Origin of the sequence: Fodinibius roseus (assembly GCF_900129315.1) — a bacterium.
GTDB classification, from domain to species: domain Bacteria; phylum Bacteroidota; class Rhodothermia; order Balneolales; family Balneolaceae; genus Fodinibius; species Fodinibius roseus.
Genome location: NZ_FQUS01000007.1, coordinates 115,343 through 230,685, shown reverse-complemented (window position 1 = coordinate 230,685; position 115,343 = coordinate 115,343). Strand labels below are relative to the sequence as shown.

Here is a 115,343-nt window from a genome sequence, read left to right as displayed (position 1 = left end):
CCGGATGATACTCCCTGCACCGCCACCGTGAACGCCCCCGCCCGTCTCGATATCGGATCCTCCATGTAGCTTCAGCACCTCATTTTCATTTATGGAAATATTGAATTCCGTGCTCCAGGAGAAATTGGCATTTTCAATATTGCTTGTCGTTAAGGCCAACTCTATCCCCCGATTCTCCATGCTACCTATATTTTCAAAAACGGTCGCATAACCGCTGGTTCTCGGCAACGGACGCTGAAGCAACATGTCCTCTGATTTTCTCCGGTAGACATCGGCTTCAAGCGATATCCGGTTATCAAAGAGTCCCAGTTCAAGCCCGATATCAAATTGTTTATTTATCTCCCACTTTAAATTCGGGTTGGCCAGCCGTTGTACGCCCACACCAATATTTCTGCTTCCGTTGAAGATTGCTGTATACGTACCCAATCCCGCTTCATACTGGTAATTAGCAATTTCCGAATTGCCGGTCAGTCCATAGCTGGTACGCACCTTCAAATTCGATATAATCGAATTCCCTTGCATAAAATTTTCTTCCGATATTCTCCATCCTAAAGCAGCTGACGGAAAGAATGCATACCTGTTATTGGTTCCGAATCTGGAAGAGCCGTCTACCCGCCCGGTAACCGTAAACAGATACCTGTCATCATAGGTATAATTCACCCTGCTAAAATACGATGACATCGTATATTTGTTGGTTGTCGAGCTGGGAGGACGCGGATTATCGGCAATACCCAGATTATGATATTTGAAATAGTCATCCAGGAAGCCCCATACTGTTGCACTTGAACTGGAACTGCTGGAAGTTTGTATTGACTGTCCCAACAAGGCACTGATTGAATGGATATTATTGAAGTCGATGGTATAGTTCAGCAAATTCTCCAATTGCCAGTTGTCGCTGCGGGAGGGGGAGATACTTGCAATCCCTTCCTGGTCGCGTGATAAAAACGGAAGAGTTCGCCCCGAATAGTTATCCTGTTCCTGGTTAATAATATTTGTCCCAAGCATCGTCCTTAACTCCAAATTGTCAGTAAAAGTAATATTGGTATGAAGGTTCGCCAGGATGTTTTGGGTATCGAGTATATGTATACTTTCCTCGGATACTCTCTGTTGGTTGGGACCGCCTTCCATTCCCGGGTAATCTTCATTTCCGGCCCAGGTCCCATCCGGATATTTAACGGGTACGATCGGGATGGACTCATAGAGCATCCTCATGGACCAGGCGTGAAGCTCCTTTTGCGATTGATTGCTATAGCTGATGCTACCTCCGGCAGTTAACCAGTCAGTGACCTCAGTTTCCACGTTAAAGCGCCCCGAATAGCGTTCTAACCAAGACTCTTTCATGACTCCTTCTTCATCATTATAGGACACGTATATTCCGTAGGTAGTCATTTCATCACCGCCTGCGATGGACAAGTTATGCTTATGGGTTATAGCCGATCGAAAGGCCTCATCCTGCCAGTCGGTGTCGTACAAAGGATTGCCATTCTGATCAAAAAGGCGCGGATCATTTCGTTTGTCCGCGGGGTTGGTATACTTGCCCCCGGCAAAACCCGCGGGATCATACTTTTCTGCATTTGAATAGGCGATTTCTTCCACTCTTAGAAACTCTTCAGCATTTAATACGTCAATCTTTTTCGCAACACTGCTTGTGCTGACCGAACCATTATAATTTATCCGGGGTCCCTCACGGCTTCCTTTCTTCGTTGTAATCAAAACAACACCGTTTGCTCCTCTTGCCCCATATATGGCCGTCGCCGAAGCATCCTTAAGCACTTCAATAGATTCAATACTGCCGGGTGGAATTGAATTAATAGCGTGACTGCCCCCCTGCATTCGTTCCACGTTAAGTATAACTCCATCCACCACATACAGCGGGTCATTTGTATTGCTCACAGAACTACTCCCGCGAATCCTGATTTGCGGGGATCCTCCCGGCTCACCCGAACTTAATGACACATCCACCCCGGAAATCCTGCCGGCCAGGGCCTGTGACACATTCGTTGATGGCCGTCCCTGAAGTGCTTCTTCGTCGACTGTACCAACAGAGCCGGTCAAATCGGATTTTTGCTGGGTGCCATAACCGACTACCACCACATCCTCTCCCATTATGGCCTCGCTTGTCAAACTTATATCAATCGCGGAACGTCCATTAATGGGTATTTCCCGTATTTCATACCCCACGAAAGAAAATACCAGCGTATCGTCCAGGGTCGGCACCGTTAGTGAGTAAGTTCCCTCGCCATCCGTGGAAGTCCCCGTTGTAGTTCCTTTGACCATCACATTCACGCCGGGTAGCGGGGCCCCGTCCCCAGCGTCTGTAACCGTTCCTGTTATGGTTTCCTGTTGAAAGAGAGTACCGGAAATGGGAGAACGAGTTTTCTCGGCAAGGACATATGTCTCTTCATCAAGCTGCCAGTAATGTATATTCAAGGCAGTTAATATTTGTGCCAACCCCCGGGCTTTTGACGTCTGCAGCAATGACAACTGCCCCGAGCTTATATATTTATCCGCCACAACATTCTCTTCGTAGAGAAATGTTACGGTGAACTCTCCTTCGATCTCCTCAAGTAATTGTTCAAGAGATATCACCACTCCTTTTTTACCCAGCTCCGAACTTGCATACAAGATAGATTCTGTACTTTGTCCGTTTGCTTCACAAGTGAATACTATCTGCATAAAAATTAGCACAATCATAATCTGCCATGCATATCGTAGTCGTTTCATAAGTCTGTTTCCCTTTATTTTTCCTGTATTATGATTCTTTTGTTATTCCCTAAGACCGATTACAATTAGACTGTCGGATTGTTGTACCACGGGTTCGTCTAATATTTTTGATAATGCTTCGCGTAAAATGTTAAGGTTGGTACTTTTAACAGATCCCGACAGAAGCTTTTGTTTTAAAGCCGCTGTGCGAACGATCACGTCCATACCATAGGTCTCCTTGATTCGTTGCGCTATCTCCGTCAACGGAGTGTTATCAAAATGCCATATATCTTCTATCCAGGAGGTATACACCAGTGTATTGACTGTCTGTAGATCTATCTTTCTGCTTCCGGAAACAAACTGAGCGCGTTCATCCGGCTTCATAACAAGGGTTGCCTTGGATCCGGTAGTATCTTCTCCAACACTGACCTTAATTTTTCCCTCCCTCAGCACTGCCTGCGTTCCTTCAGCGAAGGTTTTGACGACAAATTCGGTGCCCAGAACCTCCACCGTTCCATCAGAGGTATGCACGTTAAACGTCCGCTGGTCCTTGCCCTCCAGGTGGGTGATATCGAAATAAGCTTCGCCTTTCAGCCAAACATCGATATTCTGCCCTGATTGTGCAGATGCGGTATATCTCAAATGGGAGTTGGCATTCAAGATGATGAGCGACCCATCACTGAGCTTGAATGACTTCTTTTCCCCATAGACGGTGGTATGCTGATGTTGTATCATCTGTTGTACATCCGAACCGCTTCTGCTGCCAGCATTAAATGTCAGGTAAAAACCCAAGGCGACTACCAGTAGGACAACGACTGCCGCAACGGCCCCGAAGAAACTTTCCGTCCGCGGCGCTTTGCCCACTCGGGGTCTGGCTGATTTCTTTGTTTGCCGATTATAATCACGAACGGAAGCTTCAAACATTTTAAGCTCCGTTTGCGGGTTGGGAACCGACAGCTTATCAAATCCGGTCAGCCGAACAAGCTGTTCTGCCTGGGTGGCCAACTTTTTCCGCCCTTCATCTTCGGAGATCCACTCCTCCCAATGCTGATTCTCTGTTTTGGATCCCCGGCCCGTGATCCATCTGACAAAAGAATCGTCCGTCAATAAGTCCTCTATCTGTTTATCCGGCATTATTAAAAAAGTTTTTGACTTGTTCGCCCTATTAGACAAAGGCAGATTTCATTTGTACTGGATTTTTTAGAAAAAATATGCGTGCTCCGAACCGTCGTTCTCATAAATCATCTTTTGATGAAAAATGCGGGCTAAACCCGTTGTGATATAAGAAAGCCGAAATGATACTGTGAATGGAACAGGGGGATGAAAAAGACTTCTGTTTCTATAATTTATTCCGGAATAGATAAGAAACCGCCCTTACCTGGAGTATTGGTCCAGGAGTTGTTGTTGCAGGGTTCTTCGGATAGGTGATATGTAGGGTATAATCAAACCTACAGATACGGACACTACGATCTGATCTCAGGAAAAAAACTCCTTTAATCTCTTTGTCGCCTCATACACAAGACAGCGTACTCTTTGATGAGAAAGATCCATGACATAGGCTATTTCTTTATTACGCAATCCATTTTGCAAACGCAAAAAAAGCGCCTCTCTTTGTCTGTCGGTTAACATGTGAAAGGCCTCTTCCAGGAGTTCTTTCTGTTCGACTTTTTGTTCTGTAATGACCATTTTATCCTCAACAGTGAGACTGCGAGAAGAAAACTCTTCCATATACTCCTGATCTCTTTGACGGCGGGACCTCTGTTGCTTTTGCTGTTGAAACAAGATTCTCCTAAATGATTTGAGGAGATAAAAAGTAACAGAGTCTGCTTTGCTGATCCGATTTCTCATCTTCCATAGCTTTAAAAAAAGTCCCTGAATACCATCCTTAACAGCCTCTTCGTCCGATAACAACTTCATCCCATACCGGTAAAGCTTCGTATGATATCTTAGAAAAAGCTCTGATAACGCCTTGTCATCCCCCCTGCGAAAAGCATCCCATAATTCTTCATTGCTGCTTTTCTTTCGGCTATCGGAATGATTTGATTGTATATACATGGTTTCTACTCGTCATTTTCACTATCTACAGAACAACTGGAGTAGCCGATACATAGTTAATCGGTAGTAACTGATGATTCCATTTCGTGATTTAACCAGTTTAGTTACTGATTAATGGTAGCCACTGGATTTATTTTCTTATAGTGTTTTGAAATAGCGCTCCATGGCCGCAGGACTGTCTTCAAGACATTATACAATGAGTTGTGCGTATCGTATTACAATATGTAAGAGACACCTATTGCTTATATCTACTCTTTTTTTCTTTGGCTAAAGCCACGCAAGACCAAAATGATGATATTTTGCTCGCATTGTTACAAGTCGAAAATGCTTCCATTTTACTCACTTTATTATATTTTGCGTTATGCGTGCGGGATATCTACGCAAAAGGTCCAAAAATAAAATTATTAACAATTCACTTTTTGACCATTCTGCAATATCTAAAGAAAATATGCTACTATTTCCTTGGCAATTAACCGAAACTCTCCCCGCACTATATTTGCCGAATAAACGCAATCAGATCGGCCATATCTTGTTTGCTAATCTCTTGTTCCAACCCCGAAGGCATGGCCGAACTGTTTGTAGATGAAATCGATTCAATGTCAGAACGTGAAATGATAGTTTCCGCTCCACCTGCATTACGCAACGTTATCAAGGTGCTGTTTTGAGAGTGTATTACACCTGCCGCACTTCCTCCCGATTTAAGCTCTACAATCGTCATTTCATATCCATCAGCAACCGAGCGATTGGGATCCAGGATTTTGTTCATAAGTGCCTTCGGTTCCCAGTGACGGACCGTTGCAAGGTCAGGACCGAAAGCAGTGCCTGTTTCCTCTCGCACTTGGTGGCAGGCCGCGCACAACCGTTGATAGATTTGTTTTCCTTTATCCGCATCTCCCGGTATGGTGAGTACTTTATGATATTCTTCTAACATTTCTTCCGTTTCTTTTGAATTCACCCGGAGAAGATCACGCGCGCGTTTTCGTACGGCATTGTCCGAATAAAGCATCAATGAGACGCGACGACCCCACCCTATGGAAGAAACGGAAACTTCATTATTCGCAACTGCGTCAAGCAGCAGTTCCACCCGCTTTTTCTCCTGCATAAGAACATTCACTGCCGCATCCCGTAAGGCCGGAGTTATCGCTTCCCACCGATTTAAAAGAAATCTTCCTATGTGAGTTCCCGGTATACTGCCGAGGCCTTCTATCGCAGCAAGCTGAACAGGCAGGGGCTCAGTGGAATGGCTGTACTCCTTCAGTTCCTCCTCGTGTGATAAGGGATCGATCATAGCAATGAGTTCTATAGCACCCGCCCGGAAGGAAACCTCCTTCATCCGGTCTTCTGCGACATCTAACGCTCTTCTTAGCACTTTATCTTTCTCACCCTCGGAAATGCCCAATACTGCTGTCAACTGCATGACGACTTCACGCGCCCGCTCTGATCCGGTTTCAAAAAAAACATCTGTCGCCATGTCACTTTCAATCTCAAACTCTTTTGAATCTATTTCTGCATGTTGCAGTGATTCAGTTAACCCAGAAAGAATGGCTGCTTTCCACCATTCATTCTCTTTTGTTATTCCGGATAAACTTTCTTTTATATGTCGGCTTATCTCTCTTTTGTTACCTTGACTGCCAATAATAGTGGCCACCCGCTGCAAGAACTGGTGTCTTCCCGGCGTTTCCATATCTCCAAACTGCTGAAGAAAGCGGTCCAGAAGGGGCGAAGCTTTTATATGTTTGGCCGAAAGAAATGCAATTTGCATCCATGAATCTTCTAAATCTCCGAACACTATTTTTTTCCTCACTTCATCAATCCGACCGGATGACAGCTCTCCAAGGCTCAGCAGCAGCTGATATCTCACTTGAGAATCAGGATCATCTTTCATTGCCAGAAGGGATTCTAACACAGAAGGAGCCTCCTGCAATCTCTTTTCGGCGAGTTTAACAGCATTTTTCCTCACACCGGCTTCGACATCCTGTAGAGCTGTGATGACAAGATTGTCATCCAGTCTCCCCAATCCCTCAAGCGTCCACAGTGCATGGAGTCTTGCCGTGGCAACCGTACTGTTGGACACCAGCTTTTTAAGTGGTTCAACCGCAGCCGGATCATTTCGATCAACCAGCAGACGCTGTGCATTTCGCCTCCACCAGATATTGGCATTTTCCAGGCAAGCTACAAGCTTTCCAGTTGGCATATCATTCAAATCCAGATTACTTGTCCATTTCGGATCATCCATCTCATTCGCAGTTATCCGGTAAATACGCCCCCGGTTACTGGCTTCGAGCAACATCTCTTCATTTTGTGCTGTTTCATTATCGAGCCATTCAGGGTGATCAATGATACGCCGGTAGTAATCGATCACATACAGCGCCCCATCCGGTCCGATATAGAATTGAACCGGCCGAAACCAGGCATCTGTTGAGGTTAAAAATTCCTTCCGTTCCAGCAGCCGCCTGGCCTTGAAGACGGTGCCCTCCTGCTCCACGACATCCGCATGCACCAAATTATGAACTGACTCTGCGACAAACGTCACCCTGTCAAATTCTTTCGGGAACGCCCCCCCAAGATACCAGGTCAGTCCCGACGCGGAGGTAATGACTCCCCGATCGGTTAACAGCTGGTGTTCCGGATTCTGAGTGGTCGGATACACCTCGGCGGCATTTCCATGATCCGGCGTATCATGATTAACGTCTCCAAGAGGTAGATGTGGATTTCGTCCGGTATATTTTCTCTCCATAACCTCAAGGTATTGGTGGCGGGCATTGCTAACAAGAAAATGATCCCCCCAGGCGTTAAACGTGTGACCATATTGAGAGGAAGACGCCTTCATTTCAATTTGGTAAGAGTCTGGTTTGAAACGAACGTTTTTCCCTCCCGCATTTTGTGGCAATTTCGGAATATCTTCCGCCCCGTAAAATCCCACCCTCGACCCTTTATCCCCCAAAATACCCTGATAGTCTTCAGTGCTTACCGTCCCCCGGTTGGCCAAGTGGATCCAGTTGTCCAACCCATAGATGGGGGTATTAACATTGTGCTGGGGATTGGAGAGGGCAAATCCAGTCAGCATAATCTCCTTTCTATCTGCTTTCCCGTTGCCCGTTGTATCTTCCATGTAATAAATATGAGGGGCATCGGTTACCAGTATACCATCCTTCCAGCGCATTATCCCGTCAGGAAACTTCAGGCTATCTGCGAATATTGTATAGCTGTCGGGAAAACCGTTCCCGCTGGTATCTTCCAAAAGCTTAATCCGGCCCAATCCGCTGGCATCCAGCGGATAGCTGCGCATCTCCACTACATAAATCCGACCTCTTTCATCCACTTCCATAGCCACCGGATCCTCAATCAGCGGCTCACTGGCATAAAGTTCCACGTTAAAGCCCTCCATCACCTCCAGTGAGGCCAGTGCTCTGTCCTCATCCAGTGGAGGACGCAGAGATTCCTGAATTGAATCCGTTTTTGAACAGCTAACTCCCATCAGTAACAGTATTACAAATATGAACTTGGTTTTCATAGCGGTGGCTGACAAAATTGATAAATAAATCCAATAATAGAACTGAACGATTCGTAATTAATCTGCTGGAATAAATATTAACGCTCTCAAATCTAATAATGCCCCCTCTTCAAATCTTGCATTTGGCTTAAAAATCACTTTTTGACGACCCGCTGAAAGTTGTATTCGTCCTATTTTTGTCGTTTTGAAGGTCTCCCATGAGCCCGTCCGACCAACCTTGCCCGTTACCTGTTGATCTCCAGCCCGGAGCACAAATGATTTGCCTGCTTCTTCGTCCGAAACCGACCACTCCAGATGTACCTCATAATTTCTCTGCTTTTCTGCTGCCACCTCCCATTCTACCCGGTCTGCCTGCGTAAACCAACCAAAAGCTTTCCATTCAGGCATATATTCAATCTCAGGACCAATTCCATGCCCCATCTCTGCATTCAGATGAATAATTCCATTGCCGTCAGGCCGAACCACATCCGGGTTCTTTTCCGCGTACCATCCCTGCGGCTTCCAGGGATCAGGTAACATGTAATAGACCGTACCCACAATCAGGTCCTCAATATCATCTACGTATGGAGAAGGGCGATCATAAGAATACTGGGAATACTCGGCCTCATAGCCTCCTTCCCGTATCACGCGGCGAGATGGAATATAACTGGGCACATCATTGGCATAGGCGGTCACCCATACGCGATCAGGTTCCAGTTCCTCTTTAAGCCGTAGTGAATAGTCCACCACGACTTCGCCAGCCAAAAAAATCATTGCCAGGTCGTCCCCAAAGGTCCAGGTCTGTATCGGATAGGAAAGGCTGGTGGGAACAGGCTCCCCGCGAGCTATCCGATCAAGGGCCAGATGAGCATAGTATCCTTCAGATCCATTAGCTGACGTCTGCTCCACCAACTCTTGGGTAGTAGGGATATTCGAAAAGGGTAAGTCAACTTTCCGGAGTTTCCCGGCAGGAAGGGTTCTAATTTGCCGTAACGTGCTGTTTAGGAGGCGGTCCACTTCATCTGCAATCTTTTGTCCATGTTGCGTAGTATACTCCAACTCAGTGCGCGGTTCCGGATTGGCGTCTCCCCCCGCCCCGATGGACACTAAAGCAGTCGCTCCGGGATGACGCTTTTCAATAATCCGCTGGGCCTCCCCTATCCAGTCTCCATGTATCTTGTTTATATCTCCTCCCAGGGTGGTCCCATGACAGGCGTAGTTAACCAACACAGCCCGAAGAGTCTCGCTATTCGGATCAGTAACCCGCAACAAGGGCATTGAATGATCAACCGGTCCCTCGGGAACCACGCCAAATCCGATCCATTTTCCTTTTTCCAGCTTGCGCCGGTTCACAGCAAATCCAACCTCTCCCTGTCCCCAGGCTACCAAAGCCGGGCTGCGGTCCTGCAGTGCTTGCAGTGCCAACTGTTCCAGTTTATCTGTGAGTTCGTCTTGATACCGGACAATGCTTCCGAGTTCCTCCGGAGGCATTGGCTTCCCGAAATGGTTTAACAAATTGCCTACTTCCGGCCCCGTATGGGTATGCGAGGAAGTTATGACCAGTTGAGAAGGTGTGATTCCCGTTTTCTCCGACAGGCGCCGGGCAACCTTTTCGGTAATATGACCCGGAATGCCAATAAGATCCACGGTGATTAAAAGCGACGGCCCCCGCTCATCGCTGCCAAAAGCCAATGCTTTTGCCCATAACGGTTGAAGCACCCCCTCCGACTCCGACGCCCGTCCCCCATAACCCGCCAGGCGAATCGGTCCCTCCGGGGTGATGTCTACTCGGGCAACGCCAACCTCTATGCTCCCGTTATTGGGAGGCTCTGTCTTTTGCATAGCCTGGAGAGGGTCCAACGCTCCAAACGACGGGGTTGAAGACCCTATTAAAACAATGAACAAAAAAAGGAAGAAGTTTCTTTCTAAATGAACCAACAAACAAGATGTTGTCATAAATTTATATTTTATATATAAGTTATTAGCCCGGCTCCTCTTTTCCACATGACCTCACTAAGAAATTTGCATTTCAGCAAGGCAAAAGAAAAACAGCAGCGCAGACCTGCCCCCTGCGTACGGCATGCAATGGTTATCTTCATCTCCGCTGACGGGCAGCGTTCGCCGTATGTTACACGCCGTTATCATTTTGGACCTCAAAATCGATATACATTTATCTGTATCATAAGGGTACAAAAAAAGCCATGAATCTTTGTGAGAAATACGGGTTAGGATTTTTTTATCCGCAATAGGCATGGACCGGATATTTTCAATTTTACCGAACTCTCTTCCTCCATTGTGACCATTTGTCCCGCATCTGCCGGAGCAGCCGCGCATGGTCCGGGTCCCCGGCCAGGTTGTCCGACTCATGCGGATCTTCCCTGAGATCGTAGAGCTCCTCATACAAAGGCTCGCTGTCCGGATACCGCAGGTACTTGTAGCGTTCGGTGCGGACACCCTCCGAGCGTGGAATCCGGTCGGGAAAGCTGTGATGCTCATAAAAAAACTCGCTCCGCCAGTCGTCCGTATCCCCTCCGGCCACAATGGGCGCAAAGGAATGTCCCTGCACGCCATCCTGTGGCGACAGGCCTGCCCAGTCCAAAAACGTGGGCAGCAGGTCAATCATCAGCACCATCTGCTCGCGCTCGGTCCCGGTTTCGGCCTCCCGGAGGCGCGGGTCACGGACAATAAACGGGATGCGGATCGCCGTGTCGTGGCCCAGCCACTTGCCGGCAAATCCCCGGTCCCCCAGGTACATCCCGTGATCAGAGGTAAGGACAATAATGGTGTTCTCCAGGCGATTCGTCTCCCGCAGGGCTTCCATCATCTTCCCAAGCTGCCGGTCAATGCCCGTAACCATCCGGTAGTAGCGGCGCATCGAGCGCTGGAAGTTCAGCGATTCCGGGGGACCCAGGCGATAATTCCACCGCACCCGGTTGAGAGATTTCTTCAGGAAATCAGGCTGGCTGTCAAAGAAGGCCGAATCCGACAGCGGCGGGGCCGGTATCTCATCGCGCTCATACAGCACCGCCGTTGCAGGTGAAGCCGGGTAGGGCTCGACCGGGTGGAATCCGTCCTGCACGTGAGGCGCCTTAAACCCGACCGTCACCGCAAAGGGCTTGTCCCCCGGCGCATCGTGTATCATGCTCACGGCCTGGTTGCCCAGGCGGTCGGTCAGGTGGGAGCCGCGCCCGGGCGGATGCTCCTCCGACCAGAACTGCCCCTGACCGTCATACGCCCGGTCATCATCAAACAGCCCCTCCCGGAACGTCCCCAGGTGCCACTTGCCGACGTATCCGGTATGATAACCCGACTGGCGCAGCTGGGCCGGGAAGCTCATGTCCGCCTGCTCTTCGGTGAGCCCGTCGAACTGGTCAAAGTATATGCCCGTGCGGGCGGCGTACCGCCCGGTCATCAGCGTACCGCGGCTGGTAACACAGGTAGCCGTCGTCGCAAACGCATTTTGGAATACCACCCCCTCGGCGGCCAGCTGATCAATATGGGGGGTCTGAATGATCTCATTTCCCATAAATCCAAGCGGCTGGTGGTCCAGATCATCCACAAACACCAGTAATATATTCGGACGGGTATCTGTTTGCTGGGCAGTTTTTTGCTGGGCCTTCCCTTCCGTGTGGACCCCAAAAATAAGAATTATACAAAAGACCAGATATCGTAATAGGTTCATTTCATGTACCTTTATTCTGTAGGTTTAAAAGTTTGATCTGCCTTTATTATAGCGATTGCATTTTACTGTGAAAAAGTCTCAGATTCAAAAGTCTGTTCTCCACCAGCTATTCAGTCGCTGTCTCAGTTCCCGTACTATCTCCGGATGCTCTGAAGCCAAATTGTGTTTTTCATGCGGGTCATTTACAATATGATAAAGCTCTGCCTCCTCGATCATGTCAATAAAGCGTCCCCCGCCGGAAAATTCTTCTTCCTTGGATAGCCCCTCCTCTTTAGGAACGATCAGTTTCCAGGGCCTCTTCAAAATCACACGGTGTTCCAGGCTTTTCGTTGGCTCATGCACATCCGCAATATCATGATTAAAGTCCTCACTGTATACTGCTTCCCTGGACTCTAACTCCTCTTGATCCAACACATTGACGCCGGGCATTTCAAGCCTGGGTTCGACATCCAAAATCTCCAGGACTGTGGCAGCGATATCATTCGTACTTACGAAGGTGGTTGTGTCCATTCTGGAGGCAATCTGTCCCGGCCATTTATAGGTGATATGGGTGCGTATTCCATTGTCATATGGAGACTGTTTGGAAGGCCAGATAAATTGATTGTCTTGGGCCGGATTCTGTACCCATCCATTATCGGTTAAATACACAACCAAGGTATTTTCAGCCAACCCTCTGTCCTCTATAGAATCAAGCAGCTGTCCCACAGTTATATCAAACCAGTCGATCATAGCCCAATAGTTGGCCACGGATTCACTGGGAGCGTTTGGCAAGTATTTTTCAAGCAGAGAATCGGGTGGCGTATGCGGAGTATGCGGCATAAAGGGGGCATACCAAATAAAAAAGGGCTTATTCTCTTGTTGCGCCTCATCCATAAAGTCTTCTATAGGCTGCATTCCTTCCCGGCCGATGGCCAATCCTTCATCGCCGTGCCTGCCCCCCCGCGAAGGATCTCCATGGGTCATTCCATGGGTAAAACCTCCATCCTGCCAGCTACCTTCCCACCATTTGCCCGTTTGGAGTGACAGATAGTTCAACTCCGACAAATAATCGGTAAGAGAAGGTAGAGTGTTAAATCTATCGACAACTACATCATCTACCGGTTTTCTGGCCTCCAGCCATTCTGTCCGGGAACCGGATTCCCGATCAAAGTCAAAAGCGGGATCGTTGCCCGTTACGCCATGTTGATGGGGATACAAGCCGGTAACCAGGGAAGCAAGCGACGGCCTGCATACAGGCGCGGGCAAATATCCCCGCGTGAAGGTAAGTCCCTGTGATGCCAGCTCATCAATATTCGGCGTCTCAATATGGGGATGCCCCATGAAACTGTAATCCGTCCACGCCTGATCATCGGAGAGGATGAATATTATGTTGGGATTCGATGCAGAATCTTCGATTTCTTTCTGCATCTCATCGGAAGAAGAACTGCACCCTATTAAAACAAAGACAGTTATTATGAATAAACCCACAATCTCTTTATGGCAAAATTTCATATTTTTTTGGTTGGTATCCTGGATGTTTTCCCATGGTTGGATTAAATATAATTCATTCACTGATATGAGATATAACGTGATGTAGGATTTTACGTTAAAAACATTCACATTTAAGCGCAGCACAACGAGCATATGAATTTCAACTGCCTGTTCCCGCAAGTACCTTAAAAAAACCTTGCCGAGGGTAGGGGAAACCCACAAAAAACATATCTTCGTACCTTCAGATGCGATGTAGCTTGACGGGGTAGGTATTACCGGCATTCCACTGGCATACGTACAGATTTTTGTCCCCGTCTACGCACACGTCATGACAATGTTTAAAGATAGGCTCCTCCTGGACCATAAGCTGTAATTCACCGTCTATGTATTCCGGAGCAGTACCGGCCGGGTTAGATACTACTTTATTTTCCCCATTCAGAATGGTTATAAAGCCTGAGTCACTCGTCAGATTCAGATATCGAAGACGCGACCAGCAGACGCCGGCATAGATATTTTCTCCATCAATAACGGGGCGACACATATACGCACCCGGTAAAAAGATCGTCTCCAGGTATTGTCCATCAAGGGTAAACCGTTTAAAGCTATTATGTTGCCGGGAAGTAACGAGAAGGCCGGAGGGTTCCTCACCTCGCGTATCCACGGCCACTCCGTGCGGTTCATTGAGTTTTTCATCCGCGTTTCCCTCTCCCCCAAACTTGTCTATGTACTTTCCATCGGGGCTGTACCGGAGTATGTAATATGAGCCGTAGCCGTCTGCGACATAGATCGTCCCATCCGGACCAATCGCCGTTTCAGTCGGTCGGTAATCATCCTCTTCTTCATAACCGCCGGCTTTTCTTGGATCCTCCAGTGTTAAAAGAACCTGGCCATCCAGCGTCGTTTTTTCCACGCGGGCGGTCTCAGGATTTGTATCCGTGATAAAGAGGAACTCTTCTCCCCCCGCTTCCCAAAGCGTCAACCCGTGTCCCCCGGGATAATCTGTGCCCCAGCTATCAATATAGCTGCCATCCTTATTATATATCAGGATGTTATTTTGTGTTTCGTCCGTAACCATAATAAGGCGCCCCGTGCTGTCCATAACCATTTCGTGACAATTCTTAACAGGATGACGAGCAGGGTCGAGGTCGCCCCAGCCAATTTCAACGCGATAACGAAAATCACCGTGACCGATGATTTTTTCACTCAGTGCCGGGGTCCGGGTATTGATGTTTATATCGAAACTTGTTGCCAGTCCGGGGCCGATAAATGCCGTCCCCGCTGCGGTTAATATCTGTTGAAGAAATTGACGACGTGTTTTGCTCATGATAGTAAATCCTCAAATAAAATTTTTAACAACTGTCCTCAATTTTATACGACTGAGGGTGATGTTAGCAACAACCCAGTATGAATTAACGGTAGCCGTAGCGAACATGTATCCGACAGGCAGCACAGCACCATATTGTTTACGCATAGCTCTTCTGAAGCATAGGAGGCCTTTCCTCCTTTACGCCAGCAGACCGTGGGCCACTTCTCCCTCACCGTCGGGTGTCGTATACACGGGGCGGCCTTCAATGACATAATGCGTTTCGGGCGGAATGCCCAGGGCATGATAGATCGTCTGGTGGATACGGTCGATCCTGATCTCGTCCTCAACGGTTGAACAGGGTCGCTCATCAGCCGTTTTACCGTAGACATGACCCTTTTTGATTCCACCACCGAACATCAGTATGGAGCACCCGTCGGTAAAGTGTTTGTGCATACCGTACTCCGATTTTTTCTGCATAACTTCAGGCTGTTTCGCCTGCTCTTTAACCGTTTCTCCCGGTCGGCCTTCCACCATCATATCACGGCTGAATTCACTGGCAAGAATAACCAGGGTACGGTCCAGTCGGCCTGTTTTGTCAAGATCCCTGATAAGCTGCGCAACAGGCCGATCGATGCTCTTTTTCATATCCTCAGCCCGGCTATGCCCGTTTTCGTGCGTGTCCCATCCCAGAAACGGTACATATTCGGTAGATACACTTATAAAACGAGCACCCGCTTCGGTTAACCTCTTTGCGAGCAGGCACCCCAGGCCAAAGCGACCGGTATTATACGCCTCATAACTTTCCTCCGGTTCGTCGCTGAGGTTGAATGCCTCTGACTCGGGGGATTTGAGCAACGCATAGGATCGCTCCATGGCACGAATCATGGATTCTTTCTGATAAGCACTCCCGTGGTTGCCAACCGTGCTTTGATCCACAAGCTCGCGATACAGCTGATGCCTTTTTTCAAAACGCTCAATACTCATTCCTACCGGGGGACGAACACTATCCAGGCCGCTGGAGGGATCGGGGATCAGGAAGGGACCATATTCGCTGCCCAGAAATCCCGCTGAATGATACGCTTTCAGCTCTTCCCCTTCTCCCACATCGAATCGCTGGCCAATGCTGATGAAGGGGGGAATAACATCATTTACAGGCCCGAGTTCATGCCCGATCCAGGCCCCGATATGCGGTACCTGAATGGACTGGGGCGGCTCGTAACAGGTGTGCCAGTGGTACTGGTGGCGGGTATGCAAAATATGCCCCAGGTCCGCCGCGCGATAGGAACGGATGACGGTTCCCTTGTCCATTACCGACCCAATCTCCCCGAGACCCTCCGAGAAAAAAAGATCATCCACGGCCGTCGAACTTTTGGGAAAAGTGCTCAGTACCCGCTTGCTTTCGAGCCCCGGTTCAAAGGGCGTATAGGCTTTGGGATCAAACGTTTCGGTGTGGGCCATGCCGCCCGCCATCCATAGCAGGATAACCTGGTCGGCCGTAGATGCAATCCCGGATCGTCCGCATCCGCTCAGAAATGAAGCAGCCGGCAGCGACGCCCCCATGGCGGCAAGCGCGGCGGCCGATGTTTTTTTAAGGAAATCTCGTCGTTTCATAGTATCAACTACCCTCCGTTGGTCGTTACCATTATCTTATTCAAGGAAGTCTTTGCAGCACCGTCAATGGCTGCATTTTCGCAGATTCAATATCTTCATATATGCCTTATATGGCGGTTGAATGCACTCAGGGGTGGATATTGACTAAACTTCCTGGTTTTCAAAGCCTTCCCAAACTTTATCATGATCATATTTTACAAAAACAAATTTAAATTATTTGATAAGCACGTTGTCACGCCCTTGCTGGTTAGTATATCAGCTGAAATTCTGGATTCATCACAATGGCCCACAACAGGTCCTCCATCTCTTCTTTACCAGGATCCGGGGAAAGCCTCTCGCGTGCGATCCGGGCTTCCTTTGCTTGAGGCGCACGTCCGTACGCCGTAAGATAGAGCTGTTCTATCATTTCATCCTGAGCCTGATCGTATTCCCGTATCCACCGCTTAGCGCCCCGGCCAATAACTTCATTTAACTTTTCACCGTTGGTAAGCTCCAGCGCCTGCAACAGGGTCGCTTCCGTTTGCCGGTTCGTAACAATATTTTCCCTTGTGGGACGCCCCATCGCCTTCAGAAAGTCGTCATTGACCACCAGGGAAGCACGAGAAAATTCAAGCTGATTCCTCCTGTCATGGGTAAAATTCAGCAGTTGTCCCCAGTGACCGCTTTCCCGGCTATTTCCAACGCTCCTAACGGATCCCCATTCGCGGTCATCAAAACCCGGGGCCTTCCAACCCTCGGAGGGACGGTGGTCTGTAGCCCTCCACTGTTCGCTGGAACGCATCTCCAGCTCATGACCATCACCGGCAAAACGGACCCTGAGATTAAGCAATATACCGGCCGGATTCGGGATGGTCCCTCCATTCGTCCCTTCCGCAGCCAACACATTCTTCCCGGTTTTCAGCTGTTTGGTCACAGCGATTCGATCGACCTGCCGCCAATCGTTACCTTCGCTGACCAGCGAACTATTCAAATACAGTTTATAAGCCTCATCGGCCGTTACCAGCAGCTGTGCTTTTGCTATATTCCGGCCGTCCGGAATGTCAAAATCATGGCGAAAGTAATAGGTGCCGGGCGGGGGCTGGCTCGGCCGATCATTTTCCCGGCTATTAAACCAGATCCAGTCTGCTTCGGCAGGCGGATTCTCATAAGGAGAGTAGGCCACGGAGTAGTAAAACGGGGCCGCAACCTGGGAAACGGCATCGGCAAACTGCTCGGCGGTCAACCTCTTTCTCAGGGGACCTCTGAACACATATTCTTCCGATTGTGCCTCCTCCCTACTGATATCCACAGAAGGAAGCTGATACGTACGGGAACGCACAATCATGGCAATCAGGCGTTTCAGATCGTATTTGTGATCGATCAGATCCGAAGCAAGCCAGTCGAGCATGTCCTGGCTCCACGGTATATTATCCATCTCATCCACGGGTTCAACGAGTCCCCTGCCCATAAGAAGCTCCCAGTATCGGTTGGCAATGGTTCGATATAACCTCCCGTTTTGTCGTTGGGAAAGGACTTCCGCCAGGCGTTCCAGCCGCTCATCCTTTGAAAGGCTCTCATCAATCTCGCCCAACTCTTCACTGTAGACAAATCCGGCTTTGGCTGTATCGCCCGTCGGCACTTCACAGCGCTGGATGGCAAGCGCTGAATCCGAAAAAACAGCTGCAAAAGAATAGGCATCGTCAAGCGTCAGGTTACTGACAAAGCTGTCGTGGCACGATGCACACTTCAGGTTTAGCCCGAGAAAAGACTGCGATATATTCTGTGCGGCCTGCATCTCTGTAGTCTGACTCGCATTGACCGCGCCCCGCCATTCAATGCCGCGGATAAATCCGTCGGACGCCTCGCCCGGGTTTGTAAGCTCGCGGACCATCTCGTCATACGGCTTATTATGATACAAGGCATCATACAGCCAGTCTGTAATCTGTTCTCTGCCTCCCGTAATGAAGCCGGTACCGGTGTAGTCATTGCGCAGCAGGTCATTCCAAAAGGTTAACCAGTGCTGGGCATAATCATGCTTTTGACTCAGAAGAGCGTCAATCAGTGTATCTCTTTTATCCGGTGAGGGATCCTCCACAAACTCCTGCATTTCCCTTGGCTCAGGCATCAGCCCTATGATATCCATGTATACCCGGCGCATAAATGTCCGATCATCCACAGGTTCGGGCCAGCTGATATCGTGTTCTTCGAAATAGGCGTTGGCAAACCGGTCGATCGGGCTTTGAAAATTCGACTCCGTATCGGGTGGCAGGGGCGGTTTATCAAGGGCAATGGGAGCCTCGCGAAATGTTTTGACCTCTTCGTCTGACCAGGGAGCCCCCACCTCAATCCACGTTCGTATAAGCTCCACTTGTCCCTCTGTTAACGAACTTCCCTTCTGGGGCATGACGTCGTCATGTCCTTTAGGCAGCGTAATGCGGCGCATCAGCTCGCTGTCCCCCGGCTGGCCCGGGATGATAACAGATCCCCCGTCGCCCCCTTCCATGACCGCCTCTTCACTGTTGAGCACCAGGCCACCTTCCGCTTCATCCGAATCGTGGCAACGATAGCAGCTGTGTGCAAAAATGCGCCGAACACCTACGTTAAGCTCATTCTTATAGGTTTCCGACAGGTCCCCCATCTCCATGTGCCGGCTCACTTCCGTCAACAACTCATCGAACTCACCCTCTGCAATGGAATCATAATTCCAGGGTAGTACGGACGTTATATAATCATCTCCGTGGGTAAGGCTCGCCCCAAAATGTCCCGCAGCCGTCAATACCAGGACCGTCGTCGCAAGGGCACCGCGGTACAGGTTACCATCCCTCTTTTTTCCGGTTCTTTCCGCCCGGTACATAAACCAGGAAGCTGCTGATGCCAGTACAGCCGTTGCAACGCCTCCCCACCGGTGATAGAACAGGGTCGTCTCGGAATAGTTGCCCCCGTAAGCAAGCATCAGTCCGAATAATACCGCCATCAATGCTGTTCCCGCACCAATATATACCAGCCATCGTATACCCGAACGCAGCTCTGGCCGTTGGCCTCCCAGGGTTAGCATTTCGAGCAAAAAGGCAATGAGCAGCGCCCCGATCGGAAAATGAACGATAAGCGGATGCATTCGTCCCAGGAGCTGCCAAAGCCATAATTCTGAAAGCGTATCGAAAAACATAGGCGCCTAAATTAAGAATTAACAAACCCCTGCCAGATCCACTTCATACCTGTTGTACAGGCAGTAGAAGGGAGGCAGGGGTTTCAGGGGACAAGGCAAATGATGCTACACTCTACTGTTCCTCCTGCTCTTCTCCATTTTCACCTTCCCCCCTGCTCAAACATCTCATCTTCCGGGTCGCCGCCTGATTTCAGGTAGGCCACAAGATCCCGCAGCTCCTCCGCACTGAGGGTATTAATCAAGCCCGGGGGCATCTGGGATACCTCCGACGGTTCTATCGAAACCACCTCATTGCGGGGGATGATCGTGGGTGCCTCATCGGGATTCCGGGGGTATACCTTCACATACTCTTCCTCCTCTACCACCAGTCCCGATACCGTATTACCGTTTTCCAGTTCCACTACTGAACTGTTGTACTGGCTTGAAATCACCTCACTGGGGGTGACGATATCCTCCAGCAGTCCCTGGGTAGACAAATTACGTCCCACGGTGGTGAGATCCGGGCCGATTGCCCCCCCGTAGCCGTCAAACTGGTGACAGGTGGCACAGCTTGCCGCAAAAAAGGCGTTTCGCCCCTGTTCGAAACTCCGGTCCTCAAGCCGGCCTTCCACCTCCTCCACGGCTTCCTCCACGGTCCAGTCGCGGCCCGGTCCTTCGGGTGCGGTAATCTCAAATGGAGGCTCCTGGGCCAGGCTCTGGGCCGTAAGATCTTCCACCGCTTCCCGCTCCTCTTCGGAGGCATTCACCAGGGCCTCATCCCGTACGCGTTCCAGGAAACCGGTATAACTGGCTCCCCCCATGGCATCGGCGGCATTATTGATAAACGTAAAATACTCCCGCCGCTGTTCGATCGTCCACCCTTCGCTCATATTGCGCAGCATAAAAGCGTATTCGAGCTTGTCTGTGGGAGGGGGATTGTCAATCATATCCTGGATGGTGCCGCCATAATTTTCGTTACGCGCCAGAAGGCCGCCCCAGTCCGGCGTCTCCGGGAGTCCCTCTTCCTGCATCAACGCCAGCGCCTTATCGATTACGCGGGCATCTTCCAGATAAACAAGCAGTCGCACCAGTTCAACATTCACCCGGTCATCCTTATAGGGCAGCAACTGCTGCAGGATATTTGTAATACGGGGACGGAGATCTTCACCGGGGTCACCGAGACGCATGAAAATGAGCGACATCGCCCTCAGATAGCCCAGTTTCTGGTCCGGCGGCAGGGTCACCAGATCCAGGTCAAGCAGGGCATTGACGGCCTCCTCCCGGTACTCTTCCGATCCCGTTCTGGCAAGGGCCACGACGCCGGTAATTTTTGCCTGGGACTGTTCCGCGGCGAATACTTTTTCGGCCCATGATTCCACCGGTTGCGCCTCAAGAGCCATCCGGGCGGCGTGACGCAGAAACCGGTCCTCATCACCCAGGTACGGCCAGGCGGTCTCAACCGCTTCGGGATCCTGCTTCCCGTGAAACGCCTCTAACTTATGACGCACCGCACGCGCCGCCTCCGCTTCCGGGTTATCGATCGGCTCCGCTTCCGCTGTAGATTCGCTTCCGGTATAAACGACCCGGTAAAGCCTGGACTCCTTATCCCTTCCGCCCGTCAGAAAGTACATCGCTCCGTCCTGACCAATAACGGCATCCGTCAGGGGCAGGGGACTGCCGGACAGGAACTCCTCGGCTTCGGCGGTATAACTGGCCCCTTCAGGCGTCAGGTGAAAGGCATACATTGTTCCGAACGTCCAGTCGAGTCCGAATAACGCCCGCTGGTAGCGCGCCGGAAATTCGGCGCCCGTCCCAAACAGTACGCCGGTGGGCGAACCGGGTCCTACATTGTATACCGGCGGCAAGCTGTCCTCGAAATACCGCTTCCATTTTCCGCTGCCGCTGCGCCAGCCATAGTCGCTGCCACTGACGGCGTGCAGGATCCTTGTGGGACGGTACCAGGGCATGCCCATATCCCATTCCATATCGGAATCATAGGTAAACAGCTCCCCGTCGCGGTTCAGGGCCGCATCATAGGTGTTGCGATAGCCGATGCTGATCATCTCCCACCGGCTGGCATCGGGATTGATCCGCGCGATATACCCGCCTGGCGCCATAATACCCCGGGCATGTCCCCGCGCGTCCCACTGGCGGGGCAGCAGTATATCCTCCTCCCAGTTGGCTATACGGCTGGAGGTAAAATCGGGGGGAAGGGTATGGTTGCCGTTCACCACATAGAGCTCTTTTTGATTCTGCGTAAGAAAAATAGCGTGATTGCCGTGTTCCCCCCGGCCCTGCGGTCCCCCGAGATACTCTAAAATGTCATACTGGTCATTGTTCCGGGTGTCTCTCAACCGGAAAATCCCTTTGCCGCTTACGTTGGCATACAGGTGGTCAAACGCCCACTCCAGGCCCTGGGCGCCCGAGGCCGGCATAATCATTTCCTCCACTTCCACCTTCGGCTTTTCCAGACTATCCCCCACGGTTATACGGTACATCCCCTTTTCCTGCTGATCCGATGCAATCAGACGTCCCCGGGGATCAACCGTCAATCCCACCCAGGACCCCTGCTCTTCCCGGGGCACTTCATAAATCAACTGGGCTTCAAAGCCCGGAAGCGTCTGAATTTCACCGGTGGTATCCTGGCTCTCTTCGGTCGTATCCAGGCTCACAGGAAAGTCACGCACATCGACAGGTAACAACGTCTTTTCAGCGGGGAAGGAAAACTCGTAAGCAACCATAAGCATGGATACCATTACCGCTATGAAAAAGGGACCCATTCCCATTTGAGTTTTATCTGTATGTAATCTTTTTTTCTTCATTTAAATTTTGGTTACATCGTTTAATTAATTCCTGTGACTAGGTTTTTATTGGTCCCCGGCATATTATTTCCCGCCCTTCTTTTCTGCCGGCCCGCGGACTTCATATCCCGGATTTTTCACCAGGGAATTAAGCTATACTTAATGTTCGATATGCAAAACAACATCAATGACTTAATCTTCAATTTTACTATTTCGTGCATAATCCGGGGTATCTAATTCCGATGCAGTTCACAGGCCCTGCCCGCTTGTTGGTCTCTAAAACGCCTTAAACCGGAAATTTCGAAACTCCACTTTCATGGGAGGACCCCGGTGAATCTGTACACCTAACCAACCCTCCTTGGCCCTGCTTTCTCCATCATCTATGGCAACGCTCATGACTTGCCCGTTGAGCATATGGATGAGCGTGTTCCCGCGAACAACCAGATGGTACTCATTCCAGCCGTCGTTAACAACAGCCACGAGTTCCTCTTCCTGTCCAACGGAACCGATCTCCCTGGGCTTGTCATCTTCGCCCACATGTGTTACCTGTCCCCGCAGGGCCAGAAATTCGCGTCCCCGCTCCTCGTAGAGCTGACCGCTCCACCGATTCGGACCATCGGCATCGGCCTGGTAGCCTTTTAACGCATGCGGTATGCCTTCTACCTTCTCGCTCCGGTAATTGATGCCGCTGTTTCCCTCCGCCGATACCCGGTATTCCACTTTCAGCTCAAAATCCTTAACCTTCTCCTTCCAGATAAAAAAGGTATTTTCATCCAGCAGGTTGCCTTCTGTCACCTCCCCGATCAGTTTCCCGTCTTCAAAGCGCCAGTAGTCGCGGTCGCCCTCCCAGTGGTCAAAGGTTTCCCGGGTTAAAATTTGCTCGAATCCCGCATCCTCATCTTTCGGGGGTTCCGGAAACTGTGCGTGCAGCGGGGAAGCGAATAGTAAAATCATTCCGAGTACTGCAGGTAAAAAATATTTCATATACATGTAATTGGGTTATTCCTTTTGCATTGATCTGTAGTGCCGGGTAATTATAGTATCCGATTAACGGTTAATAACAAAGTAAAATCGCTGTAAAAGACTTCACCGGACGACACCGCTCCGCTCGTTAGCTTAGGGGAGCCGTTTCCCTGCGTCATGTGACGCTCACGAAAAATATGGCGAGGGATAAAAACCTGTGTAAAAGTCCTCTGCTGCATAACACACGATTAAAGATTGAGATCGGGATTTCCCGGGCCGAAGTGCTTAAGCATCACAATGGGGTCGGTTGCGGAGTGATTGACGATCTCCACTCCTCCCGCGGCGGCCTGCTCACTCACAAAATATTCATCGTGGGTAAGCTGTCCGAACCGGATCAGCGAGGGCGTTTCAATCTTCCACTCGCCCATGGTACCGTGTCCCTGCATCATGATCATCCCGTAGGCCGCGGCGTCTTTGACCGTCACGGATTGTCCCGGCAGAACCGTCAGTTCTTTCGCACTGAAAGCCTCCGATTTATAACAGATCCATTTTTCGATGTAGCCTTGGGCTTTCATCTGCTCCGGCGACTCCACGGGCACCGGCTCCATAAAACATTTTTCCTGCAGGTTCCCATCCACATTCAGCTCCCAATCCAGTACTTCTATCAGGAAATCATAATCGCCCACCCGGTCTTCGGGCGTATCCTTCCAAAGCAGCTCCTCCGGCACAATGGCATCTCCGACCAGCGACTGGTACATGGCAAACACATCGGAGGCTTTCTGCGGCTCGTAGGTGCAGAGACTGCCGGGCGCGTGAAGCAGTCCCGGGGGGACATCCCAGCCCGTGCCCGGCTGCAGGCGCTGGGCACGGGAGAGATTGGTAATCTTGTTATCACCCTCGGTAAAGTTCTTCAGGCACTCCATCAGCTGTTCTTTGGTTGTCCCCGGGTTGAGTCCGAAAAAAGTATAGGGAAAATCGCCCCCGTAATTGTTGACCTGCGGGGGGAAATAATACGCCTCGGGCTTGCCATTCTGTCCGGTAAGCCTGGCGTGCTTATCGCGGTGATGCACGTGGTGAGGCAACGCTCCTTTATTATCAAAAAACTTGGAATACATGGGCCACGACTCATGTGCTTTCCAGATCCTCTCGCCGATCAGATCGCCTTTGAGCTCCTGTACGGCCTCCCGCAGGAGTATGCGCCGGGTTGTCCCGTTATCGTCAAACACCACCTCACTCAATCCCTCGATTTCGCCGGTCAGGGGACCGTTGTCAGCCGGTGTCGTAGATGAAAACCACCGCTCGTCAATACCGCCCCGTTCACCTCCCAGCGCATAATAATCGTCCGGATGAAGTTTAATGCGTCGGCCGGGCACGCAGAACGACCGCGGCACCCAGTTCGGTGCAAGTCTCAAAATTCCCTTGCCCTGCTCCAGTGCCTGTTGTGCTATCTGTGAATGATTACTCATCTGTCTTCTGGCTTTGTTTTGTGTTATATAAATATGGAATTAAAACTTTTGGCTGTCATTTTTTAGCTGCTATTTTTTAATTTTTCATTTGTAACTCAATTCCCAATTTCATCAACCGTCAGCGTAATCTCATACATCCGCTTTTCGCCCGCCTCAAGCTGGATCAGGGAGCCCTCCTCGCGCGCTGTTGATTGTCCGATGGGCGGATGGGTCCCCGGCTCCAGCGCCGTCACGTATTCCTTTCCCCCCCAGTGCTGCCAGTTGGTCAGCCATGGAAGCTGAGCCTTGGAAAACTCCAGCTTCATTTCCAAACCCAGCGAACCGTTTGTAATACCGCACCGGCAGTTTCCATCCGCATCCGGGGCGGCATCGATAAACGCCACCGCTTCCCCGTCGCCCCGGTGCTCATTTAGGGGAGCGCTGCATTTTTTAAAGTTGTTGTCGGGATGAAATATCCTCCTGCTCTGTTCATTCGGGGCTTCCCAGTCTCCTTCCCACGCGATATCGGCTCCCTCGTCCACCAGGGGCCAGCCGAAATTCATGTGATACAGCAGCATGTGGGGAGCAGGTTCATTCCCGAGGTTGGTCACTTGATCACGGATCCGGATGACCGGTTCGCCCAGGATAGCCGAGATCGTTCTTTTCAGTTCGAGGTGCGGACCAAAAACCGTGCTTTGGACCATTTTTCCCGTCAGGCTCATCTCCGGCTGATCCGACGATAAGTCAGGCTGACGAACAGATACCATGCTTGCAGGCGTGTGGCTGATCCGGTCATGGAGTCCCCGCTCCCCGTAGTCATCCTCTTCCGGTCCCCCCACATGCGTCAACCCACAGGTTGTAAGAAGTCCCCCGCCGAACGAGTCAAGCCAGGTGGTTCCCCGAACCGCCGCGGGATTGGGCGGCGTCACTCCGAGGTGACTAATCCAGGATAAGCTGTACTGGTGGTAAAAAGCCTCCGCGATATCCATCCCCCGGTCCAGGATAACCTTGAACCGAAGTCCCCCGCCCGTATTGACCCAGCCGAACCTGGTCCCCCTGCCCTGCCCGTCATTCAGAACGGCGGTTTCAATACCGCCCAGCTGCCTGTGATTGGAGACCTTGTCCCTCCAGTAGCCGGAAGAAAGATAACTTTTAGTTTCGGTTGTTGAGTTTGACATTAAATTGGGTTCATTTACAGCTAACGTCAATGGTGCATATGTTGACTGAACAGATATATAGTGATCCTCCCGACAGAGGACCTGAATAGTGCCGGTCAGGGAACATCAAACAATGAAATATCCCTTTTTTCATCATTCTCCGTTCCCTGTCCGGTATGTGTACTATTATTATTCAATTGGATCGCCATATCTTTGCGGTCCCGCAAAAGTGCTTTACACTCCTCGGATGGCCCGTTTTGCCTTCCGATTGTCAGCCTGACTGCAGCACGAATGCCCGGAACGGGCAGTAGTATCAAATACAAAGAATTACTGCTGAGAAAGAATGCTCGTGTCAGGACCAGTCGACACCGGTCTCTTTCCAGCTGCCGGACGAGGCGGAATCAAGAATAGCCTCGCAGACTTTCTGGGTTTCCTGTGCCTCACGGAAGGTCGGAGAGCAGGGTTCTCCTTCTGCCAGGCTGGAAAGAAAGTCCGCTACCTGATGCACAAAGGTATGCTCATAACCGATAGAGAGGCCGGGCACCCACCATTTGTCCATATACGGCTGCTCCCCCTCCGTCACATGGATGGAGCTCCAGCCCCGCACTTCGGGATCGTCCTCGTAATCAAAGAACTCGAGGCGATTCATGTCATGGAGGTCCCACCGGAGCGAGGCATTTTCGCCATTGATTTCCAGCGTATAGAGCGCCTTGTGTCCCCGCGCATACCGGGTCGCTTCAAAAAGACCCAGCGACCCGTTATCAAAATGACAGTGGAAAATACAGGCGTCATCGATCTCCACTTTTTCCTCCTTGCCCGTCTCCTGGTGCATACGCTCTTTCACAAAGGTTTCAGCTACGGCGGAGACATCCCTGATACCCCCGTTCAGCCACATCGCCGTATCGATGCAGTGGGCCAGGAGATCGCCCGTAACACCCGAGCCGGCCACTTCCTTGTCAAGCCGCCACAGCGCCTCCCCGCCCTGGGGTACGTCGGGATTGATGGTAAAATCCTGCAGGAAATTGGCGCGGTAGTGGAATATGCGGCCCAGCTTACCCGAATCGATAATATCTTTAATCAGTGATACGGCCGGGACGCGGCGGTAATTATACCAGACGGTATTCGGCACGCCCGCTTTTTCAATCGCATCCACCATCCGCTGGCCTTCTTCGACATCCCGGGCCAGCGGCTTCTCGCATAACACCATTTTTCCGGCTTCTGCAGCAGCCACCGCAATTTCTTCATGCGTGCTGTTCGGGGTACAGATGTCAACCGCATCGATATCGTCACGGGCGACGACTTCGCGCCAGTCGGTTTCGATCGACTCATACTGCCACTGGTCGGCAAAGGCCCGCACCTTTTCCTCTGTGCGCGCGCAAACTGTTTTTAACACCGGACGGTATTCGACTTCGGGGAAAAAATCATTGACCCGCTTGTACCCATTGGTATGGGTCCGGCCCATGAATCCGCAGCCTATCAATCCGATTCGCAATTCTTTTTTGTCCGCCATTGTACTCTTATAACTTAAGGGTTAAATAGATATTGAAACGCTACTCCGACCAGCCATGCCGGTTGCGAACCTCGATCATGGCCGCGAGAATCCCATTCCAGGTCTCCTGCTGCAACATAACTTCATTGGGGAACATACAGCCGTCCCAACAGATGTGGTTGAATGCCTTGGTCAGCTCGCCGTTTTCGTCGCGCAGCCAGTGCCCGGCATCCTCGGCAATGTCAAGCCGTCCATCCGGATCGTCAGGCAGGCAGTGCCGGCCCGTCTTGTCGTGCGTTCCCGACCCGAATACCGTCCCGTCATTTTGCGCCACATGAAAATCGATCGTCCACGGACGCAGGGCGGCCGTCATCTCTTCCAGTCCTTCGGTCAGCGTCTCCCGGTCTCCCCATTCAAAATCCTGGGGCAGGATCCGGTCGTCGGGCGCGTTATATCCCAGCAGGTACAGCAGGGTATGCGCCATATCGGCCTGGAAACCGATATTCGGTCGATCCACCGCTTCCAGCGTCTGCTCCATCGTCTTCCAGCTGTGCATGCCACCCCAGCAAATTTCACCCTCGGCCGCCAGGTCCTCGCCGTAGTCGGCCGCAACATCACAGGCCTCGCGCCAGGTTTGGACAATCAGCCGGGTCCCCTCCTCCGGATTTTCGGCCCACGTAGCCGGATCCACGGCAGAATCAATGCGTATGACCCCATTGGGACGCACGCCCTCCTCGCGCAGCACGTTGCCTATTTCGCACGATTTTTTTACCTGAGTCACAAAATTCTTACGATCTTCTTTGCTTCCCATAGCCGAACCGCCGCCAATATCGGGCCAAACCGGCGCCACGAGGCTTCCCGCCTCAAGACCATGGCCGGCAATTTTACCGGCCAGTGCTTTTATATCATCCTCGGAACTGTCGATATCGATATGCGGGTCGTACAGGAAAAGATCAATACCATCAAACCCTGTTCCGTCGACCTCAGCTACAGCCGTCATCTCCAGCATGGTATCGAGACCGATGGTCGGCTCGGAATCCGGTCCCTTCCCCACAACTCCGGGCCACGCTGCATTATGTAGTTTTGGATAGTTGTTTTCTGACATTGCTATACATGTTTTAAGATTATAAATAAATTTTGAAAGTAAGCCGCGACATCAAGACACCAAAAGCGAATTATTGGGCCTGCTATCTCGCTTTAAATGGCATTGCTCTTAATAGTCTTGCAATCCGAAATCAAATCAGTCCTCTTCCCCTTTATACAAATATTTTGAAAACGTTTGTTATAAAGAGTCATCCACATTAAAATTATACTATATTTTTTCGACAAAATTTTATTAAAGTTTTTAAAGAGCATGGGCAAAAGATGTCATATCCATCCCGATCAGTCGGGAGATACATCCAAACGGGCTCTCCAAGGTCGCGGGCGGATCTTTCGGTGCCACTCCCACCTTTCCGGAGCATATTTTTTTAAAGCTTCCTTCGACGCCGGAGATATCAGGTTATGGACCTCAACCCCTCAGTCGCAACGGGTCCTTACCCCTGCACATAATCCTGCATTTTACGGATAGCCGCCGATACGTGATTATACACACTCTGCTTGTTTATATCCATTATGCGTGCTATTTCCGTATTGGTAAGACCGTCATAATACTTCAAAAATATGGCTTCCTTCTGCCGGTCGCTGAGCGAACCGATAGCAAGTGAAAGGCGGCGTTCTTTTTCCTGATTATCTTCGAATTGAACAATTAACTCCTCCCGGTTGTGCAGCTCTTCAGCATAATGCTGGTTGTAGCGGTAATTTCGCTTCGTACGATTATTCTTTTTCCGCATTCTGCGAAAGATGAGACGTCTGAGCGATGAGCAGAGATAGGACCTGACGGACCGTGCCTCGTTAATGGACGCTCTTTTTTCCCACAGGATCAGAAAGAGCTCCTGAATCGCATCCTTGACAAACGCCTCCCTTGGAACGATCCTGTAGCCGTATTTAAAAAGCCAGGAATAGGATACGCAAAAAAGTTGCGACAACGCTTTCTCCTTTCCCGACCGTACGTTCCGCCAAAGCTCATCCAGATCCATCCCGCTTGTGGTTCTTTGGCCTTCCACCATGTTCATTTGTGCTAACATAACTATCCTTTCCTTTTATTTAATAAGCTTTCCCACGGTTAATCCGCACTCATCCCTATTTTTACTGCTGTAAAAGTTTTTTACCACTCCTGCAGCATAAATAAACTACCGGCGGATAAATGAACATATGTTCACTAATGAATATATGTTCTGTTAGCAACTTACAAGATTTTTTTTCAATGTCAATAAAAAAATTTTAGCCTTTTTTACATTTCATTGAACTATTACTTTTCACTGTTTCCGTATAACTGGTAACAGGGAGAAACAGGTGGCCAGGGGGATGCGCAGGCATATTTGCTGTTTATACAGATTTCTGTTTTACAATCGTTTGATTATCTTTGGCAGGACTGTCAATCCTGATGCCGAAGATCAAAGGTATCCAATAACGAACGCATTTAGATCCACATTCCTATGGTAAGAGGTGACAAATCCATACAAAACCGCCTGCTGAGCAAGGTCAGCTCCATGTACTATGATCAGAGTCTGAACCAGCAGCAGATTGCCAATCGCCTGCACCTCTCGCGTCCGAAAGTTTCGCGCCTTCTCAAACAGGCCCGGGAGAAAGGCATTGTTCGGATATCTGTCGTTTCTCCCAATGACAGTTTCATGGAATGGGAAAAAGCCCTGGAAAAAAAATACGGGCTCAAAGAAGCCCTGATTATTGATACGGATGCCCGGATATCCGATAAAGCGCTCAAAAGAGAGCTTGGCTCGGCTGCCGCAAATTATCTCCACCGGACCATTACGAAAGGAGATGTCATAGGCGTCTCATGGGGCACTACCCTGCAGGCTATGATCGATGCAATGCCTGAAAAACAGGTGGATGACATTCACGTCGTACAGGCGCTGGGGGGAGTAGGTCCCCCGGAAGCCAAAGCCCATGCGACGGATATCTCCAGGCGGCTTTCCCAGCTTCTCAGCAGTCGATTAACCCTGCTTCCTGCTCCCGGCATTGTGGGAAGTATTGAAGCCAAAAAAATTCTGCTGTCGGACCGGCAGGTCAACGGAGCCCTGAGCTTATTTTCCCGGATCAATACGCTCTGCGTGGGACTGGGAGCGCTTAAAACCAATCCTGTGCTCGACCATGACAACCAAAAGCTGTCTCCGGGAGTGCATGAAGAAATCCTCAATTCCGATGCGGTGGGGGACATTGCATTGCGTTTTTTTGACATTGAGGGGAACGAGATTGATTCAAGCCTGAAGGATCTCGTCATCGGCATATCCATAGAGGAGATGAAAGAAGTTGATACCGTGGTCGGGATCGCCGGCGGTCCCCTGAAAACCGATGTTATCCGCGGAGCCCTGGAAGGCAGCCTTATTGATGTGCTGATTACCGACAACCAAACGGTGGAGGCGCTTCTCTCAGATTAACCAGCGGCTGCGGGATTCCTTGCTCCCCGGTTCGTTTTCCCAACAAGTAATCCAGATAACGCCGACATTGGTCAAAACAACAGTTTTACAAAGGGTTCTACAAAAAACACGCTATCAGGCTACGGAAAAACGGAAAGGCTACCTGTAAACCTGCCGTGCGAAGATTTCCAAATATAAATAAATAGTGAATATATTTGAACTATATCCAAAATCGGGATATATTTAAGACATATTACTCTTAAATAGTCTCTTAATATGCTCTTGTCAAAATCGTGTGTGTACGGATTGCGGGCTACCCTGCTGCTGGCTTCCTATCAAAATGGAGGCTACACTTCCATAAAAGACCTCAGTAATAAACTGGACATCTCTTTTCATTTTCTTACCAAAATTCTGCAGCAACTGACTGCAGCGGAACTTCTGGAATCCATGAAAGGTCCTAAAGGGGGCGTCAGGCTCTCCGGAGAAAGCAGTGATATTACACTGCGGGAGGTGGTAATCGCCATTGACGGTCCCGATATCTTTACGGAATGCGTATTGGGACTGCCGGGGTGCGGAAGCGAAAAACCCTGTCCCATGCATGCGATGTGGGCCGAAACACGCGATGATATTGAGCAAATGCTCCAGACGACCAGCCTGGAGGATATGTCGAAGGAAGGCATGGAGCAGGATTTGCGCATAACAGCCGACGGTCATTTCGTCTGGGGCGAGCCCTGATCATTGCAATACTGCAACCGGAGGAGTCATCAACTGTTGCACATCTGCAATAGTTGACTCATAATCGGGATGGCAACGGTCCCGCATGACCCGTCAAATCTGATGAAAATCCACAAAAATAAGCGTTTTTGAAGGATGGCACGTTTTTTGAGTCAAACAATAATAAAGATAAAATACTCTTAATACTAAATAATAGATCACTACCATTATGCAGATATCTAAAATAGCCGGAGTGCTGGCCTTAGCGGTCGTGCTCATCGCCGGCTGCGGACAAGGTTCGGAGACCGAAAACCAAACCGAAACAGACGGTGACACCAAAAAGGAACAGGAATTAACGGATTTCGAGATGCTGAACGGCGTGGGTCCGGTAGATGAAGAAATCACGATCGAAGAAGTGGACGAAGAGCTGGCCAAAGAGGGAATGAAAATTTTTGATATGAAATGCGGTGCCTGCCACAAAATGGACAACCGCTATGTGGGTCCACCGCTCGGCAGTGTCATGAATACGCGAACGCCGGCTTTCGTGATGAATATGATTTTAAATCCGGATGGGATGCTGCAAAAACATCCCATCGCCCAGTCTTTGCAGGCGGAGTATATCACACCGATGCCCGACCAGCAGCTGAGCCGTGAAGACGCACGCGCAGTCGTTGAATATTTGGTACAGGAATCACAACAATAAACAACCATTAATTAATACCAACATATAAAAGGGTAACATTATGATGATTAAACTGATCAAAAAATCCTGGCTGTGGTCGCTGGCGGCAATAGTACTGTTAGGATTTATCTCTATGGGATGCAGCTCAAACGGAGAGTTCGGCTCTTCGGCGGACGCTGCTGAGAAAGTGTACGTTGCACCGGGGGAATACGATGAATTTTATGGATTCTTTTCCGGAGGATATAACGGTCAACTGGGCGTCTACGGACTGCCCTCGGGACGACATATCTTTACGATTCCGGTCTTTTCACAGGCTGCGGTCAGCGGCTGGGGCTATTCCGAAGAAACCAAACCGATGTTTCAAACGACGGACGGTTTCGTGCCCTGGGGCGATGCCCACCACCCGGAGCTTTCCCAGACCAACGGAGAAACCGACGGACGCTGGGTCTTTATCAATGAAAACAACACCCCGCGTATTGCCCGCATCGGACTGGACGATTTCAAAACCCAGGAAATCATTGAAATTCCAAATTCAGCAGGCAATCACGCCTCATCGTTTGTCACGCCCAATACAGAGTATGTGTCGGCAGCCACGCGCTTCAGCGTACCGATGGATGAAGAGGAACTGCAAAATATGGATGTGAGTATCGACAGCTATAAGGAGAATTTCCATGGGACCCTCTCTTTTATCAAAGTATCCGATGAGGGCGCCATGAGTGTGGATTTCCAAATCCGTATGCCCGGCTTCAACTACGACCTCTCCCACGCCGGCAAAGGTCCCTCTGACGGCTGGTCCTTTTTTACGTCCTACAACAGCGAGCAGGCCCACACCCTGCTGGAAATCAACGCCTCGAAAAATGACAAGGATTATATCGCAGCGGTAAACTGGAGAAAAGCGGCGGAGTATGCGGCGGAAGGCCGGGGGAAAATGATCCCGGGCGAGCACTACCGCAACTATATCGACCATGAAGAAGGCGGAGTCGCCAAAAGTGAGCTGATCGAAGAAGTACGCGTGCTCGATCCCCGCGAGCTCGAGGGACTCGTTTACTTCCTGCCCACTCCCAAATCGCCCCACGGGGTGGACGTGGATCCCTCCGGGCGATACATTGCGGCGGGCGGGAAGCTCTCGACCGTTATCCCGGTCCACTCTTTTGCAAAAATTCAGCAAGCAATTGAAGACGAGGATTTTGAAGGCGAGGAGATGGGCATCCCGGTGCTGAATTATAACTCTATCCTTCACGGAGAGGTTCAGAACCCGGGACTGGGTCCCCTCCACACCGAATTTGACGGAAAAGGGAATGCCTATACCACGGCCTTTATCTCCTCGGAAATTGTCAAGTGGGACCTGGAAACCCTGGAAGTCGAAGACCGCATTGACGTCTACTACTCACCGGGACACCTGATGATTCCGGGCGGCGACAGCCAGAAGCCCGACGGCAAGTACCTGGTGGCGCTGAACAAGATCACCAAGGATCGCTACCTGCCGACCGGACCCGAAATGTTCCACTCAGCGCAGCTGATTGACATTTCCGGGGACAAGATGGAGCTGCTGCTCGACTTCCCCACCGAGGGGGAGCCGCACTACGCCCAGGGTATAGCCGCTGAGAAAGTAATGGACAATCAAAAGCGTTTTTATGAGATAGCTGACAACGCCCATCCCTATGTCACCCAGGGCGAAAAAGAGGCGCGGGTCGAGCGCGACGGGAACACTGTTCACGTGTATATGACCACAATTCGAAGCCACTATGCCCCTGATAACATCGAAGGCATCAAGGTTGGCGACGAAGTGTATTTCCATGTCACCAACCTCGAACAGGATTGGGACGTGCCGCACGGCTTTGCCGTAAAAGGAGCCAACAATGCGGAACTGCTCATTATGCCCGGAGAGACACTGACCCTCAAATGGGAGCCCAAAAAAGCGGGCGTGGTGCCGTTTTACTGCACCGATTTCTGCTCTGCCCTGCACCAGGAGATGTCGGGCTACGTGCGCGTCTCCCCGGCTGACTCTGATGTTGAAATTTCCTACGGAACAGGCCAGTAACATGGCCGCAATCCTCGTGGAAGGGAGGGTGACAGCTCTCTTCCTCTTAACGTGCTACGCATTAATCAATATATAATCAGGTACAGCAACAATGGATAACCAAAAACGCATCTTAATGGCCCTGGCCGCCCTGTTATTAATTGGCGTTTATTTTGTTCCCATCTGGAGCATCGGTATGGAAGCCCCGCAATACCCCGAGGGACTGGGGATGAATATCACCGTCGATAATATTGTAGGCAAGGAGAAAAATGACCTCAATAATATCAACGGGCTCAACCACTATATCGGGATGAAGGAGATTCAACCCGATTCTATTCCCGAACTCAAAATCATGCCGTTTATTTTTGGCTTTCTGATTATAAGCGGACTGATCATCGCCTTTACGGGCAAGCGAAAGTGGATCCTGTACTGGCTCGGGCTGTTTGTGCTGCTGGCTGTAGCGGGACTGGTGGACTTTTACATTTGGGGCTATGACTACGGACATAACTTGAATCCGGATGCCCCGATCAAGGTGCCGGGCATGACCTACCAGCCGCCGCTCATCGGCAGCAAGCAGCTGCTCAATATCGATGCGACGTCTCTTCCCCATATCGGGTTTTACCTGTCGCTGCTTTCCATGAGCATAGCAGGACTCGTCTGGTGGAAAAGCAAAGAGGATGAATAATGAAAATAAAGAAGCACCATGAGATTGTATTTACTAAATATTAAACCCACACCCCTTACTTTTGTCTTAAGCCTGTGGCTGCTGGCAACCGCCTGCAGCCAGGAGCCGGCGGAGATTCACTACGGGAGCGACGAATGCGCCCACTGCAAGATGATGATTACCGATAACCGTTTTGCCTCCCAGATGGTCACCGAAAAGGGCAAGGCCTATAAATTTGATGCCATTGAATGCATGACCGCCTATGCCAGGGAACACCCGGAAACATCAGACGGGGCCCTCCGATATGTGAGCAATTACAATGAGGGGGGAACCTGGCTGCCGGCAACGAAAGCGCAATATGTCAAAAGCGAGGTGGTCAACAGTCCGATGGGCGAATCGCTGCTGGCATTTCCCTCACCGGAGGAGGCCAAACGGCATATCGCCGAACGCCCCGGCAAACTGCTGGAATGGGAAGAGCTGTCCCAGTTAGGCCGGTAAGCAGGGAGCTGCCGGGCGGATTGCGTGTACTGTACATTTTTTGATTTGACCTGTTAAAGAAGAAAGCAAAAAAAAGGATTGAGGCTATGCGACTATTAACACTAATCATAGGATTGGTTACAGGACTGATACTGCTGGGATCGGTTGAGATCACCCAGGCCACGCAGGTTACCGTCTCCAAAGACGGTCCCCTGACTTCGGTGCAGGAGGGCATCGAGCAGGCTGAGAGGGGCGATACGGTACGGGTCAAAGAGGGACGGTATGTCGAATTTGACATACGTATCCGCAAGCCTGTTACCCTGCTGGGCGAGGGGGACGTGATCATCGACGGGGACAGCCAGGGATTTGTCGTGGTCGTTGAAGCCGACCGTGTTACGATCAAAAATATCGGTGTCCACAACAGCAAAGCGGGTTTTATGGACGACTACGCCGGCATACTCGTTGAAAATGCTCACCATGTGCTTATCGAAAATGTACGTCTCGTCAATAATTTTTTCGGGATTTACCTGGCCAAGTCGGAGGGGACGGTACTCAGGAATAATCACATAACGGCGTCGGGACAACGGGAGACCAATTCGGGGAACGGCATCCACCTCTGGTATACAAAGGATGTGGAGATCAGGAATAACTATATACGCGGACACCGCGACGGACTCTATTTTGAGTTCGTGGACGGGGCCTCGATCTCGGAAAACACCAGCGAACAGAATATTCGCTACGGCATCCACTTCATGTATTCGGATAACTGCCGCTACGAACGCAATACCTTCCGGGATAACGGCGGAGGCGTGGCGGTCATGTATACCTCCAATGTCGCCATAATTGATAATCATTTTGCGGATAACCGGGGGTCCTCTGCGTACGGTATGCTGCTGAAAGAGATTAACAGGAGCACCATAACCGGGAATACCTTTGAAAATAACTCGGTGGGGCTCTATATGGAGGCCTCCAGCCGTAACAGGATTGAAAAAAACCGGTTCAGCCAGAACGGCTGGGCTATTCAGCTGATGGCCAACTCCACGGATAACCTGTTCCACCGGAACAACTTTCTGGCCAACTCATTTGAAGTGTCAACCAACAGCAGGCAGCACTTTAACGAGTTCAGGGGAAATTACTGGAGTCAATACGAGGGATATGACCTGAACAGGGATGGCGTCGGGGATGTACCGCACCGGCCCGTACGGCTATTTTCCATCCTGGTGGAAAAACAGCCGCAGTCGCTGCTGCTGCTGCGAAGCCTTCTGATCGATCTCCTTGATGCGGCCGAGAAGTTTATGCCGGCCCTGACGCCCGAAACCCTTATAGATACCGAACCGCAAATGAACAGCGTATCATGATTTCAATCAATAACCTACAGAAAAAATTTGGGGCCCGCACCGTGCTGCAGGATATGAACCTGCAGATTCCCGCCGGACAAGCGACCGGTATTGTCGGTCCCAACGGCTCCGGAAAAACGACGACGATTAAATCGCTGCTGGGGCTTGTCAAACCGACCGCCGGAGAAATATACATCGACGGCAAATCGATCGAAGGCGAGTGGGACTACCGCCGCAACATCGGCTATATGCCGCAGGTGGCCCGTTACCCGGAAAACATGACGGTAGGCGAGCTGCTGTCTTTCATAAAAGCCATGCGCGGGAGCAGAACGGAGCGCGACAGCGAGCTGCTCTCCTATTTTAATTTGGAAAGCGAAGTGGACAAGCGGATGCGGGCCCTTTCGGGCGGCATGCGTCAAAAGGTGGGGGCCATCCTGGCCATGATGTTTGACCCGCAGATACTCATCTTCGATGAGCCCACCGCGGGACTCGATCCAAAATCGAGTGTGCGGTTCAAACAACTGGTGCACGAGGAGAAAGAACAGGGCAAAACCGTATTGCTGACTTCCCATATCATGAGTGAAATAGAGGAATTGACGGATTATCTCATCTTTATGGTCGAGGGCAGAATACGGTATCACGGTCCCATGCATGAACTCATGAAACGACAACAGGAACAGCGGCTTGAAAGCGCCGTGGCAAAAATGATGGAGGAAACAGCGGCATGAAAGCACTGACCATATTACAATATCAATGGAAGGACCTGCTACGGGGAAAATGGATTGTGGGTTATGGGTTTATTTACCTGCTCATTGCCGATGCGATGATTCGCTTCGGCGGCGCCGGTCCCAAAGCGCTGCTCAGCATCTCCAACATCATGCTGCTGCTGATCCCGCTCGTCGGAATGATTTACGGGGCGCTATACCTGTACCAGTCGCGCGAATTTACCGAATTGCTGCTGGCCCAGCCGATCGACCGGCCCACGCTTTTCTGGGGGTTGTTCGGGGGACTCGCCCTGCCGCTGGCGCTGGCTTTTACCGCAGGCACCCTGCTGCCCATCCTGTACAGCGGGATGATTATCACCGCCAGCCTCCGGTCCATCCTGCTAATCCTCCTGCTCGGCAATGTGTTGACGCTCCTGTTTACGGGACTCGGTTTCTGGTTCGGGCTTCGCTTTTTTGAGGACCGCGTCAAGGGACTCGGTTTTGCGCTGGTAAGCTGGTTGTTCTTGGCGGTACTTTATGACGGACTTATCCTGCTGGCGGTCTTTGCTTTTGGGGATTACCCCATCGAAAAACCGATGCTGGGGCTGGCATTGGCCAACCCTATTGATCTGGCGCGCATTACGGTCCTCCTTGAATTTGATATCTCTGCCCTGATGGGATACACGGGAGCGGTCTTCAATCGCTTTTTCGGAAGTGCGGCAGGCATCACCGTCGCGGCCGTCTGCCTGTTGTTATGGACGATTACCCCCCTTTGGCGGGGCAACCGTCTGTTCCTGAAGAAAGATTTTTGAACCGGGTTGCCCAAAAAGTAGGCTATTCCCCTACGTCATGAGTAGGCTTCCTGCTATACAACTTTGGTTAGGATTTTTTTTACTTCATCCGTTCAAATAAAATATGACACGGCAATTATATCTGACGTCTAAAAGGCGATTGATAACCATAAACCATTTATAAATCAAAAAGGCAGCAACCCCGGTATGGATATTAATATAGACCTCGACCTTATTAAAAAATACAACGTCAAGGGGCCCCGCTACACCTCCTACCCTACCGCCGTTCAATTCAGCGAGCCGGAAGACCGCGCTATGGCCGCGCTTCAGCACTACCTGGCGGACCACAACCGCGAGGCGCATCCCGTTTCCCTGTATTTTCATATCCCGTTTTGTTTTTCGCTTTGCTGGTATTGCGGCTGTACGAAAGTGATCACCAAAGACCAGGATCGCGGGGACCTGTACCTCGATTATCTCGAGAAAGAGATGGATCTGATTGCCGGGCTGCTGCACAGGGATTCAGAAGTGATTCAAATTCATTTTGGCGGGGGAACACCCACTTTCCTCACCCCGCGACAGCTCAAAAGGCTCGGGGCTGCGATCACAAAACGATTTACGCTTACTCCATCTACCGAATTCGGGGTCGAGATCGACCCGCGCCGCTGCACCCGCGAGCATATCAACGCATTAAGCCACATTGGCTGCAACCGCGCGTCTTTGGGGGTACAGGATACAAACAAGCAGGTGCAGGAAGCGATCCACCGCATCCAGCCTTTCGAACAAACGGAACAGGTGACCCGGTGGCTGCGCGAAGCCGGCATCAGCTCCATCAATTTTGATCTTATTTACGGGCTTCCCCGGCAGACGCTTGATACTTTCAAACAGACGATGGACGATGTACTCCGGCTGCGTCCCGACCGGCTGGCGGTGTACAGTTACGCCCACATTCCCGGCATTATGCCGGCTCAGAAATTACTCCGCGAAGAAGAAATGCCCTCCACGGATGAAAAACTCGGCATGCTGCGGCAGTCCATCAAATACCTGACGGATAACCAGTACCGCTTCATCGGGATGGATCACTTTTCACGGGAGGGTGACGAGCTCTCCCGGGCCATGGATGAGGGAACGCTCCAGCGAAACTTCCAGGGTTACAGTACCCATTCTGGAGCTGACCTCTACGCCTTTGGCATGTCGGGTATCTCCAATGTGGGGGAATACTACTGGCAGAATAGCAAAGAGCTGGGAGCATATTACCAGCAGCTTGACGCCGGGAATCCCCCCGTTGTTAAAACATTGTCCCTTAGTCGGGATGATCTTATCCGTAAAAATGTTATCATACGTTTGATGTGCCGGATGGGTATCGATTTTTCACATATGTCGAGAAAATGGAACATTCGTTTTGCCGATTACTTTGCGGATGCCCTGTCAAAACTGGCACCATTCGAGGATGATGGTTTGGTTGTTGTATCGCCCGACCATCTTCAGGTTACCGAAAAGGGGCGGCTTTTTTTGCGCAACATCGCCATGTGTTTTGACCGATACCTGGAACTGTCCAAAACCAAACGTAAATTTTCAAAGACTGTATGAGGACAATATTATGAGCACTAAAAAATATGTATATACTTTTGGCGACGGAGAAGCAGAGGGCGACAAATCCATGAAGCAGCTTCTGGGGGGAAAGGGAGCCAACCTGGCCGAAATGAGTGCCATTGGCCTGCCCATCCCCCCCGGCTTTACCCTCTCGGCTGAAATCTGTGACTACTACACCCACTACGACGGCCAGTGGCCCGAAGGGGTGGAAGAGCAGGTCCAGGAGAGTGTTCGTTACCTGGAGAAGCTGATGGATCTTTCCTTCGGCGACGCTTCAGATCCCCTGCTGGTTTCGGTCCGTTCGGGAGCCGCTATTTCCATGCCCGGCATGATGGATACAGTGCTGAACCTGGGACTGAATGACCAGTCGGTACAGGGACTGGCGGAGAAAACGGACAACGAACGGTTTGCCTACGACTGCTATCGACGCTTTATCGATATGTTCGGCAATGTCGTCATGGGTATTGAGCATGAACAATTCGAAGAAGAGCTGCAGGCACTCAAAGAGAAAGAGGAGGTTACGCTGGATACCCAGCTCGGGGTTGAAGAGTTAAAGGAGCTGGTGAATCGCTATCAAACGGTGTATCGCCGGGGCACCGGTAAGGATTTCCCCCAGGATCCGAATAACCAGCTGCACCTGGCCATTGACGCCGTTTTTCGATCCTGGAACGCCAAGCGGGCCAGAACCTACCGCAAAATCAACCGGATCACCGGGCTGGTGGGGACGGCCGTTAACGTGCAGGCGATGGTTTACGGCAACATGGGCAAAGATTGTGCGACCGGGGTCTGTTTTACCCGCAACCCGGCGGACGGCACCAACGAACTATACGGGGAATTCCTGGTGAATGCCCAGGGCGAAGATGTCGTCGCGGGCATCCGCACGCCCCGCAATATCAATGAGCTCAATGAGGATATGCCGGAAAGCTACGACGAGCTGGTTGAGATCACCGATAAGCTGGAACAGCATTACCAGGATATGCAGGATATTGAATTTACCATCCAGCAGGGCCGGCTCTTTATCCTCCAGACCCGCAACGGTAAACGGACGGGAGCGGCGGCGGTTAAAATTGCGACGGATATGGTGGAGGAAGAGCTGATATCCCGCAAAGGAGCGGTCGCCAACCTGGTGGAGCCCGGACACCTGGATCAGCTGCTGCATCCCCAGCTGAGTCAGTCGGATATTGAGGAGGATGCCATTATCGGCCGGGGACTACCGGCCTCGCCCGGTGCTGCCGTGGGAAAAGTGGTATTCAGCTCAGAAAAAGCCGAACAACAGCATGAAAAGGGAGACCCCGTTATTCTCGTGCGAATCGAAACCAGCCCTGAAGATGTGGGGGGCATGTCCGCCGCCGAAGGCATTCTCACCTCACGGGGTGGCATGACCAGTCACGCTGCGGTCGTAGCCCGGGGGTGGGGCAAACCCTGTGTGGCCGGTTGCGGCGACATTATCATCAATTATGAAAACCAGTCATTCAGTAATGGGGAGACAACCATTCACGAAGGGGACTGGATCTCCATCGACGGGGCCAAGGGGCTTGTTATAGAGGGGCAAAAACCGGTGGAGGAACCCTCGTTCGGGGACGATTACCATGCTTTTATGCGCTGGGTCGACGACATCCGCGATATGGATGTCCGAACCAACGCGGATACCCCTGAGGACGCTCTGCGGGCCCGGGACTTTGGAGCGCAGGGGATCGGCCTGGCCCGCACCGAGCATATGTTTTTCGGGGAGGAGCGGATTAAGGCCATGCGGCGGATGATTATTTCTGAAAGCGAGAAAGAGCGGAAGCGGGCCCTGGAGGGCTTGCTTCCCTACCAGCGGGAGGACTTTGTGGAGATCTTTGAAGCCATGGAGGGACTTCCGGTGACGGTGCGGCTGCTGGACCCGCCCCTGCATGAATTCCTGCCCGAAGAAGACGAGGAAATAAAAAGCCTCTCCCGCGAACTGGATATACCGCTGCGGGACCTCAACCAAAAAATTCGGGTGCTCAAGGAATTCAATCCCATGCTGGGTCACCGCGGCTGCCGTTTGGGCATCACCTATCCCGAGATAACCCAAATGCAGACCCGGGCGATCCTGGAAGCGGCGGTCCGACTTAAAAAAGAGGGCAAACGGGTCGAACCCGAAATCATGATTCCCCTGGTGGGGACCTCAGAGGAGTTCATCCACCAGCATGAGGTCGTGGACCATATGGCCGATGAAGTTTTTGCCCGGGAAGGGGAACGGGTCGACTACAAGGTGGGGACCATGATTGAAGTGCCCAGGGCCGCGCTGGTTGCGGACAAAATTGCCGAGGAGGCGGAGTTTTTCTCCTTCGGGACCAACGATCTCACCCAGATGACCTTCGGCTACAGCCGGGATGACGCCGGCAAGTTTCTCGAGCCTTACCTGAAGGAGGGCATTCTGGAGAATGACCCGTTCCAGGTTCTGGACGAAGAGGGCGTCGGCACTCTGGTCCGTATCGCCACCGAAAAGGGACGCAGCGTAAAGAAAGACCTGAAAATAGGAATCTGCGGTGAACACGGTGGCGACCCGTCCAGCGTGCGCTTCTGCTACGAACTGGGACTGAATTACGTCTCCTGTTCCCCCTACCGGGTGCCGGTCGCCCGGCTGGCCGCGGCCCAGGCACGCCTCGGCTCCGAATCATAGCTTCTGCCTTTATTAAAACGGGTGGTTTTTGTACCGTCACCACCCAAAAAAATTATACCTTTAGCAAAATTTATCATATATTAAGACATAATACTCTTAAATATGAAATTGAACATTATTTAGGGCTTTGCAAAACCAGGAATTTTGATCAATATCAAAGCCTGAGCGAATTCAAACCCGCAGCATATATAATACATATGTGAGGATTTTGAATGAGTGAAAATGCAGAGATTGGCCAAAAGAACGGTTTTCAAAGCCCTCTTATAACCACTTAACTATAATTCACCTATGTTATGGAAGCACTAAAAGAACAAACAGTGGGACAAATTGTAGCGGATGACTACCGGGCTGCCCGGGTTTTTCGATCATTTGGTCTCGATTTCTGCTGCGGCGGAAACAAAACAGTTGCAGAGGCCGCGGCCGGTAAAAGCCTGGATCCCGAAATCGTTAAAAAGGCGTTGCAAGATCTGGACAGCGACGAAAAAGAAGATACCAATTATAATGACTGGGCGATTGATTTCCTGACCGACTATATTATTAACAATCATCACCGGTTTACGCGCAATAAGCTGCCGGAAATTGCGGTTTACGCCCAAAAAGTGGCAAAAGTTCACGGCGACCGCCATAAGGAACTGGTAGAGATTTATTCCGAATTTACCAGGCTGCATGCCGAAATTACCGATCATCTGGATAAAGAGGAGGAAATCCTTTTTCCCTATATCAAAAAGCTGGTCGAGGCAGAAAAAACGGATACAAAACCCGATGTTGCCCACTTTGGGATGGCCGCCGACCCCATCTCCATGATGGAGGAAGAACATGATGAAGCCGGGGCGTCGATGGCCAAAATACGCCGGCTGAGCAATGACTTTACGCCTCCCCGGGACGCCTGTGCGACCTACCGCGTGCTCTTTGAAAACCTGGAAGGCTTTGAAAAGGACCTGCACAAGCATGTCCACCTCGAAAATAACATCCTGTTTCCCAAGGCCTTGGAGCTGGAACGCACATTACACTGACGGCCAGGCGGTTTAAGGCACAGCTCTTACCCGCTGGCTGCGGCCGCTTTTCCCACAAGCAAGAATTTGGGATAGCGCCAAGCCTGCTGAAAACAATGCAGTATCGGTATTTTAAGATATAATATAAACGAACACTACACCTGTTAATAACTGCTGGATTGGTCCCTGCGCTGCGTTGAACCTTAAAACATTTGTTCAACGCAGGGGGTACACCTCATTCACTAAATTGAGGTTTGCTGCCCTGCTAATGACCAGTTCCCCGGCAATAAATCCAAGCCAAGCTTGTAAATTAGTATAATTTCTTATGGTACCTTCTCTTCATAACTTTTCCATCCCCGTAATGGGAACCGGACACTCCATCGACTCTCCTATCCGGGTCGGTCCCTACGGCATCGATTCGGTGATTTCCGTGGTGGACGACCTGCTGGTCGAGCGCATCCGGAAGCATTACTGCCGGAAGTTCGATCTGCCCTATGATAATATCGGCCGCACGGTCGAAGATGGACGAGCCCGGCGTATAACGGCTTACCTGAATACGGTAAATGAGATTGTCCGGGAAACCTTTGATTCAGTCAAAAACCAGCCGTTTTTCGAATCAAATGACAAGGCAAAGTATTTCGAACTGCTGCCCGGTGGACACCCCCTGAAACAAAAGTACGACCAGCTCATGCAGACGGAGGAAGGCACGCTGCGGGACCGGCTTTCCTGTGAATTATCGCGACTGATGCGGCCCGGCTCCATCGATGTAAACATCATGGCCAAGGTGGACAAGATAAATTACACCAAAGGCGGCGCGCCGATGAGCCAGGAGTTCAGCGATGCCAGCGCTGCCCTCAGGGGATATGCCCGGAGCGACCTTTCCTCGAGCCTGGTGCTCTCCGCGGGATTTAACCCGCGACTCTATAACTACCTCAGCGAGTTCAGGGATTTTTACCGGGACAGCAGGGGAGCGATCAAAAAAAAGATCATCCTCAAGGTCAGCGACTTCCGATCGGCGCTCATCCAGGGCAAGTACCTGGCTAAAAAAGGACTCGAAGTCTTTGAGTATCGCATCGAATCGGGACTGAATTGCGGGGGACACGCTTTTGCCTCTGACGGGTACCTCCTGCCGAGCTTGCTGAAGGAGTTCCGGGAGAAAAGGGATCAGCTCAGTTCGGCCGTGCGACCGCTGATCGAAAGCTATTACGAGGATGAACGCAATGGCTTTTCCACCAGCTGGGAAATTACGGAACCCCGCCTCACCGTACAGGGCGGCATCGGGGTAAGCGGGGAAGCGCAGCGGCTCCTGCAGGACTTCGATATGGATGCAACCGGCTGGGGCAGCCCCTTCCTGCTGGTCCCTGAAGCCACAACCGTGGACCGGCCGACCAGAAGCCTGCTGGAAAAAGCCAAAGAACAGGATCTCTACCTGAGCGGCGTTTCCCCGCTGGGCGTGCCTTTTAATAATGTCCGGGATACCGGCTCCGAGCAGTGGCATAAAAAACGCATTGAAAAGGACAAACCCGGCTCTCCCTGTCCCAAGGGATTCCTGGAATCCAATACCGAATTTACCGAACAGCCGATCTGTACGGCTTCCAACCAGTACCAGCTGCTGAAGCTGGATCAGATCGCCCAAAGCGACCTGGAGGAGGGGGAAAAAGAGCAAGAGCGGGAAAAAGTACTCAGCAAGGCCTGCCTCTGTGACCACCTGGGGAACGGTGCGCTCATCGCCCTGGGGATTCTGGCGGAACATCGCGCCCCGCAGGCGATCTGCCCGGGTCCCAATATCGCCTACTTCGAGGGCGAATACACCCTCCGGGAAATGATCGATCATATCTATGGCCGCAGCAGCTCGCTGGTACCCGCCGACCGTCCCCATATGTTTGCCAAGGAAATGGTCCTGTATGTCGACTACTTCGAGGACCTTGTCGAACAGGCGAAGAGTTCCGAGTCGGAATTCAAGAAGCTCAAAAAGTTCAAAAACAACCTCGAAAACGGAATAAACTATTGTCTCGAAATAGCAGAGACCGAACCTTACCGGGACGAAAACCTGGCTTCCATACCCCATACGGCTGAATCCCAGCAGGACCGGCTCGATAAGTTGTTTGACCGGCTAACCGAGAAATGCCTGGCAGTCTCCTCCTGACAACGCGGTCAACGGACATGAAAGAGTGTCAAACGAAAGTTAGTTCCTTCAGCGTTCTTGCACAAACGGTACTTTCCAGGTCTTATGCACAATGGAGGCAATAAAGAAGCCAACCCCACAACTTGCCTGCATGACAACTATTGAATTTTTTATTGAGGAATAAATTATTGTTATATTAAGACATAAAACTCTTAAAATGGAACAGGCAGCTGTCACGAACTTATCGGAGGGACCGGGCATCTCCGGGCCAGCGATACCGGCGGCGGACTGAAGTGTATCCCTATGCAATCGGAATGTAAAACCTTGAAAAGAATCGGATGGTTGTGGCACCTCGCCCTGGCGTCCTTTGTCTTAGCGGCACTGACCGGTTTTCTATACCGGCTGGGAATGATTGACTGGCTTCCCGAATGGGGCCTCTCCCTGGGGAACATTCGTCACGCCCACTCGCACCTCATGTTTTTTGGATGGGCGGTACCGTTGCCGTTCCTGATTATGCGAAATAGCATGCTCCGCGGAAGAGGCGTCAGCCAGCGGGGGGCATCCCGGATGAAAAGTGCCGTCGGGAGTACCCTGCTGTTTGGCCTGGCTTCCTACCCGTTCTTTTTGGCATACGGGTACCGCCCGGTAGCTATAGGGGCAACCTCCCTCCCCCTGTCGGTCATATTGTCCGGCTTCGTCATGCTCTGCTGGTATGCCTTCATCCGGGGCTATTGGCAGGCCCGGCCGGCACTGCGGGATAAAACCAGCCGGACATGGTTCGACGGGGCCCTGACGATGCTACTGATAAGTTCCCTCGGGGCGTGGAGCGTGGCCGTCGTCCAGGCGGTGGACCCGGCGAACCATCTTTTGATGAAAGGATTGACTCATTTTTTCCTGGCCACTTTTACCGAAGGGTGGGTGGTCCTGGCGCTGCTGTCCCTTTTTATCCTGAAACTACCGGTCGAGCCGGACGACTGGCCGGTTTCACAAAACTTTTCGCTGGGATGCATCGCTATCGGCGCTCCCCTGACGTTCCCGTACGGAATTTCGGAAACGCTGCTGTCGCCGTCGCTGCTGCTGACAGCCCGGCTGGGCGGTGCGGTCTCCGCAATCGGACTACTGCAGGCCTTATATGCCATCGGCTCCTCCGGCAGATGGAAAAGTTCGATCTGGATCTGGCCCCTCGCCCTGGTGGGACTTAAAGCACTGATGCAGCTGACGGCTTCGGTTCTTCCCTCCTCATTTTTGTTTTCCGATCACGGGCTCCGGATTTTTTACCTGCACGTGTTACTGCTTGGCGCCTTCACCCTGGCGATCATGGCATGGTGGCACAGGTCCGTGAATATCCCCGACTCGTTTTTCAACGGAATAGTGTGGTCTATTGTTATCGTACTCGGAAGCCTGTTGCTCCCTACGCCCCTTTGGCCGACCATGTGGACCGGCTCCTGGATCTTCTACTTACTGGCAGCGGCGGCGCTGCTTCCGGCCCTTGCAATTACTGTTTACTGGATTAAGATGATACAATCCCAAAATAACATACAATAGCTAACAATTATGCGCGATATTCAAGATGACGAAGACATAAAAAAATTAGTCCACAGTTTTTACCATAGCGTTGAACAGGATGAACGGCTGGGCTACATTTTCAATGATTTCGCGCAGGTGGACTGGGAAGAGCACCTGCCCAAAATGGTGGATTTTTGGTCTAATTTGCTGTTTCAGACCCGGCGCTATAAGGGACGCCCCTTTCGCCGGCACCTGCCCCTGCCGGTCAAAAAAGAAGATTTCAGTCGCTGGTATGGTTTATTCGAGGCCACCACTGACCAGCATTTCAGGGGAGAAAATGCAGAATACGCCAAGGAGATGGCCGGCAAAATTGCATCCTCTTTCTCTGTTCGCATGGAGATGGAGGGAAAGTACAGCCGATCAAATAACCGGAATAATCATGAATAAAAATGAACCAATACCAGCGGCTGACAAGCGACTTGCCCGCAAGGTTCGCCAGGCGTGCATTGAGGCGGCCAGAGAAGGCTTTAAGGAGGCCTCGATGAGCGGCTTATGTGCCGAAGGCGCCATGGAAGCGGCGATAAGTGCCATACAGAAGCTGGACATTGAACAGTTAATTCAACAATAAACACCATCACATGAAAAATATCCTATTGATCATAACCTTTCTTGTCGGTTTTACTTCTGTCGTCGCGGGATGGGTCTTGTCTCCCCGGGAAGAGTCGCCCCAACCAGAAACCATGCCATTGGTCCCCATGATGCAGCAATTATTAACGAATATGTATCAGGTCGATAATGGTATCTATACCGAAAATTTTGAACTGATTATAGAAAGTGCGGGTAACATATCCGATCATCCTGCTATGACTGTAAAGGATAAAAAGGTAGTAAAATCGACCCTGGGGACGGAAATGAAACAGTTTGTGAAATATGACATGATCGTACATCATCACGCTGATTCAATGCGATTGGCCGCGATACAGCAAAACATGCAGGAAATTTTGCATCATTACCATATTGTTCAGCAGGGATGCGTGGATTGCCACTCCAATTACAGGGAATCGATCTCATCGGCTCGTTCGGAGGGCGGGAAATAATGGTATGAAGCAACCGATTATCGGTTATCACAAAGATGAGGAAAACGCATGGGTTGCCGAACTGAAATGCGGTCATAACCAGCACGTGCGCCACAATCCGCCGTGGACCTTGCGCCCCTGGACAACAACGGCAGAGGGACGAAAAAGCCGGCTGGGCAAGGAGCTGAACTGTAAAAAATGCGACCGCAACAAACCTCAGGATTTTGATCCGCCATGCCGCGATTAGCTCGACTGTTTATAAAAACGGGACTTATTTACTTTTTAGCAGCATTAATACTGGCACTGGCCTCTGAAGTTAACGGGATACAGTTTCCCGGGTTAGTTCCTCTATTTTGGCATCTGCTGATGGTTGGCTGGATCACACAGATCATCTTCGGAGTGTCCATGTGGATGTTTCCCGGTCGAAACCGGGAAGAGGGGTTTCGGGCTCAGAAATGGGGCTGGCTGACATTCATTATGCTGAACGCGGGGTTGCTGCTGCGGGCCGTGGCCGAACCTTTAAACTATCTGTCTCAAAATCCGGCCTGGAATGTCCTGATCGCTCTCTCGGCCATAACACAGGCCGGGGCCGCACTGACCTACATCATTGAAATATGGCCGCGTATCCAGTCAAAAGAGCAGCAGCGGAGGCAACGCAAAAAAAAGCGGCAACAAGCCAGAAAGAACACCGGCCGTGGGAAATAGGGATACGAAGAATGAAAAGAATAATCAATAACGCTTAAACGGTCATAAAGAAATGCCAACCCCCAGCCGCTGGATGATAAAAGCTTCATTGATCTACCTGTTTGCGGGTTTCCTCATGGGGGCATTCATCCTTGTCAGCAAAGCCTACCCGGGCTTGTCCCCCGCATGGACGCTGCTCCCCCTCCATATTGAAGTAAGCATTTTCGGCTGGATTATCCAGTTGACGATGGGGACCGCCTACTGGATATTGCCGCGCTACCTGGAAAGCGGATCGCGGGGAAATCCTCTGAAGGCCAAAATAATGGTAGCACTGCTAAATACAGGCATATTGGTAAACAGTGCCTCGTACCTGGATATTGTGCCTTCCTCCGCGACTTTGGTGGGACGATCTCTTGAAGTCGGCGCCGTTATCCTTTTCATTGCTCTGCACTGGAACCGCGCGGTAAGCTATAATACATAAAAGTGTTGGTTCATTTCCATTTCCTGCAGATCTATACAAGCCCACAATCAGGCCAACGGTTCACAGGCGTGAATACCCTCTATCGCTCTCCTCGTATAAGAAAAGCGGAAGTCTACCCCGTTCAACCCAACCAGCCTATTTGAAAAAGCTAAAGAAAGTATAATCTCTCCTGTCCTAATACTACACATGCTGAAGTGTGAAATGTTTACTCACCCGGCTGATCCAGCTGTCTTATTATAAAAGGGAGAATAATAAAAACCGTTTATAAACCCACAGGCGGTGAATTACCTCGGTGACTAACACCTGGCATCTTTTTTGCATCCCATAGACCTGAATAACGAATAAAAAGATATTCATCCCGGCTTTTTATCAAAATAATAGAGATAGATATCAATAAATCCGGGAACAAGAGTTGAGCAGTAACGAAAGCGATCGGGTACGAGTATGTTCACTTGAAAGACAAGCCTGATTATTGTTCTTCGTTGTAACTGTCGGACAATATAACTCTTGAGAGACTATATAATTTCGCAGGCAAAATAACAGCTTAGTTGGCGTTCATTTATGGGGTTAAGATATAGCATCATTGTATCTCTTTTTAGCATAATCGCGTGTGGCTCAACGCTGTATGCGCAGGACCAAAAAGATACCGGGTCCTACCGGTACACCGTCAACGCCGGAGATAACCTGAAGAGCATTGCGGAAGATTTTGGCAATTCCGGCTATTGGAAAAAAATCTATGAAGCCAATGCGAATAAAATTGATGCTTCTCATATCATCTACACCGGACAAACGCTCACCATCCCGGACGAAATTGTATCTAACCGGGATAGCTCTGTTGTTGAAAACAGTGACAGTTTAAAGAATACGCGACGTATACCAGCTGAGAATAAATCGCAGAAAAATAGAGCAGATAAAAAACTCAGCGAATTTCGAGAGGCTTTTGAAAAAGTAGTTGCCCAGGAACAACAGGCTGAAGTCCATCAGAAAAAAGCATCTTCCGACCGGGGTTCAACCATCTCGATTAACGGCATGGTACTTGACGAGACCCGCAGCAAAATGGGCATTGATTTCTACAACATCTTTTACCGGCACTGGGAATCTCCCCCCGGGGCCGGCAACTTTATGATCACGATATCGGAGCAGCCTACTCCCTCGCGGGGAACCATGATTACCATTAGCATCGATAATGAAAAGGTATTCCAGAACCGGCTTCAGCCCAAGTACGCCTATACCGAAAAAGTGGCCCGGTATGCCGTGGGGGTCTGCTACCGAACGCTCCTGCGTCAGCGTTCTACATCGAACTCGCTGTCGGGCTATTAATTTAATTACTTAAAAAAAGACTATGAATATAAAAAAATTACCTCTCACATTTATTCTATCGGTTAGTGTAATACTGGGTATTTCGACTACCGCCAAAGCCCAGGACTTCGTTTACCAGCCGAAAAACCCTGCCTTTGGCGGCTCATATGCCAATTACAGCTGGCTGATGAACTCCGCCAACCAGCAGAATAAATTCCAGGGAGGGCGTTCGGGTTTTAGCCGGGACCCCCTGGCCAATTTTGAAGAATCGCTGCAGCGTCAGGTACTGTCACAGCTTACACGACAGATCATCGGGGATCGCTTTGGAGAAGACAATATCAACCTCGATGAACAGAGCAGTTATGAATTCGGGGAGTTCAATATAAATGTAAACCCGGGGCCCGACGGGGTAAGCATAGATATACGGAATATACTATCAGGAGAATCAACAAGTATTACGATACCATCAGAATTTTCAGGCAATAATTAATTGAAACTTGTATAGGAATATTAACCCGAAACAATATGAAATTGCGCGAAAAATATAGGAGATGAGACAAACAAAGAGGGCAGCGCCAGAGGAACTTTCTGCAGGCATTACTGCCTGCAGAAGTCAGAAAAAATCTGACGCCACCCGTTGAATATATTATTTAAAGCAAGTTATGAACTCTTTAATAATTGTTCAACGCCATGCCTTCTTCATTGTTGCTCTCCTGTTTGATTTGGAAATAGTTTCCAAATCTGAATCCGAATAATCGGAATAGCTTAATATAAGCTAACTTTAATAAAAAAGAGGACACATACTATGAAGAAGCTAACAACACTACTTTTTGTTCTGGTGTTTGCCAGCTCGATGGCATACGCCCAGAATGACGCTACTGTTGATCAAGATGGTAATGACAACAACGCTACGGTAAATCAGACCTATACTTCGGGGGCTATGAATGAAGCTTCCATAAATCAAATAGGTAACGACAACACCGTGGAACGCCTGAACCAATTAGGCGGAGGAAACTGGTTTGGTGTCACGCAGGATGGTGATGACAACCTTGTGAAGTCACATGCAGAACAGGGTTCAAATGCTGCAGAAAGTCAGGGTGGTAGTATCACAATTTCCCAAACCAATGACGGAAATGGAGTTTGGGATGCTGATCAGGCAGGTTCTGAGAACAATGCTACCATTTACCAAGACGGTGACGACGTTGCCAACATTGAAGCACAGGTAAGCCCTTCGGGTGGTTCAGGCAACACCATTCTCATTGATCAAATGGATGGTGCCAACTCCGTTGGTGCTTTTAGTTCCAATGGTCCTGGCGCTTACCAGGAAGGGGAAGGAAACTCCATGGATATCACTCAAAACGGTGGTGCTGCTGCCGGTACAGAAAGCAAGATGATAACCGGGGTTAACAGTAACTTCTTCCGCGGAAATATCGAAGGCGGCCAAGGTCTGATCCAATTTGGTAATGACAATGAAATGCGTATTGATCAAGACGGTGCCAGCACTGTTGAGTTTATCGTTCAGGATGGCAATCTCAACGTAGCGGACGTTATGCAAACTGGTAATGGCCATACTGCATCCGTCAGCCAGGTTGGTAGTAATAATGGTGCCTCTATCATCCAAAACTAATCGACTATAATAGGTGATTACAGGGAAGAGAGTACTCCTTTCCTTATCAATCCCTTACTTACATAATTATTCAAATAAAACAATTAAAGATTATGAAAAAACTAACCACATTACTCTTTGTTCTGGTGTTTGCCAGTACAATGGCATTTGCACAGAGCAACGAAGCAACTGTAGATCAAGAAGGAGATAATCAGGACTCATATGTAGAACAAGTGGGTTCCACCAATGAAGCTGATGTAGATCAGTTTACAAATAATAGTGGAGCACAGGAATCGGATGTACTGCAATTCGGTACTGGTAATATTGCAACTGTTTCCCAAAGCCAAACTGGTGGCGGAGATAATTTTTTAAACTCTGCCTATATCGAACAGAATGGGAATAGCAATGAAGCTACTCAAACACAAAATGCTCCCAGCTCTAATAGTGGACAAAGTGTTTGGGGACTTCAAGATGGTTCTGAAAATACACTGAGCCAGTCTACCGGTAGTGGATATACTTTAAGCTTGACCGCAGAACAGTATGGATCGTCAAATATCGCAACTCAGGATGCGAGTGGATCTCATAATCAGGGAGAAGTATATCAGGATGGCGAGTCCAACGAAGCTGATCAGAATCTTAGCGGATCCAATAATGGGTACATGGGTGACATTATACTCATAGATCAAAATGGTATAGGGAACTATGCTTCCCAGGACTTCACAGGACATGGATCAAGCCACAGTAATAATGCAGAAGTTATTCAGCTTGGTGATGACAACGAAGCCTGGCAGTTAGGAAATGGAAGAAACCTAAATGCTACTGTATCCCAAGAGGGTATGGGCAATTGGTCAAACCAGGAACAATGGGGTAATGGCCATTCAAGTTCAGTAACCCAGACAGGCGATAATAATACGGCTGATGTAATGCAGTCAAGCGGAGGCGGAATATAAAAATCAAATTCACAGGGAAGGCGTGGTAAGCCTTCCCTCTCTTATTCCCTAACTATTTTACTACGCACAATTAAATACATACTATTATGAAAAAATTAACCACACTACTCTTTGTTCTGCTGTTTACCAGTTCATTGGCATTTGCGCAGAGCAACGAAGCAACAATAGATCAGAACGGGGACAGTCACGAAGCTACAGTGACCCAAACCGGCTCAGAAAGTGAAGTAATCGTTGATCAGGATTCCCATTTTGGGACTGGCCATCTCGCTGAAGTTACTCAGCAATTTGGAAGCGAAAACTATGCTTTTGTAGATCAGGACCAGGCAAATTCAGAGGCCTTTGTTACACAGTCGGGTTCTGAGAATGAAAGTCGTTCCAAGCAAGCGGGTTATAATGAACTGACTGTTGACCAGATCGGAAGCGGAAATGTTCTTGGTGCCTATGGCAATTACTCCGGAACCGCTTACCAAAAGAACGGTACTGGAATCTTTTCCTCAGATAAAAATGAACTTTCCTTGACGCAGGTTGGGACTGATCACAAAGCTGGTGTTTGGCAGGAACATCATGCTGAGGCAGATATCGTTCAGTTAGGGGGAATTTTCGGTGGAAATAATAAAGCGGATGTAAAACAGACTGGTAGTCCAGAAGAGGACATAAATACTGCTGAAATTTTCCAATTGGGCGGTGATCTTGTTGCCGATATTAATCAAAACGGAGAAGGCAATAGTTCTACTGTCAACTCCTCTGGTTTTCATGGTAAGGCATGGACCACACAAACCGGAACAGATCATACCTCTGCAATTAATCAAACCGGAAGTTGGAATACTGCCGATGTCAGTCAATCAAGCATTGGTAACTCCTCTACGATAACACAGGGTGGTAGTCATCATAGTGCCGGTGTTACACAATCCGGAAATAACAACAGTTCTACTGTAAACCAGTCCGGAGCTGGAGGAATTTTTTAACCTGAATTATTTAACCGGGGAGGTTTAAACAGGCCTCCTACGGTTTTTACAATTAATAGGAATTTGCTTTGAATTTTTATAACTCAATATTATGAAAAAATTAACCACATTACTCTTTGTTCTGGTGTTTGCCAGTACAGTGGCATTTGCACAAAACAGTGCGGAAACAATACAGAATGGAGATGACAATGATGCTACAGTTACCCAAGTTGCTAGTAGCGATGCGCATATTTTCCAGGGATCTGGATTTGTATTTTATCCAAATGCCGATGAAAATGGTACTGCTGAGAACAATACAGCGGAAATAGACCAAAATGGTAACTTCACGGCTTATATTGGACAGGGTATTAATGAGGGAACCTCTATAAATTCTGAGGCCTTTGTAACTCAGTCCGGTTCAGATGGGTTTGCAGATATTTTCCAGGGAGTGTTAGGTACCGCAGAGAATGCAATAGCGAATATCTCACAAAATGGATCTGGGAATACAGGGTCTATTCGCCAGTCTCAGTTTGGTTCTGCAGTAGATGTTGACGCTTCAATTTCCCAGGCAGGCACAGGCAACTGGAGTTCCGTATTACAGGGTTTTGGAGGAAATTCCTCATCCACTGACAATTCTGCAACAATAAATCAGCAGGGTAACAGTAATAACTCGACAACTATACTACAAGGGTCGAATGTTGCCGCTGCCGGACCCGGTTCCGGAGCAGGGACCGCCGAAAATAATACAGGTACCATTATTCAAAATGGTAGCAGCAATGGCACAACCGGTGACGGAGTACGTATTAACCAAGGTATAAATGGCGGCTCGGCATTTAACAATACCGGATATATACTGCAGGATGGAGATTTTAATAACGCGACAGTCAATCAGGGCGTTGGTAATAATATACTGTCTGAAAACAGTGATGCCTCTATATACCAGTACTCGGATAACAATGTTGCCACGGTTGATCAAATTGGTGATAATAATTCCGCGGCGATTACTCAGAACTAATAACAAGACTTCACCCGGGGCGACTTGAACCCGTCGCCTCTGGGCTTTTTTGATGTAAAACGCAATAAAACAATAATGAACGGTAACTTTTGAATTGAATGTACAAGATACCCCCGACACCCCTATTCCTATGCTTATTGTTACTGGCAGGCTGTGCTTCCTCCCTTCAGCCACTGGAGACGGAACGCGTAAAGCCGGGTATAAACAGCAAAGTGCACGAATCGCTTACCCGAATGCCGGCGCCACAAGAGAAGGTGGTGGCTGCAGTCTATCGCTTCCGGGATCAAACGGGACAGTATAAGCCCACCAACCGGGGCGCCAGCTGGTCAACTGCCGTAACCCAGGGCGCCACCTCTATCCTTATCAAATCGATGGAGGATTCGGGATGGTTTACCCCTATTGAGCGGGAGGGAATATCAAACCTGCTCAATGAACGGGAAATTATCAGTAAAACACGGCAGCAAAATAACCAGAGCGGGAAACTGCCCCCGCTTCTTTTTGGCGGGGTACTGCTTGAAGGCGGTATCATCGGCTATGATACCAACGTTATTACCGGTGGGGGAGGCGTTCGCTTTTTAGGTACCGGCGGCTCCGGGCAGTTCCGGAAGGACCAGGTAACGATTTATCTCCGGGCCGTTTCTACGCAGAACGGACGTATTCTTAAAACGGTGCATACCACGAAATCAATAATCTCCCAGGAGCTCGAAAGCGGAGCATTCCGCTATGTGGACACCAACCGCCTGCTGGAAGCCGAGGCAGGCTTCACCTACAACGAGCCACCGGTGATGGCGGTAACCGAAGCCATAGACGAGGCGGTTAAAACACTGGTGGTGGAAGGAGTGGAAGAGGGCATCTGGAGCCCCGAGAATCGAACCCAATACCAACAGTACCGGAAAGATTTTGAACAGGTAAAGGAATGGAAAGAGCGAGCCGAAACCAATTACTTTGGAATGATCCAAAACAGCAAGCTTAGGTCGGGGTTTCACCTTTCGACCAACCTGATTTTCGGCAGTCATATCGGCAGCTACCCGGTATCCGAAAAAACGGCCGGCATTGCACTGCAGGCAGAGTATTTCTTTGGTCCGGGCAAATCGCTCAAACTGAATGGACACCGGTCACAAATAGGCGCACAGGATGTCTTTTCGGAACCTTATACCAACATAGACCTGACGTTAAACAAGTATCTGGCCCCGGACTTTTCCCTCTCGCCCTATATCGGGCTGGGGGGCGGCATTTTAATGTACGACCAACAGCCGGACTTTACAGACCGTGCCTTTTTTCCCTCGGCAAATGCCGAAGCGGGACTTGATTACCGGCTGTCGGACAACGTCGGGCTCCGCCTTGGATTTAATTATCGGTACCTGATCGAGGATGGTATCGACGGGGTAAGCCGGGGTTCCATTCACGATCAACAGTGGAATATATCCACGGGCGTTTCTATTGGATTATGACCCGAATTGAACAGCTAAATTTATCAAACATGGAGGTTACCTTTATGAAAAATTATAAACTACTACTGATGCTCACAGCAGCGATTTGCCTGTTGGGTACAGAAACCGGAACCGCCCAGGATAGTGAAGCCTTTATCAACCAGGTCGAAAATCCGGGTATTGACCATAACAGCGCAGTCAGAGAATTCGGCCTGAAGTATGCATCCGGGCTCCTGGATTTATTAAACGAAACGGCGTTAGATTATACTGCCAATAACCGGGCGGTTATCCATCAGCGAGGAAACAGCAACGAAGCCCTGCTGCATCAGTATGGCAGTGACAATACGGGTATTATCAACATGACAGGCGAGCGTAATTATGCGAAATCAACCCAACAGGGCAACTCACTGCTTTCTATTATCAATATGGAAGGTAACAGGAACGCCCTTGATTTTATGCAACAGGGAGAGAACCGGGGAGCCTTCTTTCTGTTCCAGGGGAATGACATGCAATACGATGCTACCCAGATAGGCAATATATTTAACCTCATCCCCCAAAACAGTACTACCCCGGCATTCAACATACAATCGACGCGGAGGAACCTTCCCGTCATCATAAGAAAAAATAATTAACCAGACCGTGCTTATTTTATGAGTATTAGATATTTACTGACCTTTATTATTTGCATTGCATCATTTTTGGGATGCTCCAAAGAAACCATTTCTCCCGAACTGTTTGGCAGTGTAGAGGGACAGGTTTTCAACAGCGAGACAGAGGAGGGCTTGGGGGGCGTCAACATAACGACGAGTCCCGCCACAAACTCCATTACCACCGGGGAGAACGGCACTTTTGAGCTGAATGAAGTCCCTACGGGTCCGTATTCCGTGACAGCCAAGAAGTCCGGCTATGAATCTTCAAGTGTCAATGTACAGGTTAATGAGGATCAGACCGCAACCGCGCAAATATATTTAGACCCGGAAGATATCAACGGAAAAAAGTATCTATCCGCTCACGTCACGGTATGGACGGAAACCTCGAGCAATGACAGTACCTTTGCCGAAGTGGAATACGAAGTAAGAAATACCAGTGAGAATACCCATATCGATCAATATGAAGTATACTTTAATATCTACACTTCAGATAAGACCTTCTCCCGGGAAGTGCGTGATACCACTCTGGCTCCGGGCGAACGTGACATAGCAGCATTTAAAAAATATGTCCAACAGGCCTCCATTGATTCTGTTACGGTTAGCGGCACTTTCACTACCAACTGATTCACAGGTGGGTCAGCCATTCCTACGCTAAATCGGATTTCATGCTAAAAAGGGAACCATCCCCGGGGTTTAAAAGCCCTGTCATCCTAATCCTGTCACAGCCTTTCCAGCACGCCCATGATAACCTGCGTCATCTTGGGTTCCGCTATTTCGGCCGCTTTCAGGACCTTTTCGATGTCAATCGGTTCCAGCGCGTCGGGGAGGCACTCATCCGTTACAGCGGAAATACCCAGCACATCCATCCCCATGTGAACGGCGGCTATGACTTCCGGCACCGTGCTCATCCCCACCACATCGGCACCGATCATGCGCAGAAAGCGATATTCGGCCCGGGTCTCCATTGTGGGGCCGCTCAGCGCCAGGTACACGCCCTTATGCATCTTAATAGCGTTATCCAGGGCCACCCGTTCGGCCAGCTCCTGGAGCCGCTGCGTATAGGGCTCGCTCATATCGGGAAACCGGGGACCCAGTTCTTCATCGTTTGGACCGATAAGGGGGTTGTCGCCCAGCATATTAATGTGATCGCTGATCAGCATGATATCGCCGCTCTTGTAGTGCGGGTGCATTCCGCCGCAGGCGTTACTGACGATCATCGTTTCCGTACCGAGCGCATTCAACACCCGCACCGGGAAGGCAATCTGCTGCATGGTATAGCCTTCATAATAGTGAAAACGTCCCTGCATGGCTACGACCTTCCTGCCGCTGAGCATTCCGAAAATCAGCCTGCCTGCGTGACTCTCTACCGTAGATACGGGAAAATGAGGAATATCGGCATAAGAAACCGTATCCCGAATTTCGATTTTGTTGCCCAGATGTCCCAACCCGGTTCCCAGAATAATCAGGTAGTCCGGACGGGCATCCGTTTGTTCCCGGATATACCCGAGGGCCTTATCGCGTTTTTCTCGAAATTCCTTGACCGTTTCTCGCTGCATTAACTATTTTAATTTCTCAATATCAATCCAGTTCATCAATAATATCGTCCACATCTTCGGTGCCCGGAGGCAGGGGTTGTGCTTCGTCTCCCGGTTCCTCCCTGCTTTTCATCTCTGCCTGCCGTCGTTCCACCCGCTCCTCCAGGCTTTTGGAAATTTCCCCCTCTTCATCGGGAAGATTGAAAAGAGAAGCCTCATCTTTTGAAAACTGTTCCAGCGACTCCTGGGCCATTTCCAGGTAGGACCGGATGCCGCCGATAATTTCCTTTCGCCGGTCCAGCAGCCTGATGATACTCTGCCGCACCTGTTGCCGCTGCTGGGTAGCATCGCGAATAATGGTCTCCGCCTCCATTTCGGCCTTTTCGATTTTGGTCTTTGCTTCACGGCGCGCGCCGGTCAGCTTCTGCTCGGCCGATTCCTTAGCGGTTTGCAGGGTTTCGTGAAGGGCTTCCTCCACCCGTTCGTAGTGCTTCAGCTTTTCCTCCAGATCATCAATCTTCTTTTGAAGCTCGCGGTTTTTGGAAACCATGTGTTCCCATTCGTTCGACATGAGGTTCAGAAACGCCTCCACTTCAGCCTTGTCATAACCGCGCAGCGATTTCTCAAAATTCTGTTGCTTGATCTCAAGTGCCGTTAATTTCATAGCAAAATGCCCTAAATTCCGTAAAAATTATACCTGTTGTTAACTTACCGTTCGTGCAACATGTTCCGCAAATTACCGTCATTGCCATCCGACGATTCATCCTGTTGCTCGTCCTCGATTTCAATCGTCGCACTGGAAGCCTCCGGCTCTTCGCCCGTTTCAGACAAGGGCCGAGGAGACCCTTTATCATCCTGACCGGCAATAATAGCCTCCAGGTGTTGAATACGACGCTCACTCCTTTTCCGGTGCTCCATAAACGCCTGCGCAAGCCGGTCAAAATCTTCTTCCGTGATGGCCGTATTGTTTCGATTTATCCATGCTTTAGTAAGTCCGACAATTTTAGCAAAAATAAATCCAACCAGTACAATACCGCCAACCGCACCAACCAGTGAAACAACCATTTCTTCAAATCCCATTATTGAATCCTCTTTTTATTGTTATTCTTAAGATCGTTTTTCAGCATACTGTCATTTTGGCTTTTCGTTTCATCAATTTGAGGAGTGGAAAGATGCTGCTCATTGGCGATAATAGCCTCAAGGTTTCGCACCCGGCGATTCATCTCTTCTTTATGTTGGATGAAGGTCTCTGCAAGCCGCTGGAATGTTTCGCTGTCGATGCCCTGACTTCGATTCATTTTGGCCATGATCAGCTTGTATATGCCCGTACATACAAAAGCTGAAAAACCGAATACGATGGATACAATTATGACATCTTCCATTATTTTTCTCTCCGCTTGTCTGCAATATCAGCGACCTGCTGTTTATTTTCCTGTTTCAACGATAACTCTTCCTCTATCTCAATCTCTTCCATACCGCGTCCCGCCCCGGTTGAAAATTCATCGGGATTTCCTGCCGCAATGGCTTCCAGGTTTTCGATACGTCCCTTCAGCGAGTTTACCAGCTTGCGAAGATCTTCCACCTCTTCCTCATTCTGCCGGCTTTTGCCCATCATGGCCATCTTGTTTTTTTGATATTCAATAATCAGTCCGCCCACGACGGATACAATAACAATTAAAAAAATCCAGACAGTCATAACCAAACCTCGTTTAGGGGTACCCTTGTAATGTACTAAATATCAAATAAATTGAAACATACTTTTATACGTAACATGTTATTCATAGTTACGTTCGCCAAAAATAGCACGGCCGACCCGCACCATAGTCGAGCCCTCTTCAATGGCAACTTCCATATCATTGGTCATGCCCATGGAAAGATGTTCGAGCCGGACGTTCCCGGATTCGTACGAACGATGCTCATCGCGTATCCTTCGCAGCATCTGAAATTGCGGTCGTACTTGTTCGGCCTGATCCGGGTCAACAAACGTCGCCATGCCCATCAGACCGCGGACCCTCACATGCTGGAGTCCCTGCGCATATTCCAGGATCTCTTTTACATCCCCGGCGGTGCAGCCGCTCTTTTGATCTTCCCCGCTGATATTAATCTGGACAAGCGTATTGATAACCCGATCAATACGCGACGCCCGTTTCTCAATTTCCCGGAGATACTTTTTCTTCTCTATCGAATGGATCCAGTTTACCCGCTCTACCATGTACTTTATTTTGTTGGTTTGCAGGTTCCCAACCATATGCCATTGCACGCGATCCTCATCGTAAGCCTCCATTTTATCCTGGAGTTCCCTCGCACGGTTTTCTCCAAAGTGAAGCTGTCCGCACCCAAAGGCGGTTTTAATATCCTGCAGGGGTTTCAGCTTACTGACGGCAACCAGCTGAACCCCTTCGGGATGGCGCCCGGCACGGCTACATGCCTGAGCAATACGGTCGGTCACTTTTTTAATATTCTCGCAAATCTCTTCGGACATAAAGGCTGTTTAAAATTTTTAAATTAGTATTTTTGCCATTTCTGCTCTTACCATAGCATATAACCATGGAGGAACCGAATGATATTAAAAATAAGCTTTTATCAAAGGTATTAAAATGGTATTTTACGAGTCTGAATTAAAAGATCGAATAATAAACCATTGCACTCTACTCTGAGTATCTTTTATTTCGATTCTGAATTATTTATGCATCGGCTCAGGTGCTGCGAAACCGAACCATCAAAGTACGGAGGCCGATAGCCCGCATGAATACCCAGGTCCAGCATATTTCCACCTTTCTCGACCAGTGGGCACCGCCCAGTACAAAACTCGACTACGATAATGTTGGATTATTAGTCGGCGACCCCAAACAGCCAGCCTCCCGCATTTTAACCTGCCTTGATATTACCCTTGAGGTCGTTGAAGAAGCTATCGACCGAAACTGCGACCTCATTGTTGCCCACCATCCCCTTATTTTCAAAAGCATTGACCGGATTAACCCCACCAATGAGCAGGGAAAAATCATTTTCGAGCTGATAAAAAACGATATCGCGCTTATTGCCGCACACACCAACCTGGACGCGGCCCTTGACGGGGTATCTTTTGTGCTGGCCAAGAATCTGGGGCTCAAGAACCTGAAATTTCTGGATAACAGCTATCATGTGAGCCGTAAGATTGTACTCACAACCAGTCATTCCGACAGCGAATCGGTTCTGAAATTGTTAAACTATTATTCGGCTGAAGAGGCTCATTACTACAAGGTGGAGGGTCGCAAGCAGGACCAGCATACCTACGAGGCGATTATGGACCAGCATAACGTGGGAGCCCTTAAAAAAGAACTAAAGAAAAACGGGCTGCTGCACCGGGGCAGCTTTCAGGTCATGGAGGTTGCGAGTCCGTCGAACAATGTCGGTATGGGGGTCGTTGGATTTTATCGCGACAAGGGACTGACCCAGCAGGAATTCCTTGAGGTCATATCCAATGTACTGAATGTACCGGCCATCCGGTTTTCCGGTACTGCAGATCGCATAAAGAAGGTAGCCGTTTGTGGGGGCGCGGGAGTTTCACTGGCCAAACAAGCTATTGCCGAAGGAACTCAGGCTTTTGTAACCGCCGACATTAAATACCACGATTATTTTACCGATACCAAAAACTTTTTACTGGTCGATGTAGGCCATTATGAAAGTGAAGTGCCGATGGTGGCTGCACTTCAGCAAGAGCTGAGTGAAGCATTTGAACACCTGGAAGTTCTTGAAACGCAAGTAACCACCAATCCAATGCAGGTTTTCATACCTGATCATAACCGAAATCCGCAGGAATAAATCACGATAAACGTAATCTATGGAAGAAGTACTTCAACAATTAGCTAATCTCCAATATATTGACAGCAGAATTGATGAGCTAAAACAGCTACGGGGTGATCTGCCGGAAGAAATTCTCGATATTGAAACCGATATCAATCGCTACGAGGCCCAGATCAAACGGCTTGAGGAAGAGAAGCAGAATCTACAGGTAGAGAGGGACAACCTTGAGCTTGAGATCAAAGATGCCCAAAATAAAATGGATAAATATGAAGAACAGCAGATGTCGGTACGCAATAACCGGGAATATGATGCGCTGACAAAGGAGATAGAATCCCAGAAACAAGTTATCGAAAATGCCGAATCGCGCAAGGAGGAGATCGAGAAACGGCTTAATGAAGTTGATCCCGAGATCGAAGAGGCGCAGGAACGGCTCGATGAAACCCGGGAGCTGTATGAAGAAAAAAAGGAAAACCTCGACAAGGTCGTCAAAGAAACCGAAGAAGAGGAAGAGATGCTCCTGAATAAGCGGGAGGAAGTTGAAGAAAATATCAACCCCCGCTATTTAAAAAGCTATAAACGATTGCGCAACGGACTTGCAAATGGCTTGGCGGTAGTACCGATGGAAAAAGGCGCCGCCCTGGGCATGGCCCTGCCGCCACAGACCCAAGTCGAAGTTCGACATAAGAATAAAATCATCATTGATGAAAACAGCGGACGTATCGTTGTGCATCCTTCCTTTTTTGAAACGGCCAAAGAACAGCTTTCGCTGTAGCCTGCGAAAATACCTGCGCAAGGACTTTTAATCCCGGTCCCCCCCTCGTTTCACGCCCGGGGGGGACCGGGTCGGTATTTTTTTCGACAAAAATTTTGTATTTTATAGTAGATAGCCGGGCAATCGCCCGCCTGTGCAAAACCCACGGGCGGGAGGAAAGTCCGAACACCTGCAAGCGCTGTGCTTCCTAACGGGAAGAATTCCCGAATGCGTTCGGGAGTAAGAAAGTGCCACAGAAAACAAACCGCCCCCGGCGCTCTGCGTCGGGAGGTAAGGGTGAAAAGGTGAGGTAAAAGCTCACCGCTCCGGTGGTGACATGCGGAGGCAGGGTAAACCTCACAGGGTGCAAGCTCATACAGGCAGTGCGCTGCTTGCCGCTATACTGCCGGGTGGAGTGCTCGAGCCCTGAAGCAATTCAGGGACCAGATAAATGATTGCCATCCCGCAAAGCGGGATACAGAATTCGGCTTACAGGCTATCTCCGGTTTACATGAAAAGGCCGTCCGATGAGGGCGGCCTTTTGTTATCAAATGCTGCTGCAGGCTGCAACCTGAACATTAGCACCTCCATACTATCGCGGTTGCGATATACAGGTCAATGTGATGTTTTTTATCAGTCACCGCCTATTCAATAGAACCAATTAAGACATTAGGTCTATAATATTATGAACTCCAAAGAACTGCGTGCCCTTCAAAAGCCGTTAAAAGAAGAATACAAAACGAATCCCCGGGAGGCAGAAATCGTACTCCACGCCAAAGGCAAGCTGGGAGAAAACATCTCCTGCGAGGTAGCCACGGATGCCGGTGTCGCCGAGGCGGGACTCCACCCGGCAACGGGCGGGGATGGCTCACAGGCTTGTTCGGGCGACATGCTGCTGGAAGCGCTGGTGGCCTGTGCCGGCGTTACGCTTAAATCGGTAGCTACGGCTATGGAGATCACGGTTCAGGAAGGAACCGTCAAGGCTGAAGGCCTGCTTGACTTCCGGGGAACCCTCGGCGTTTCAAGAGAGGCGCCCGTGGGATTCAAATCCATTACTCTTACGTTTGATCTGGATACCGATGCGGAACAGGAAAAAGTTGAAAAGTTAATCGAACTCACGGAGCGGTATTGCGTAATCTACCAAACCCTGAAACACAGCCCGGAATTGAGGGCAAATGCGCCTCTTCACTAAGAGAGTCTGTAGAACTTAGCTGAATCTGCCGTGGTTCCATCGAGGCTGTAACCCGACGCATAACGTTCTTACGTTACAAATAGTTATAACAACACTGCTGACTGCAGGCTATAAAGCCTGTATTAGCAACGGCAGGTAGAGTCTCCATTTCAGCCATTGTTTAATAATATTGCTATGATCGGTTCTCCATGCTCAGGACACTCAGAAGCGGTACCTTCTACGCTGTGATATAAGAAGCGGGATCCTGTTGGTAAAAGTCCTGGAGCTGTCGGTATAGCTCGGGATGCCTGTTTTTGAGTTCCCGCGGTTTTTCAAAAAAGCACTCCGTAATGACAGCGAAGAATTCAGCCGGGTTCGTGGCCCCGTAGGCATCGATAAGCGTCTGCTGGTCCCGTTTAATGGCCCTGAGAAACTTTTGGTATTCGGCACCCACCACCCGGGCCCAGGAAAGGTAGTGCGATTCCTCGTTACTACTTTCTATCTGGTCGGTAGCCCCGTATTCATAATCCAGCTGGTGAGCAAACTCATGGAAGACTAAATTCTGTCCGTCATGAATATCGGATGCCCCCTTTTGCACCTCATTCCAGGCCAGGACGACATGTCCCCGCGACCAGGCCTCGCCCCGGCGCTGCTGGAATCCTTCCTGAACAAAAAAACTGTTATGGCGATTTTTAATTTCGACCACGTACGGCCGGGGATAGACAAGTACGGATCGAAGATCATCATAAAAAAAGGAGAGATCATCGGTGCCTAACATCAGGATGGAGGCCTGGGCCGCAATTGTCACGCGTATCTCATCATTTATTACCAGGCCGGCGCACCCCTCAAACGTTTTCTCATGCACAAATATGCGGATCAGGCCTTTCAGCTTTGACTGGAGGAACCTGGGGAGAAGATCGACATAAGGGACATTCCGGTACAGAAAGGAGTCCCACTGATCCGGAAAAGGCCGCTTCATCAGCCGTTTCCGGCGCCATTTTTTAAAACCAAACATGGTCGCCCCGTCACAGATTCACTTTATAGGTTCCCTTGTACTTGCGGTTGATATCGCGTTTCATGTCACGCTCCTTGATATCCTCTCGCTTGTCGTGCCGCTGTTTTCCCTTGGCGATGCCCAGCAGTATTTTGGCATACCCTTTCTTGAAATACAGCTTGAGGGGAATGAGGGTATACCCTTTCTGTGAAATCGCCTTATCCAGCTCGCCGATCTCTCGTTTATTGAGCAGCAGTTTGCGCGGTCGGCGCTCGTCGTGATTGGCGTACGAGCCCTCCTTGTACGGTTTGATATACATATCACGCAGCCAGACCTCGCCATCCTGAAGATACGCAAAGGATTCACCCAGGCTGGCGTTGCCATTCCGCAGCGACTTTACTTCTGTTCCTTTCAAAACGATACCCGCTTCGTAGGTATCCTCGATATGATATTCGTGCCGGGCTTTTCGATTTTTTATGGTCGGGGTGTTGGTAGCCATAGTTAATAAATGTGTATGTATTCAAATCTTTTCCAAGGAGGTAGAATTGATAGACAAAATCACTTTTTGAGGCCTTGCGAAACCGTTCTTTTTTTGGCCAATACCTGTATTTTCGCGCATGTAATATCCTCATACATGTTTAATCCTGATTATTCACGAAATAGTAAAGGTCAAGTCATTGGTTGAGACTTATCAAACATTACGTATAGCTCAACATTGGGGGCAGCCGCAAAACGCTGCGAAATTGGAATTAAACGTATATGCTTTTGTCGTGACAAAAGGTACATGCCGACGACTAACTGCTGAAAGCTGTCCGTTGATTTAATACTCTACGCCCAGGGCCTGCAGGTCCTCTATAATCTCATCGCCGGGCGAACGGTCGGGCATCGTCTCGTAGATACCCATAATTTGCTGAATCTCCGTCCTCGCTTTTTCATTTTCCGGGTTAATCTCCAGTACCTTGATAAACTGCTCCAGGGCCGACGTCATCCGGTCGCGCATGCTGCTTTCTTCGGGACCGCGATACTCCAGATACAGCCCATAGTTCAAATATGTTTTCTCTTTCAGTTGAGGTATGTCCGCCTCATGTTCCCGGTCATCCGCATTCTCAAGCAGTTCTATGGCCCGGGAATACTCTTCTTCGGCAACCAGCCGGTCTATTTCCCCGGATAAATCTTCCGGCGTTGAGCTGGAACATGAAACAAATAAAACAGAAAGTAGCAACAAAGAGAAAAAACGCATGAAAAAATTGTTAATATTGTGAATTAAAGTTCTCACCAGAAACCTTTGCAATAGCCTGCCATGTCCTGCTGAACCTGTTATGGGTTACAGCTTCTGAAACACTCATCAGCTTCATTCGATGTTACATTACATCCATCTTCTGCCCCAGACCCGGTCAAATGAACGGTGACACGGTGGTCCAATAGCCTCTGCCTGCGAATCGATCATCCTCATATTCCCAAAGATAAGGAAAAGATTGCTATATTAAATTAAATAAAGGGGATTCGGGCTGATACAAACCACAAAAATACCCATCCCCAGCCATCCCAGCAAGCTGCGGGTGGGGTCAAGGGGACGCTCATAGAGGGCCGGGGGATGCTCAATACCCACCAGGTAGGCGGTAAAAAATGACCAGAAGACCCAGATCAACGATCCCGAATCGGTAATGCTGCCCACATGCAAATATAGGTATCCCGCGGCCAGCGCCATAGAAACAGCCATCGTCGGGGCTATCCACTGGTGGTCGCTGTGGAAGGCTTTTCGAAGCAGGAGAAACAGGACCGCGCCCCAGATCAGCCAGCTGAGTATCTGCTGACCCAGGCCGTATTCAACCAGCGAAAGATGGATGAAGGGAATGACCTCGATTCCGGCAAGCGTCACCAGCAGGCCGAAAAAGAGCCGGGCGACCGTCCGGTGTTTTTTAAAACCGATTAGCGAATATAAAATGTGTCCCCCGTCAAGTTGTCCCAGCGGCATCAGGTTCAGGGCCGTAAAAAAGAGTCCCAGCCACCCCGCAAACAGGAACGGGTAATGGTACATCTCCCACATGGGTGGCACATTCTCAAAAAAGGATGCCAGAAAGCCATACAGCAGGGTATTGCCCAGTATCAGGGTTTGTCCCCCGGTCTCGCCCGGCGGATCTTCGGGATAGGTCCCATGCTCGGCCACATATTCCTTAACCTCTTCGTGTCCATCGAACTGCTGGATATAGGAAGCATCGGGCAGTGTTGAAAATCCATAGAGCAGCACCGTAAGGGCAACAACAAAGCCGGCCAGCGGCCCGGAGATACCGACATCAAACATTTTGTAACTGTCGTTAATCTTCTGCTTGATCCGGATTACGGCTCCCAGGGTTCCGATGCCCAGGGGGATGGGAATAAAGTAGGGCAGCGTAACCTTGATCTTGTGATAGAGAGCCGCAAAATAGTGCCCGAATTCGTGAACGCCCAAAAATCCCAGCAGCAGGCTTGAAAACAGCACCCCGCGGTAAAAATCCGTCTCCGTGGGCAGGGCCACGGGAAACAGCGAGGGACTGAATCCCACAAAACTGGCGCCGGCCCATGCGACCATCACAAATGTCACGAGAAAGAGTCCCACATGCTTGGCAATGGTCTTGTTGTCGAGCTCCGGCTCTTTCTTCCGGGGAGCCGGCCGACCGGATTCTACGGCGACCTCTTCGAACGGATGATCGGTACTGTTAAGGGAAGGTTTGTTATCCAAGATAAAAAATTATTTAATTGTCTCTTGCAATGGGCAGCGTCATGCAGCGGGCGCCCCCGCGGCCCCGGCAGAGCTCATGGCCCATAAATTTAATTGCAATTTTCTCGTTGCCGGGGATAAAGGTATCATCTTCAAACTCTTCTACAAATTCGTATTGATTCATCAAACGATAGCCATGCTTCTTTAGTTCACGAAAAGTATTGGTATTCCGCTCGTATCCCACGATGATGCCGGGTGCCAATGCAAAAACGTTGGCGCCATCGGTCCATTGCTCGCGAAACTGATTCGTTCTCTCCTCTCCCCCGCAGGGGATAAACGTCAGATCCCGTTTGAGGTAATGCTCAAGGGCTTTCTGCAGCGAAGGCATGGATTCCGTAACAACCGACCCGTTCGAAGAACGGGAAAGAGCGACCACATTTTCCTTACGCTCGGTGATCGCCGGGGGAAAAACAAGGCACTCGTCTTCGGCACAAAACGTAAATATCGTGTCGAGATGCATCGAGGACCGCTGCTTCGGGATATCCACAGCCAACACCTGTTCAATACCGTTCTTCAACAACTGCTCCGTGGCTTTCATGAGGCCGCTGAAGGACGTGCGTTCGCTCATCCCGATCAACACCAGCCGGTCGGATACCACCAGTACGTCGCCACCTTCAATGGATTCCTGTTTTCCGATTTGGATAATATTGTCCCGTATCCCCGCGAAAAGCGGGTGATATTTTGCCAGGGTCTCCATAAGTATCGCCTCGCGAAGCCGGGGCTTTTTGGCGGGACGCGAAAGCAGGAGGTTGTCCCCCACCACGGCGGCCAGGTCGCGGGTAAAGAGGAGATTGGGGGAGGGCGACATCGCAAACCCGCGGATGGCGGGGGTTGCTCCTTCAATAACAAACTGTAGTAATGCATCGGGGGACAGCTGCAGGAGCTCTTTCTCAATGGTATGCAGGTTCATCTCGCTCAGCCTCCCGATCAGATCCCGGATGAAAAAAGACCGGGCTTCTTCCTGTGCAAAACATTCCAGGAAAAGGTCTCCTATTTCATAAATCGTGCCCTCTTCCGGCATGGCGGTTTTAAAAATTTTGAGCATATACAAGTGCTCGCGCCGGGCATCTTCCTCAAAAATAATATCATCGAACAGCAGCTGGTCCTTCAGCTCCGGGTTGACAAGGGAGACCTCGTGTCCCGGTGTATGAACAATAACGCTTGTAAGGCGGCCGGTCTCGGAATGGACGGATAATTTCATAGCGATGGCTTAACTGGTAATGAGCACGGGCATACCGCCTCGAAATATACGTTTTGATTCCGCAATTTTTAAATTATGTTTTTTGTTCCATAAAAGTCCCGCAGAATGATTATTTTTCTGCACGATCTTCGGATCATTATCGTTTGTTGATCCGACCGAGATTTTTTTCGAACTTGAAGGATACCATAATGGCTGATAAGACAGAAATACAATCGCTCGTTTTCTTGCTGGAGGATCCCGACCCCTATATACAGTCGGCTGTCCGAAGCCGTCTTTTTGAGCTGGGCGAGAATGCGGTTCCCCTGCTCGACCAGCATAAAAGCGAAATAACGGACGAGCACGAGCGGGCGCAGATCAGCGAAATCATCCAGTGGATCACCTACAGCAGCGTGGAGGAAGATTTTTCAGACGTCCTGGAGAACGGCCTGGATAACCTGGAGCAGCTGGAAAAAGCGGCCTTTATCCTGGCTCGCTTTGACAACCCTACCCTACGGATCGCCGAATACCGGCAAAAACTCGATCGATTCGCCGAACGCATTGCGACCGATGTCCGGTATTCCTTGTCCGACAGTCAAAAAATGCACAAAGTACTGGATCTCGTATTTACCGAACTGGAGTTCTCCGGGAGTACCACGGACTACTACAATCCGGAAAATTCATACCTCAACAGGGTCATCGACCGTCGGCAGGGACTGCCCATTTCGCTGGGATTGATCGTGCTGTTTATCGCCCGGCGCCTCGATCTCCCCTTCCGGGGAGTAGCCATGCCGATCCATTTTATGCTGATGTATAAGTCTGAGCAGGAAAAGATACTGATTGACCCCTTCGATCACGGCAAAATTGTCACCTATAACCAGTGCTTCTATTTTCTGGAGCAGAACGGTGTAACACCCAGGAGCGAGCACTTTGAGCCTTCCCGGGAACCTGCTATCCTGGCGCGATGCATCCGCAATCTCATCAACAGCTACGAAAAAAAGGAAATGACGCCCAAGGCCGAAAGCCTGACCAGCCTCCTGCAGACGGTAGAAATGATGACCCATTATGAGTGACCGTTTCCGGTGTTGGCGTATTCGTTACGGGTTATTTGGAGCTGCTTTCCTGCGACTTCAGTCTTATGTATGAGCTTTCTGTTTTACCTTCTCCCTTCTTTCAAGGCTCACTGTCCCTTAAGCCGGATTAGTGTACCCGAAAATTTCGCATGCATGCGTGAATAATTCAGTTAATCCTCAAAGCCAAAAGCATCCGTGGGCGTTGCGTCAAATTTAAACGGGTTGATCTGTTTTGCCAGCCGGTAAAAAGAATCCCCCTCCTTTTCATTGCCATTAAACTTGTGGATATCCCCCGCCAGCTTATACAAGGTAGGATTGGCCGGAGCCTGATCCAGCAGGTGGCGGAGCATGGGGACGGCCTCATCAAAATTCTTATTTTCAATATGGATAGCCAGCCGGTACAGGTCGGCGCGCAGGCTCTCATTCTGGGGCTCAAGCTGGCTGAGATAATGCGTGCAACGCGAATAGATGTTTCGGTTGAAATAAAACCGTACGAGCTGGTATATCAGGGTAGCAGGCAGCTCCACATCTTCGAGGCGGTCTTCAAAGCGACGCATGACATCGCGCTTGTTCATCACCATCAAAAGATGCACCAGCTGACAAAGCGTCTCCGGATCATGCTCGGTATTATACAGTTCCGTGCGCATCTCGTCGGTAAAAAGCCGCTCGAACTGGGTTTTGACCTCCTCTTCCGGGAAAAGCGGATTGACCAGCTCGTCAAGCGCAAGGAGCTGGTCAAAATTGCTCAATGACTTGAGCTCCTCCTCAGAAAATTTTTCGATCCCCCATTTATCATTAAAGTATGCCACGTTCTTCCAGTATTGCTTGCTCTCCGTATCGAGATCCAGTGGAAAAGTGGTGGTACCCAAATGGTGAGTGACCTCAATACGGGAAGCGATGCCCACTTTATACCCGGCAGAACGTGCCTGGAAACAGAGATCGATATCCTCAAAAAATGACAGCTCATATGCTTCATCCATCCGCAATCCCGTATCGGTGCGCATCATCATGCAAAAACTGTCAATATATTCGGCCGGCAGCAGCCCCGGGCTGTCAGAATCAATATTCCGGACAGCCTGGTCGGGATTGAGCGTCTTGTCCGCAGCGGGCCCCACCAGCGCGTAGTCGGGATGGGCTTCCATTATCTTTTTCAGCTGTCCCACTGCATCGCTCCTGAACGCCACGTCATTATGTACAATACAGGCATAAGGCGTATCCGCCTGCTCCAACCCCTGGTTTACGGAAGCGGCAAATCCCCTGTTTTGCTGATTCGTAATGACTTGGCACCCGAGGAAATCCTTTTCCTGCAGCTCTTCCAGGTAGTCGTGCGTATCGTCGAGGCTGGCGTTATCAATAACAATCAGCTGGATCTCATCCGGATCGCAGTGCTCCGAGACCGAAAGCAGCCCGTGCTCCAGCGCAGCTTTCCCGTGGATTGCCGTGGGAATGATGAGGCTGATGTCCGGTTCTCGCCGCAGCGGTTCCTTTTTTTCCTCCGGGGGTGCCTGGGGTGCCCGGCGCTCCTTCTCTACTGATTCCCCTCCGGACGCTTCCGATTCGCCTTCTCTTTCCTTTTCCCTTTCCGTCTTACTGATTTCGTGCTTTAGCTCCGAGGCTTCCACAAACCGGCGTTTTTTTTCCAGAAGCTGGATTTTAAGCTGTTTTGCAGCCGGATGAGAGGGTTGGTCGTCAAGCACCTCTTCTATTTTTTCCAGGGCGGCGTTAAAGCGGCCGTCTTCCTTCATAGCCACCGCCTCGTTGAGCAGCTCAATGTCGAAATCCCGTTCACTCAGGGGCCGGCTTCCCGTTTCCAGCGATTGCAGCGCTTTGAGGATCTGATTGCGGTCATTCCCGGCTGTTTCAAGACCACGCAATAAGGTAGTCAACAGCTCCTGGCGCAAGGTGAGGGTCGGCGCCTGGATTTTTTCCATGGGACTGGGTCGCGACCACGGGCTGTCACTTCGCAGGAAAGAGGATTCCATGAGCCGACCCGCCAGGTCCATGCTGCCATACGCATTTAAAAAGGGATTGAAATACCGCTGGTCGGACGGCACGTTCTGCAGGTTCCAGAGAAACGCCCCGTCTGTCGGCCACTGATCCCGGTTGACAAGATCGATCCATCCCGGCAGGTCGGACGGTAGCCCGTGTCGTTGCAACACCGCCGCTTCCGGGGCATCCTTCAGCTGTTCCAGGTACTCTGCAAGGAGTGGTTCATCTATTTCCCGGATGGTTTCCGGGGCCCAAAAAAGAGCGCCGCTGCATTGAACAAGGGCTTCGTTGAGTGTGTATCCGCGTCCCGCTCGCTGTTCGTGCTGGTAATAGAACGTCTGCTCATGCTGGTAATAATCAAGCACAGATTGAATCACTTCATTGCTCCCATCCGATGAGGCATCATCAATCACAAAGAGTTCAAAGGAAAGATCGGTGCACTCATACAGTGAGGTCAGCGTTGCTTCTATGACATCTTTCTGATCCTGAACAACAATCGTAACCGTAAGCAGCGAGGTATTAGACATAGAGTACCTTCCGAATGATATAAGTTTGTTCCCTCGAAATATACGAGCTGAAAAGAAAAAGGCGAAAATAATTCATTGTGTATTTACGAGGGCTCTTTACAAGCCGGTTTGGCGGGACTCAACAGGTAATATCCATCAATGCATTCTATGAGTCCCATAGGAAATACCAACTCAATATTTTGCACTTTTTTTTGTACCTTAAGATGAAATCAAATAAGGTAAACGGTTTAAAGATAATGGAAGATATCGCAGGTAAAACATTTGACGTCGTCATCGTGGGAAGTGGACCGGCCGGGCTGACCGCCGCGCTATATGCCGCACGAGCCGACCTGAACCCGCTGGTCTTTGAAGGTCCGGAGCCCGGGGGACAGCTTATGCAGACGACGGATGTGGAGAACTATCCCGGCTACCCCGAGGGGGTGTTAGGGCCGAAAATGATGCAGGATTTCCGCAAACAAGCCCAGCGATTTGGCGCTGACTGCCGCTACGGGATGGTAACGGATATTGACTTTGAAGATCGTCCCTATACATTAACGGTGGACGAAGAAACGGAGCTTTTTGCCAAATCCATTATTGTCTCCACCGGGGCTTCCGCCAAGTGGCTGGGACTTGACAGCGAACAGCGCCTGCGGGGCAAGGGGGTTTCGGCCTGTGCAACCTGCGACGGGGCCTTTTTCCGCGACCAGCATGTCATTGTGGTGGGTGGGGGCGATACGGCCATGGAAGAAGCTACGTTCCTTACCAAGTTTGCCAGCAAGGTGACGGTATTGCACCGTCGCCAGGAGCTGCGTGCGTCAAAAGCCATGCAGAGCCGGGCGTTTAATGACGAAAAAATTGAATTTATGTGGGACACCGAGCTCAACGAAGTGCTGGGTGATGAAGTGGTTGAGGGCGTGGAAGTGATCAATAACAAGACCCGGGAGGTAACCACCCTGGATGATGTGACCGGCGTGTTTATCGCGATCGGGCACAAGCCCAATACCGATCTGTTCAAAGAAGTGCTCACGACCGATGAGGTCGGCTATATTAAAACCAAGGGGGAATCTACGGCTACGGACCTCGAAGGAATTTTTGCCTCCGGCGATGCCATGGATCCCGTCTACCGCCAGGCCGTAACCGCCGCGGGAACCGGCTGCCGCGCCGCCCTGGATGCCGAACGCTTTTTAGCTGAAGAAGAGGTCAGGGAAAAAGTGGCCGTCGGAGGGTAGCGGCTACTGAATATGTTGGTGACACATTCTAAGTCCGGAGCCTTCTATTACGTTGGACGGGTACATATATATATCGTAATGCGCAGGGGCTGATGCGACATATGTGACAGGCTTCGAGCTAAAGCGATTCTTCTGTTTTTTGCTCACTCACTGCTCTTCAGACTTTCCCACGGTTTTTTCAGCTTCTTGCTTTTCATTTTCTTCGCCGGGCGTCGGGGCCGCAGCTTCCGCTTCTTGCCCCCCTCCCGCTTCCGTTTCGTCCGCCGGTTCCGCCTCTTCATCATCTCCTTCCTCATTCTCATCCCGGACCTCAATGATTTCCGCTTCCACCTCGTATTCATCACCCCCACCGTTTTCTTCTTCGGGATAGCGTTCTACAATAATCTTGACATCATTCATAAACAGGGCAAACATGCTGATAGCAGATACGATGGGAGCTATAACCGTAAGGACAGCCGTTCCCGCCAGGCCCACCGTCAATTGGGACTGAAACAAGACCTTCCCGTTTTTATCCTCGATCATGATCCGGCGGGCATTCCCTTCTTTTACCAGCTTTTTAACCTGGCTTATAATTTCTGAGACGGTGCCCTTGATTTCTTCCGTAAACGTGTGTGTCGATTTTGAGGTCTTCATGATAAAACACCCATTTAATTTTTTTGTAAGGATTGTGCTCCTGTAGGATCTTACTACGTAAAAGAAACTCAAAAGATTCAGTTCAGGAGTATTAAAATGCTATCAAGAGTCTACTGCGCATCAACCATCGGAGTCGACGCCCGCCTTATCGAAGTCGAAGTAAACAGAACGAGCGGCATGCCCAAATATTTCCTGGTAGGATTGCCGGACCGTGCGGTCAGTGAATCCAGCGACCGGATTGAAGCGGCCCTCAGCAACTCCGGCGCCTCATTTCCCGACGGACGTATTACCGTGAACCTGGCGCCGGCCGACCTTCCCAAAGAAGGCAGCGCCTTCGACCTGCCGATTGCTGTAGCGCTGCTTGATGTATCGGGACAAATAAAAACGGAGGGGTTGCATGAAACGCTGGTGCTGGGCGAGCTGGCCCTGGATGGAAAACTGCGTCCCGTCAAAGGCATCCTGCCGATGGCGGTACAGGCCCGCGAAAAAGGCCTGAAAAACATGGTCGTCCCCGCCTCAAACGGTCCCGAAGCAGCTGTCGTCGATGGGATCAACGTCTATGCCTTCGGACACCTGGGCGAGGTCATGGAATGGCTGCGGGACAGAGAGAGCCATGACCCCCTGTCGGTGGAGGTCAGGCAGATGTTTCGGGAAAACGGACAGCAGCAAATCCTGGATTTCAGCGACGTTCGGGGACAGGAAAACGTAAAGCGGGCTTTGGAGGTGGGCGCGGCAGGGGGACACAATATCATTCTGGTGGGGCCGCCGGGTTCCGGCAAGACCATGATGGCGCGGCGCCTGCCCGACATTCTGCCCCCGCTCACCCTTGATGAAGCCCTGGAAACGACCAAAATTCATTCCGTGGCCGGACTGCTGCCCAGCGGCAAGGCGCTCGTGACCTCCCGGCCATTCCGGTCCCCGCACCATACCGTATCAGATGTGGCCCTGGTGGGCGGAGGCAGCATTCCCAGGCCCGGGGAGATATCGATGGCTCACAACGGCATTCTCTTTTTGGATGAACTGCCCGAATTCAAGCGGAGTGCCCTCGAAGTGATGCGCCAGCCGCTGGAAGACGGCTCGGTCAGTATTTCCAGGTCCCGGATGAGCGTAAGCTACCCCAGCCGGATCATGCTGGTCGCTTCAATGAATCCCTCGCCCACCGGCGACTGGTACGATCCGGCCGATCCCGCGGGAGCCTCTCCCGCTCAAATGCAGCGCTACCTCAGTAGAATAAGCGGTCCCCTTCTCGATCGCATTGACCTGCATATTGAAGTACAGAAGGTGAGCTATGATGAGCTATCCAGCAAATCCAAAGGAGAGCCTTCCGCCCGCATCCGCAAGCGCGTGGTGGGAGCCCGGGAAGTTCAAACCCAGCGGTTTAGGGGAATCAACGGCGTCTACTGCAATGCCCAGATGAACACCAAGATGTCGCGCAAAATATGCCTGCTGGATGAGGCCGGTGCCAGCATGCTCAAAAAGGCGATCACTTCCCTGGGACTCTCGGCCCGGGCGTATGACCGCATCTTAAAGGTGTCGCGAACAATTGCTGATCTCGAGCGTTCGGAAGCCATTAAATCCAACCACGTTGCCGAGGCCATCCAGTACCGGAGCCTGGACCGTGAGAGCTGGCTGGCATGATTTGTTATCAGGCTGTGGATTCCTCAACTCTCAGCCGTAACTTCACATAAGTTCATAAGCTTCTGCTTCATGAATTCCTGCTTTAGGTAGTCCCCGAAGAGTCAGAAAAAGCAATTAAAAGCTATAACCGCAGGTACAACGAACTAAATGACCGTTGCTACTGCGCGGTTTATTTTATATTCTTGTTTGCAATGATATCAAAAAACTTGTCGTCCACATTCACCCGTTGAGGGTTTTGAAAACCAGGAATTTTGGTCAGGATCAACCCCTGAGTACATTCAAAACCGCAGCATAATAACCCGAATTAATCACCAGGAATTTGGTCGTAAACGAGGCGAAAAAAACAATTTTACAAAATCCTCACGTCAATACCATCATTCTATAATGTACAATTATGAAACAATCCGGCGCCATACCTTCAACCGAAAACCTGCCGATCTATTACGACCTCTATATCCCGGAGGATACAAATAAAAATCAACCCCTGCCCCTCATTCTGTTTCTGCACGGCTTCAAAGGGTTTAAAGACTGGGGCGCCTTCCCGGAGGCCTGTGCCAGCCTGAGCTCAGCCGGCTTTGCCGTGCTGGCGATGAACTTTTCGCTCAATGGAGTGGGCAAAAGCATGACCGAATTTGATCAGCTGGACCTGTTTGCCCGGGAAACCCTGAGCCAGGATCTGGACGACGTGGGAACCGTCATACAAGCCCTTGAAGATGAGGCGATCGATATCGATACTTCAGAACTCCCTTCCATAACCATTGACCCCTCCAGGATCGGGATGCTGGGGCATTCCCGCGGGGGACACACGGCCGTGGCGGCGGCCGCAGAATACCCGGAGGTACAGTGCCTGGTCACGTGGTCAGCCGTGGCAGACTACAACGCACGGTGGAGCGAAGGGATGATCGCGGACTGGCAGGAACGGGGGGTAACGGAAATTATAAACGGCCGTACCGGGCAGGTTATGCCGGTTAAAAAAATTGTTTACGAGGATGCGCTGGCGAACGCTGATCGCTTAATGGCGGTTAAACGCGTACAGGAGCTCAACCTGCCTGCCCTGTTCATTCATTCCAAAGGGGATGAAGCCGTACCCTACAGCGATGCCGAAAAACTTTTTAATCACTGTCCCTCCGGCCACAAGGAACTGAAACTGATGCCTGATTCGGGACATACGTTTGACACCTCCCATCCCTTTGAGGAAGAAGCGTTCCCGGACACTTTCCAGCGGGTTTTAACCCATACCCGGCAGTGGTTCCAAAATCACCTGCAATAAGGCTATCCATCAATGAGTTATTACAGGGTAGATCCTGACCTGGCGATCTCCTGTATCTCTGCAGCTATGGAGGGAATATGGACGGGTATTGTATGCATTAATCATTAAAAATCTTCCTGTGAAGACTGTAAAACACTGCCTCCTTCTTTTTTTGATCCTGGTGACCACCATCCCCGCCGTCGCCCAGGTCCCGGAGCTGGTGAATGATGCCCGCTTCCGGTCTGATGCCCAGGCGGCCGTTGATTCCATTTATAATTTTAACTTCGAGGGCGCAGAAGAGGTCCTTTCTTCGTGGAAAGAGGACTATCCCGAACATCCCCTGTGGACGCTTATGGACGGTATGAAAGTATGGTGGGGGGTATTATCAGATCTGGAGGATACCTCCCGCGATGACGAGTTGATCACGGTCATGAAAAAAGCGAACTACCAGGCCGGCAAGCTCCTGCACCGGCAATCCTCTCATGCCGATGCGCTTATTATCCAGGCCATTGCCAACGGCTATATCGGCCGTCAGTATTCGAACCGGCAAGAGTGGATCAGCAGCCTGAATTACGCCCGCAAAGCTATGAATACCTATGAGTATTTGCTGGAGCTGCAGCCGGATATGGAAGACCTGAAGCTGGCAGAGGGATTGAAGCGCTACTATTCGGCCTATTTGCCCGAAGCCTATCCTGTGGTAAAAACGGTTTCCTGGTTTTTACCGGAGGGGGACAAGCAAAAGGGACTGCGGCTTATCCGGGAAGCTTCACAAAAAGCTACCTTTGCCCGGGCGGAGGCGCTTTATTTTTTGGGAAATATCAACTACAATTACGAAAAAGATTATGCGGCGGCCATTCCCTATTTTGAACAGCTGACAACCCGATATCCCCGCAACAACTACTACGCGCGTATTCTCACGAAGAGTTATTACCAGCGGCGCCGCTACAACAGAGCACTTCGGTTTATTGACAAAACCCTTGAACGATGGAAGGATCATCAGCTGCCTCACGGCAAGGTGCTGCGGGAAGAGCTGCTTACCTGGAAGGGGCGCATTCTGGAACAAAAGAACCGTACGGATGAGGCCCTGCAGCAGTACCGGCAGGCCTTTGAGCTGGGAGAAGAACTCCCAAATACCTCTCACCGCTCTTTCTGGGTCGTTTCGGGATACCTGTCCGGCAAACTACTGGCCGAGCAGCAGCATTTTGAAGAAGCAATATACTATCTCAAGCAGGTTGCGGAAGCAGATACGGCACCGGATTACCGCCAAAAGGCTCGTGAACTGATCTCAAAAATTGATTGATCAATAGTTTTAATTATTCCGCTGCTTCATCATCTGTTGCATCATGCTGCTCATATCCCTGTAGCCGTCGGGCACTTCAAAAAGCGAATCCGAAAGCGACTTCTGCTCGATCTTGTTGGCCTTCATCTGAACGGTTGTGCTGCCGTCAGCCGATTCCTCCACCACTTCCAGCGGCATATACCCATCCGCTATAATTTCTTTGGCCCACGCGGGCGCATTTTGCCGGGCCATCGGATTGCCCGGCGACATAAACGTACCGAGTCCCTCCGCCATACACATGCTCAGCTGTTCGCTGCCGTTTGTAACCTGCCATATTTCACAGCTATAGCCCGCAACTGTTTTAGACTGACCGGTCCGGGTCATTTCAGAATCATCCCACTTGCTATCATGATTTTCATTATCCGTCCATTTCTCCATGTCCACATTCATGTAGCTTTTCATATTGTCCATGACAAACAGCATTTTTGATTCCGCCGGAAGAAATATCATCGCCCCTTTGGACTGCCCCTCTCCGAACTGCATGCGTACCTTGTCGCCTTTAATCATGTAGGGAATATCACCAATCCCGTTTTGTGAAGCCCCCTCAAATTCGTAATGGATGACTCCCTCAAAATTCTGCCCGTGACTCTGCAGGTTGAGGCCTGCGATCATACATAATCCTGCAAGAATGGAATAGAATACTTTTCTTTGATTCATCATATCAATTAATATCTCTTTTTTTTATTTAAAGTCACTACCCGGTAATTCCTTAATGCTGAGGGGGGAGTACTTTTACTGTCTGGGCTGCTGCCTCTACTGGTAGTATACGTATTATCTTTATAAAATAGATCAAAATAAAAAGCCCCTTCCGTTGCCGGAAGAGGCTTTAAAATGTAACATTAAAACCTGAAAACTCACTTAGTCAGTGTCCCACCAAATGTTCATTTCAAGGGCTGAATAATTGTTGGGGACTCCCGTCTCACTTACATTCTGCTGGTTGTTGTTATACTCAGACTGCGGATAAGGAAAACGTACTGGAATCCCGCCATTGGGGGTATAAGGAGTGTTACTGACAGGTTCAATCTCTGGATAATCCGTGCGTCTCCAATCATTGTAAACTTCATAGCTCAGAAAAGTAGCTATATACTTTTGAGTCATAATATCCTCCAGCGCATTACTGACTACCAGAGGAGGAAGCGATGCAATGTACAGATCCGCTTCAGTATCAGCGACACCGAGCTTATTCATTGAAGCTTGAACTGCTTCCTCATAGACCGGCTGGGCCGCAGCTGCACCCTGTGTAATCAACGTTGCCTCAGCCTCTATAAATTTGGCTTCAGCATAACTGAGCATATTCAACGGTGCATCAGGAGCACTGTAAAATTCACCGATAGATGATATGGTGTCCGTACCTGATCCCTGCTCGCCATTTTCGTGGCCTTCGTATTCCGGGTTCTCATCAGAAAAACCAGCCACCGGACCATCACTGTCTATAGCTCCTACAGGTCGCGCCTGGATGGGCAGTCTCGGATCATCCAGGGATTTTAGAAGATCCACATAGTTGGCACTCAACTGATCACGAGTATCCCATTTGCTATCAATGGCAAACTGATACCATGGATTTTCGGAGCCGGTTTCATCATAATACTGAAAATCGGCGTCGTCAGCATTACTTTCAAACCCATTTTGCAGGGCCGTCAATGCTGCCTGAGCCTGTTCATTGGCATCATAGCCGGATGCATTTGTCAAGTGCATATGAAGACGTGCCTTCAAGGTATAAGCCAGCTTTTCCCATTTATCCATATCTCCCCCATACAACAGGTCATCGGAAGACGGCGTTCTAATGCTTTCAGATCCAAAATCCTGAATTGCAGCGTCAAGCGTATCCAGCAACGCCGGATAAATCTCCTCCTGCGGGGTATAAGTCGGAGCCGGATCTGTTGCATTCAAGGCGGCTGAATAAGGTACACTACCAAAAAGATCCGTGAGGATGGAATAGTTCCAGGCCATGATCACCTTGGCAATACCAGAATAAGCATAATTATCTGATTCAGTAGCATCCTGATTTAACGTTTTGGCATTATTTAATACATCAATATAGGAAGCTCCCCAGAGATTATCAGGACCGGTTGATGTATAATCATAGTTATCTTCGGATGGCGGCTCTCCATTATAGGCCAGCTGCTGTACCCATAATAAACCTGTCCTCGCAGGTTCGTTTCCAACTACTTCATAGCTGAAATTTGCCAGAACAGCGGAAAGTTGCAGATCAGGCGGAACCTCATCCGGGGCCGTTGGGTCTTGGTTGACATCCAGGTAATCACTGCATGAGCCAACCAGTAAGCCAATAGTAAATAATAGAAATACACTGGTTAAAAGTTTAGAAAATTTCATAATAAATATGGCTATAGTTAAATTTTTAGAATGATACTTGCAAACTAACAGTATAATTGCGAGTACTCGGAGCAAGCATATGGTAAAAACCTTGAGCATTACCACTGCCATATAAACTACCCTCCGGATCGCCATAAGAAAAATCAGTATCAATCCACAAGTTACGCCCAACCCCTTTAATAGTAAGCGACCGGACTGGCAGTTTTGCTATAAGAGACTGCGGAAGCGTATATGCTAAACTGAGTTCTCTCAGCTTCAGATAACTACCGTCTTCTATAAAGTTTTCGAATGTAATGCCGTAAACACTTTGCCAGTACGTCCGGTCCCGGGTAATTTCAACATCGTTAGGGTTTCCTGAACTTACCAATTCACCATTGTCATTCACTTCGGCAAGGACACCATCATAAACATAGGTGGTATTACGCTGCTCCGTATTTTCGGACGAACCATAATAAGTAGCATAATATAGATCCATATTCAAAATATCTCCACCTTGCTGCCGGTCAAAAAGGGCGGATAAGGAAACCCCTTTATAGCGGAAGGTCGTCCTCAGATTTCCATTCCAGTCGGGTTGCACATTACCAATAGGACCGTCACTGCCAGCTCTTATTGGAAAGCCGCTTTCTGGATTGATGAGCAGTTTCCCGTTTTCAGATCGCTGGTACCGGCTGCCCCAGAGAACGCCATATCCATTTTTTTCCGGCTCTATCCGTATTTGCGGGCTGGTAAAACCACCCAGATAAATATTCTCAACACCCTCAGCTAACTTTACAACCTCAGTGGTGTTCTTGGAAAAATTAACATCGATATCCCATTGGAACTCGCTTGTTTGGATGGGCGATAATCCTAATGCAAGCTCTACACCGTAATTACGAATCTCTCCTGCATTACCTAGGTAGCTGTCGTATCCGGAGGCATTGGACATGGGAACAGGAAAGATCTGATTCTCGGTTGATCGATCATAATAAGAAATATCCACATTGGCTCTGTTTGCAAAAAATCTGAGATCAGCCCCAATTTCATACTCGGTCGTAATCTCCGGCTTCAATTCCGGGTTCCCAAGCTCAAAATCTAAGTTATATCCATTAATTCCCTGAAAAGGAAAGTTGATATTACCTCGTACTCCATCATCGGGATTCGCCTGAACATAATTGGTAGAAAGCGAATAGGGATCAGCATCACTACCGACCTGAGAAATAGAAGCACGGAGCTTAGCGAACGAGACAAAGCTATCGTCAAAGAAATCAACAGCATCGCTAAAGACAAACCCAAGGCTGGCTGATGGGTAAAAATATGAGTTATTATCATCTGGAAGAGTGGATGACCAGTCGTTGCGTGCCGTCAGGGTCAGATAGACATAATCCTGATAGTCAACGGTCGTCTGCCCGTAAAAGCTGTACAAGCGATACTCTTCTATCTCCTCATCACCGGTAACCGTATTTGCATTCGAAATATGAAAATAGTTTGGAATGTTTAAGTTGGTACCCTCTTGCAGGGTGTAGTCATAATTCCGGGTATTAATATTATTGCCTAACAGTAACTCAACGGAAAAATCCTGATTGAGATCTTGTTGCGCCGAGATCGTAAAATCTGAGTTAATCTGGGTACGGTTAATCTTTTGATCGTACATTCCGGACGTAACTCCGCGAGTGCCTATATTTTTACGGCCTTTTCGACTGTCGGTATAAGTGTCTATACCAATACGCTCCGAGATAGTCAACCACGGTAAGATGTCAACGGTAATTTCTGAGTTTGAAATAAATCGATCAACACTACTGTTATACGGATTATTTTCAGCCAGCCAGAACGGGTTATTATACGAAGAGGTATGCATACGTTGTGTCCCGTCCTGTCTCGTAGCAGGAGTTAAATCATAATTAATAGGCACGAAATTTAGCCCGTAAAGAAAATTCTGAGGACCGTTTCCTTCACTCATCCACTGGTTCCCAGTATTTATATAATTAACAGACGTTTGAACATTAAGCAACTCTCCAAGGTCTGATCCAAATTTACCCATCAAACTGGTACGCTCCAGATCGCTGCCGGGCACAATTCCACTTTGATCTGTTCTGTTTGCAGAAAAGAAGTAATTACTTTGTGAGGTTCCACCCGAAATATTTATGGAGTTATCGGTCTTCTGTGATGTTTCATAGAAGTCGGCCCTGGGATCATATGTTTGAATCTGGTCCACTCCCAGATCATTTAACACCTGGGTAGAAACAGAATCTTTATGAGGTCCCCATGCACGCCCTATTTGAGGCTCATCACTGGGAGAGCCAGGTTCCACGTAACCACCGTTATCCGAAGGCAGGCCATTATGATAATATCCATCAATACCTTGTAAATATTCATCATTGAAGCCATCAATAATAGCTGTTCCCCAGCCTACAGATGAATTGAAATCAATTCTTAGATCTTGATCTTTTTGACCGCTTTTGGTTGTAATAATAACTGCTCCATTTGCTGCACGTGATCCATAAAGGGCGGTAGCGCTTGCCCCTTTCAATACACTCACATTTTCAATAGTGCTGGGATCAATATCAAGTGCTCGATTTGAAGCTCCCCCTGAAAAAAGTATATTCTCTGTAGGATTTCCATCCGAAGCATTGCTCACGGGGATGCCATCTACAACAAATAGCGGCTGGTTATCTCCCAACATCGAAGAATTTCCCCGGATAGTGATGCGAGAAGACTTGCCAGGCTGTCCGCTTGAGCTGTTTATCTGCACACCGGCAATTTTACCGGCTAAAGCATTCACTATATTTGATTCGCGGGAATCAGTCACCGATTCTCCTGTTACCTCCTGTACAGAATAACCGATAGATCTCACTTCACGCTCAAAGCCCAACGCTGTTACAACCACTTCATCCAAGTCAATTGCTCCAGCCCGGAGTGTAACATTTACTTCAGCTGTTTCCCCCGACTCAATGGTTACCTGCTGATTATATTCTGCAAAACCTACAAATGTCACACGTAATGTATAGGTTCCGGCTTCAACACTACTGATCGTATAGTTACCTTCAGCATTCGTTGCCGTGCCTTGACCCGATTCTACCAAAAGCACGTTGGCCCCGGGTACCGATTCGCCGTTATTGTCAATAACCTGACCGGTAATACTTCCGGTCTGCGCAAAAGCCACCTGCGCAAAAAAGGCTATAAGACAAAACGTTGATAGTAACGTTCTAAACATAAATTACCTCATTCTTAGTTTATTTATATATTTTTCTGTGGATTAATGGAAAGGACAATAATATGAGTATTGTCAACATATATTATTCACTAAAACTGCTCTAAATTTACTGAAACCTTTCAAATTATCGATGCTTATGTACAATAAGCAATAATTGACATCGCTAAATTATTTTTAAAAAATGACAAATAAAAAATTTATATAAAAGAAACCACTACACAGAAGGTATCATAAGCCTAAGAGTGGAAGAGGCAGCTAAAAAGGCACGCGAGTCATCTTTGGATTCTTTATATCAATATAAAAGCCCCTTCTGTCGCCGGAAGGGGCTTTTTACTTTTATGTATATAAGGATGGGAATGCTAATTATTCTTATTCAACATCCCAGAAGAGCTGTGTCCCCAATTGATCTCCTCCAATTGCAGATGAAGCTTCCTCCCAGTTACTTTCATTAAGATTTTGCTCATCCACAGGATAGGTAAATCGCGTAGGAATATCATCCTCTGTGATAGGCACATTGGGATCAGCTACCCCATTCAAGGTTGGTGCATCTAATCGTCTCCACTCAGTCCAGCCCTGAAGACCCTGCAAATAGAGCGCTAACCACTTTTGCAGTCCGATCTGTTCCCTGTAATCACCCGTGGGATCATAGATTACATTCGGTTGAGTCAAATAACTGGTTATGTCTGCGTCCGATACCCCCCAATACTCCATGTCTGCCCTGATGGCATTATTGTAATGGGTAGTTACGGTACCACTCACATTCCAGCCCCGGGCAATTGCCTCAGCCCGGATAAACTCAACTTCTGGATATTCAAGGATCATACCCTCAAAGTCGGGCTCTAAAACCATCTGACCAAAGTGCGAGAAATTCGCATAGGTATTATTTAATCCATAAATACCACCTTTATATTCTCCCTGATATTCAGTAAAAAGAATGGGACGACGTGGATCTTCCAAATTATTCATATGATCCACAAGGGTATTAGCAGGCAAAAAATCATCCCGGTTACTTTGTATCTCAGCCTCCCATATTGGATTGGTGTGTGGTGGAGCTGAGACGAAAGGGATAACCGCGTTATCCGCATTTGATGTAAAGGCATTAGGTGACGCTTCTTCAACCGCTGCCTGAGCGACATCGGGATGAGAATCTGCAATGGTAATCCCCATTCTCATTTTAAGAGAATTTGCAAATTTTACCCACTGGCCAACATCACCATTATAGAATATATCTGCTTCCCCAAATCCATCAGCAGATGGATTAAGATTGCCAATCGCAGTATCGAGGCTGTCCATAAGGCTCATATAGACCATTTCCGCATCATCATAAACCGGTTGGGGATTATCTGCATTTAGTGCTTCCGTATACGGAATATTCCCAAAAATATTGATGAGCTCGTAGTAGGTTAACGTTTCCAAAATTTCAATCTGAGCCAGCTGATTTTGTTTCACATCAGTATTTAGGAGCTCGTCTTCCTCAATCAGTTGTGCAGAACTTTCCAAATCGTTAAGAACATCTCGGTAAAGTTCGCTCCAAAGATTGGATGGGATTGAACGGGTCGTAAGCTCAAACTGAGATTCATCAGTGTACGTTGATGATGCCCAGTATTGGGATATCAATTTAAATATATTCAGATTAACATCGGCACTATTAAGGTATGTCCCCAAACTTACTTGGGCATTTGTAAACAGTGTTTCTCCCGGTACTTCAGACGCACCCTTCGGATCTTCATTTAAATTCGTAAGTTCATCCGTGCACGAACTGAGTACCAGTACTAAGGCAAAAATCGGTAATATTAGTTTTTTCATAGTATTCAACTCTAAAACTGCAGTTTTAAATTAAAAGTCATGTTTCGAGTGGACGGATGGGCTGCTCCCTGATAGCCTTGCACATTGCCAGCAGCTATGCCCTGTTCCGGATCCGCATGAGGCAGATTCTTATGGATTATCCATAAGTTGCGCCCAATAGCAGACAGGGAAGCTCCGCGAATAACACCGATTTTGTCAACCAAATTTTGCGGCAGGCTGTATGAAAGCCCAATCTCTCGAAGCTTGACATAACTCCCGTCGTAAATAAAGTTCGCTGCTGGATTAGTAACATATCCATAGGCTCCCAGGATACTGCCGGCTTCTGCCCTTACATCATTTTCCGATCCGTCTGGAAGAACTCCCTCCAGAATGACACCACCACCGTCTGCAACAGGATCTCGTTTGGGATTACCCAAGTCATTCAAACCTGCTGTAACTGGGTATTGACCTGTGGCCTGACCGTAGTATTGGTCGAGCGAGAAAATATCGCCGCCCCATTGGACATCAACTAAGAAATTGAGCGACCAATTTTTATAATTCAGCCGGTTCGAAACACCACCCGTCCAGTCCGGATTTGAATTGCCGATAATATTATTGGAAGTAGATGTCATTTGATAAAATCCAGTCTCCGGATTTATCAACCGGCGCCCCCCATATTCACTCCAGGAGTCATTGAGCTCACCATCACCGTTTCCGTCGATAGAACTAATAAAGTCTCCTCCGCGGATAGCGCCGTACGCTTGACCTATAGCTGCACTAATTGTTACATCCCCCTGCGGTGCACCAAGCTGATAGTTGTCGATGTCCGGAGCAAGTGATTTTACTTTATTAATATTCTTGTTCCAGTTTGCCGTTATAACCCAGGAAAAGTCTTGAGTAACAATTGGCCGACCCGTTGCCGTAACTTCCCAACCTCGATTTTCTACGTTACCAGCGTTAACATATTTGAATGCGTATCCAGTAGAACGCGATACCTCAGTTGCCAAAATCTGGTTGAGGGTATTTTGATCGTAGTAGTTTACATCGTAACTGAATCGATTGTTAAAGAGCTCCATTTGGAGACCTATTTCCCAGCTCTTCGTACGTTCGGGCTTCAGAGTAGGGTTATTTTTGGTATTTGGCAGGGTATATAATCCAGCAGAACCAAAATTCGAAGGACGATCATACGTATCCAAGATACTATGGGGAGGAGCTGTGTTACCAACTTCCGCCCAACTTCCCCTGAGCTTACCGAATGTCAACCAATCTGCTTCTATAAATTCACTAAAGTTTAATCCTGCCGAGACGGAAGGATAATAATATACATTTTCTCCCTCAGGCAGGCTGGAAGATTTATCTCTTCGGCCTGTAGCTTCAAGGTATGCCAGTTCATCATAGTTGATATTAAAACTGGCAAAATAACCGTTCACCCCTACTTGTTCATCAGTCTCTTCAGGATATAAAATTTGGTTGACCGAATTGTCCAATGAATAGAGACTTGGGACCACTAAACCGCCATTGGTTTCAGCTGTTATGCCCACCTTGTGGTTTCTGCGTATATTCATGCCCACGACGCCGTCGATGTTCACTTTTTCTGACAGCTGTTTGTCATAATTAGCCAGCAGATCGTAGTTATATTCGGCAAAAGATTGATTGCGTTGCCTGTAACCTTTCAGCTCCGGATCATCTCCGCCATGACCTACACTGGTTTTATTATTGCGTTCCTCAATTCGCTGCTGATAGCTATCGAGACTAACACGACCGGTGACGCCCAACCAATTAGAAATTTCATAATTGGCTTCCACGTAACCAAAATAACGATCACGCAAATCCGTTTGAAAGTTTTCATACCGCTGCCAGTAAACATTATTCCAGTAAATAGGTTGTTCACCCGCTTGACCTGAGGCCCAATTCCATGTTTCATTTGTTCGATTTCTAAAATAGGCCTGTCTTTGTTGAGCAATGTCAATATTGGTTGCCCACCATTGTCGGAACATACTAAGGGTAGTACTGTATCCTGTTGCCGGTCGGGCACGTCCATCAGTTCTGGAATATTGGATTTTTCCAGAAACCTGTAGTCTGTCACTTACATCGTATCCTGCAGCAAAATTTAACTTGTTTTTATCAAGCTTGCTGTTGGGCATAATACCGGTTGTATTATTTTGGCTGTACCCCATGTTGTAATACCCGCCTTCAAAACCTCCGTTAATTTGGATACTATTAGAAAAATTAGTCCCCGTTTCAAAAAAGTCTTTCGGAGTATTTTTCGGGGCTACCCAAGGCGTAGGCTGGCCAAAATTGGGGCTTCCTTCAACAAAGGCATCCCATTGATAAACCTCCGTATTTGGGTCAAATCTTGGTCCGAAAGAAGAATCGTCAAAATAGTTACCTATTAATTCATCCTCACCATCTCCATTAATATCGGATTCGCCAAAGCCACTGAGTCCAAGTGACTCATAAATATACCCCTCAGCGCCATAATAACCGGCACCATATTCCATCTGATGATCTACAAAAGTACTGGGATCCATACGGCTGACTTCTACACCGGTATTGAAGGTTACCTCCACAGGACGCCTGCCTTTATTCCCGGCCTTTGTTTGTATAACTATGGCTCCGTTAGCCGCCCGTGATCCATAAAGTGCAGCGGCAGCGGGTCCTTTCATAACGTTTACAGACTCTATGTTATCCGGGTTGATGTCAACACCGGTATTGCCATAGTCATAACCGGCAAAACCTTCTTCAACATCATCTGTATTGAATTCTTCATTCGCATAAGGCACGCCGTCAACAACAAAAAGAACCTGATTATTTCCGGAAATAGACTTATAGCCTCGCATAACGATATTGGTAGAACCACCCATACCATTATTATTGCTAATCTTTAGTCCGGCGACACGTCCACTCAAGGAAGTGATAAAATTACTTGTACGACTTTCAGAAATCGTCTCACCACTTACCTGCTGTGCAGAGTAGGGGAGTTCATTTAAATTCTGTTCAATGCCGTAAGCAGTAACAATAACATCATCCAGCTCTTGAAGTTCGGAAGTGAGAGCAAAGTCTAAAGTTACAGTTCCCTGATCAACAGTGATCTCTTGTTCAACGGTTGCATACCCGACATAAGTGACGCGAATGGTATATGTACCGTATTCGATGTCTTCGATTGTATATTCACCTTGAGCATTGGTCGCAGTTCCCCGGTCAAGCTCGGGAAGAAAAACATTTACACCAGGTAAAGTTTCCCCTGAACTGGCATCCGTAACGGTCCCACTCAAACTGCCGGTCTGCGCAAAAGCCGTGCCGGCAGAAATGAGACATACGATAACCGCATATAGTAACTTTCTAAACATAAATTACCTCATTATTTGTTAACAATTTAATTGACTGAACTACAAAAGGAAGTATAATATAACATAGCCCTGATATATTACGTGATGGTCCCCTTTTCGAAAGTTCATCTGTGCCCGCAATGGGCAAATAATGGGCTTGTTTATAATAAAAGCCCATTAACACCGTTAAGTTAGTCTATATAAGCTAAAATTGAAAGTTTTTTTACATACAAGGGTATTCAGTCTTAACCTGACAGCTCAGAAGAGAACTAAAAAACACCTTTTTCACCGAAAGTGATAGGGGATTTGTCTTCATTCTTGACGGGAAAAACGGGTGCGAGCCCTACTGCACCCCTCAAAGCTGTTAGTTATAGCTGTGAGAAGAAAAAAGATGACGAGAAGGATACACTTTGCCATTCGTTATCTTATAGAACGCTTCCAAAACCGGATTTTTGCCAGATGCCGGTCGTTATCGGTCGGCTGAATCCCACATATGTGGGCTAAATGTGCGATTTCAATCTTCCTCAGGCTTGAAGATCTCCGGTTTCTCAAAAGTCTCTTGTGCACAGAATAAATAAAGACAGGTACACAAGCACTACTACTGGTTAAAATCGAGGGGCTGGAGCTTTACCAGTTTGCGAAGGGCGTTGATTTCGTTTTTCCTGAGATATCTCCAGCGTCCCATGCTAACGTTTTCAAGTGTCAGTCCGGCATAGTCTACTCGTTTAAGCTTGGTTACCTCCGTTCCGAAATACTCGACCATACGCCGGACCAGGCGATTGCGTCCCTCAAAGATAGACAGCATAAAGCCGTTGGGGGTACTCACCAGGTTGTGGGCCCGGGCCGGGCCGTCTTCCAGTTCTATGCCTTCGGCAAGCTGTTGCAGCTCATCTTTGCCCAGCTTGCGCTCCGTTTCCACTTCGTAGGTCTTGCGCACCTCGTAGCTGGGGTGCATGAGCCGGTTGGCCAGGTCCCCGTCGTTCGTCAACAGCAGCAGTCCCATGGTATGCCGGTCAAGGCGTCCCACGGGATAGACCCGCTTGCCGGTGGCGTCCTCAATTTTATCCATCACCGTATCGCGATTGCGCGGGTCGTCGGTTGTCGTAATGGTATCTTTGGGCTTGTTGAGCAAAATATAGACGAATTTCTCCAGGCTTAGCTGCTGTCCCTCCACCACCACTTTGTCAGTGCGCTGCACTTTGACGCCCATCTGGGTAACCACCTCATCGTTGACTTCCACCTTCCCCGCCGCGATATAGTCATCGGCTTTTCGCCGGGAGCAAAACCCACAGTGAGCGATATACTTATTCAGGCGTATCTTTTCCTCTTCGCCATAGTTTTGATCAATGGCATGAGGAGCCTCTTTGTTACTCTTTCTACTCCTCTTCTTTCTTCGCTGACTCATGCTCTTTTCCTGTTTGTTCTGAGGGTTCAAATTCTTTTTCATCTACATTTTCGTCCGTATCATGCTGCTCATCTTCTTCATCCCCATCCTCAGCCTCATCCAGCTGCAGCTCTTCAGCGGTATACTCGTCCAGGTCGGGCACCTCATCCTCATCAATATGCTCAACCGCCTCGATAAGCGACAGCGCCGTTTCGGTGGCATCTTCATCCTCTGTTTTTTCCCGGAGCTCTTTGAGTTCGAGCTGCCGGTCGAAGAGGAACTGCCGGTGTTCGGCCATATCATCGTCTTTCAGAATCTCTTCGATCTCGCGTGGCTTGGGGAGCTCTTCTATCGAGTTGATGCCGAAATGCTTTAAAAAATGTTTTGTTGTACGGTAGAGCAGGGGCTTCCCGGGCGCATCCAGACGGCCGGATACCTCGATCAGCACCTTTTCCAGAAGCTGCCGCAGGATGTACCCGGAATCCACCCCGCGAATATCATCCACTTCGGGCTTGGTAACCGGCTGCTTGTAAGCGACAATAGCCAGCGTTTCGATGGCTGATTGCGAGAGCTTTCGGTAGGCGTTTTCGTGCTGAAAGATACTCAGCCAGGGCTCGTATCGTTTTTTGGTTGCAAAAGTATAGCCACCGCCCACAAAATCGATCTGAAAAGCAAGTCCGTTCTCCTCGTACCGCCGATTCAGTTTATCCACAAAAGGTTCGACGGCATCGGTCTCCAGTCCCAGGTTTTCCTCCCCCTTGGCAATGATTTCACAAATTTTCTCTGCCGAAATGGGCTCCGGGCTCGCAAAGATCAGTGATTCTATCACCGACGAGAGCCGCGTACCGTCCACAAATTGATAATCATTCATAATCGTGCTGGTGCTCATAGTTTCCGAATTCCCTGAACCGGTTGGTCAAAGGAGGGTAAAAATAACAAAAAATCAGGCCTTTACCGACTGGTTTCCTTATTGTGTAACGGTTCTTTGTTATTCTGGACTGCTTCTGTAGAGCTATTGGCAAGATTCAATACGGGGGATTTGATTATCAGGAGGGACGTTCAACAATTCAACCTTCATTTCCACAACCGTATCCTCTGCCTCAAACGTTCATACCCAGATTAAAAACCTGGCTAACTTGACTGCATGTCGTCCTGCTCCTTGATGATAAAGAATCCCTCCCGGCCCTGCCGCTGGTACAACGGCATTAAAACATAGCCGTCGCACTGGGCCACAATTCTGCCGTTGCGGTCGGATGCCAGCCACTGTCCCTCCTTTACCGGCTGAAAGTTTTTGTAGCCGGGACGCATTTTAAACTGGTCTCCCTCCTCAATCAGGTGCTGGTAGACCAACTCGGTCCGTACCGGCAAATGGTGAGTTTGTGATTTCAGATGCTTTTGAAAGTCCTCCATCATATCGGGACGGTATTCCCCGGAATCGATACAGCCGACGGCCCGAAGCAGCAGCATGACCGAGGCAATGATGTTCTGCTTCGTCATGCTGTTCTCGTGCTGACCGCCCTCCAGGCCGAAAGAAAACAGCCCGCGCTTTTGATAGTACTTCAGGGCCGTCCCGTGCAGGGAGCGGCCGATACCCAGGACCATCGGCGCATAGATTTCCGAAAGCAGATCGATTTGACCCGGGTCCTGGTCCGGCAGCGTAAACATCGATCCCTCTGCTGAGAACGTATGGATATCGACCATTATCGTGGCAGAAGAATCGTGTTGTATTTCGACCTGATCCAGTATACGCAGCAGCCCTTTTACCTCGACACGCTCCGTTGAGGAGAGGCTCTCCTCCGGGGTAGATCGAATTTTTTTTATGATGGAGGGAAACCATATGCGATTCATATCCTCGTCGATATAACGTACCTTGTGCTTCAGAGCCGTCAGGTTGGCCCGTATCGCCAATACCTCCCCCCGCGCCAAACCGTCCGTTTCTTTAAGAATTCCCAACACCTCTTCTACGGCCTGAACACCAATATACTCATTCCCGTGCATGCCCGTCAGTAATACGACCAGGGGGCCCTCCTGTTGGCCTTTCAACGATCCAATCGTTCGGTTTGACGCAACGTCTGTTTTGTGCTCAGTTATCATCGGATTCATTATCGGAATTACTGTTTGAATGCAATACTTTTAGCAGCCTTGCTGCAATACTCATATAATTATGTTCGGTAATAATACCGACCAGCCTGTTATTTTTCACCACCGGGAGACAGCCGATCTGCTGACTTTCCATAATTTCCATCGCTTCTATAATAGAGGCCTCCGGATGAATCGTTATCGGATTATCAATCATAATCTCTTCAACCGATTCCATCACCTCCTCTCCCTCATTGACGGCCTGGCTATATTCTTTAAACATCATTCGCATGGTTACCAGTCCTACCAGGCGTTTTTTATCATCCTCAACAGGGACGTGCCGGATGCCCTGCCAGTCCATCAGGTTGGCTACAAATTCCAAAATGTCATCCTTTTGTACCGTAAACAGGTCGGTGGTCATGAACTCTTCCACGATGAGACTCGAGGGCTTCCAGTGTTTCAGGTCTTCAGCCCGGGCACGTCCCCATTTGTGAACCGGCTCGCCCTTTTTCTGGTTTTTGATCATGGCCGTTGTGATGGTGGCCAGCGTGTGTTCCTTGGACTCATTTTCTTTCATCAGCCTTGCATAGTTATTGAGCATCCAGTACGAGGGCGTCTGTCCCGAGAATACCCGCCTGTTAATGATATCCAGGTAACCGGTAATGTCATCACTGTCAATGCCCGCCTCCTGCAACCCCTCCCGCGCTATGGGCAGCAGCTCTTCTGTAATCAGATCCACCGCATTAATTCGCTTGTCGCCGAACCATCGAAAATTGGTATCGAGTCCCATCTTGGAAGCGGCCACAAAATTCAGCCGGGCGTCGTCAAAATCCATCCTTTCGGAAACATCCGGGTAATAGTCATCCATCTTGTTCATGAGTCCCAGCCAGAAAGCAGAATTGGCGATCTCATCGGTGACGGTGGGACCCGAAGCCAGTACGCGATTCTCTATCCGAAGGTGTGCTTTGCCGTCGGTGATCCCGTAACAGGGACGGTTCCACCGGTAGACTGTGCCGTTGTGGACCTGCAGCGCATGCAGCGCCGGCGGGGTGCCTTCATCCAGCATCTTCTCCACGTTCTCTTCCACTTCCGAGCTCAACATCACCCGGTGACGGGCGGTATCCTCCTGGTAAATTTCCAGGATGCTTTCCTGCACCCATTCGTTGCCGAAGGTGACCCGGGGGCTGCTTTCACGCAGATGATCCCCCACGGTTCGCGTATCTATGGACTGCTGGAAAAGGGCAATACGGGTTTCATTCCAAAGCCGCTTGCCAAAAAGGATGGGAGAACCCACAGAGCCCGCCAGCACCGGGGCCGTGATCAGCTGGGCAATATTATACCTGGTTACGAACTCCTGCGGCTTTACCTGCAGGTGAACCTGGTAAGCCGTGTTGCAGGCCTCCAGGAGCGGGGAATCGACCTTCATAAGCAGCTCGTCCATTCCCTGTATTCGCAAGTCAAAATCCTCGCTGCGCTGCCTGATGATCGCCTGGCAGAGCGCCCGGTAGCGCTGAAGGGGCGTCATATTCTTGAGATCGATATCCATCTTGCGGATGGTCGGAAGGATCCCCGTCAACAGGATTTCACCCCCCATCTCTTCGGTAACCGCCCGTACCTGGTCAACCTTCTGCTGCAGGTTTTCCTCCATCTGCGAGAGGCAGTCCCCCGTAAATTCAAGCGGCTCTAAATTTATTTCGAGATTAAATTTGGCGAATTCGGTGGTAAACCCTTCCGCACCCTTGCTTTTCAGCTTGTCCAGGATCTCCATCGAACGCGGCCAGGCTTTTGCCTGCTGGTCGACCAGGCAAAGCTCCTGCTCGGCCCCGATACGGATTGGATCAGTCTCGAACCAGCCATCCTCCTCCAGCATGCGATCCAATGCCCGCAGGTCTCTCAATACATATTTCATAAAGCGCTGCACTTCTTCCTGATTGTCAGCCAGCTTTACTTTGAACTCACCCATAGGCACCTCGTGCTATAAAATGATATCTTTTTGAACTGTAATAATCGAATTTATTCCATAGATTGCAAGTAATTATAACGAATGCTGCGGGGACTATTGTGTATGTATGCAATGAAGAATCCGTATAAGCCTGTATCCGGGAAACGAATTCCTATTGAGAATCATTTTCCTATTGAACGGACACTCTAAATTTCATTTCTATACCTATAATTTCTATGGACATTACTCTACAACAAGCTGAAAAAGCTATTGCAGCATCTAAAAAGAAAGCGGATGAACTGGATCTGAAGATGAATATTGCCATCGTAGATGGAGGCGCTAACCTTAAAGCCTTTGTACGACAAGACGGGGCATGGCTGGGATCTATTGACATAGCTGTTAAAAAAGCGAAGACAGCCCGCTATTTCGATATGAATACAGGGGAAATAGGAAAATTATCCCAGCCCGGCGGTGCCCTTTACAATATCGAACATTCCAATGACGGGTTAATTTCTTTTCCCGGCGGAATACCCATAGAAAACAAAGAGGGCTATATTATAGGGGCCATAGGCGTATCGGGAAGCACGGTTGACAACGATCATACAGTGGCACAAGCCGGGGTAGAGGCGCTAAAATAAAATAATCCGGATCATTTCATCACAGTTGGGCTGTGTGATAAACCGCGGACAAGTAATGCAAGATTAATCACTTTAGAATTTAATTCATACCTCCTCACGAATAATTCGGGTTCATCACTCCAGCGCGTCTACATTTACGTTGATGCGCACGCTGCTGGCTCCCCGGGGTTTGTGCTTCTCATATCGTTCGAACGTCCGGTCCAGAAGCTGTTCGATGGCCCCGGCGCCGTTGTCCGGCTTTATTTTAACCAAACTCTCCCAGCGGTAATAGTTTTGCATCCGGCTGATCGGCGCGGGTGAGGGACCCAGTACCGGATCGGGATGACCGATCGTTTCCATCAGGCTTTCGGTATAAGCCATGGCCACACGACGCACCCTTCCCTCTTTTTTTCCTTTGAAGACAAACCGGATGATGCGGGAGTAGGGCGGGTACTGCAGCATTTTCCGCTGGGCCAGCTCCTGGTGGGCAAATTCGTTAAACTGGTGCTTTTGTGCCGCCTGGATGGCCGGGTGATCGGGCTGCCAGGTCTGAAAATAAACCTTCCCCTCTTTACCGGCCCTCCCCGAGCGACCCGCCACCTGGCTGAGCAGCTGAAACATCCGTTCGCCCGACCGGAAGGAAGGAAAGGCCAGCTCGGTATCGGCATCAATCACACCGACCACCGTCACATCGGGAAAGTCAAGCCCCTTGCCGACAATCTGGGTCCCCACTAAAATATCGGCTTCCTTGCGCTCAAAGGTTTTCAGGATATCGGCGTGGGCATTTTTACCGGAAGTGGTATCGAAGTCCATTCGCAACGTCCGCGCTTCCGTAAACAGCTCAGCGATCTGTTCCTCAAGCTGCTGGGTGCCGCTCCCTTTCGGATGCACGGCCTCCTGTCCGCACTCCTTGCACCGACGGGGCTGGCGCTCTGAGTAGCCGCAGTAATGACACCGCAGCTGTTTTTTGGATTTATGAAAGGTCAGGCTCACCGAACAATTTGGACATTCCGGGATCTCCCCGCACTCCCCGCACTGCAGGTAGAAGGAAAAGCCCCGCCGGTTGTAAAGCAGGATCGCCTGCTCCTCCCGCTCCAGGGCCGCTTCTATGGCCTGGAACAGCGGCACTGCAATAGGACCGCGCATCGCAGACCGGTACTGTTTAAGATCCAGTACTTCCACCTCGGGCAGGGTAGCCTCAAAGGGGCGCTCCCTCAGCGTGAGCATGGTGTTTTTCCCCTTTTTAGCTCCCTGCAGGGAGACCATACTGGGTGTCGCCGAACCCATAACCACGACCGCATCGTTAATATGCGCCCGCATGATCGCCGCGTCGCGGCCGTGATAGCGGGGGGCGGGATCTTTCTGCTTGTAAGAGGCATCGTGTTCTTCGTCAACAACAATCAGTCCCAGGTTCCGGACCGGCGCAAAGACGGCGGAGCGCGCCCCGATGGCAATCCGTTTTTCTCCCTGCTGGAGCGCTCGCCAGGCGTCGTAGCGCTCCCGGTTGGTCAGGCGGCTGTGAAGCACCGCTATGTCATCCCCGAATATCATATAGAACCGCTTGACAATCTGCGGCGTGAGCCCGATCTCCGGGACCAGCACCAGTCCCCCTCTCCCCTGCTCCAGGGCTTTCTTCAGCGCATGGATATACACTTCCGTCTTCCCGCTTCCGGTCACGCCATAAAGCAGGAACGAGGCATAGTTCCGGGATTCCAGAGCGGTGTGAATCTGCTCAAAGGCTTCTTCCTGCTCTTCATTCAGCGTTTTTAACCGGGTGGGATCATGTTCGTGTCTCAGGCTCAGGTTATTGGACTCTACCTCCTCGGCCCGTATCAATCCCTCGTCGGCAATACGGTTGAGCGTATAGTACTCCAGCAACTCGCAGGGCGTTAAATTCCGCTGAAATTCCGGCAAATCAAGCTCTGTAAGCAGCTTCAGCGCGCGGACCCATTTGTAATTTTTATCCGCTTTTTCATGCTCCTCTACCAGTTTTTTCGCTTTATCCCGGGCGTTTTCATCCCTCCACCGCCACATGTTTTCGGTCCGCGCCTCCATCTTCACCGCCGGCTCTTCCCAGATCTCCAGTAATTTTTGTCCCACCAGCCGCCCGACGAGCTCGTCATTCCAGCGCTTATGAGCCTCTTTCTGGGAATAGGATCCATGCTTTTGAATTTCTTTGACAATCTCAGACTCCCGGTCGTCCAGATGCTCCGGGACAGGTCCGCCGGCCGCCCTGAGCTTCTTCTCGGAATGGAAGCTGAGTCCGGCCGGCAGTGCCGCCTGAATGGCTTCTCCCCACCCGCAATAATAAAACCTGTGGATCCAGCGGCTCAGTTCAAGCAGCTCTGTTGAGAGTACCGGGGTATCATCAAGTATCTTTACGACGGGACGAGTGTCGAAATCGGGCACCTGGTTATGGATATTAACAATAAATCCAATCGCCTTGTGCTTCCGGAGCGGGACCCAGGCCCGTTTTCCCACCTCCGCTTCCGAGCGCGCCTCCTCACCGGACAGCATATAGGTAAAGGGCTGGCGCACAGCAGTCGAAAAAACGATGTCAGCGTAAGCAGGCAAGTCGGGCGGCTCTGATTAATTTAATGTTCAGTGATTGAGCGAAAGCATATCCATTATATGAACTTGAATCAATATTGAATTCAAAAAAAAGTCACCCCCGGAACAGATCACGGATTTGGCGGAGAGGTATCCGTCGCATTACGGAATAGCGCGCCCTTAAAAGTGAATAATTATTACGTTAAACTACTCTTTGTCTAACCAAGGTTTTTACACACCGCTTCGGTAAAAGACGTCGTCGATCCGCTGCCCCCGATATCGGGGGTACAGACCTTCTTGTCTGCCAGTGCCGCATAAACAGCCTGCCTGATTTTGTCAGCGGTCCCCTGCTCTTCGAGATAGTCGAGCAGCATCAGCGAGGAGAGCAGGAAAGCAATGGGATTGGCTTTATTCTGTCCTGCAATATCGGGAGCGGAACCGTGTACCGCTTCAAATATTGCGGCATCATCCCCGATATTGGCCGCCCCCGTAAGACCGAGTCCCCCTACCAGGCCGGAGGCAAGATCCGAAAGGATATCCCCAAAAAGGTTCGTCGTCACAATAAGGTCGTAGTTGTTCGGGTACATGACCATCTGCATGGCCATATTATCGACAATAAGATCCTCGTATTCAATATCCGGGTACTCTTCCGCGAGCTCCGCCCCGACTTCCATAAATAAGCCGCTGGTATATTTCAGGATATTGGCTTTGTGCACCAGCGTTATTTTTTTTCGGCCGTTCTCGCGGGCGTAGTCAAAAGCCGCCCGGATCAGCCGCTCGCTGGCCTCCCTGGTTACAACGGCAATACTCTCGGCATGTTTGTCCTTCGCAACCCATTTTTCTTTACCGATATACAATCCCTCGGTATTTTCCCGGAACATCACCAGGTCGATATCCGCATAACGGCTTTCGATGTGGGGGAGTGATTTGGCGGGACGAATATTGCTGTATAGCTTAAATCTTTTGCGAAGCTCTACATTCACGGAACGAAATCCGGAACCAACCGGCGTGGTTAACGGCCCCTTCAGCGCCACACGATGCTTTTCGATAGCCTCCAGCGTCTCCTCCGGCAGGGGATTGCCCAGCTCCTCATATGCCGTGAGTCCCGCCGAACAGCGTATCCAGTTAACGGGAGCGCCCGCCTCCTGGAAAATGGTTGTTACAGAATCTGTAATTTCCGGCCCGATACCGTCGCCGGGTATGAGTACAACATCGTGCATATGAACAGTTTTTTAAATTATACAAATTAGAGAAGTGTTGTGCTGCTATAACCCATAAAAATACAAATAATAACCCTCGATATCAGGAACCGTTAAAAATTTAACGGATGGTTTATAAGATTCGTTATTACCCCCAACCAAACCGAGAAATTGGTTAGGGCCTGCGAAATAACCCTGGTTAAAAAATTCGTGTTTATCATTTACTGTGCCTCCTGAAGGTAGGTATGAATATTTCAATCTGACGTACTCTGCAGTTAAACCTGAATAAAACCTCATCCCCTACGGCCTAAGAGGGAACCTTTAAAAGCAATTAGCCGATCTCCAAAACAGCTGATCCGTTAAAATTTCCCTCCCGCAAATCATCAAGCGCTTTATTGGCCTCCCTGAGCGCATACGTTTCAACCCTGGACTCTACCGGGATGCGGGGCGCCAGCTGCATGAAATCCACGCCATCCTGCCGGGTGAGGTTGGCCACCGACTCCACGGACCGCTCCCCCCACAGGTCCCGATACGGGAAGCCCGGAATATCACTCATATGGATGCCCGCACATACCACTTTGCCCCCCTTCTTGATCGCTTTCAGGGACTGGGGGACGAGCTTGCCGACCGGAGCGAAAATAATGGCCGCATCCAATTGCCGGGGCGGCAGGGTTTCGGAACCGCCGGCCCAGGCGGCCCCCAGAGAGCGCGCAAACTGCTGCCCTTTCTTATCCCCCGGACGTGTAAAGGCATACACCTCCCTGTTTTGATACAGCGCTACCTGGGTGAGAATATGGGCAGCCGATCCGAACCCGTAAAATCCGAGCGTTTGTGCGTCCCCGGTCTTCCTCAGCGAACGGTACCCGATAAGACCCGCGCACAGCAGCGGGGCTGCCTGTACGGCAGGGTAGTCGTCCGGTACAGGAAAGCAAAAACGAACGTTGGCCGTCGCATACTCCGCGAATCCGCCGTTCATATCGTAGCCGGTAAACCGGGCGCGGTCACACAGGTTTTCCCGGCCGGACCGGCAAAACTCGCATTCACCGCAGGTATGGCCGAGCCATGGGACGCCCACTTTGTCGCCCACCTTGTAATTAGTGACATTACGCCCTGTTTCTCTAACCGTACCCACAATCTGGTGTCCCAGTACCAGCGGCAGTTTCGGATCATCGAGGTCCCCGTCTATAACATGCAGGTCGGTGCGGCATATGCCGCAGCTCTGCACGTTGAGTAACAGCTCTTCTTCATTTGGTTCCGGAACCGGCAGATCCCGCAGTTGAAGCGGTTCCCCGGCGCGATCCATGACCATAGCTTTCATAATAAAATAACGTAAGTCAAATTGCGTTTATTTGCGGTTTGTACAAGCAGAAGGCTACCTCACATTCCCTAACATACTCCATGCCGTATACCATTCAAGAGGCGTAAAAACACAACAGCCATGGAGTCTGTCAGGCTTGGAGGACCGTGAAGAAGACCACTTTATTTTACTCAGTGGAACTGATTTCTTGATATTTCTTGTGTTTTCACGGCACAGTGTTGACAATAAAAAAAATAAAAATATCGACCAGACCCTCCGGGAAAACGCTTAATAACGGCGGCGGCGTTTTTCGAGCTTTTTATCGAGATTATACTTGCCCGACCCGATAAACAACAGGCTGAAAAAGACGATCGCTAATTCTATGCTGTGGGAATAGAGCGTAAAAGGATCGCCCGCTCCGATATGAGTGGCGGTGGCAACCAGCATTACCACCAGCAGAAAGAGAACGCTTGGGATAAAAAATAATCCCAGCAGTAAAAACAAGCCGCCAAAAAATTCAGCGATACCCGCCATAAAGCCGAAAAACATGGGGGCGGCACTGATCCCGATACTTTGCAAAGAAGATCCGACTTCGGACCACATTTCGGGACCGCCAAAAACTTTCGGGTAGCCGTGCAGCATAAACATGATGCCCAGGCCGATCCTTAGCAATAACAGTCCGATATTGCGTATTTGTCTTCTTCGCTGGCTTCTTAGCATATACAGATTAATTATGGATTATAAGTAACGCGATAAATAACACCTCTGTGATCATCTGAAATAAGAACCGAACCATCTGAGAGCTGCAACAGGTCCACAGGACGTCCCCATACGGCATCGTTTTCCTGTAACCAGCCCTCTGCAAACGACTCGTACGATCCGGCCTTGTCACCGTTAAGCGAGACCCGCGTTATACGATACCCGACTTTTTCACTTCTGTTCCAACTTCCGTGCTCGGCAATTAAAATATCATGCTGATATTCCTCCGGGAAAAGGTCGCCGGTATAAAATATCATACCCAGCGGGGCTACGTGCGGGCCCAGTTCCCGGGCGGGCGGCCGAAATGTTTGTCCGCTGTCTTTTCCCTGTTCCCCAAACTCAGGATCCCAAATACCCGACCCGTGTTTGTAGGGATAACCAAAATGCTGCCCCTTTTCAGTAAGATGATTCAACTCGCATGGCGGCTGATTGTCGCCCATCCAGTCGCGGCCGTTATCGGTAAACCAAAGTTCCCCGGTTTCGGGGTGCCAGTCGAACCCTACCGAATTGCGTACCCCGTGCGCTATAATCTCGCGATTCGACCCGTCGGCACTCATCTTGGTTATGCTGGCGTACATTTCCTTATCAGAGTCACAGATATTACACGGTGCTCCCACCGGAACGTAAAGTTTGCCGTCGGGGCCAAAAGCAATAAATTTCCAGCCGTGATGCCCCTCGGAAGGATACGAATCGCTCACGACTACCGGCTCCGGGGGGTCTTCGAGCCGCTCATCAATATCATCATACCGGAGAATCCGGCTTACCGCTCCCACATACAGCGAGCCCCCGCGATAAGCCACCCCGCTGGGTAACCGGAGATCCTCGTCAATGGTATAAACCGTATCGGCTTGAAAGTCGTTATCATGATCAGCTATAGCGTATATTTTGCCGGCATCCCGGCTGCCCGCATACACCATGCCGCCGTTGCTGAGAACCATTTGTCGAACATCCGGTACATCAGAAGCATAGATTTCCACCGAAAATCCTTCGGGAAGAGAAAGGTTGTCAATTACCTGCTGAGCACAGCCATCGAATGAAGTGCATCCGAAAAAAAAGATAAAAGAGGCAAGCCCCAAAAAAGAAATGCTATGCGGTTTAACCGTTATTTCCATTAATCACCCCACTATGATCAAGAAGATACTATATCTAACCCGGATTTCTCATCAAAAATTTGTTCTTCAGCAAGGCGAAGATAAAGCAGCGAAGACGTACTTGGCCCGCTACGCTGACACGTTATTTTCCCTTTAACGCAGCTGATGGACAACGTTCGCAGTATGTTACACATTGTAATGATTTATAGACCTCAAAAATCAACATAAGTTTATCTGTATCAGAAAGTTACAACATTATACCATAAATTTTTATGAGAAATACGGGCTGACCACCCCACAACTACTTAGCAAGATAATAGTCTCTGCCGCTTGCCGTTGGAGGGAGCAATGTATCTTTTGCTGAAACCTTTGTCAATTTATATATAATATTAAGGAGTAGCGGACCTCCTTTCATCCCTCCTTCGACAAGGGTACCCGGCCGAGTGCTTTGAAATCCGGGCTAATGAGAAATTTTCGTCCCCAGCACCTCAAGAAAAGCAGCCAGCCATTTGGGATGACCCGGCCATGCCGGGGAGGTTACAAGATTACCGTCAACCACCACCTCGGTAGCGGCCACATCTCTATAATCAGCTCCCGCAGCCTCCATTTCTGGCCCGCATGCCGGATAGGCGGTGAGTGTTTTGCCCCTGACCGCGTCGGCCGCGGAGAGTAGTTGCAATCCGTGGCAGAGCGCCGCAATGGGCTTGTCCGCCTCTACAAAGTGGGTAATCATCTCGATGACGCCTTCCTCGCGCCGCAAATATTCGGGAGCACGTCCCCCTGACAACACCAGTCCGTCGTAGTCTTCGGGGTTGATCTCCTCAAAGGTAGCATTCAGCGTAAAATTATGCCCGGGCTTTTCACTATAGGTCTGGTCACCTTCAAAATCGTGAATAGCTGTCTTTACCGAGTCGCCATCCTTTTTACCGGGACAAACGGCATGGACGGTGTGTCCCACCATCTGGAGCGCCTGGAAAGGCACCATAATTTCATAATCTTCGCCAAAGTCCCCAACAATCATCAAAAGTTTTTTAGCAGCCATAATCTAACAATGTGTATGTTATGTTGATCTTAATTTTATAGAGTGCTAACGCACTTACCGGTCGGATACCTATTCTCACCACTGTAACTAACGAACGCCCCCTCAAGTTGTTCTGTTAAATTTAGCCTATATGATACGTGTCAACTGCGGGAGATGACGGGAATATTTTTTCTCGACAGCCTCCTTTGCCTGGACTCCGGATTCATTGACATCTACCCACTACAACCATAACTATCTCATTCCCGTTCTGTGCGGCTGCAAACATCAATCACTCGACTGATAAACGCACGTTGTGAAGGAAGAATTTTTTTTCGGGCTTCAAACGGGTTAAAGTACTCGATGCGATCCATTTCGGGAAAGGATTCGAACTGGCCCGAGTCCGGCGGCCACTCCATCTCGAACCAGAAGGGTTCAAAAGTAAACCCCTCCGGCAAGTCATATTCGACGGCCCACATTTGAATGGATTCGCCGGTCTCTTCTTCGGTTACGGATCCCAATTCCAGATAATTGCCGTCGGGAATGAAGCCGAAAACCTCTTCAAGCTCTTGCCGTGCCCGGTCCAACGGATTTTCCCCGGCCCTAACCCTGCCTGTGGGAATAATCCATCCCCCCTCGTCTTTGTCCTGCCACATCGGACTGCCGGGATGGGTGAGCAAAAGTTGCAAATGCGGTTTTCGGCGGAAGAGTAATATGCCTGCGCTTGTTCGGGACATTCTTGTTAGCTGGTTAAGGTTAAGAGTGAGGGTGAAGTGTGCATGGTTAACGAGGCGCTCAATCGTGCTTGCCGGCTGCCCCTGCTGCATATCAGCGCTTGTGTAATTTGCCAGCCGGAGCACGAGCCATCCCGGAAGCAGCACCGATAATGACAATAAATCCAGGCATATCAGCAAATATTTTGCTTGAATTGGTAATCGCGAAGGTTAATCCAGTCCGGGTATCGGCCCGAAGACGTGCGGAAGCGTGAAGGATGAATAATTTCAGCCAGAATACGGGTAGTATCAACGAGGCGCGGACCCGGGCGGTTAACATATTGATCGCCATCCATGATAAACACCTGGTGGTTTTGTACGGCTTTCAGCTCCATCCATCCGGGACGGTTCGTTACCGTATCAAGCTCCGCAAGTGTTTTGGAAATCTCATATCCGCAGGGGGCTATGGTAATAATTCCGGGATTCAACCTCCTCACTTTTTCCCATTCCAGCTTTGGTGAATAGGCTCCTGCTGTCGCAGCCAGCGGGGTCCCTCCGGCAAGCTGCACAAGCTCAGGCACCCAGTTGCCCGCAGCCATCAACGGATTCAGCCACTCAAGGCAGAGAACATCGGGACGGCGAAGGGGCCGTGTCTGCCGCTGAATCTCCCGCAGGTCTTCTTTCATCTGTGCCGTTAGCTCTTCCGCTTCTTTTTCGGCCTCTATAGCACGAGCCACAATGCGAACGGCATCCACCGCCGAAGAAAGGTCGGTAGGAGACACCGAAATAATAGTAACCTCTTCAGCGAGGGTCGATTGCACCGCTTCCTGCACATCACTTAGCGAAGCGGCACAAACCTCACAATGATCCTGAGTTAAAATGATATCAGGTTTCAGTTTTGCAAGCTGCTCCGCATCCACCCGGTAAACGGAGAGTCCTTCCTGAAGAATCGCTTTAACCCGCTGATCCATTTCATAACTGGTTCCATCTGCCTGAAATTTGGGCTCCGTACAGGAAGGCAAAGCAGTAATACCGGGCGGAAAATTACAGTCGTGCGAACGTCCCACAAGATGCTCCTTCCTGTCCAGTGCCGAAACTATTTCTGTGAGACTTGGAAGCAGCGAGACAATACGCATATTCGATGAGGTATGTGGTGGATGCTCCTGGCTTTATGCCTTGTATAAAATTAAAAGCAAGCTTTGAAAAACCGGGGATTTTGGTCAATATCAACCCCTGAACGTATTCAAACCCACAACATCCACGACAACATATGTGAGGATGGTGTATACGCGAAAATGCAAAAGTTGACCAACAGAACGGTTTTGCAAAGCCTACTAATAAAATATAAAAGGAGTCCGCTCCAAACAATACGAAACTAACTCTTCTCCCGGTCAACGTACCATCCCCCTACCTTGCCCCAGGCTTGGTTTACGGTTTATAAATGCGACCATTTTGCCAAACCTGTTTCTTCCGGTAGCCAGAAAATAAAAGCTGCTCATCACTGGTACTCTGATATAACCCTTACAGGACCGAACTTGTTATGATTACGGATGGTTGATCGACGTACGTTCAAATGGTTCCACAATATATCAGCTGTCTGCGGGTTGTTTTAATTCGGAACAAATAATCTCTATATTAGTCCAACTTCTTAGGGAAAGGATGTTAATTTTTAATTTAGATTTCACTTTATGAAGTTTTTCAAAACGATAATGCCCGTCTTAACCGGGTTGTTACTTATGGCCGGATCGGCCGTTGCTCAAGTTCAACAACCTCAGCAGCAGCAACCTGCCCAGGCGGATAGCATCACGGATGCAGAGCTTGAAAAATTTGCCGATGTCACTACCGAGTCTCAAAAAGTCCAGCAAAAAATGAGAGATGAAGTCGATTCTATGCTTGCAGAGCAAGATATGGAAATGGAGCGCTTCCGAAAGATTATGATGAGCAAGCGCAATCCCAAAATGGCGGACTCCGTGGAAGTTTCCGCAGAAGAGGAAGAGACCATGAAAGCGATCCAGCCCAAGCTGATGGAAATGCAAAAAAAATCCCAGCAGGAAATGGTGAGTATCATCCAGGATAATGGCCTGCAGCCCCAGCGGTTTCAACAGATTATGCAGGCGGTACGCACCAATCCCGAAGTGATGAAGCGATTCCAGGAAATTGCCGGTATGGGTAACGGACAACAGAACTGATAGTTCCCTTTTTTTATACCTTGTGAAGGCTCATCCATGGGGATGGGCCTTTTTATTTTGCGCTGACCCAGCGGTTTCCCCGCACATAAAAACGCCGGGGAAGCCGTGCATCCTCACCGGCATAATCAACGCCGACACGGGGCGCAGCCACCATTTCATGATCGGCAAACGAACGGTCCCGGTCTTCAATCCAGATGGTATTTCCGGTGAGATCGATCCCATCAAGGGCGGTCGTAATATTCAACGCCTGGCTCAGGCGACCGGGCCCCGCCGTCAGGGAAGGAGAAATTCGGTCTGCTCCTCTCCGCTGCATCATCATTTCACGGCCTTCCAGCGGCTCAATGGCACGAATCAGTACCGCATCGGCCTCATTTTCTGTGTTCGTCACCACATTAAACAGATGGTGAATGCCGTAACACAGGTATACATACCCGATACCTCCGGCCCGGTACATGGTTTCCGTGCGCTGCGTCCGGCGGCCGCCGTGAGCGTGGGAGGCTTTGTCGTTGCGGCCGGAATAGGCTTCCGTTTCGGTAATAATTCCGCTCGTCACCGGAGTATCTCCGGTTTGGGTACACAACACCTTGCCCACTAACTGACGGCTGAGACGGACAACATCGGGCTGCCGGTAAAATGAAAGGGGAAGCTTATGGCCGGACATAGTATATATTTACTTTTTTAACCCGTTTAGTGATTGAAGTTAAGCAGCTAATGCATAATTGATTCGAAAGAGGAAAGCTTATGAAATAACGGTATACGGGTTCCTCGGGATAGATTGATCTTCAACAAAAACCTGCTGGTAAGCCCGGGCAATGATTGTGCTAAAAACAAAAAGGGCTGCAGAATAGAATGCCCACACACCAATGATAACCAGGATCGTGTATCCCTGGTAAAAATAGCGGTAGGAATGGAGGGCATACTCCAGATACCAGCCGACCCCGAACTTGGCCAGCTCGAAAAGGATGGTATAGGTCAGGGCGGCGAGCAGAGCCACTTTCAGCTGCATCCGTTTTTCCGTTATATACCGGAAAATGATAAAAAACAGAAAAAAGGTAAATAAAACAGGGATAACCAGATTGAGCAGTTCATACAGCCAACCCAGCTCAAACACCATATCCGTAAATGGCAGCGGCAGCTCATTGATGGATACCAGGGATACGAGTGAAATGATCAGGCTGAAAAACAGGAAAACGCTGCCCACTAACCCGAAGGTAAAAAAGTTGTAGACCATCTCTAAGATAGGATGACGGCGATCTTTTATATCAAAGATATCAAACACGACGTGCTTGAGCGTATGGAATAACCCCTGGGAAAAGAAAACCAGGATAATTGTCCCCATAATTCCGAAAATCTGCCGTGCTCCGATCAGCGGATTAAGCAGTGTCTCCAGGGTCACGGCGCCCCGGTACACATCTCCTGATTCTGACTCATAGGTAAAACTGGGAAACAGCTCGCGTCCATAACGAAGAATTTCATTGAACGCTTCGTCATAGGTAAGCACATAACCTATGATAGAGATCATCAGCAGCGTAAAGGGTATCGCACAAATAAATAGGTTGAAGGTGATAGCAGACGCGTTAAAAAAAATGTCTTTCTTCTTCAGCAGCCGGACGATGAGCTGCCAGAATTTTTTGTACTTCTGCACTTTGTTTCTCATAAATTAGTAAAGAGCTAAAAGATAACTGCTGAGTGCTCTTAATGCTAACTTAAATTACACTTCCGGGAAAGGTCGGATTTTTAATTGATTTCTCATGCGCTATTGCTGTTTTTAAAGAACACACCGTAAGACGGCTGCTTCTTAAAGAACCGTCAATTTCATACCTTTGACTGAAACAAATACACAACGTATTCAACCCAGAATCACTGATGAGTTCCACGAAAAAAAAGAAAAAAGATTTAACCCCGCTGATGCGCCAGTATCACGATATCAAGGAGGAACACGAGGGAGCGATTCTGCTGTTTCGGGTCGGCGACTTTTATGAAACCTTTGCCAACGATGCCGAACTGGTGAGCGAAGAGCTCGGGATCACGCTTACCAAACGCAACAATGGAAGCGACCAGACGCCCCTGGCTGGTTTTCCCTATCACGCCCTGGACACCTACCTGCCGAAACTGGTGAAAAAGGGCCACCGGGTAGCGGTTTGCGAGCAGGTCGAAAATCCATCCGACGCAAAAAAAGCGGGACGCAAGATCGTCTCCAGGGAAGTGACGGAGATTACGACGCCCGGCGTTACGATGTCCGAAAAATTACTGGAACACAAACGGAATAATTATGCCGCAGCCGTCTACTGGGAAGGAAAAACGGCCGGCGTGGCTTTCTCGGATGTATCCACGGGCGAATTTGCGCTCAGCCAGATCACCAGGCGGCAGCTCAGCGATCTGCTGCAGTCGGTGACCCCCTCCGAACTATTGCTGCCACAGAACCTGAAGAACAATGTCCCCGAAGAACTGCTGGATTACAACCTTACCTTCATTGAAGACTGGGTATACGAGGGCGAGTACGGGTACAACCTCCTGACCGACCATTTCGAAACGCATTCCCTGAAAGGATTTGGCGTGGAAAAACAGGAAATAGCCCACACGGCAGCCGGTGCGCTGATGCACTACCTGCAGGAGACTCAAAAGGCGTCACTTGGACATATTAAGCGGCTGCAGTCGTTCGAGAACAAGGAGTATATGGCGCTGGACGGCTCGACAAAGCGCAACCTGGAACTGACCACAACAATACAGGAGGGACAAAGTGAGGGTACGCTTATCTCGATCCTTGACGATACGGCCACGGCCATGGGGGGACGCCTGCTGCGCAAGTGGATCATGCGTCCCCTCAAACGTATGCGCCCGATCCGGGAACGGCTGAACGCGGTGGAAGCATTGCACGTGAACCACGACGTACGGGAGCAGCTGCGCAAGGAGTTGGGACAGGTGGGCGACCTGGAGCGGCTTATTTCCCGAATATGCGTGGGACGTGCCAATGCCCGTGACCTCGAGAAGCTGAAGCGGTCGCTGGCCCAGGTTCCCCGCATAAAAATGCAGTTTAACCAGCTCGAAGAGCCCCTGCTGAATGATATCCTGGATCGCCTGAAACTGCTGGTGGAAGTGCAGGAACGCATCGGAAAGGCCATTGTAGAGGATCCCCCGGCCAGCGTGCGCGACGGCGGAATTTTTGAAGACGGGTTTAACGAGGAGCTGGACGAGCTGCGCGATATTGCCCGCAACGGCAAAAATTATATCAGCGAAATTAAAGATGAGCTGGCCGCCGAAACCGGTATCAACTCGCTAAAAATCGGCTACAACAAGGTCTACGGCTACTATATCGAGGTCACCAACACGCATACCGAGAAAGTGCCGGATCATTTCATCCGCAAACAGACCCTGGTGAATTCCGAGCGTTACATCACCCCTGAACTGAAGGAGGTCGAGGAGAAAATCCTCTCTTCCGAAGAGCGCAGCAAAACCCTCGAATACGAACTGTTCGAAGAGCTGCGCCTGTATGTGGCGGACTTTGCCGAAGAGGTGCAGCAGATTGCCCAGGCCCTCGCCGAGCTCGATTGCCTGCAGAGTTTCGCCGAGGTCGCTTACCGCAATAACTACTGCAAGCCGGCCATCGCCGACGACCAGGTGATCGATATTACCAAGGGGCGGCACCCGGTGGTGGAAAAGACCCTCCCGCCCGGCGACCCGTTTATACCCAATGACATCCACCTGGAGAATGAAGACGAACAGATTTTAATTATCACGGGTCCCAATATGGCGGGCAAGAGTATTATCCTGCGCCAGACCGGGCTTATCGTGCTGCTTGCGCAGATCGGCTGTTTCGTGCCGGCCGAGCAGGCCCACATCGGACTGGTGGACAAGATCTTTACCCGCGTGGGGGCTTCCGACAACCTGGCGGCGGGCGAGAGCACCTTCCTGGTGGAAATGAACGAAGCGGCCAATATCCTTAATAACGCCACCCGCAATTCCCTGATTCTGCTGGATGAAGTGGGCCGCGGCACCAGCACGTTCGACGGACTCAGTATTGCCTGGTCGCTGGCCGAATACCTGCACAACCAGCCCTCCGTGGCCGCCAAGACGCTCTTCGCCACCCACTACCACGAGCTGAACGAACTGGAAAATATGTACGACCATATCGTAAATTACAATGTGTCGGTCAAAGAGCACGACGACAAAGTCATTTTTCTCCGCAAGCTGGTCCGCGGCGGCGCCGACCACAGTTACGGCATCCAGGTCGCCGATATGGCGGGCCTGCCCTCCATTGTCATCGAACGGGCCAAAGAGATCCTCGGAAATCTTGAGAGCCACAGCCTGGATGTCACCGACCGCAACGGTACTCTTGAGGAAGGCGCCAGGAAAAAGAAAGAGGCGGTCAAAAAAGCCGCCCGGGAGATGGAGAAGCAGGAGCAGATTACCCAGCCGTCGCTGTTCCAAACCCAGATCGATCCCAACCTCGAAATGCTGATCGACAAACTGGAGGCCTCCGACCCCAACCGCATGACGCCCATCGAATCGCTGATGCTGGTCTCGGAGCTGAAAAAGCTGGTGGAGAAGCGTAAGTAGAAGGCCTTGTAAATTGGGATTGTTGCTTTATAAAAGAAACTAAAATTTTGCATATATTAGTATGAATGAATAAATAAGATCATGAAAGACTGGCAAAATCATATTGAAAGTACGCCTGATGTTTTAAAAGGGAAACCGAGAATAAAGAATACACGGATACCGGTAAGTCTGATTTTGGGCTACCTTGCTTCAGAATATGATTTTGAAGAAATTATTGAAGAGTTTCCTGACCTTACAAAAGATGATATCAAAGCCTGTCTTCGTTACGCCAGAGATCTTTCGGAATTTGAATTGACAGCCTGATGCGGTTTTTTATAGATCATTGTGTTCCACGATCTGTCAGTGATTTTTTAAAGCATCAGGGATATAATGTCCATTTATTAAGAGACCATCTTCCTACGAATGCTCCAGACCAACAAGTTATTTCAGAAGCTCAATCGTTGAATGCTATTTTATTAACACTTAATGGCGATTTTGCTGATCTTATAATTTATCCGCCTCATCAATATCACGGCATTATTGCATTACAGGTTAAAAATAGGCCTGAAGTCATTGATCAAATTCTTGAGCGATTGAATAATTACTTTTTAAATCATCCACTTCAAGATCATTATTCAGGCAAGTTACTGCTAATTGAACCTCATAGAATACGCGTTAGAAAATAAGTGAAAACCTCCGCCAAATATATTGCCGACCGGATCCGCCTGATGATCGCCACCAAGCAGTTCCAGGTGGGCGAAACGCTGCCCTCTACGCGTCAGCTGGGACAGCAGCTGGAGTCGAGTTTTCATACGGTACGCAAAGCGTATCACATTTTGGCGGATGAAGGGCTTATCCGTGGCGAACGCGGTAAAGGCTTTATCGTGGAACGGCAGAATACCAACCTGGATAAAGCCGACCGGCTGGAGATAGGTGCCGAAAAGATGCGTAAGCTCCTGGAAGAGCTGATCGGCTATGGCCTCGATGAGTCGGAACTGGATGAGCTTTTCCAGGAGCAGCTGAGCTTTATGGACTGGCCCGACCGGATCGAAAGCTGTGCCAGCATTGGCGAAACAGATGAGCTTGGCAAAATGATTGCCGATGCCATTCAGCGGGAAGTGGGCGTGCGAAGCCGCGTGCTGAATGCGAATCAATACAACAAGACCGTCAACTACGACGCTCTTTTCGTGCCCGTACAGCTGGTAAACAAGTTTCGCGAGTATGCTGAAAAAGGCCGGTTGCTGCCGATTGTCTACAGCATCAATCCCGATACGCTGCTCTCCATTGTGGATCGGGCGGCCATTGAAACCATCGGCTTGGTGACCGCGGAGGACCAGACCATTCCCAAAATCATCAATGAATTAAAGGTGAGTATTCAATTTGGCGGCTCGTTCGTGGCGGGTGCAACCTACGGGAAGTCCCTGCCGCTGTTCGTCCGGGAGGCTGATCTCATCTTGTACACGGCGCAGAGCGCCAAACTGGTGGAACAGAAAATTCCGGACCGCCGGCGCATTAAACTGGAATATCAAATTTCCCCGAAAAGTGCCGATACCATCCGGGCTGAGCTCTGGGACCAGTAGTAAATTGGGAATTACGAATGGAGAATCATTAGTGTCCGGTAAAAAATTATACATTATACTTTTATTGATAAAAGGCTATATGGTCCGTTTTTTAAATAGTAAATTGATTCCAAATTCCTGTTCATATGGTCTCCCGGTTAATCTGGAAAAAGTTTGCGATTCCATGCTCCCGGCCTTGGCAGATGAGGCGCGGAAAGGGAACGGGCGGGCCGAGCAGAAAGAAATGGGGAAAACCAGCTCTCTTTTTTGAGCGTTTTAAAAGTTTCTCCGGACACCAATAATTTATAACTAATAGCGATATCCCTTTGTCTGACAAAAAAGTCAAAAAACTCATCAAGCGGGCGCTGGAGGCGGTCAATGCCGAGATAGAGGCGGTGCGCGAAAAGCCGGCCCACGAGGTCCTGTTTGATGGGGTGCTGTCGGACCATCACCCGCCGGGGGTGTTCTATTACGAGTTTGAGTCAAAAAACACCTCCCTCCGGTTCGCGGAAATCATCCGCGCGGAAATGGAAGGCTATGAGGAAGAATTCGAGCTTTACCCGGTTGAAATATCCGAGGAAAAGGCGATCCTGCATTTTCCCCATAATTTTGGCGGCACCCTCCCAAAGGTAACCCTGGAGTGGGAGAATGATTTTATCCTGCGCCGGCTCCGTACCGAACTCCAAAAAATACTGGACAGGGAAGACCGGCAGGTGCGGGAACGGATAGGACGCCTGTTTTACCCCGACGCTGACCGGCACCACAGCAAGGACCCGGACACACGTGTGCTCGACGACAGCAGAAGAAACGACGCCCAGCACGAATCGCTGCTCAAAGCCCTTCAAAACAAGGTACTGTATGTCTGGGGTCCCCCGGGAACGGGCAAGACCTCCACCCTCGGCTTTATGATTGCCAACTACCTGATCAAGGGGAAACGGGTGCTCTTCGCGGCGAATACCAACCGGGCGGTGGATGTGGGACTGCTAAGTGCGCTGGAGGCGCTGACGGCGGTAGAAAAAGAACACCTGGAAGAAAAGGCGACGCGTTTCGGGGAAATGGCGCTGGACAGCGAGCGGCTGGAAACGGTGCTGTTCGACCGGCATATTGAAAAAAAAGCAAAGGAACAGGAACGGCAGGCCGCCGACCTTTCCAACCTGCTGGGGAAATATCAAAAGCTCCAAAAAGAGATCGACAACCTGATGGATCACGGGGAATCGGTACCGCAGGAGCTGGATGATGAGATCGCCAGGCTGGGCGAACGGCTCGACAAGCACGGGGGCGAGGCGGCGCTGGAGGAAAAAGTTGACCGCCTCATTTCCGTCAACGAACGCAGGGAGCTTGAAGGCATGCAGCTGGTGGCAACGACCCTGGCTAAAGTGTGTACTTCCGACCTCTTTGACGGGCAGGAATTTGACGCCGTCGTCATCGACGAGGCGTCGATGGCGAACCTGCCGTACCTGATGGTGCTGACGGCCATGGCCGGGGACCATATTGTCGTGGTGGGTGATCCCATGCAGCTACCCCCCATCGCCATAACAGGCGACATGGAAGCTCGTCAGTTCCTGGAAGAAGATATTTTTACCTATGCCTCCAAAGCAAAAAGCACCGAAGACCTTTTTGCGTGGCACGACCGGAACCGCCCGCTGACCACCTTTTTTGACACGCAATACCGGCTGAACAAAGACCTGGCGGAGGTATTGAGTTCGGTGTTCTATGAGGGACGACTGAAAACGGCCGCCCCCGGCAACGAGCGGAAGATGACATCTGCCCCGACAACAGCCAAAGCGCCCACGGTCCATGTGATTGACAGTCAAAAGTACGGCCCGGAGCTTACCCAGAAAGACGAGGGACGGGGATTCAGTCCCGTAAATGAGGTCCACAGCGTCATCCTGACCCGGATACTGAAGCGACTGATCCTCCAAAACCATGTGCCGATGGAGGAAATCGGCGTCATTGTGCCTTTTCGAAGCACCGTGTACGATATCCGGGGCGAGCTGTATGAGCAGGGACTGGATGTCGTGGAAGTGGGAACGATCCACACCTTCCAGGGAAGGGAAAAGAAGGTGATCATTTTTGATACTGTCATGAGCGGGGAGGACTCATACGGCCGGCGGCGGCATTACTCGGTGCGGCCCTTTGATGAAGAAAAAAACGGGCTGGCGGTTCCGCGCCTGCTCAATGTGGCGCTTTCGCGTAGCAAGGACCGGCTCGTCATCCTGGCGGACATGGATCATATTAACAAGGTGTATGCCAACAAATTCCTGGGCGAACTGCTGAGAAGATTTCAGAAAAATGAAAAGTGAACCCAAAATAACCTGTACCTTTCCAGAACAAGTTGAATTACTTCATTGAAAGGCAATTCAGGAATCTATCATAATGCTAATATTTCCTTAACATTTCCTTAAAGACTATGGGAGCGGCATATACTATTTTAATCTCAGAATAATATTCGGAGAAAAACAGGCTACGATTTGAGGTTACCGCACAACGCCTTCGTTACCGTTTAACATTATAAAAGACTCATGAATAAAACCGGCATGAAAGATAATACTGAAGGGGAAGAACAACAGGTTGAGCAGCCACAAACCAACCGGCTGGACCGGCGCAGCTTTTTGCGAAAGTCGGCCATTACCTTAACCGGGCTTGGATTGACTTCTGCTTTCCCGTTCCTGCATACCTCCGCCAAATCACTGAACTACCCCTTCACCCTTGGCGTAGCATCAGGCGATCCCCTTCCGGGCGGTGTTGTGTTGTGGACCCGACTGGCCCCCAACCCGTTGATCGG

94 protein-coding genes and 1 other RNA gene (2 of these 95 running past the window's edge) are annotated in these 115,343 nt (G+C 49.7%); 46 read left to right on the top strand and 49 right to left on the bottom strand.

What is annotated here, in order from left to right; genetic code table 11:
• The 17 genes from BUB16_RS08650 to BUB16_RS08570 all read right to left on the bottom strand — a co-directional run.
• Positions 1 to 2,724, bottom strand: partial view of a SusC/RagA family TonB-linked outer membrane protein gene (locus BUB16_RS08650; protein WP_139240243.1) — the 5' portion only. It extends 675 nt beyond the left edge of the window; only the first 2,724 of its 3,399 coding nucleotides appear in the window; it begins with the start codon at positions 2,722 to 2,724; the stop codon falls past the left edge of the window.
• Positions 2,725 to 2,766: 42 nt separating this feature from the next.
• Positions 2,767 to 3,837: a FecR family protein gene (locus BUB16_RS08645; protein ID WP_073062326.1), complete on the bottom strand. Its 1,071-nt coding sequence runs from the start codon at positions 3,835 to 3,837 to the stop codon at positions 2,767 to 2,769.
• Positions 3,838 to 4,179: 342 nt separating this feature from the next.
• Positions 4,180 to 4,758 (bottom strand): RNA polymerase sigma factor, encoded by a 579-nt coding sequence (locus BUB16_RS08640; protein ID WP_073062322.1) that lies wholly within the window; start codon positions 4,756 to 4,758, stop codon positions 4,180 to 4,182.
• A 490-nt stretch (positions 4,759 to 5,248) separates the two neighbouring features.
• On the bottom strand, positions 5,249 to 8,272 hold the full coding sequence (locus BUB16_RS08635) for a PVC-type heme-binding CxxCH protein (RefSeq protein WP_084088145.1): 3,024 nt from the start codon (positions 8,270 to 8,272) through the stop codon (positions 5,249 to 5,251).
• A gap of 57 nt (positions 8,273 to 8,329) precedes the next feature.
• Entirely contained in the window at positions 8,330 to 10,093 is a 1,764-nt protein-coding gene (locus BUB16_RS08630) for a neutral/alkaline non-lysosomal ceramidase N-terminal domain-containing protein (RefSeq protein WP_073062315.1), read from the bottom strand.
• A gap of 430 nt (positions 10,094 to 10,523) precedes the next feature.
• A complete protein-coding gene (locus BUB16_RS08625) occupies positions 10,524 to 11,933 on the bottom strand; it encodes a sulfatase family protein (RefSeq protein ID WP_073062312.1) in 1,410 nt (469 codons plus the stop codon).
• 84 nt (positions 11,934 to 12,017) lie between these two features.
• A complete protein-coding gene (locus BUB16_RS08620; protein ID WP_073062399.1) occupies positions 12,018 to 13,424 on the bottom strand; it encodes a sulfatase family protein in 1,407 nt (468 codons plus the stop codon).
• A gap of 220 nt (positions 13,425 to 13,644) precedes the next feature.
• Positions 13,645 to 14,727 carry an NHL repeat-containing protein gene (locus BUB16_RS08615; RefSeq protein WP_073062309.1) on the bottom strand — a complete coding sequence of 361 codons (1,083 nt, stop codon included), beginning with the start codon at positions 14,725 to 14,727 and terminating at the stop codon, positions 13,645 to 13,647.
• Between the two features lie 180 nt (positions 14,728 to 14,907).
• Positions 14,908 to 16,320 (bottom strand): DUF1501 domain-containing protein, encoded by a 1,413-nt coding sequence (locus BUB16_RS08610; RefSeq protein WP_073062305.1) that lies wholly within the window; start codon positions 16,318 to 16,320, stop codon positions 14,908 to 14,910.
• A gap of 247 nt (positions 16,321 to 16,567) precedes the next feature.
• Positions 16,568 to 19,465 carry a DUF1549 domain-containing protein gene (locus BUB16_RS08605; protein ID WP_073062302.1) on the bottom strand — a complete coding sequence of 966 codons (2,898 nt, stop codon included), beginning with the start codon at positions 19,463 to 19,465 and terminating at the stop codon, positions 16,568 to 16,570.
• Positions 19,466 to 19,605: 140 nt separating this feature from the next.
• On the bottom strand, positions 19,606 to 22,266 hold the full coding sequence (locus BUB16_RS08600) for a c-type cytochrome (protein ID WP_084088143.1): 2,661 nt from the start codon (positions 22,264 to 22,266) through the stop codon (positions 19,606 to 19,608).
• Positions 22,267 to 22,521: 255 nt separating this feature from the next.
• Complete coding sequence (locus BUB16_RS08595) at positions 22,522 to 23,229, bottom strand: 3-keto-disaccharide hydrolase (RefSeq protein WP_170864336.1); 708 nt, start codon at positions 23,227 to 23,229, stop codon at positions 22,522 to 22,524.
• Between the two features lie 227 nt (positions 23,230 to 23,456).
• Entirely contained in the window at positions 23,457 to 24,674 is a 1,218-nt protein-coding gene (locus tag BUB16_RS08590; protein WP_073062293.1) for a hypothetical protein, read from the bottom strand.
• Between the two features lie 95 nt (positions 24,675 to 24,769).
• Positions 24,770 to 25,831, bottom strand: a complete 1,062-nt coding sequence (locus tag BUB16_RS08585) for an aldose 1-epimerase family protein (RefSeq protein WP_073062289.1) — start codon at positions 25,829 to 25,831, stop codon at positions 24,770 to 24,772.
• Between the two features lie 331 nt (positions 25,832 to 26,162).
• Entirely contained in the window at positions 26,163 to 27,320 is a 1,158-nt protein-coding gene (locus BUB16_RS08580) for a Gfo/Idh/MocA family protein (protein ID WP_073062287.1), read from the bottom strand.
• Positions 27,321 to 27,360: 40 nt separating this feature from the next.
• The gene (locus BUB16_RS08575) at positions 27,361 to 28,404 is read right to left on the bottom strand and encodes a sugar phosphate isomerase/epimerase family protein (RefSeq protein WP_073062284.1); all 1,044 of its coding nucleotides are present in this window, start codon (positions 28,402 to 28,404) and stop codon (positions 27,361 to 27,363) included.
• 430 nt (positions 28,405 to 28,834) lie between these two features.
• Positions 28,835 to 29,425, bottom strand: coding sequence for an RNA polymerase sigma factor (locus BUB16_RS08570; protein WP_084088142.1), 591 nt, complete (start codon positions 29,423 to 29,425; stop codon positions 28,835 to 28,837).
• Between the two features lie 411 nt (positions 29,426 to 29,836).
• On the opposite strand from BUB16_RS08570, the gene BUB16_RS08565 reads away from it, so the two are divergent.
• From BUB16_RS08565 to BUB16_RS08425, 29 genes are all read left to right on the top strand, one after another.
• Complete coding sequence (locus tag BUB16_RS08565) at positions 29,837 to 30,796, top strand: sugar-binding transcriptional regulator (RefSeq protein WP_073062278.1); 960 nt, start codon at positions 29,837 to 29,839, stop codon at positions 30,794 to 30,796.
• A gap of 255 nt (positions 30,797 to 31,051) precedes the next feature.
• On the top strand, positions 31,052 to 31,510 hold the full coding sequence (locus tag BUB16_RS08560; RefSeq protein WP_073062275.1) for an RrF2 family transcriptional regulator: 459 nt from the start codon (positions 31,052 to 31,054) through the stop codon (positions 31,508 to 31,510).
• A 208-nt stretch (positions 31,511 to 31,718) separates the two neighbouring features.
• Complete coding sequence (locus tag BUB16_RS08555) at positions 31,719 to 32,192, top strand: c-type cytochrome (protein ID WP_073062272.1); 474 nt, start codon at positions 31,719 to 31,721, stop codon at positions 32,190 to 32,192.
• Positions 32,193 to 32,304: 112 nt separating this feature from the next.
• Positions 32,305 to 34,212, top strand: a complete 1,908-nt coding sequence (gene nosZ / locus BUB16_RS08550) for a Sec-dependent nitrous-oxide reductase (protein WP_350354135.1) — start codon at positions 32,305 to 32,307, stop codon at positions 34,210 to 34,212.
• 91 nt (positions 34,213 to 34,303) lie between these two features.
• Complete coding sequence (locus BUB16_RS08545) at positions 34,304 to 34,876, top strand: hypothetical protein (RefSeq protein WP_073062269.1); 573 nt, start codon at positions 34,304 to 34,306, stop codon at positions 34,874 to 34,876.
• Positions 34,877 to 34,894: 18 nt separating this feature from the next.
• Positions 34,895 to 35,353, top strand: coding sequence for a nitrous oxide reductase accessory protein NosL (locus tag BUB16_RS08540; RefSeq protein WP_073062265.1), 459 nt, complete (start codon positions 34,895 to 34,897; stop codon positions 35,351 to 35,353).
• Positions 35,354 to 35,439: 86 nt separating this feature from the next.
• Complete coding sequence (gene nosD, locus BUB16_RS08535) at positions 35,440 to 36,690, top strand: nitrous oxide reductase family maturation protein NosD (RefSeq protein WP_073062263.1); 1,251 nt, start codon at positions 35,440 to 35,442, stop codon at positions 36,688 to 36,690.
• Entirely contained in the window at positions 36,687 to 37,397 is a 711-nt protein-coding gene (locus tag BUB16_RS08530) for an ABC transporter ATP-binding protein (protein ID WP_073062260.1), read from the top strand. The genes nosD and BUB16_RS08530 overlap by 4 nt, the downstream gene beginning before the upstream one ends.
• Positions 37,394 to 38,185 (top strand): ABC transporter permease subunit, encoded by a 792-nt coding sequence (locus tag BUB16_RS08525; RefSeq protein ID WP_073062257.1) that lies wholly within the window; start codon positions 37,394 to 37,396, stop codon positions 38,183 to 38,185. The genes BUB16_RS08530 and BUB16_RS08525 overlap by 4 nt, the downstream gene beginning before the upstream one ends.
• Positions 38,186 to 38,371: 186 nt before the next feature.
• The gene (hemN, locus tag BUB16_RS08520) at positions 38,372 to 39,751 is read left to right on the top strand and encodes an oxygen-independent coproporphyrinogen III oxidase (protein WP_073062253.1); all 1,380 of its coding nucleotides are present in this window, start codon (positions 38,372 to 38,374) and stop codon (positions 39,749 to 39,751) included.
• Positions 39,752 to 39,761: 10 nt separating this feature from the next.
• The gene (gene ppdK / locus BUB16_RS08515; protein WP_073062250.1) at positions 39,762 to 42,404 is read left to right on the top strand and encodes a pyruvate, phosphate dikinase; all 2,643 of its coding nucleotides are present in this window, start codon (positions 39,762 to 39,764) and stop codon (positions 42,402 to 42,404) included.
• 293 nt (positions 42,405 to 42,697) lie between these two features.
• Complete coding sequence (gene ric, locus BUB16_RS08510; protein WP_073062247.1) at positions 42,698 to 43,417, top strand: iron-sulfur cluster repair di-iron protein; 720 nt, start codon at positions 42,698 to 42,700, stop codon at positions 43,415 to 43,417.
• A 304-nt stretch (positions 43,418 to 43,721) separates the two neighbouring features.
• Positions 43,722 to 45,542 (top strand): hypothetical protein, encoded by a 1,821-nt coding sequence (locus BUB16_RS08505; protein ID WP_073062244.1) that lies wholly within the window; start codon positions 43,722 to 43,724, stop codon positions 45,540 to 45,542.
• Positions 45,543 to 45,845: 303 nt separating this feature from the next.
• Complete coding sequence (locus BUB16_RS08500; RefSeq protein ID WP_139240242.1) at positions 45,846 to 47,066, top strand: hypothetical protein; 1,221 nt, start codon at positions 45,846 to 45,848, stop codon at positions 47,064 to 47,066.
• A gap of 9 nt (positions 47,067 to 47,075) precedes the next feature.
• A complete protein-coding gene (locus BUB16_RS08495; RefSeq protein WP_073062237.1) occupies positions 47,076 to 47,474 on the top strand; it encodes a group III truncated hemoglobin in 399 nt (132 codons plus the stop codon).
• Positions 47,467 to 47,655 carry an acetyltransferase gene (locus tag BUB16_RS08490; protein ID WP_073062235.1) on the top strand — a complete coding sequence of 63 codons (189 nt, stop codon included), beginning with the start codon at positions 47,467 to 47,469 and terminating at the stop codon, positions 47,653 to 47,655. Before BUB16_RS08495 ends, BUB16_RS08490 begins: the two co-directional genes overlap by 8 nt.
• Positions 47,656 to 47,665: 10 nt before the next feature.
• Entirely contained in the window at positions 47,666 to 48,124 is a 459-nt protein-coding gene (locus BUB16_RS08485; RefSeq protein ID WP_139240241.1) for a hypothetical protein, read from the top strand.
• 4 nt (positions 48,125 to 48,128) lie between these two features.
• Positions 48,129 to 48,350: a DUF3565 domain-containing protein gene (locus BUB16_RS08480; protein ID WP_073062231.1), complete on the top strand. Its 222-nt coding sequence runs from the start codon at positions 48,129 to 48,131 to the stop codon at positions 48,348 to 48,350.
• The gene (locus tag BUB16_RS08475) at positions 48,338 to 48,808 is read left to right on the top strand and encodes a hypothetical protein (RefSeq protein ID WP_073062229.1); all 471 of its coding nucleotides are present in this window, start codon (positions 48,338 to 48,340) and stop codon (positions 48,806 to 48,808) included. Before BUB16_RS08480 ends, BUB16_RS08475 begins: the two co-directional genes overlap by 13 nt.
• A 52-nt stretch (positions 48,809 to 48,860) precedes the next feature.
• On the top strand, positions 48,861 to 49,268 hold the full coding sequence (locus tag BUB16_RS08470; RefSeq protein WP_073062227.1) for a heme-copper oxidase family protein: 408 nt from the start codon (positions 48,861 to 48,863) through the stop codon (positions 49,266 to 49,268).
• A 561-nt stretch (positions 49,269 to 49,829) separates the two neighbouring features.
• Positions 49,830 to 50,588 carry a CsgE family curli-type amyloid fiber assembly protein gene (locus tag BUB16_RS08465; protein WP_073062225.1) on the top strand — a complete coding sequence of 253 codons (759 nt, stop codon included), beginning with the start codon at positions 49,830 to 49,832 and terminating at the stop codon, positions 50,586 to 50,588.
• A gap of 22 nt (positions 50,589 to 50,610) precedes the next feature.
• The gene (locus BUB16_RS08460) at positions 50,611 to 51,057 is read left to right on the top strand and encodes a curli production assembly/transport component CsgF (protein ID WP_073062222.1); all 447 of its coding nucleotides are present in this window, start codon (positions 50,611 to 50,613) and stop codon (positions 51,055 to 51,057) included.
• A gap of 315 nt (positions 51,058 to 51,372) precedes the next feature.
• The gene (locus BUB16_RS08455) at positions 51,373 to 52,194 is read left to right on the top strand and encodes a hypothetical protein (protein ID WP_073062219.1); all 822 of its coding nucleotides are present in this window, start codon (positions 51,373 to 51,375) and stop codon (positions 52,192 to 52,194) included.
• 92 nt (positions 52,195 to 52,286) lie between these two features.
• The gene (locus tag BUB16_RS08450) at positions 52,287 to 53,123 is read left to right on the top strand and encodes a hypothetical protein (protein ID WP_073062216.1); all 837 of its coding nucleotides are present in this window, start codon (positions 52,287 to 52,289) and stop codon (positions 53,121 to 53,123) included.
• Positions 53,124 to 53,209: 86 nt separating this feature from the next.
• Positions 53,210 to 54,088, top strand: a complete 879-nt coding sequence (locus tag BUB16_RS08445) for a hypothetical protein (protein ID WP_073062213.1) — start codon at positions 53,210 to 53,212, stop codon at positions 54,086 to 54,088.
• A 91-nt stretch (positions 54,089 to 54,179) separates the two neighbouring features.
• A complete protein-coding gene (locus BUB16_RS08440; protein ID WP_073062210.1) occupies positions 54,180 to 55,082 on the top strand; it encodes a hypothetical protein in 903 nt (300 codons plus the stop codon).
• 98 nt (positions 55,083 to 55,180) lie between these two features.
• A complete protein-coding gene (locus BUB16_RS08435; RefSeq protein WP_084088141.1) occupies positions 55,181 to 56,533 on the top strand; it encodes a CsgG/HfaB family protein in 1,353 nt (450 codons plus the stop codon).
• A gap of 44 nt (positions 56,534 to 56,577) precedes the next feature.
• Positions 56,578 to 57,144: a hypothetical protein gene (locus BUB16_RS08430; RefSeq protein ID WP_170864333.1), complete on the top strand. Its 567-nt coding sequence runs from the start codon at positions 56,578 to 56,580 to the stop codon at positions 57,142 to 57,144.
• Between the two features lie 18 nt (positions 57,145 to 57,162).
• Positions 57,163 to 57,786: a carboxypeptidase-like regulatory domain-containing protein gene (locus tag BUB16_RS08425; RefSeq protein ID WP_073062201.1), complete on the top strand. Its 624-nt coding sequence runs from the start codon at positions 57,163 to 57,165 to the stop codon at positions 57,784 to 57,786.
• Positions 57,787 to 57,881: 95 nt separating this feature from the next.
• On the opposite strand, the gene BUB16_RS08420 is transcribed toward BUB16_RS08425, so the two are convergent.
• From BUB16_RS08420 to BUB16_RS08395, 6 genes are all read right to left on the bottom strand, one after another.
• The gene (locus BUB16_RS08420) at positions 57,882 to 58,718 is read right to left on the bottom strand and encodes a purine-nucleoside phosphorylase (protein ID WP_073062197.1); all 837 of its coding nucleotides are present in this window, start codon (positions 58,716 to 58,718) and stop codon (positions 57,882 to 57,884) included.
• Positions 58,719 to 58,740: 22 nt separating this feature from the next.
• Positions 58,741 to 59,361: a DivIVA domain-containing protein gene (locus BUB16_RS08415; protein WP_073062195.1), complete on the bottom strand. Its 621-nt coding sequence runs from the start codon at positions 59,359 to 59,361 to the stop codon at positions 58,741 to 58,743.
• Positions 59,362 to 59,405: 44 nt separating this feature from the next.
• Positions 59,406 to 59,777, bottom strand: coding sequence for a hypothetical protein (locus BUB16_RS08410; protein WP_073062191.1), 372 nt, complete (start codon positions 59,775 to 59,777; stop codon positions 59,406 to 59,408).
• The gene (locus tag BUB16_RS08405; RefSeq protein WP_073062188.1) at positions 59,777 to 60,079 is read right to left on the bottom strand and encodes a hypothetical protein; all 303 of its coding nucleotides are present in this window, start codon (positions 60,077 to 60,079) and stop codon (positions 59,777 to 59,779) included. The genes BUB16_RS08410 and BUB16_RS08405 overlap by 1 nt, the downstream gene beginning before the upstream one ends.
• Entirely contained in the window at positions 60,079 to 60,393 is a 315-nt protein-coding gene (locus BUB16_RS08400; RefSeq protein ID WP_073062185.1) for a hypothetical protein, read from the bottom strand. Before BUB16_RS08400 ends, BUB16_RS08405 begins: the two co-directional genes overlap by 1 nt.
• Positions 60,394 to 60,471: 78 nt before the next feature.
• Positions 60,472 to 61,179: a YggS family pyridoxal phosphate-dependent enzyme gene (locus BUB16_RS08395; RefSeq protein ID WP_073062182.1), complete on the bottom strand. Its 708-nt coding sequence runs from the start codon at positions 61,177 to 61,179 to the stop codon at positions 60,472 to 60,474.
• 263 nt (positions 61,180 to 61,442) lie between these two features.
• On the opposite strand from BUB16_RS08395, the gene BUB16_RS08390 reads away from it, so the two are divergent.
• From BUB16_RS08390 to BUB16_RS08375, 4 genes are all read left to right on the top strand, one after another.
• On the top strand, positions 61,443 to 62,498 hold the full coding sequence (locus BUB16_RS08390; RefSeq protein WP_073062179.1) for a Nif3-like dinuclear metal center hexameric protein: 1,056 nt from the start codon (positions 61,443 to 61,445) through the stop codon (positions 62,496 to 62,498).
• A gap of 19 nt (positions 62,499 to 62,517) precedes the next feature.
• Positions 62,518 to 63,252: a zinc ribbon domain-containing protein gene (locus tag BUB16_RS08385; RefSeq protein ID WP_073062175.1), complete on the top strand. Its 735-nt coding sequence runs from the start codon at positions 62,518 to 62,520 to the stop codon at positions 63,250 to 63,252.
• A gap of 107 nt (positions 63,253 to 63,359) precedes the next feature.
• An RNA gene (gene rnpB / locus BUB16_RS08380) (RNase P RNA component class A) lies at positions 63,360 to 63,739 on the top strand.
• Positions 63,740 to 63,916: 177 nt separating this feature from the next.
• A complete protein-coding gene (locus BUB16_RS08375; protein ID WP_073062172.1) occupies positions 63,917 to 64,423 on the top strand; it encodes an OsmC family protein in 507 nt (168 codons plus the stop codon).
• A gap of 217 nt (positions 64,424 to 64,640) precedes the next feature.
• Here the strand turns inward: BUB16_RS08375 and BUB16_RS08370 are convergent, their stop codons facing one another.
• The 5 genes from BUB16_RS08370 to BUB16_RS08350 all read right to left on the bottom strand — a co-directional run bounded on the left by BUB16_RS08370 (position 64,641) and on the right by BUB16_RS08350 (position 69,355).
• Complete coding sequence (locus BUB16_RS08370; RefSeq protein ID WP_073062169.1) at positions 64,641 to 65,417, bottom strand: M90 family metallopeptidase; 777 nt, start codon at positions 65,415 to 65,417, stop codon at positions 64,641 to 64,643.
• 10 nt (positions 65,418 to 65,427) lie between these two features.
• Positions 65,428 to 65,895, bottom strand: coding sequence for an SsrA-binding protein SmpB (gene smpB / locus BUB16_RS08365; protein ID WP_073062166.1), 468 nt, complete (start codon positions 65,893 to 65,895; stop codon positions 65,428 to 65,430).
• Between the two features lie 321 nt (positions 65,896 to 66,216).
• The gene (locus BUB16_RS08360) at positions 66,217 to 66,636 is read right to left on the bottom strand and encodes a hypothetical protein (protein ID WP_073062163.1); all 420 of its coding nucleotides are present in this window, start codon (positions 66,634 to 66,636) and stop codon (positions 66,217 to 66,219) included.
• A gap of 243 nt (positions 66,637 to 66,879) precedes the next feature.
• Positions 66,880 to 68,115, bottom strand: a complete 1,236-nt coding sequence (locus BUB16_RS08355) for a site-2 protease family protein (protein ID WP_084088140.1) — start codon at positions 68,113 to 68,115, stop codon at positions 66,880 to 66,882.
• Between the two features lie 13 nt (positions 68,116 to 68,128).
• Positions 68,129 to 69,355 carry an arginine deiminase gene (locus tag BUB16_RS08350; RefSeq protein ID WP_073062160.1) on the bottom strand — a complete coding sequence of 409 codons (1,227 nt, stop codon included), beginning with the start codon at positions 69,353 to 69,355 and terminating at the stop codon, positions 68,129 to 68,131.
• 188 nt (positions 69,356 to 69,543) lie between these two features.
• Here BUB16_RS08350 and BUB16_RS08345 point away from each other — a divergent pair, with 188 nt between their 5' ends.
• The gene (locus tag BUB16_RS08345) at positions 69,544 to 70,404 is read left to right on the top strand and encodes a SirB1 family protein (RefSeq protein WP_073062157.1); all 861 of its coding nucleotides are present in this window, start codon (positions 69,544 to 69,546) and stop codon (positions 70,402 to 70,404) included.
• A gap of 170 nt (positions 70,405 to 70,574) precedes the next feature.
• Here BUB16_RS08345 and BUB16_RS08340 read toward each other — a convergent pair whose 3' ends face one another.
• Positions 70,575 to 72,920, bottom strand: coding sequence for a glycosyltransferase family 2 protein (locus BUB16_RS08340; RefSeq protein WP_073062154.1), 2,346 nt, complete (start codon positions 72,918 to 72,920; stop codon positions 70,575 to 70,577).
• A 236-nt stretch (positions 72,921 to 73,156) separates the two neighbouring features.
• On the opposite strand from BUB16_RS08340, the gene trxB reads away from it, so the two are divergent.
• Positions 73,157 to 74,128, top strand: coding sequence for a thioredoxin-disulfide reductase (gene trxB, locus BUB16_RS08335; protein ID WP_139240240.1), 972 nt, complete (start codon positions 73,157 to 73,159; stop codon positions 74,126 to 74,128).
• Positions 74,129 to 74,275: 147 nt separating this feature from the next.
• On the opposite strand, the gene BUB16_RS08330 is transcribed toward trxB, so the two are convergent.
• The gene (locus tag BUB16_RS08330) at positions 74,276 to 74,761 is read right to left on the bottom strand and encodes a DUF4342 domain-containing protein (RefSeq protein WP_073062149.1); all 486 of its coding nucleotides are present in this window, start codon (positions 74,759 to 74,761) and stop codon (positions 74,276 to 74,278) included.
• A 96-nt stretch (positions 74,762 to 74,857) separates the two neighbouring features.
• Between BUB16_RS08330 and BUB16_RS08325 the strand changes: the two genes are divergently transcribed.
• The 3 genes from BUB16_RS08325 to BUB16_RS08315 all read left to right on the top strand — a co-directional run bounded on the left by BUB16_RS08325 (position 74,858) and on the right by BUB16_RS08315 (position 78,948).
• A complete protein-coding gene (locus tag BUB16_RS08325; RefSeq protein ID WP_073062146.1) occupies positions 74,858 to 76,399 on the top strand; it encodes a YifB family Mg chelatase-like AAA ATPase in 1,542 nt (513 codons plus the stop codon).
• Between the two features lie 394 nt (positions 76,400 to 76,793).
• Positions 76,794 to 77,669: an alpha/beta hydrolase family protein gene (locus BUB16_RS08320; RefSeq protein ID WP_073062143.1), complete on the top strand. Its 876-nt coding sequence runs from the start codon at positions 76,794 to 76,796 to the stop codon at positions 77,667 to 77,669.
• 118 nt (positions 77,670 to 77,787) lie between these two features.
• Positions 77,788 to 78,948 carry a tetratricopeptide repeat protein gene (locus BUB16_RS08315; protein ID WP_139240239.1) on the top strand — a complete coding sequence of 387 codons (1,161 nt, stop codon included), beginning with the start codon at positions 77,788 to 77,790 and terminating at the stop codon, positions 78,946 to 78,948.
• Between the two features lie 9 nt (positions 78,949 to 78,957).
• Here BUB16_RS08315 and BUB16_RS08310 read toward each other — a convergent pair whose 3' ends face one another.
• The 9 genes from BUB16_RS08310 to BUB16_RS08270 all read right to left on the bottom strand — a co-directional run bounded on the left by BUB16_RS08310 (position 78,958) and on the right by BUB16_RS08270 (position 95,051).
• Positions 78,958 to 79,647: a DUF4412 domain-containing protein gene (locus tag BUB16_RS08310; protein ID WP_073062137.1), complete on the bottom strand. Its 690-nt coding sequence runs from the start codon at positions 79,645 to 79,647 to the stop codon at positions 78,958 to 78,960.
• Positions 79,648 to 79,845: 198 nt separating this feature from the next.
• Complete coding sequence (locus BUB16_RS08305; RefSeq protein WP_073062132.1) at positions 79,846 to 81,321, bottom strand: SusD/RagB family nutrient-binding outer membrane lipoprotein; 1,476 nt, start codon at positions 81,319 to 81,321, stop codon at positions 79,846 to 79,848.
• 25 nt (positions 81,322 to 81,346) lie between these two features.
• Entirely contained in the window at positions 81,347 to 84,511 is a 3,165-nt protein-coding gene (locus BUB16_RS08300; RefSeq protein WP_084088138.1) for a SusC/RagA family TonB-linked outer membrane protein, read from the bottom strand.
• Between the two features lie 369 nt (positions 84,512 to 84,880).
• The gene (locus BUB16_RS08295) at positions 84,881 to 86,317 is read right to left on the bottom strand and encodes a SusD/RagB family nutrient-binding outer membrane lipoprotein (RefSeq protein ID WP_073062126.1); all 1,437 of its coding nucleotides are present in this window, start codon (positions 86,315 to 86,317) and stop codon (positions 84,881 to 84,883) included.
• Between the two features lie 11 nt (positions 86,318 to 86,328).
• The gene (locus tag BUB16_RS08290) at positions 86,329 to 89,646 is read right to left on the bottom strand and encodes a SusC/RagA family TonB-linked outer membrane protein (protein ID WP_073062124.1); all 3,318 of its coding nucleotides are present in this window, start codon (positions 89,644 to 89,646) and stop codon (positions 86,329 to 86,331) included.
• Between the two features lie 577 nt (positions 89,647 to 90,223).
• Positions 90,224 to 91,030, bottom strand: coding sequence for a pseudouridine synthase (locus tag BUB16_RS08285; RefSeq protein ID WP_073062122.1), 807 nt, complete (start codon positions 91,028 to 91,030; stop codon positions 90,224 to 90,226).
• Positions 91,002 to 91,898 (bottom strand): SMC-Scp complex subunit ScpB, encoded by an 897-nt coding sequence (gene scpB / locus BUB16_RS08280; protein ID WP_084088137.1) that lies wholly within the window; start codon positions 91,896 to 91,898, stop codon positions 91,002 to 91,004. Before scpB ends, BUB16_RS08285 begins: the two co-directional genes overlap by 29 nt.
• 242 nt (positions 91,899 to 92,140) lie before the next feature.
• A complete protein-coding gene (locus tag BUB16_RS08275) occupies positions 92,141 to 93,112 on the bottom strand; it encodes a succinylglutamate desuccinylase/aspartoacylase domain-containing protein (protein ID WP_084088136.1) in 972 nt (323 codons plus the stop codon).
• Complete coding sequence (locus tag BUB16_RS08270; protein ID WP_073062119.1) at positions 93,093 to 95,051, bottom strand: glutamate-cysteine ligase family protein; 1,959 nt, start codon at positions 95,049 to 95,051, stop codon at positions 93,093 to 93,095. Before BUB16_RS08270 ends, BUB16_RS08275 begins: the two co-directional genes overlap by 20 nt.
• A gap of 215 nt (positions 95,052 to 95,266) precedes the next feature.
• On the opposite strand from BUB16_RS08270, the gene BUB16_RS08265 reads away from it, so the two are divergent.
• Positions 95,267 to 95,668, top strand: coding sequence for a GlcG/HbpS family heme-binding protein (locus tag BUB16_RS08265; protein WP_073062116.1), 402 nt, complete (start codon positions 95,267 to 95,269; stop codon positions 95,666 to 95,668).
• 114 nt (positions 95,669 to 95,782) lie between these two features.
• Here BUB16_RS08265 and priA read toward each other — a convergent pair whose 3' ends face one another.
• The 8 genes from priA to BUB16_RS08225 all read right to left on the bottom strand — a co-directional run bounded on the left by priA (position 95,783) and on the right by BUB16_RS08225 (position 105,410).
• Positions 95,783 to 98,221: a replication restart helicase PriA gene (gene priA, locus BUB16_RS08260; RefSeq protein ID WP_170864331.1), complete on the bottom strand. Its 2,439-nt coding sequence runs from the start codon at positions 98,219 to 98,221 to the stop codon at positions 95,783 to 95,785.
• A gap of 194 nt (positions 98,222 to 98,415) precedes the next feature.
• Positions 98,416 to 99,417 carry an isocitrate/isopropylmalate dehydrogenase family protein gene (locus tag BUB16_RS08255; protein WP_073062112.1) on the bottom strand — a complete coding sequence of 334 codons (1,002 nt, stop codon included), beginning with the start codon at positions 99,415 to 99,417 and terminating at the stop codon, positions 98,416 to 98,418.
• A gap of 310 nt (positions 99,418 to 99,727) precedes the next feature.
• On the bottom strand, positions 99,728 to 100,714 hold the full coding sequence (locus tag BUB16_RS08250; RefSeq protein WP_073062109.1) for a zinc-dependent alcohol dehydrogenase family protein: 987 nt from the start codon (positions 100,712 to 100,714) through the stop codon (positions 99,728 to 99,730).
• A gap of 267 nt (positions 100,715 to 100,981) precedes the next feature.
• Entirely contained in the window at positions 100,982 to 101,413 is a 432-nt protein-coding gene (locus BUB16_RS08245) for a DoxX family membrane protein (protein WP_211483131.1), read from the bottom strand.
• A gap of 11 nt (positions 101,414 to 101,424) precedes the next feature.
• Complete coding sequence (locus tag BUB16_RS08240; protein ID WP_073062103.1) at positions 101,425 to 102,564, bottom strand: PQQ-dependent sugar dehydrogenase; 1,140 nt, start codon at positions 102,562 to 102,564, stop codon at positions 101,425 to 101,427.
• A 439-nt stretch (positions 102,565 to 103,003) separates the two neighbouring features.
• A complete protein-coding gene (locus BUB16_RS08235) occupies positions 103,004 to 103,585 on the bottom strand; it encodes a DJ-1/PfpI family protein (RefSeq protein ID WP_073062099.1) in 582 nt (193 codons plus the stop codon).
• A gap of 236 nt (positions 103,586 to 103,821) precedes the next feature.
• Positions 103,822 to 104,298 carry an NUDIX domain-containing protein gene (locus tag BUB16_RS08230; RefSeq protein ID WP_073062383.1) on the bottom strand — a complete coding sequence of 159 codons (477 nt, stop codon included), beginning with the start codon at positions 104,296 to 104,298 and terminating at the stop codon, positions 103,822 to 103,824.
• A 170-nt stretch (positions 104,299 to 104,468) separates the two neighbouring features.
• Positions 104,469 to 105,410: an ABC transporter substrate-binding protein gene (locus BUB16_RS08225; RefSeq protein ID WP_073062096.1), complete on the bottom strand. Its 942-nt coding sequence runs from the start codon at positions 105,408 to 105,410 to the stop codon at positions 104,469 to 104,471.
• Between the two features lie 552 nt (positions 105,411 to 105,962).
• Between BUB16_RS08225 and BUB16_RS08220 the strand changes: the two genes are divergently transcribed.
• On the top strand, positions 105,963 to 106,463 hold the full coding sequence (locus BUB16_RS08220; RefSeq protein WP_084088134.1) for a DUF4168 domain-containing protein: 501 nt from the start codon (positions 105,963 to 105,965) through the stop codon (positions 106,461 to 106,463).
• 52 nt (positions 106,464 to 106,515) lie between these two features.
• Here BUB16_RS08220 and BUB16_RS08215 read toward each other — a convergent pair whose 3' ends face one another.
• Both BUB16_RS08215 and BUB16_RS08210 read right to left on the bottom strand, forming a co-directional pair.
• Positions 106,516 to 107,124, bottom strand: coding sequence for a DNA-3-methyladenine glycosylase (locus tag BUB16_RS08215; protein WP_073062089.1), 609 nt, complete (start codon positions 107,122 to 107,124; stop codon positions 106,516 to 106,518).
• Positions 107,125 to 107,202: 78 nt separating this feature from the next.
• Complete coding sequence (locus BUB16_RS08210) at positions 107,203 to 108,120, bottom strand: YihY/virulence factor BrkB family protein (protein ID WP_244545664.1); 918 nt, start codon at positions 108,118 to 108,120, stop codon at positions 107,203 to 107,205.
• A gap of 209 nt (positions 108,121 to 108,329) precedes the next feature.
• On the opposite strand from BUB16_RS08210, the gene mutS reads away from it, so the two are divergent.
• The 6 genes from mutS to BUB16_RS08180 form a co-directional block, all read left to right on the top strand.
• Entirely contained in the window at positions 108,330 to 111,020 is a 2,691-nt protein-coding gene (gene mutS / locus BUB16_RS08205; protein ID WP_073062083.1) for a DNA mismatch repair protein MutS, read from the top strand.
• Positions 111,021 to 111,101: 81 nt separating this feature from the next.
• The gene (locus BUB16_RS08200) at positions 111,102 to 111,323 is read left to right on the top strand and encodes a DUF433 domain-containing protein (protein ID WP_073062080.1); all 222 of its coding nucleotides are present in this window, start codon (positions 111,102 to 111,104) and stop codon (positions 111,321 to 111,323) included.
• Positions 111,323 to 111,685, top strand: coding sequence for a DUF5615 family PIN-like protein (locus tag BUB16_RS08195; protein WP_073062076.1), 363 nt, complete (start codon positions 111,323 to 111,325; stop codon positions 111,683 to 111,685). The genes BUB16_RS08200 and BUB16_RS08195 overlap by 1 nt, the downstream gene beginning before the upstream one ends.
• Entirely contained in the window at positions 111,686 to 112,579 is an 894-nt protein-coding gene (locus BUB16_RS08190; RefSeq protein ID WP_073062074.1) for a GntR family transcriptional regulator, read from the top strand.
• Between the two features lie 305 nt (positions 112,580 to 112,884).
• Positions 112,885 to 114,861, top strand: a complete 1,977-nt coding sequence (locus tag BUB16_RS08185) for a DEAD/DEAH box helicase (protein WP_073062071.1) — start codon at positions 112,885 to 112,887, stop codon at positions 114,859 to 114,861.
• Positions 114,862 to 115,080: 219 nt separating this feature from the next.
• On the top strand, positions 115,081 to 115,343 hold the 5' end (the start) of the coding sequence (locus BUB16_RS08180) for an alkaline phosphatase D family protein (protein ID WP_211483130.1). Its footprint extends 1,345 nt past the window's final position; 263 of the gene's 1,608 nt are visible here — the first part of the coding sequence; its start codon is at positions 115,081 to 115,083; its stop codon lies off the right edge, out of view.

Coding starts and splice junctions, on each gene's coding strand:
- BUB16_RS08245 (WP_211483131.1), bottom strand. CDS start 101,413: ATGCTAAGAAGCCAGCGAAGAAGACAAATACGCAATATCGGACTGTTA.
- BUB16_RS08425 (WP_073062201.1), top strand. CDS start 57,163: ATGAGTATTAGATATTTACTGACCTTTATTATTTGCATTGCATCATTT.
- BUB16_RS08305 (WP_073062132.1), bottom strand. CDS start 81,321: ATGAAATTTTCTAAACTTTTAACCAGTGTATTTCTATTATTTACTATT.
- BUB16_RS08250 (WP_073062109.1), bottom strand. CDS start 100,714: ATGAAAGCTATGGTCATGGATCGCGCCGGGGAACCGCTTCAACTGCGG.
- BUB16_RS08430 (WP_170864333.1), top strand. CDS start 56,578: ATGAAAAATTATAAACTACTACTGATGCTCACAGCAGCGATTTGCCTG.
- BUB16_RS08330 (WP_073062149.1), bottom strand. CDS start 74,761: ATGAAGACCTCAAAATCGACACACACGTTTACGGAAGAAATCAAGGGC.
- BUB16_RS08485 (WP_139240241.1), top strand. CDS start 47,666: ATGAAAAATATCCTATTGATCATAACCTTTCTTGTCGGTTTTACTTCT.
- BUB16_RS08275 (WP_084088136.1), bottom strand. CDS start 93,112: ATGAATCCGATGATAACTGAGCACAAAACAGACGTTGCGTCAAACCGA.
- BUB16_RS08265 (WP_073062116.1), top strand. CDS start 95,267: ATGGACATTACTCTACAACAAGCTGAAAAAGCTATTGCAGCATCTAAA.
- BUB16_RS08345 (WP_073062157.1), top strand. CDS start 69,544: ATGGCTGATAAGACAGAAATACAATCGCTCGTTTTCTTGCTGGAGGAT.
- BUB16_RS08200 (WP_073062080.1), top strand. CDS start 111,102: ATGAAAGACTGGCAAAATCATATTGAAAGTACGCCTGATGTTTTAAAA.
- BUB16_RS08230 (WP_073062383.1), bottom strand. CDS start 104,298: ATGTCCCGAACAAGCGCAGGCATATTACTCTTCCGCCGAAAACCGCAT.
- BUB16_RS08480 (WP_073062231.1), top strand. CDS start 48,129: ATGAAGCAACCGATTATCGGTTATCACAAAGATGAGGAAAACGCATGG.
- mutS (WP_073062083.1), top strand. CDS start 108,330: ATGAGTTCCACGAAAAAAAAGAAAAAAGATTTAACCCCGCTGATGCGC.
- BUB16_RS08255 (WP_073062112.1), bottom strand. CDS start 99,417: ATGCACGATGTTGTACTCATACCCGGCGACGGTATCGGGCCGGAAATT.
- BUB16_RS08325 (WP_073062146.1), top strand. CDS start 74,858: ATGCTATCAAGAGTCTACTGCGCATCAACCATCGGAGTCGACGCCCGC.
- BUB16_RS08340 (WP_073062154.1), bottom strand. CDS start 72,920: ATGTCTAATACCTCGCTGCTTACGGTTACGATTGTTGTTCAGGATCAG.
- BUB16_RS08420 (WP_073062197.1), bottom strand. CDS start 58,718: ATGCAGCGAGAAACGGTCAAGGAATTTCGAGAAAAACGCGATAAGGCC.
- BUB16_RS08620 (WP_073062399.1), bottom strand. CDS start 13,424: ATGAAATTTTGCCATAAAGAGATTGTGGGTTTATTCATAATAACTGTC.
- ppdK (WP_073062250.1), top strand. CDS start 39,762: ATGAGCACTAAAAAATATGTATATACTTTTGGCGACGGAGAAGCAGAG.
- BUB16_RS08290 (WP_073062124.1), bottom strand. CDS start 89,646: ATGTTTAGAAAGTTACTATATGCGGTTATCGTATGTCTCATTTCTGCC.
- BUB16_RS08455 (WP_073062219.1), top strand. CDS start 51,373: ATGAAGAAGCTAACAACACTACTTTTTGTTCTGGTGTTTGCCAGCTCG.
- BUB16_RS08600 (WP_084088143.1), bottom strand. CDS start 22,266: ATGAAGAAAAAAAGATTACATACAGATAAAACTCAAATGGGAATGGGT.
- BUB16_RS08285 (WP_073062122.1), bottom strand. CDS start 91,030: ATGAGTCAGCGAAGAAAGAAGAGGAGTAGAAAGAGTAACAAAGAGGCT.
- BUB16_RS08575 (WP_073062284.1), bottom strand. CDS start 28,404: ATGTCAGAAAACAACTATCCAAAACTACATAATGCAGCGTGGCCCGGA.
- BUB16_RS08475 (WP_073062229.1), top strand. CDS start 48,338: ATGCCGCGATTAGCTCGACTGTTTATAAAAACGGGACTTATTTACTTT.
- BUB16_RS08300 (WP_084088138.1), bottom strand. CDS start 84,511: ATGTTTAGAACGTTACTATCAACGTTTTGTCTTATAGCCTTTTTTGCG.
- ric (WP_073062247.1), top strand. CDS start 42,698: ATGGAAGCACTAAAAGAACAAACAGTGGGACAAATTGTAGCGGATGAC.
- BUB16_RS08220 (WP_084088134.1), top strand. CDS start 105,963: ATGAAGTTTTTCAAAACGATAATGCCCGTCTTAACCGGGTTGTTACTT.
- BUB16_RS08610 (WP_073062305.1), bottom strand. CDS start 16,320: ATGAAACGACGAGATTTCCTTAAAAAAACATCGGCCGCCGCGCTTGCC.
- BUB16_RS08310 (WP_073062137.1), bottom strand. CDS start 79,647: ATGATGAATCAAAGAAAAGTATTCTATTCCATTCTTGCAGGATTATGT.
- BUB16_RS08460 (WP_073062222.1), top strand. CDS start 50,611: ATGAATATAAAAAAATTACCTCTCACATTTATTCTATCGGTTAGTGTA.
- BUB16_RS08235 (WP_073062099.1), bottom strand. CDS start 103,585: ATGGCTGCTAAAAAACTTTTGATGATTGTTGGGGACTTTGGCGAAGAT.
- BUB16_RS08195 (WP_073062076.1), top strand. CDS start 111,323: ATGCGGTTTTTTATAGATCATTGTGTTCCACGATCTGTCAGTGATTTT.
- BUB16_RS08615 (WP_073062309.1), bottom strand. CDS start 14,727: ATGAGCAAAACACGTCGTCAATTTCTTCAACAGATATTAACCGCAGCG.
- BUB16_RS08440 (WP_073062210.1), top strand. CDS start 54,180: ATGAAAAAATTAACCACATTACTCTTTGTTCTGGTGTTTGCCAGTACA.
- BUB16_RS08295 (WP_073062126.1), bottom strand. CDS start 86,317: ATGAAAAAACTAATATTACCGATTTTTGCCTTAGTACTGGTACTCAGT.
- BUB16_RS08450 (WP_073062216.1), top strand. CDS start 52,287: ATGAAAAAACTAACCACATTACTCTTTGTTCTGGTGTTTGCCAGTACA.
- BUB16_RS08530 (WP_073062260.1), top strand. CDS start 36,687: ATGATTTCAATCAATAACCTACAGAAAAAATTTGGGGCCCGCACCGTG.
- BUB16_RS08555 (WP_073062272.1), top strand. CDS start 31,719: ATGCAGATATCTAAAATAGCCGGAGTGCTGGCCTTAGCGGTCGTGCTC.
- BUB16_RS08645 (WP_073062326.1), bottom strand. CDS start 3,837: ATGCCGGATAAACAGATAGAGGACTTATTGACGGACGATTCTTTTGTC.
- BUB16_RS08360 (WP_073062163.1), bottom strand. CDS start 66,636: ATGCGTTTTTTCTCTTTGTTGCTACTTTCTGTTTTATTTGTTTCATGT.
- BUB16_RS08270 (WP_073062119.1), bottom strand. CDS start 95,051: ATGGGTGAGTTCAAAGTAAAGCTGGCTGACAATCAGGAAGAAGTGCAG.
- BUB16_RS08350 (WP_073062160.1), bottom strand. CDS start 69,355: ATGAAATTATCCGTCCATTCCGAGACCGGCCGCCTTACAAGCGTTATT.
- BUB16_RS08385 (WP_073062175.1), top strand. CDS start 62,518: ATGGAAGAAGTACTTCAACAATTAGCTAATCTCCAATATATTGACAGC.
- BUB16_RS08370 (WP_073062169.1), bottom strand. CDS start 65,417: ATGTTTGGTTTTAAAAAATGGCGCCGGAAACGGCTGATGAAGCGGCCT.
- nosD (WP_073062263.1), top strand. CDS start 35,440: ATGCGACTATTAACACTAATCATAGGATTGGTTACAGGACTGATACTG.
- scpB (WP_084088137.1), bottom strand. CDS start 91,898: ATGAGCACCAGCACGATTATGAATGATTATCAATTTGTGGACGGTACG.
- hemN (WP_073062253.1), top strand. CDS start 38,372: ATGGATATTAATATAGACCTCGACCTTATTAAAAAATACAACGTCAAG.
- BUB16_RS08505 (WP_073062244.1), top strand. CDS start 43,722: ATGGTACCTTCTCTTCATAACTTTTCCATCCCCGTAATGGGAACCGGA.
- BUB16_RS08595 (WP_170864336.1), bottom strand. CDS start 23,229: ATGAAATATTTTTTACCTGCAGTACTCGGAATGATTTTACTATTCGCT.
- BUB16_RS08405 (WP_073062188.1), bottom strand. CDS start 60,079: ATGGAAGATGTCATAATTGTATCCATCGTATTCGGTTTTTCAGCTTTT.
- BUB16_RS08580 (WP_073062287.1), bottom strand. CDS start 27,320: ATGGCGGACAAAAAAGAATTGCGAATCGGATTGATAGGCTGCGGATTC.
- BUB16_RS08390 (WP_073062179.1), top strand. CDS start 61,443: ATGAATACCCAGGTCCAGCATATTTCCACCTTTCTCGACCAGTGGGCA.
- BUB16_RS08525 (WP_073062257.1), top strand. CDS start 37,394: ATGAAAGCACTGACCATATTACAATATCAATGGAAGGACCTGCTACGG.
- BUB16_RS08435 (WP_084088141.1), top strand. CDS start 55,181: ATGTACAAGATACCCCCGACACCCCTATTCCTATGCTTATTGTTACTG.
- BUB16_RS08605 (WP_073062302.1), bottom strand. CDS start 19,465: ATGTTTTTCGATACGCTTTCAGAATTATGGCTTTGGCAGCTCCTGGGA.
- BUB16_RS08320 (WP_073062143.1), top strand. CDS start 76,794: ATGAAACAATCCGGCGCCATACCTTCAACCGAAAACCTGCCGATCTAT.
- BUB16_RS08465 (WP_073062225.1), top strand. CDS start 49,830: ATGGGGTTAAGATATAGCATCATTGTATCTCTTTTTAGCATAATCGCG.
- trxB (WP_139240240.1), top strand. CDS start 73,157: ATGGAAGATATCGCAGGTAAAACATTTGACGTCGTCATCGTGGGAAGT.
- BUB16_RS08590 (WP_073062293.1), bottom strand. CDS start 24,674: ATGAGTAATCATTCACAGATAGCACAACAGGCACTGGAGCAGGGCAAG.
- smpB (WP_073062166.1), bottom strand. CDS start 65,895: ATGGCTACCAACACCCCGACCATAAAAAATCGAAAAGCCCGGCACGAA.
- BUB16_RS08400 (WP_073062185.1), bottom strand. CDS start 60,393: ATGACTGTCTGGATTTTTTTAATTGTTATTGTATCCGTCGTGGGCGGA.
- BUB16_RS08540 (WP_073062265.1), top strand. CDS start 34,895: ATGAGATTGTATTTACTAAATATTAAACCCACACCCCTTACTTTTGTC.
- BUB16_RS08640 (WP_073062322.1), bottom strand. CDS start 4,758: ATGTATATACAATCAAATCATTCCGATAGCCGAAAGAAAAGCAGCAAT.
- BUB16_RS08545 (WP_073062269.1), top strand. CDS start 34,304: ATGGATAACCAAAAACGCATCTTAATGGCCCTGGCCGCCCTGTTATTA.
- BUB16_RS08445 (WP_073062213.1), top strand. CDS start 53,210: ATGAAAAAATTAACCACACTACTCTTTGTTCTGCTGTTTACCAGTTCA.
- BUB16_RS08585 (WP_073062289.1), bottom strand. CDS start 25,831: ATGTCAAACTCAACAACCGAAACTAAAAGTTATCTTTCTTCCGGCTAC.
- BUB16_RS08415 (WP_073062195.1), bottom strand. CDS start 59,361: ATGAAATTAACGGCACTTGAGATCAAGCAACAGAATTTTGAGAAATCG.
- BUB16_RS08215 (WP_073062089.1), bottom strand. CDS start 107,124: ATGTCCGGCCATAAGCTTCCCCTTTCATTTTACCGGCAGCCCGATGTT.
- BUB16_RS08570 (WP_084088142.1), bottom strand. CDS start 29,425: ATGTTAGCACAAATGAACATGGTGGAAGGCCAAAGAACCACAAGCGGG.
- BUB16_RS08565 (WP_073062278.1), top strand. CDS start 29,837: ATGGTAAGAGGTGACAAATCCATACAAAACCGCCTGCTGAGCAAGGTC.
- BUB16_RS08395 (WP_073062182.1), bottom strand. CDS start 61,179: ATGTCCGAAGAGATTTGCGAGAATATTAAAAAAGTGACCGACCGTATT.
- BUB16_RS08490 (WP_073062235.1), top strand. CDS start 47,467: ATGAATAAAAATGAACCAATACCAGCGGCTGACAAGCGACTTGCCCGC.
- BUB16_RS08225 (WP_073062096.1), bottom strand. CDS start 105,410: ATGCGTATTGTCTCGCTGCTTCCAAGTCTCACAGAAATAGTTTCGGCA.
- BUB16_RS08635 (WP_084088145.1), bottom strand. CDS start 8,272: ATGAAAACCAAGTTCATATTTGTAATACTGTTACTGATGGGAGTTAGC.
- BUB16_RS08410 (WP_073062191.1), bottom strand. CDS start 59,777: ATGGGATTTGAAGAAATGGTTGTTTCACTGGTTGGTGCGGTTGGCGGT.
- BUB16_RS08240 (WP_073062103.1), bottom strand. CDS start 102,564: ATGGAAATAACGGTTAAACCGCATAGCATTTCTTTTTTGGGGCTTGCC.
- BUB16_RS08560 (WP_073062275.1), top strand. CDS start 31,052: ATGCTCTTGTCAAAATCGTGTGTGTACGGATTGCGGGCTACCCTGCTG.
- BUB16_RS08210 (WP_244545664.1), bottom strand. CDS start 108,120: ATGAGAAACAAAGTGCAGAAGTACAAAAAATTCTGGCAGCTCATCGTC.
- BUB16_RS08495 (WP_073062237.1), top strand. CDS start 47,076: ATGCGCGATATTCAAGATGACGAAGACATAAAAAAATTAGTCCACAGT.
- BUB16_RS08375 (WP_073062172.1), top strand. CDS start 63,917: ATGAACTCCAAAGAACTGCGTGCCCTTCAAAAGCCGTTAAAAGAAGAA.
- BUB16_RS08630 (WP_073062315.1), bottom strand. CDS start 10,093: ATGCAAAAGACAGAGCCTCCCAATAACGGGAGCATAGAGGTTGGCGTT.
- BUB16_RS08470 (WP_073062227.1), top strand. CDS start 48,861: ATGCCAACCCCCAGCCGCTGGATGATAAAAGCTTCATTGATCTACCTG.
- BUB16_RS08625 (WP_073062312.1), bottom strand. CDS start 11,933: ATGAACCTATTACGATATCTGGTCTTTTGTATAATTCTTATTTTTGGG.
- nosZ (WP_350354135.1), top strand. CDS start 32,305: ATGGGATGCAGCTCAAACGGAGAGTTCGGCTCTTCGGCGGACGCTGCT.